Annotated in this window: 103 protein-coding genes, 3 tRNA genes, 3 rRNA genes, 5 pseudogenes and 2 riboswitches (2 of these 116 only partly in view); of the genes and pseudogenes, 53 read left to right on the plus strand and 61 right to left on the minus strand. The window is 57.4% G+C overall.

Going from position 1 to position 112,696, the window contains the following annotated elements; all coding sequences use genetic code 11:
* The 4 genes from AB4P92_RS02625 to AB4P92_RS02640 all read right to left on the minus strand — a co-directional run.
* Positions 1–1,303 carry the 5' portion of a fimbria/pilus outer membrane usher protein gene (locus AB4P92_RS02625; RefSeq protein WP_261735260.1) on the minus strand. Its footprint begins 1,142 nt before the window's first position, so the window shows 1,303 of its 2,445 coding nt (coding positions 1–1,303); it begins with the start codon at positions 1,301–1,303; its stop codon lies off the left edge, out of view.
* A gap of 85 nt (positions 1,304–1,388) precedes the next feature.
* Positions 1,389–1,922: a fimbrial protein gene (locus AB4P92_RS02630; protein ID WP_261735259.1), complete on the minus strand. Its 534-nt coding sequence runs from the start codon at positions 1,920–1,922 to the stop codon at positions 1,389–1,391.
* A gap of 554 nt (positions 1,923–2,476) precedes the next feature.
* Positions 2,477–3,397, minus strand: coding sequence for a universal stress protein (locus AB4P92_RS02635; protein WP_395598803.1), 921 nt, complete (start codon positions 3,395–3,397; stop codon positions 2,477–2,479).
* Positions 3,398–3,474: 77 nt separating this feature from the next.
* Positions 3,475–3,597, minus strand: a complete 123-nt coding sequence (locus AB4P92_RS02640; protein ID WP_258558328.1) for a hypothetical protein — start codon at positions 3,595–3,597, stop codon at positions 3,475–3,477.
* Between the two features lie 365 nt (positions 3,598–3,962).
* On the opposite strand from AB4P92_RS02640, the gene fnr reads away from it, so the two are divergent.
* The 4 genes from fnr (at position 3,963) to AB4P92_RS02660 (ending at position 8,314) form a co-directional block, all read left to right on the plus strand.
* Positions 3,963–4,703: a fumarate/nitrate reduction transcriptional regulator Fnr gene (gene fnr, locus AB4P92_RS02645; RefSeq protein ID WP_261735257.1), complete on the plus strand. Its 741-nt coding sequence runs from the start codon at positions 3,963–3,965 to the stop codon at positions 4,701–4,703.
* A 516-nt stretch (positions 4,704–5,219) separates the two neighbouring features.
* Positions 5,220–6,560 (plus strand): putrescine-ornithine antiporter, encoded by a 1,341-nt coding sequence (gene potE, locus AB4P92_RS02650; protein ID WP_042558941.1) that lies wholly within the window; start codon positions 5,220–5,222, stop codon positions 6,558–6,560.
* Positions 6,561–6,609: 49 nt separating this feature from the next.
* Positions 6,610–7,515: an amino acid ABC transporter substrate-binding protein gene (locus AB4P92_RS02655; RefSeq protein ID WP_395598804.1), complete on the plus strand. Its 906-nt coding sequence runs from the start codon at positions 6,610–6,612 to the stop codon at positions 7,513–7,515.
* 235 nt (positions 7,516–7,750) lie between these two features.
* Positions 7,751–8,314, plus strand: coding sequence for a GNAT family N-acetyltransferase (locus AB4P92_RS02660; RefSeq protein WP_042558939.1), 564 nt, complete (start codon positions 7,751–7,753; stop codon positions 8,312–8,314).
* Between the two features lie 52 nt (positions 8,315–8,366).
* Here the strand turns inward: AB4P92_RS02660 and AB4P92_RS02665 are convergent, their stop codons facing one another.
* The 4 genes from AB4P92_RS02665 to AB4P92_RS02680 form a co-directional block, all read right to left on the minus strand.
* Positions 8,367–9,290 carry a universal stress protein gene (locus AB4P92_RS02665; RefSeq protein ID WP_395598805.1) on the minus strand — a complete coding sequence of 308 codons (924 nt, stop codon included), beginning with the start codon at positions 9,288–9,290 and terminating at the stop codon, positions 8,367–8,369.
* 129 nt (positions 9,291–9,419) lie between these two features.
* A complete protein-coding gene (locus AB4P92_RS02670; RefSeq protein WP_395598806.1) occupies positions 9,420–10,661 on the minus strand; it encodes an MgtC/SapB family protein in 1,242 nt (413 codons plus the stop codon).
* Between the two features lie 54 nt (positions 10,662–10,715).
* Entirely contained in the window at positions 10,716–10,928 is a 213-nt protein-coding gene (locus tag AB4P92_RS02675) for a hypothetical protein (protein WP_261735254.1), read from the minus strand.
* A 35-nt stretch (positions 10,929–10,963) separates the two neighbouring features.
* Entirely contained in the window at positions 10,964–12,037 is a 1,074-nt protein-coding gene (locus tag AB4P92_RS02680; RefSeq protein ID WP_210703652.1) for an NAD(P)-dependent alcohol dehydrogenase, read from the minus strand.
* A gap of 278 nt (positions 12,038–12,315) precedes the next feature.
* Between AB4P92_RS02680 and AB4P92_RS02685 the strand changes: the two genes are divergently transcribed.
* Positions 12,316–13,242 (plus strand): universal stress protein, encoded by a 927-nt coding sequence (locus AB4P92_RS02685; protein WP_395598807.1) that lies wholly within the window; start codon positions 12,316–12,318, stop codon positions 13,240–13,242.
* Positions 13,243–13,303: 61 nt separating this feature from the next.
* On the opposite strand, the gene AB4P92_RS02690 is transcribed toward AB4P92_RS02685, so the two are convergent.
* On the minus strand, positions 13,304–14,500 hold the full coding sequence (locus tag AB4P92_RS02690) for an MFS transporter (RefSeq protein ID WP_210625164.1): 1,197 nt from the start codon (positions 14,498–14,500) through the stop codon (positions 13,304–13,306).
* A 359-nt stretch (positions 14,501–14,859) separates the two neighbouring features.
* On the opposite strand from AB4P92_RS02690, the gene AB4P92_RS02695 reads away from it, so the two are divergent.
* Positions 14,860–15,819: an EamA family transporter gene (locus AB4P92_RS02695; protein ID WP_395598808.1), complete on the plus strand. Its 960-nt coding sequence runs from the start codon at positions 14,860–14,862 to the stop codon at positions 15,817–15,819.
* 80 nt (positions 15,820–15,899) lie between these two features.
* Here AB4P92_RS02695 and AB4P92_RS02700 read toward each other — a convergent pair whose 3' ends face one another.
* Together AB4P92_RS02700 and AB4P92_RS02705 are read right to left on the minus strand one after the other, a co-directional pair.
* Positions 15,900–17,174, minus strand: coding sequence for an ABC1 kinase family protein (locus AB4P92_RS02700; RefSeq protein ID WP_395598809.1), 1,275 nt, complete (start codon positions 17,172–17,174; stop codon positions 15,900–15,902).
* Between the two features lie 41 nt (positions 17,175–17,215).
* Positions 17,216–17,680, minus strand: coding sequence for a DUF3429 domain-containing protein (locus AB4P92_RS02705; protein WP_395599650.1), 465 nt, complete (start codon positions 17,678–17,680; stop codon positions 17,216–17,218).
* A 583-nt stretch (positions 17,681–18,263) separates the two neighbouring features.
* Here AB4P92_RS02705 and AB4P92_RS02710 point away from each other — a divergent pair.
* Entirely contained in the window at positions 18,264–19,880 is a 1,617-nt protein-coding gene (locus AB4P92_RS02710) for an arylsulfatase (protein ID WP_395598810.1), read from the plus strand.
* 386 nt (positions 19,881–20,266) lie between these two features.
* Here the strand turns inward: AB4P92_RS02710 and AB4P92_RS02715 are convergent, their stop codons facing one another.
* Entirely contained in the window at positions 20,267–21,070 is an 804-nt protein-coding gene (locus tag AB4P92_RS02715; RefSeq protein ID WP_261735249.1) for a 2OG-Fe(II) oxygenase, read from the minus strand.
* Positions 21,071–21,149: 79 nt separating this feature from the next.
* Positions 21,150–21,959 (minus strand): glycosyltransferase family 2 protein, encoded by an 810-nt coding sequence (locus AB4P92_RS02720; protein ID WP_395598811.1) that lies wholly within the window; start codon positions 21,957–21,959, stop codon positions 21,150–21,152.
* Positions 21,960–22,578: 619 nt separating this feature from the next.
* Between AB4P92_RS02720 and AB4P92_RS02725 the strand changes: the two genes are divergently transcribed.
* Positions 22,579–22,803: a hypothetical protein gene (locus AB4P92_RS02725; protein ID WP_395598812.1), complete on the plus strand. Its 225-nt coding sequence runs from the start codon at positions 22,579–22,581 to the stop codon at positions 22,801–22,803.
* 6 nt (positions 22,804–22,809) lie between these two features.
* On the opposite strand, the gene AB4P92_RS02730 is transcribed toward AB4P92_RS02725, so the two are convergent.
* From AB4P92_RS02730 to AB4P92_RS02740, 3 genes and pseudogenes are all read right to left on the minus strand, one after another.
* The gene (locus AB4P92_RS02730; RefSeq protein WP_395598813.1) at positions 22,810–23,232 is read right to left on the minus strand and encodes a DUF4952 domain-containing protein; all 423 of its coding nucleotides are present in this window, start codon (positions 23,230–23,232) and stop codon (positions 22,810–22,812) included.
* Positions 23,233–23,910: 678 nt separating this feature from the next.
* Entirely contained in the window at positions 23,911–24,045 is a 135-nt protein-coding gene (locus AB4P92_RS02735; protein WP_258558330.1) for a hypothetical protein, read from the minus strand.
* Positions 24,046–24,150: 105 nt separating this feature from the next.
* A pseudogene (locus AB4P92_RS02740) lies at positions 24,151–24,375 on the minus strand (putative 2OG-Fe(II) oxygenase); the annotation flags it as partial.
* A gap of 103 nt (positions 24,376–24,478) precedes the next feature.
* On the opposite strand from AB4P92_RS02740, the gene AB4P92_RS02745 reads away from it, so the two are divergent.
* Complete coding sequence (locus AB4P92_RS02745; protein WP_115147956.1) at positions 24,479–24,688, plus strand: hypothetical protein; 210 nt, start codon at positions 24,479–24,481, stop codon at positions 24,686–24,688.
* A gap of 3 nt (positions 24,689–24,691) precedes the next feature.
* Here the strand turns inward: AB4P92_RS02745 and AB4P92_RS02750 are convergent, their stop codons facing one another.
* Complete coding sequence (locus tag AB4P92_RS02750; RefSeq protein WP_047303372.1) at positions 24,692–25,105, minus strand: cupin domain-containing protein; 414 nt, start codon at positions 25,103–25,105, stop codon at positions 24,692–24,694.
* A 276-nt stretch (positions 25,106–25,381) separates the two neighbouring features.
* On the opposite strand from AB4P92_RS02750, the gene AB4P92_RS02755 reads away from it, so the two are divergent.
* Together AB4P92_RS02755 and AB4P92_RS02760 are read left to right on the plus strand one after the other, a co-directional pair.
* Complete coding sequence (locus AB4P92_RS02755; protein ID WP_042558925.1) at positions 25,382–25,762, plus strand: RidA family protein; 381 nt, start codon at positions 25,382–25,384, stop codon at positions 25,760–25,762.
* Between the two features lie 311 nt (positions 25,763–26,073).
* Positions 26,074–28,062, plus strand: a complete 1,989-nt coding sequence (locus tag AB4P92_RS02760; RefSeq protein ID WP_047303369.1) for a U32 family peptidase — start codon at positions 26,074–26,076, stop codon at positions 28,060–28,062.
* A 114-nt stretch (positions 28,063–28,176) separates the two neighbouring features.
* Here AB4P92_RS02760 and AB4P92_RS02765 read toward each other — a convergent pair.
* A tRNA-Gln gene (locus AB4P92_RS02765) sits at positions 28,177–28,251 on the minus strand.
* Positions 28,252–28,569: 318 nt separating this feature from the next.
* Here AB4P92_RS02765 and AB4P92_RS02770 point away from each other — a divergent pair.
* Positions 28,570–29,598: an alpha/beta fold hydrolase gene (locus AB4P92_RS02770; RefSeq protein WP_395598814.1), complete on the plus strand. Its 1,029-nt coding sequence runs from the start codon at positions 28,570–28,572 to the stop codon at positions 29,596–29,598.
* Between the two features lie 71 nt (positions 29,599–29,669).
* Here AB4P92_RS02770 and AB4P92_RS02775 read toward each other — a convergent pair whose 3' ends face one another.
* From AB4P92_RS02775 to AB4P92_RS02800, 6 genes are all read right to left on the minus strand, one after another.
* The gene (locus AB4P92_RS02775) at positions 29,670–30,029 is read right to left on the minus strand and encodes a DUF6124 family protein (protein WP_395598815.1); all 360 of its coding nucleotides are present in this window, start codon (positions 30,027–30,029) and stop codon (positions 29,670–29,672) included.
* 105 nt (positions 30,030–30,134) lie between these two features.
* Positions 30,135–30,500 carry a DUF6124 family protein gene (locus AB4P92_RS02780; RefSeq protein WP_047303363.1) on the minus strand — a complete coding sequence of 122 codons (366 nt, stop codon included), beginning with the start codon at positions 30,498–30,500 and terminating at the stop codon, positions 30,135–30,137.
* Positions 30,501–30,937: 437 nt separating this feature from the next.
* The gene (locus AB4P92_RS02785; protein WP_395598816.1) at positions 30,938–31,732 is read right to left on the minus strand and encodes a nitrilase-related carbon-nitrogen hydrolase; all 795 of its coding nucleotides are present in this window, start codon (positions 31,730–31,732) and stop codon (positions 30,938–30,940) included.
* Positions 31,733–31,915: 183 nt separating this feature from the next.
* Positions 31,916–32,941, minus strand: coding sequence for a GlxA family transcriptional regulator (locus AB4P92_RS02790; RefSeq protein WP_395598817.1), 1,026 nt, complete (start codon positions 32,939–32,941; stop codon positions 31,916–31,918).
* Between the two features lie 86 nt (positions 32,942–33,027).
* Positions 33,028–34,188, minus strand: a complete 1,161-nt coding sequence (locus AB4P92_RS02795; protein WP_210625150.1) for a radical SAM/SPASM domain-containing protein — start codon at positions 34,186–34,188, stop codon at positions 33,028–33,030.
* A gap of 123 nt (positions 34,189–34,311) precedes the next feature.
* Positions 34,312–35,205: a LysR family transcriptional regulator gene (locus tag AB4P92_RS02800; RefSeq protein WP_395598818.1), complete on the minus strand. Its 894-nt coding sequence runs from the start codon at positions 35,203–35,205 to the stop codon at positions 34,312–34,314.
* A 115-nt stretch (positions 35,206–35,320) separates the two neighbouring features.
* On the opposite strand from AB4P92_RS02800, the gene AB4P92_RS02805 reads away from it, so the two are divergent.
* The 8 genes from AB4P92_RS02805 (at position 35,321) to AB4P92_RS02840 (ending at position 45,133) form a co-directional block, all read left to right on the plus strand.
* Positions 35,321–35,722 carry a RidA family protein gene (locus tag AB4P92_RS02805; RefSeq protein WP_395598819.1) on the plus strand — a complete coding sequence of 134 codons (402 nt, stop codon included), beginning with the start codon at positions 35,321–35,323 and terminating at the stop codon, positions 35,720–35,722.
* 250 nt (positions 35,723–35,972) lie between these two features.
* A complete protein-coding gene (locus AB4P92_RS02810) occupies positions 35,973–36,836 on the plus strand; it encodes a putative selenate ABC transporter substrate-binding protein (RefSeq protein WP_047302104.1) in 864 nt (287 codons plus the stop codon).
* Positions 36,833–37,630 carry a phosphonate ABC transporter ATP-binding protein gene (locus tag AB4P92_RS02815; RefSeq protein WP_395598820.1) on the plus strand — a complete coding sequence of 266 codons (798 nt, stop codon included), beginning with the start codon at positions 36,833–36,835 and terminating at the stop codon, positions 37,628–37,630. The genes AB4P92_RS02810 and AB4P92_RS02815 overlap by 4 nt, the downstream gene beginning before the upstream one ends.
* The gene (locus AB4P92_RS02820) at positions 37,624–38,448 is read left to right on the plus strand and encodes a PhnE/PtxC family ABC transporter permease (RefSeq protein ID WP_395598821.1); all 825 of its coding nucleotides are present in this window, start codon (positions 37,624–37,626) and stop codon (positions 38,446–38,448) included. The genes AB4P92_RS02815 and AB4P92_RS02820 overlap by 7 nt, the downstream gene beginning before the upstream one ends.
* A complete protein-coding gene (gene phnE / locus AB4P92_RS02825) occupies positions 38,445–39,212 on the plus strand; it encodes a phosphonate ABC transporter, permease protein PhnE (RefSeq protein ID WP_273878502.1) in 768 nt (255 codons plus the stop codon). Before AB4P92_RS02820 ends, phnE begins: the two co-directional genes overlap by 4 nt.
* Before the next feature lie 191 nt (positions 39,213–39,403).
* Entirely contained in the window at positions 39,404–41,083 is a 1,680-nt protein-coding gene (locus AB4P92_RS02830) for an MFS transporter (protein WP_047302110.1), read from the plus strand.
* Positions 41,084–41,340: 257 nt separating this feature from the next.
* Complete coding sequence (locus AB4P92_RS02835; protein WP_395598822.1) at positions 41,341–44,754, plus strand: hypothetical protein; 3,414 nt, start codon at positions 41,341–41,343, stop codon at positions 44,752–44,754.
* 160 nt (positions 44,755–44,914) lie between these two features.
* Entirely contained in the window at positions 44,915–45,133 is a 219-nt protein-coding gene (locus tag AB4P92_RS02840) for a hypothetical protein (protein WP_150591635.1), read from the plus strand.
* 172 nt (positions 45,134–45,305) lie between these two features.
* Here AB4P92_RS02840 and AB4P92_RS02845 read toward each other — a convergent pair.
* From AB4P92_RS02845 to AB4P92_RS02870, 6 genes and pseudogenes are all read right to left on the minus strand, one after another.
* Positions 45,306–45,470, minus strand: a pseudogene (locus tag AB4P92_RS02845) (DUF1801 domain-containing protein); the annotation flags it as partial.
* Positions 45,466–47,493, minus strand: a complete 2,028-nt coding sequence (locus AB4P92_RS02850; RefSeq protein ID WP_395598823.1) for an LTA synthase family protein — start codon at positions 47,491–47,493, stop codon at positions 45,466–45,468. The pseudogene AB4P92_RS02845 and the gene AB4P92_RS02850, both read right to left, overlap by 5 nt.
* 22 nt (positions 47,494–47,515) lie before the next feature.
* A complete protein-coding gene (locus AB4P92_RS02855; protein WP_395598824.1) occupies positions 47,516–48,127 on the minus strand; it encodes a hypothetical protein in 612 nt (203 codons plus the stop codon).
* The gene (locus AB4P92_RS02860; protein ID WP_395598825.1) at positions 48,127–49,422 is read right to left on the minus strand and encodes an exo-alpha-sialidase; all 1,296 of its coding nucleotides are present in this window, start codon (positions 49,420–49,422) and stop codon (positions 48,127–48,129) included. Before AB4P92_RS02860 ends, AB4P92_RS02855 begins: the two co-directional genes overlap by 1 nt.
* Before the next feature lie 51 nt (positions 49,423–49,473).
* Positions 49,474–50,019, minus strand: a complete 546-nt coding sequence (locus AB4P92_RS02865) for a cytochrome b/b6 domain-containing protein (RefSeq protein WP_042558899.1) — start codon at positions 50,017–50,019, stop codon at positions 49,474–49,476.
* Positions 50,019–50,285: a PepSY domain-containing protein gene (locus AB4P92_RS02870; RefSeq protein WP_042558898.1), complete on the minus strand. Its 267-nt coding sequence runs from the start codon at positions 50,283–50,285 to the stop codon at positions 50,019–50,021. The genes AB4P92_RS02865 and AB4P92_RS02870 overlap by 1 nt, the downstream gene beginning before the upstream one ends.
* A gap of 170 nt (positions 50,286–50,455) precedes the next feature.
* On the opposite strand from AB4P92_RS02870, the gene AB4P92_RS02875 reads away from it, so the two are divergent.
* The 3 genes from AB4P92_RS02875 (at position 50,456) to mntP (ending at position 53,363) form a co-directional block, all read left to right on the plus strand.
* On the plus strand, positions 50,456–51,118 hold the full coding sequence (locus tag AB4P92_RS02875) for a response regulator (RefSeq protein WP_042558897.1): 663 nt from the start codon (positions 50,456–50,458) through the stop codon (positions 51,116–51,118).
* Entirely contained in the window at positions 51,115–52,485 is a 1,371-nt protein-coding gene (locus AB4P92_RS02880; protein ID WP_395598826.1) for an ATP-binding protein, read from the plus strand. The genes AB4P92_RS02875 and AB4P92_RS02880 overlap by 4 nt, the downstream gene beginning before the upstream one ends.
* A 137-nt stretch (positions 52,486–52,622) precedes the next feature.
* A riboswitch (yybP-ykoY riboswitch) is annotated at positions 52,623–52,793 on the plus strand.
* A gap of 6 nt (positions 52,794–52,799) precedes the next feature.
* Complete coding sequence (gene mntP / locus AB4P92_RS02885; RefSeq protein ID WP_042558895.1) at positions 52,800–53,363, plus strand: manganese efflux pump MntP; 564 nt, start codon at positions 52,800–52,802, stop codon at positions 53,361–53,363.
* A 51-nt stretch (positions 53,364–53,414) separates the two neighbouring features.
* Here the strand turns inward: mntP and AB4P92_RS02890 are convergent.
* From AB4P92_RS02890 to AB4P92_RS02900, 3 genes and pseudogenes are all read right to left on the minus strand, one after another.
* Positions 53,415–53,519, minus strand: a pseudogene (locus AB4P92_RS02890) (DUF72 domain-containing protein); the annotation flags it as partial.
* A 46-nt stretch (positions 53,520–53,565) separates the two neighbouring features.
* A complete protein-coding gene (locus tag AB4P92_RS02895; RefSeq protein ID WP_115147976.1) occupies positions 53,566–55,353 on the minus strand; it encodes a thiamine pyrophosphate-requiring protein in 1,788 nt (595 codons plus the stop codon).
* 177 nt (positions 55,354–55,530) lie between these two features.
* Positions 55,531–55,806 carry a DUF2798 domain-containing protein gene (locus AB4P92_RS02900; RefSeq protein WP_047302133.1) on the minus strand — a complete coding sequence of 92 codons (276 nt, stop codon included), beginning with the start codon at positions 55,804–55,806 and terminating at the stop codon, positions 55,531–55,533.
* 124 nt (positions 55,807–55,930) lie between these two features.
* On the opposite strand from AB4P92_RS02900, the gene AB4P92_RS02905 reads away from it, so the two are divergent.
* From AB4P92_RS02905 to AB4P92_RS02930, 6 genes are all read left to right on the plus strand, one after another.
* The gene (locus tag AB4P92_RS02905) at positions 55,931–56,872 is read left to right on the plus strand and encodes a LysR substrate-binding domain-containing protein (RefSeq protein WP_395598827.1); all 942 of its coding nucleotides are present in this window, start codon (positions 55,931–55,933) and stop codon (positions 56,870–56,872) included.
* A 76-nt stretch (positions 56,873–56,948) separates the two neighbouring features.
* A complete protein-coding gene (locus tag AB4P92_RS02910) occupies positions 56,949–57,992 on the plus strand; it encodes an alpha/beta hydrolase family protein (protein ID WP_395598828.1) in 1,044 nt (347 codons plus the stop codon).
* Between the two features lie 44 nt (positions 57,993–58,036).
* Positions 58,037–58,426 (plus strand): hypothetical protein, encoded by a 390-nt coding sequence (locus tag AB4P92_RS02915; protein WP_395598829.1) that lies wholly within the window; start codon positions 58,037–58,039, stop codon positions 58,424–58,426.
* 269 nt (positions 58,427–58,695) lie between these two features.
* The gene (gene yghU, locus AB4P92_RS02920) at positions 58,696–59,535 is read left to right on the plus strand and encodes a glutathione-dependent disulfide-bond oxidoreductase (protein ID WP_115147981.1); all 840 of its coding nucleotides are present in this window, start codon (positions 58,696–58,698) and stop codon (positions 59,533–59,535) included.
* 249 nt (positions 59,536–59,784) lie between these two features.
* Positions 59,785–61,965 (plus strand): TonB-dependent siderophore receptor, encoded by a 2,181-nt coding sequence (locus tag AB4P92_RS02925; RefSeq protein ID WP_395598830.1) that lies wholly within the window; start codon positions 59,785–59,787, stop codon positions 61,963–61,965.
* Between the two features lie 132 nt (positions 61,966–62,097).
* On the plus strand, positions 62,098–63,291 hold the full coding sequence (locus AB4P92_RS02930; RefSeq protein WP_047302143.1) for a GAF domain-containing sensor histidine kinase: 1,194 nt from the start codon (positions 62,098–62,100) through the stop codon (positions 63,289–63,291).
* Between the two features lie 34 nt (positions 63,292–63,325).
* Here the strand turns inward: AB4P92_RS02930 and AB4P92_RS02935 are convergent, their stop codons facing one another.
* The 4 genes from AB4P92_RS02935 to AB4P92_RS02950 form a co-directional block, all read right to left on the minus strand.
* Positions 63,326–63,466 carry a hypothetical protein gene (locus tag AB4P92_RS02935; RefSeq protein ID WP_155418744.1) on the minus strand — a complete coding sequence of 47 codons (141 nt, stop codon included), beginning with the start codon at positions 63,464–63,466 and terminating at the stop codon, positions 63,326–63,328.
* Positions 63,466–64,191 carry an SDR family oxidoreductase gene (locus AB4P92_RS02940; protein ID WP_395598831.1) on the minus strand — a complete coding sequence of 242 codons (726 nt, stop codon included), beginning with the start codon at positions 64,189–64,191 and terminating at the stop codon, positions 63,466–63,468. Before AB4P92_RS02940 ends, AB4P92_RS02935 begins: the two co-directional genes overlap by 1 nt.
* Before the next feature lie 424 nt (positions 64,192–64,615).
* Positions 64,616–64,957, minus strand: a complete 342-nt coding sequence (locus AB4P92_RS02945; protein ID WP_115147985.1) for a hypothetical protein — start codon at positions 64,955–64,957, stop codon at positions 64,616–64,618.
* A gap of 85 nt (positions 64,958–65,042) precedes the next feature.
* Positions 65,043–65,681: an ATPase gene (locus tag AB4P92_RS02950; RefSeq protein WP_395598832.1), complete on the minus strand. Its 639-nt coding sequence runs from the start codon at positions 65,679–65,681 to the stop codon at positions 65,043–65,045.
* A 170-nt stretch (positions 65,682–65,851) separates the two neighbouring features.
* On the opposite strand from AB4P92_RS02950, the gene AB4P92_RS02955 reads away from it, so the two are divergent.
* Positions 65,852–66,100: a hypothetical protein gene (locus AB4P92_RS02955; RefSeq protein WP_042562040.1), complete on the plus strand. Its 249-nt coding sequence runs from the start codon at positions 65,852–65,854 to the stop codon at positions 66,098–66,100.
* A 72-nt stretch (positions 66,101–66,172) separates the two neighbouring features.
* Entirely contained in the window at positions 66,173–66,667 is a 495-nt protein-coding gene (locus tag AB4P92_RS02960) for a PaaI family thioesterase (RefSeq protein ID WP_200617084.1), read from the plus strand.
* Between the two features lie 57 nt (positions 66,668–66,724).
* Here AB4P92_RS02960 and AB4P92_RS02965 read toward each other — a convergent pair whose 3' ends face one another.
* A complete protein-coding gene (locus AB4P92_RS02965) occupies positions 66,725–68,920 on the minus strand; it encodes an OsmC domain/YcaO domain-containing protein (protein WP_210703681.1) in 2,196 nt (731 codons plus the stop codon).
* A 298-nt stretch (positions 68,921–69,218) separates the two neighbouring features.
* Here AB4P92_RS02965 and AB4P92_RS02970 point away from each other — a divergent pair, with 298 nt between their 5' ends.
* The gene (locus tag AB4P92_RS02970) at positions 69,219–71,864 is read left to right on the plus strand and encodes an EAL domain-containing protein (RefSeq protein WP_395598833.1); all 2,646 of its coding nucleotides are present in this window, start codon (positions 69,219–69,221) and stop codon (positions 71,862–71,864) included.
* A gap of 49 nt (positions 71,865–71,913) precedes the next feature.
* On the opposite strand, the gene AB4P92_RS02975 is transcribed toward AB4P92_RS02970, so the two are convergent.
* On the minus strand, positions 71,914–72,117 hold the full coding sequence (locus AB4P92_RS02975) for a hypothetical protein (RefSeq protein WP_042558879.1): 204 nt from the start codon (positions 72,115–72,117) through the stop codon (positions 71,914–71,916).
* A gap of 145 nt (positions 72,118–72,262) precedes the next feature.
* On the minus strand, positions 72,263–73,078 hold the full coding sequence (gene ppk2 / locus AB4P92_RS02980) for a polyphosphate kinase 2 (protein WP_042558878.1): 816 nt from the start codon (positions 73,076–73,078) through the stop codon (positions 72,263–72,265).
* A gap of 170 nt (positions 73,079–73,248) precedes the next feature.
* Here ppk2 and AB4P92_RS02985 point away from each other — a divergent pair, with 170 nt between their 5' ends.
* A complete protein-coding gene (locus AB4P92_RS02985; RefSeq protein WP_395598834.1) occupies positions 73,249–75,375 on the plus strand; it encodes a TonB-dependent receptor family protein in 2,127 nt (708 codons plus the stop codon).
* A gap of 137 nt (positions 75,376–75,512) precedes the next feature.
* On the opposite strand, the gene AB4P92_RS02990 is transcribed toward AB4P92_RS02985, so the two are convergent.
* Positions 75,513–76,730 (minus strand): MFS transporter, encoded by a 1,218-nt coding sequence (locus AB4P92_RS02990; protein ID WP_395598835.1) that lies wholly within the window; start codon positions 76,728–76,730, stop codon positions 75,513–75,515.
* Between the two features lie 130 nt (positions 76,731–76,860).
* Here AB4P92_RS02990 and AB4P92_RS02995 point away from each other — a divergent pair, with 130 nt between their 5' ends.
* Positions 76,861–77,487, plus strand: a complete 627-nt coding sequence (locus AB4P92_RS02995) for a TetR/AcrR family transcriptional regulator (protein WP_395598836.1) — start codon at positions 76,861–76,863, stop codon at positions 77,485–77,487.
* Positions 77,488–77,661: 174 nt separating this feature from the next.
* Here the strand turns inward: AB4P92_RS02995 and rrf are convergent.
* From rrf to AB4P92_RS03025, 6 genes are all read right to left on the minus strand, one after another.
* Positions 77,662–77,777 (minus strand): 5S ribosomal RNA (gene rrf / locus AB4P92_RS03000).
* A gap of 156 nt (positions 77,778–77,933) precedes the next feature.
* Positions 77,934–80,827: ribosomal RNA gene (locus tag AB4P92_RS03005) — 23S ribosomal RNA — on the minus strand.
* A gap of 241 nt (positions 80,828–81,068) precedes the next feature.
* Positions 81,069–81,144 (minus strand) — tRNA-Ala (locus tag AB4P92_RS03010).
* 10 nt (positions 81,145–81,154) lie between these two features.
* Positions 81,155–81,231: transfer RNA gene (locus AB4P92_RS03015), tRNA-Ile, on the minus strand.
* A gap of 123 nt (positions 81,232–81,354) precedes the next feature.
* Positions 81,355–82,891, minus strand: a 16S ribosomal RNA gene (locus AB4P92_RS03020).
* Together the 16S, 23S and 5S rRNA genes with 2 tRNA genes alongside form the textbook arrangement of a ribosomal RNA operon.
* A 668-nt stretch (positions 82,892–83,559) precedes the next feature.
* Positions 83,560–83,793 (minus strand): hypothetical protein, encoded by a 234-nt coding sequence (locus AB4P92_RS03025; protein ID WP_115146894.1) that lies wholly within the window; start codon positions 83,791–83,793, stop codon positions 83,560–83,562.
* Positions 83,794–83,976: 183 nt separating this feature from the next.
* Here AB4P92_RS03025 and AB4P92_RS03030 point away from each other — a divergent pair, with 183 nt between their 5' ends.
* Genes AB4P92_RS03030 through msrA form a run of 3 tightly spaced genes read left to right on the plus strand, consistent with a single transcriptional unit; the run spans position 83,977 to position 85,978 of the window.
* Positions 83,977–84,417: a TspO/MBR family protein gene (locus tag AB4P92_RS03030; RefSeq protein WP_042558873.1), complete on the plus strand. Its 441-nt coding sequence runs from the start codon at positions 83,977–83,979 to the stop codon at positions 84,415–84,417.
* Positions 84,417–85,427, plus strand: coding sequence for an alpha/beta hydrolase (locus tag AB4P92_RS03035; RefSeq protein WP_261736911.1), 1,011 nt, complete (start codon positions 84,417–84,419; stop codon positions 85,425–85,427). The genes AB4P92_RS03030 and AB4P92_RS03035 overlap by 1 nt, the downstream gene beginning before the upstream one ends.
* Positions 85,428–85,468: 41 nt before the next feature.
* Entirely contained in the window at positions 85,469–85,978 is a 510-nt protein-coding gene (gene msrA / locus AB4P92_RS03040; RefSeq protein ID WP_047300836.1) for a peptide-methionine (S)-S-oxide reductase MsrA, read from the plus strand.
* Positions 85,979–86,056: 78 nt separating this feature from the next.
* Here the strand turns inward: msrA and AB4P92_RS03045 are convergent, their stop codons facing one another.
* The 3 genes from AB4P92_RS03045 to AB4P92_RS03055 all read right to left on the minus strand — a co-directional run bounded on the left by AB4P92_RS03045 (position 86,057) and on the right by AB4P92_RS03055 (position 87,749).
* Positions 86,057–86,359 (minus strand): antibiotic biosynthesis monooxygenase family protein, encoded by a 303-nt coding sequence (locus tag AB4P92_RS03045; protein WP_395598837.1) that lies wholly within the window; start codon positions 86,357–86,359, stop codon positions 86,057–86,059.
* A gap of 40 nt (positions 86,360–86,399) precedes the next feature.
* A complete protein-coding gene (locus AB4P92_RS03050) occupies positions 86,400–87,374 on the minus strand; it encodes a zinc-dependent alcohol dehydrogenase family protein (protein WP_395598838.1) in 975 nt (324 codons plus the stop codon).
* Between the two features lie 72 nt (positions 87,375–87,446).
* A complete protein-coding gene (locus AB4P92_RS03055; RefSeq protein WP_047300830.1) occupies positions 87,447–87,749 on the minus strand; it encodes a helix-turn-helix transcriptional regulator in 303 nt (100 codons plus the stop codon).
* A 114-nt stretch (positions 87,750–87,863) separates the two neighbouring features.
* Here AB4P92_RS03055 and AB4P92_RS03060 point away from each other — a divergent pair, with 114 nt between their 5' ends.
* On the plus strand, positions 87,864–88,340 hold the full coding sequence (locus AB4P92_RS03060) for a thiol-disulfide oxidoreductase DCC family protein (RefSeq protein WP_395598839.1): 477 nt from the start codon (positions 87,864–87,866) through the stop codon (positions 88,338–88,340).
* Here the strand turns inward: AB4P92_RS03060 and AB4P92_RS03065 are convergent.
* The 4 genes from AB4P92_RS03065 to AB4P92_RS03080 all read right to left on the minus strand — a co-directional run bounded on the left by AB4P92_RS03065 (position 88,283) and on the right by AB4P92_RS03080 (position 92,166).
* Complete coding sequence (locus tag AB4P92_RS03065; RefSeq protein ID WP_395598840.1) at positions 88,283–89,467, minus strand: saccharopine dehydrogenase family protein; 1,185 nt, start codon at positions 89,465–89,467, stop codon at positions 88,283–88,285. The two genes, AB4P92_RS03060 and AB4P92_RS03065, sit on opposite strands and share 58 nt — an antisense overlap.
* 113 nt (positions 89,468–89,580) lie before the next feature.
* Complete coding sequence (locus AB4P92_RS03070; protein ID WP_042562039.1) at positions 89,581–89,889, minus strand: putative quinol monooxygenase; 309 nt, start codon at positions 89,887–89,889, stop codon at positions 89,581–89,583.
* Positions 89,890–89,917: 28 nt separating this feature from the next.
* Positions 89,918–91,102 carry an L-dopachrome tautomerase-related protein gene (locus AB4P92_RS03075; RefSeq protein ID WP_042558865.1) on the minus strand — a complete coding sequence of 395 codons (1,185 nt, stop codon included), beginning with the start codon at positions 91,100–91,102 and terminating at the stop codon, positions 89,918–89,920.
* A 56-nt stretch (positions 91,103–91,158) separates the two neighbouring features.
* Positions 91,159–92,166, minus strand: coding sequence for a zinc-binding alcohol dehydrogenase family protein (locus tag AB4P92_RS03080; protein WP_042558864.1), 1,008 nt, complete (start codon positions 92,164–92,166; stop codon positions 91,159–91,161).
* 110 nt (positions 92,167–92,276) lie between these two features.
* Here AB4P92_RS03080 and AB4P92_RS03085 point away from each other — a divergent pair, with 110 nt between their 5' ends.
* The 5 genes from AB4P92_RS03085 (at position 92,277) to AB4P92_RS03105 (ending at position 97,003) form a co-directional block, all read left to right on the plus strand.
* Positions 92,277–93,167: a LysR family transcriptional regulator gene (locus AB4P92_RS03085; protein WP_115146888.1), complete on the plus strand. Its 891-nt coding sequence runs from the start codon at positions 92,277–92,279 to the stop codon at positions 93,165–93,167.
* A gap of 52 nt (positions 93,168–93,219) precedes the next feature.
* A riboswitch (cobalamin riboswitch) is annotated at positions 93,220–93,426 on the plus strand.
* A gap of 93 nt (positions 93,427–93,519) precedes the next feature.
* Complete coding sequence (locus AB4P92_RS03090) at positions 93,520–95,457, plus strand: TonB-dependent receptor plug domain-containing protein (RefSeq protein WP_395598841.1); 1,938 nt, start codon at positions 93,520–93,522, stop codon at positions 95,455–95,457.
* Positions 95,457–95,816 (plus strand): (2Fe-2S) ferredoxin domain-containing protein, encoded by a 360-nt coding sequence (locus tag AB4P92_RS03095; RefSeq protein ID WP_395598842.1) that lies wholly within the window; start codon positions 95,457–95,459, stop codon positions 95,814–95,816. Before AB4P92_RS03090 ends, AB4P92_RS03095 begins: the two co-directional genes overlap by 1 nt.
* The gene (locus AB4P92_RS03100; protein ID WP_395598843.1) at positions 95,813–96,739 is read left to right on the plus strand and encodes an ABC transporter substrate-binding protein; all 927 of its coding nucleotides are present in this window, start codon (positions 95,813–95,815) and stop codon (positions 96,737–96,739) included. Before AB4P92_RS03095 ends, AB4P92_RS03100 begins: the two co-directional genes overlap by 4 nt.
* A gap of 48 nt (positions 96,740–96,787) precedes the next feature.
* Positions 96,788–97,003: a PLDc N-terminal domain-containing protein gene (locus AB4P92_RS03105; RefSeq protein ID WP_042558859.1), complete on the plus strand. Its 216-nt coding sequence runs from the start codon at positions 96,788–96,790 to the stop codon at positions 97,001–97,003.
* Here AB4P92_RS03105 and AB4P92_RS03110 read toward each other — a convergent pair.
* Positions 97,000–97,141: pseudogene (locus AB4P92_RS03110) on the minus strand (DNA methylase); the annotation flags it as partial. The gene AB4P92_RS03105 and the pseudogene AB4P92_RS03110 sit on opposite strands and share 4 nt — an antisense overlap.
* A gap of 45 nt (positions 97,142–97,186) precedes the next feature.
* Between AB4P92_RS03110 and AB4P92_RS03115 the strand changes: the two are divergent.
* From AB4P92_RS03115 to AB4P92_RS03145, 7 genes are all read left to right on the plus strand, one after another.
* On the plus strand, positions 97,187–97,564 hold the full coding sequence (locus tag AB4P92_RS03115) for a low affinity iron permease family protein (protein ID WP_395598844.1): 378 nt from the start codon (positions 97,187–97,189) through the stop codon (positions 97,562–97,564).
* Positions 97,565–97,910: 346 nt separating this feature from the next.
* A complete protein-coding gene (locus AB4P92_RS03120) occupies positions 97,911–98,477 on the plus strand; it encodes an AAA family ATPase (protein ID WP_395598845.1) in 567 nt (188 codons plus the stop codon).
* Positions 98,477–98,764, plus strand: coding sequence for a barstar family protein (locus AB4P92_RS03125; RefSeq protein WP_042562038.1), 288 nt, complete (start codon positions 98,477–98,479; stop codon positions 98,762–98,764). Before AB4P92_RS03120 ends, AB4P92_RS03125 begins: the two co-directional genes overlap by 1 nt.
* 42 nt (positions 98,765–98,806) lie before the next feature.
* Positions 98,807–99,238: a VOC family protein gene (locus AB4P92_RS03130; RefSeq protein ID WP_042558856.1), complete on the plus strand. Its 432-nt coding sequence runs from the start codon at positions 98,807–98,809 to the stop codon at positions 99,236–99,238.
* A gap of 67 nt (positions 99,239–99,305) precedes the next feature.
* Positions 99,306–99,791, plus strand: a complete 486-nt coding sequence (locus tag AB4P92_RS03135) for a GNAT family N-acetyltransferase (RefSeq protein WP_395598846.1) — start codon at positions 99,306–99,308, stop codon at positions 99,789–99,791.
* Positions 99,788–100,216 (plus strand): hypothetical protein, encoded by a 429-nt coding sequence (locus tag AB4P92_RS03140; RefSeq protein WP_395598847.1) that lies wholly within the window; start codon positions 99,788–99,790, stop codon positions 100,214–100,216. Before AB4P92_RS03135 ends, AB4P92_RS03140 begins: the two co-directional genes overlap by 4 nt.
* A gap of 274 nt (positions 100,217–100,490) precedes the next feature.
* Positions 100,491–100,649, plus strand: a complete 159-nt coding sequence (locus AB4P92_RS03145) for a DUF2986 domain-containing protein (RefSeq protein ID WP_115146881.1) — start codon at positions 100,491–100,493, stop codon at positions 100,647–100,649.
* Positions 100,650–100,667: 18 nt separating this feature from the next.
* Here the strand turns inward: AB4P92_RS03145 and AB4P92_RS03150 are convergent.
* Positions 100,668–100,977: pseudogene (locus tag AB4P92_RS03150) on the minus strand (zinc-binding dehydrogenase); the annotation flags it as partial.
* Positions 100,978–101,388: 411 nt separating this feature from the next.
* Between AB4P92_RS03150 and AB4P92_RS03155 the strand changes: the two are divergent.
* A complete protein-coding gene (locus AB4P92_RS03155; protein ID WP_395598848.1) occupies positions 101,389–103,758 on the plus strand; it encodes a cytochrome c3 family protein in 2,370 nt (789 codons plus the stop codon).
* Between the two features lie 202 nt (positions 103,759–103,960).
* Here the strand turns inward: AB4P92_RS03155 and AB4P92_RS03160 are convergent, their stop codons facing one another.
* From AB4P92_RS03160 to AB4P92_RS03180, 5 genes are all read right to left on the minus strand, one after another.
* The gene (locus AB4P92_RS03160; RefSeq protein WP_261736898.1) at positions 103,961–105,613 is read right to left on the minus strand and encodes an HAD family phosphatase; all 1,653 of its coding nucleotides are present in this window, start codon (positions 105,611–105,613) and stop codon (positions 103,961–103,963) included.
* A gap of 86 nt (positions 105,614–105,699) precedes the next feature.
* On the minus strand, positions 105,700–107,259 hold the full coding sequence (locus AB4P92_RS03165; protein ID WP_261736897.1) for an arylsulfatase: 1,560 nt from the start codon (positions 107,257–107,259) through the stop codon (positions 105,700–105,702).
* An 82-nt stretch (positions 107,260–107,341) separates the two neighbouring features.
* A complete protein-coding gene (locus AB4P92_RS03170; RefSeq protein WP_395599651.1) occupies positions 107,342–108,133 on the minus strand; it encodes a transporter in 792 nt (263 codons plus the stop codon).
* Between the two features lie 112 nt (positions 108,134–108,245).
* Complete coding sequence (locus AB4P92_RS03175; protein WP_261736896.1) at positions 108,246–108,920, minus strand: DUF3313 domain-containing protein; 675 nt, start codon at positions 108,918–108,920, stop codon at positions 108,246–108,248.
* Between the two features lie 48 nt (positions 108,921–108,968).
* Positions 108,969–110,228: an OmpP1/FadL family transporter gene (locus tag AB4P92_RS03180; protein WP_261736895.1), complete on the minus strand. Its 1,260-nt coding sequence runs from the start codon at positions 110,226–110,228 to the stop codon at positions 108,969–108,971.
* Between the two features lie 271 nt (positions 110,229–110,499).
* On the opposite strand from AB4P92_RS03180, the gene AB4P92_RS03185 reads away from it, so the two are divergent.
* On the plus strand, positions 110,500–110,958 hold the full coding sequence (locus AB4P92_RS03185; RefSeq protein ID WP_261736894.1) for a metallophosphoesterase family protein: 459 nt from the start codon (positions 110,500–110,502) through the stop codon (positions 110,956–110,958).
* A gap of 72 nt (positions 110,959–111,030) precedes the next feature.
* A protein-coding gene (locus AB4P92_RS03190) for a DUF3772 domain-containing protein (RefSeq protein WP_261736893.1) crosses the window boundary here: on the plus strand, positions 111,031–112,696 show its 5' portion. The gene runs 716 nt beyond the window's last position; 1,666 of the gene's 2,382 nt are visible here — the first part of the coding sequence; its start codon is at positions 111,031–111,033; its stop codon lies off the right edge, out of view.

Below are 112,696 nucleotides of genomic sequence, written 5' to 3' on the forward strand. Positions count from 1 at the left end.
ACGAGTTGCCCACCGCCGTCTCGCCGGTCCAGCGCAACTTGGCGCGCGAGTTGGTGATATCGGCTGAGAGCGCACCGAAAACTCCGAGGTCTTTGCCGACGCCAAACGCGTTCGACAGGTAGTCGCTGGCCGCCAGCACACCGCCGTAAAGCGTCCAGTCGTGGGGTAAGCCGTACGCCATTTCCGAAGCGACGAACCCAGGTTCGGTGCCGCCACTGCCTGTGAGTCGCGGCTGACCTGCCGAAACCTTGTAACGCAACTCGCCTTCGCGCGACAGAAATGGCACCGCCGCCGTGGACACGGTAAACGTCTGCTCGCTGCCGTCCTCTTCGCGCACAGTCACGTCGAGCGTACCCTGCACGCTGCTGTTGAGGTCCTGAATGCTGAACGCGCCCGGCGTCACGGTGGTCGAGTACAACACCCGGCCCTGTTGCGAAACCGTGACCGTCGCGTTGGTGCGCGCCAGGCCGCTGATCAAAGGCGCATAGCCACGCAGGTTGGGCGGCAACATGCGGTCGTCACTGCTCAGGGTCGCGCCGCGCAGCGCGAAAGTATCGAACACGTCGGAGTTCAAATAGTCTTCGCCGACGGACAATTTCGAACGGATCGCCGGCAACGCACGGTAGGCGTATAGACGATTGAGCTGGAAGGCCTTGTCGTTGATACCGCGATTCTGCTCGCCGGAATTGTGTTGGGCCTGATAGTCGGCGCGCACCCGCCAAGCGTCAATGTTCAGCCCGGCGGTGCCGTAACTCTGCAATGAACGCGAGTCGCCCGAGGCAGCGCTGGACTGGCGATCGTTGGCAATCAGCCGGTAATCCAGCAGCGCGCCATCGAGGCCGTCGCTCCAGGCAGCCGGAGGAATGTAATTGGGGTCGTCGTACTCGAAGGAGGCTTGCGGCAGACTGATCGACAGACGACCGAGGTTTTTCAGGTATTTGATCGTGGCGTTGTCGATGGCGCGCAAGTCCACGCACTGGCCACCGGCGAGGCGCGGCAAGCCTTTGAACAAGTCCGGTTTCAGGCCAAACATGGTCACCAGTTCTTCGTCCAGGCACGCGTAACTTTCCTGCGGGTTGTCGCCAGGTTTGAATTCGATGGAGCGAGTTCCGAAATAACGTTGATTAACCACAATATCCAGCAAGTAGTTGCCCGGCACTGTGTATTGCGCATGGGTGAACTGGCCGAGGCTGATATCGTCATTTTGATCAATGTTCAGAAACTCGGTATTGAATTCCAGCGCAGACGAATAACGCGCGCAGGAGAACAATACGCAAGACACCAATAGTTTGCGGCAGTACACGGAAAGTACCCTTCAATCAGCAACGTAACGGACAAGAAAAAAGGGGCTCTCGCCCCTTTTCCTTACAACACTCGATACGGGCGTATCAGTTGTAGGCCACGGTGAAGTTGGCAACGCTGTCTGCTTCACCAGTGGTCACGGTCGCCGCAGTCGCTTCATACATCGCAGCAAAAGTGACGGTGTTGTTGCCGTTCTGCAGGACAACCGGCGCAACTTGCTCCTTGCCGTTGTCGAGCATTTCGCCGGCGCTGGCTTGCAAGCGAATACCAACGTTTTGTGCCAGACCAGTGGTGGCGAACAGTGCCGGAACTGCTGGATCCTGGACGCCGCTGAAGGTGAAGCGGGCGTTTTTCTGGGTAGCGGTATCGCAGTCGGTCAGGATGATGTCGAACTTGGTCGGCGTCGAACGATCACCGATCGCCTTGAACTGGTTCGATGGCACCTGGCCCAGGGACACGGTCTGGTCCAGGGAGCTTGCGTCGATACCGCAAGCGCCGGAAACGATTTCACCGATGAAGCGCACAGTCCCCGGGTTGCCGCTCGCCGGCGTGGCGGCGTTGGCGAAGGAAGCAAGGCCCATGACAACAGTTGCGGCGGTAACAGCGACAATCTTCTTCATTTAATCCATCTCTTGGGATAATTATTGATCAGGCCGAGAGATCCGACTTGCAGACTATTGATTACCAGCCACTAAACTCACTGTTGAAATTCAGTGACTCTCGAACAACTGCCAGCTCCCCTTCCATATGCTCGGCAGTTGTCGAAAAGTTGTGCGGCAATAAATGATCAAGCAAGTTTTATCTCTCTGCTCCGGGAAAAATAATGCGCGACACCCAGAAATAGAAATGTAGGGAGTTTCCGCTCGAATTGTAGGAACTTTCCGCCTAGACAATCTGACCATAGATGCTGCCGCTACAAATCTTCGTTACCTCCCGATGCGATAACAACGACATGCGGTACATGGCGGATAAGCCCGAAGGCATCGCTGATCGCATAAAACGCCAGTCCCCATAATCCCTCCCCCAACTCAACAGCCTGTCCGTGTGCGGCCATGCTGGAGAATCGCTCACTGAAAACCAGTTCAGCACCAGTACCTTCCTCCTCGGATTTACAAGCGCTCACGAAAGCGAAAAAACCCCGTGAATGGGGACTGACGACCAAGGCGCAAACCGATCAGGCTGCAGAAGTTAGCGGCCTGACCATCATCAAGCTGCACGGCGCGCGATTTATCAGGCATTGCGCCGTGCCGCCGATAAAATCGTCGAGGCCGTGATGGTAGGACGTACCCAGCACCATCAGGTCGAACGCGTTCTGTCGGGCAAACTGTTCGATCACCCGGTAAGGGATACCGGTCAGCAAGTGCCTGTGTTTTTCATCGACAACATAGCGCTCGGCCAGGGTATCGAACGCCTCTTTCTGAGTATCGGTGATCGCATCGCGCAAGCTGTGATCCAGACTCAGGTTCGGCACACTCATCGCGGCATCACCCACTACGGACCAATTGCTCACGTTCAACAGATGCAACGACGCTCCGCACTCTGATGCCAATGTCGATGCCAGGCTGAGTATCCGGTCGTTGAGCCCTTGGGTCAGGTCCTCAAGGTGGGAAAGGTCTACGGCCGCCAAAATCTTCAAAGGCTTCGGGTTCGCTGCATCGGTGACCAGGTGCAAACAGGCTGGGCAATCGCGCAGCAACATCCAGTCCAGTGGTTGATGGAATGCCCGATCAAGGGCCGGAACATGATGGGCGTCCTTGATTACCAGATCGGCGTGGAAGTCATTGACGTACTCAAGCACATGCGCCGGTGTGGACCTGGCCCAGACCACTTCGGTAGTGACTTGCTCGCCGCTGCCACGCTCGAATCGGGCTTGCTGTTCCAGCCAATGCCGATGCACCTGCAAATAACCTTCGCGCGCCTGCGCCATGGCGTTGTGGTCAAACAGACCGGCAAGCGCCAAGGCCTGCACATAATCGAACGCCACGATGTGCAACAACGCACCGCTGGCCCGGGCCAATGCCTGGGCGCGGTCAAACGCCGGAGTGCGAGTCATTTCGGCGGGTGCGATCAATAGAATGCGTTTGAGCTTGAACATGAGGTACTTCTCCTGACGATGCTTCGCCGGCCTGATTGCCAGCCCGACATCCGTGTCCGGTTTGATGTAATCGCCGACTACTTGCGCGCTGCCTTTTCAGCCATCCGCTTGACGCGCTCATTGGCCTCGACGGCTGCACGCTCCGGTGGCTGTAGCCAACAGAGGATACTCAGCACGATGATGGACGAGCGCATGTTCATGATTTCCCCTTGGTGAATCACTGCTCTGCTAAATCGCTGAACTGAGTATCTGACGATGCCCGCTCCGGGCTCTGATTTTTGTCAACAAACGAGAGCATCGATGGGTAGCAGTGATCGCTGCTGTGTTGTTTCTTTACGAGTGTTCGTTACGCCTGAGCCACTGGCCGCCGAAATTGAAAAACGGGGCAACGATTGATTTACATCAAGTATCAACATCAACCTTGAAGCTCAATAAAGGCGAAATTGCCAGCGCCTCGCTAATCCGGGCACTCCGCTCGTCTGCAATCAAGGTGAAAGGCCAAATGAAAAGCACTCGCGCCGCTACGACGCCTATGCTTATCACGACCCTTGGAGGCGCCTTTCCCATGCTTGAAGCTCATTCTGCCCCGCCACTGCTCAAAGCTGCCTGTTCCAATTGCAGTGTGGTGGAGTTATGCCTGCCGATCGGCCTGACGGGTTCGGAGGTTGATCGACTCGATACACTGATCGTGCAGCGATACAAGGTGAAGAAAGGCACCGCTCTATATCGGGCAGGTGACCCGCTGCGCTCGCTGTACGCTGTGCGCATAGGTTCGTTCAAGACCAGCGTGCTGTCCGTCGATGGCCGAGAACAAGTGACGGGGTTTCATATACCCGGCGAAATGCTCGGTCTGGACGCCATCAGTGCCGATCAACATGCTTGCACTGCGTATGCCCTGGAAGACAGCGAAGTCTGCCCGATTCACTTCGCGCAACTGGAAAAACTGGCGCAAAGCCTTCCTTCCCTGCAGCACAATCTCAACAAACTGCTGAGCCGGGAAATCGTGCGCGACCACAGCATGTTGATGCTGATGGGCAACATGAACTCCGATGAGCGCCTGGCGGCATTCCTGCTCAACCTCTCGCAACGCCTAAGCGTGCGCGGCTATTCCTCCAAAGAGTTTGTGCTGAAAATGCGCCGTGAAGAGATCGGCTCCTACCTTGGGCTGCGTCTGGAAACCATCTGTCGCGGCATTGCCCACTTGCGCGATCAGGGGCTGGTGGAAATCGCCGGGCGCGACGTGAACATCCAGAACATGGAAGGCCTCAAGCACATGGTGTCCGGCTGCAATCGCCAGAATCAATGACCCCGTCCGCAACGCAGATCGATAATGCGCGCCCATCCCGGTTTTGTGCGCCCTCGGGCAAGCCGTTGCAAAGCGACGGGCGTCCTGTACCAATGAATTTGAAATAGTCTGGCTTTCTACGCGTTGAGCATCCCGTAAGAAGACCAACACTGCGATTGCTGTGGCATCAATCAAAACAGGCAAGGGGGTTGAGTTTCAGAACTTAGCCCTGCTTTGCTTTGCCAACGCACTAGCACTAGCACTAGCACTAGGCGGTAGCGGGTTTATTACCGCGTTCGTTGGAGGGCTGCTACATGGCTTGAGTGCCAAACCAGGTGGCTCACGGCTGGCAAATCGTATTGATTGATAATTATCAGAAATGCCCCCGTCTGCCGGTACTAGTGTTGTGACGAGAGCGTGACTAAGCGTCTGTCCGAACAGCTCTCATATACCGAAGTTTGGGCAGGAGCATGAGCCTGCTTCGCAGTGCATTCGATGGTTGAGCGGTAATGCGTTTCGCAGATCGAGGGGATTCCGATGGCCGACTCAAGCAAGAAAATGAACCTCATGGGGCTCACCACACTGGTTGCGGTAAACATGATGGGCTCAGGCATCATTATGTTGCCGACGAGCATGGCCCAACTCGGGGCTGTTTCATTGTTGTCATGGATCGTCACCGCTGTTGGCTCAATGGCCATCGCGTATTGTTTTTCCCAATGTGGCATCTACTGTCTGCGCTCAGGTGGGTTATCCGCCTACACCGAAGAAGCGCACGCAAAATCAGGTTTTTTCCTGTGCTCTTATCTGTATTTCCTGTCGCTGGCCATCGCCAACGTGGCGGTAGCCATCTCCGCAGTGGGATACATGACATCGTTCATGCCTTGGCTGGGAAGCGGCGCCATTCCATTGTTCATCGGAACGGTCGGCTTGCTCTGGTTAACCACCGTGGCTAATTTTGGCGGCCCTGGCATCACGGGCAAGATTGGTGCGGTTACTGTCTGGGGGGTGATCATCCCCGTGGCGGGCTTGAGCATCATCGGTTGGTTCTGGTTCAAAACCGATCTGATAGTCGCAGCCTGGAACCCGAACAACCTGCCGACATCCGAAGCGATCAGCAAAGCGATTCCTCTGACCCTCTGGGCCTTTCTCGGCATGGAGTCGGCTGCCCAGGCCTCTGACGCGGTGGAAAACCCCTCGCGCACCGTGCCGCTGGCATGCCTGTTCGGCACACTGGGGGCAGCCGCAGTCTATGTGCTATCGACGACGGTCATTCAGGGCATCATTCCCAATGCCGAACTGGCCAACTCATCAGCCCCTTTCGCGCTCGTGTATGCGCATATGTTCAACCCCACGGTCGGCAACATCATCATGGCGCTCGCGGTGATGGCCTGTGTGGGATCACTGTTGGGCTGGCAGTTCACTCTGGCGCAAACCGCCAAGATGACGGCTGATCAGGGCATGTTCCCAAAACTGTTCAGTAAGGTCAGCGCACACAATGCTCCCGTCGTCGGGATGCTGGTCTGTGGCGTGCTGCAGACCTTGATGGCGCTGTCGACCATTTCGCCAAACGCGAGTGCACAGTTCGGAAAACTCGTCAGCCTCGCAGCGGTGACCAATCTGATCCCCTACGTGACGGCAGCAACCGGGCTGCTGGTCATGATGTACAAAGCCAAAGTCAGCGCAGGCGTATACACGCGCAACACTCTGCTGTTAGTGGTTGCAGTGGCCTATTCCTTGTATGCGCTGTATGCCTGCGGCAAAGACGCCGTGTTCGGCGGCATCCTTGTTCTGGTATTCGGCTACTTGCTCTACGGTTTCCTCGCTAAACGTTTTGTCGACGCCCCTGCGCCTGCTGGCACTCGGGCCGAAGACCCTTGATACAAGTCTTCAGTACGGCACAGATATCTGAATTCGAGGAAACCCTTCTATGAACGTAAAACTTGCCAAATCAAACAACCTGCTGCTCGTCTGCATACTGGCGCTGCTACCGATAATGGTCCATGGCAAGACGCTTGAGCGCATACGCGCGAGTCACGCTATCACTCTCGGCTACCTACCTAACTTCGTGCCTTTCAGTGATCAGGCAGCCGATAAAGCCAGCGGTTATGCCATCGATCTTTGTCTGAAAATAGCCGAGAAGGTCAAGACCGATTTGAATTTGCCTGAGTTGAAAATTCAGTACCAACCTGTCTCACTCAAAGACGAGATGAATGACGTCAGTTCGGGGAAGATCGACATTCTTTGTACGCCGACCCCACCCACACTGGCACGGCGAAAGATCGTCAGCTACTCGGTGCCGATTTACACTGCCGGTCTCTCGGCAGTGGTCCGCCAGAATGCTTCCGAAGCCTTGCTCAATGTGCTGGGCGGCAAGGTGGCTCATACGGGACCAACGTGGCGAGCGACTGTGAACCTTGGTCTATCCAATCAGACGTATGTCGCCATCGCTGGCGGTGTCACCGAGACGTGGATACATCAGCAGATGCGATTGCTGGGTGTTGTAGCCACTTTGGTCACAGTAGAGAACGCAGATGCAGGTCTCAATCTGGTTGCCAATGGCAAAGCCGATGCGTTCTTCGCTGAACGCATGATGCTCGAGCATCTGCTAACCAGGAATTACCCTTCAGGAAACCTGGTACTGCTAGAGCGGATTTTTGAGTACGCACCGACTGCAATGGCAGTGGATCGGGAGGATGAAGATTTCCGTCTGCTGGTCGACACTGCGCTGAGCGAAATGTATCGATCCGGCGACATTGAACGGGCCTTCGAAAAATATCTGGGGGGAGCCGGTGATTCAGCCAAAAAGCTATTCAAGATCTATGCAATACCTTAGCGACGTGATGAAAACACGTTTGAGTGCTGATTCCAGCGCCATGGGCCGGCAGGGTTTAAGACTGCACCCGCCCCACCTGCCCTTCGTCGATTTACATCAAACCGATGCCAATGAAAAACCGCGATGGCCTGTGTCTGACTTAGATCAGATGCAGCCGCGGGCAACGGTGTAGAAGGAAGCCAAGCGGACGTTTTTTCACCGCGCGCCAGCCTTTCAACTGGATGGAGGATGACCCATGCTCACCGTTAAAGACCACAACGATCAGGCCGTAGCCGCCTATGCGGCGGTCTCCGGCCAATATTGGATTGAGGCGCTCAAGGACGGCCGCCATGTGTTGATCCGCCCGCTCTCGGAAAAGGATCGCGAGCGCGAATACAACTTCATCAAGCGCCTGTCTCCCGAATCCAGGCACATGCGCTTTCTTGCCCAGATCAGCGAGCCCGGCACCGCCCTGCTCGACCAGTTGATGGACACCGATAACAAACAGCGTACGGCCTTCATTGCACTGGTTCACGAGCACGGCAAGTTGATCGAAATCGGCATCAGCCGTTATGCCGCCACAGGCGAACATCAATGCGAATGTGCCGTGACGGTCGCCGATGAATGGCGGCACTTGGGCCTGGGCACATTGCTGATGGAGCACTTGATCAAGGCTGCCCGCCACAACGGTTTTCGCCAGATGTATTCGGTCGACGCCGCGAGTAACGCGTTGATGCGTGATCTGGCCAAAAGCCTAGGCTTTGAGACTCAGAATGATCCCGACGATCCGCACCAGGTCATTCATCGACTTCACCTGTAAAAAATCGCCTCGTGATGTGTCGGCCAACGACTCATCACGGGGCGATCCCGCTTCAGGACTGCAAGGTGTGTTGCGGCTTGATCGCCAACACACTGCACGGAGCTCGATGCAGCAGCTGTTCGGCGGTGGTGCCTAACAACTTGCTCAAGCCGTGGTGCTGCACCGTTCCCATCACAATGACGTCAATCTGCATCTTGTCGGCGAACTCGCAGATACTTGGGACCGGCGCGCCCTCAATGAAATGTCGGCATGGATCTGGTACGCCGTGACGCTCGGCCAGGGCCGCAAACGCCTCATGCTGAGCGCTACCCAGCGTTTCATGGATACCGGTGGCCAACGGCAATGCGCCGAACCCCATGTCCGTGGTGTAAACCGTCGTCCAGTCATACACATGCACCAGCTCAAGTCTGGCATCACATTGCTCAGCCAGTCGGGTGGCTGCATCAAGGATCTGGTCGTTGAACAGGCAATCCTGCTCTTCGCTGCGCAAGACATCGACGATGGCCAGTACATTGCGCGGGCGGGGATGAGTGTCGTCAGTTACCAGGTGAACCGGCACTGGACAATCGCGTAACAGTTGCCAATCCAGCGGGGTATAAAAAATTCGCTTCAACGCGGACTCGTGCTGGGCATCCTTGATGATCAATATCACCGGCATCTCATTGACGAACTGCAGGATCTCGGTAAAGGGATCCTGAACCCAGACCACCTCGGTGGTGACCTTGATGTGATGCCTTGCCAGCAATGACGCCTGCTCTGTGAGCCACTGACGATGGGTGCGCAAATAACCATCGCGGGCCAGGCGGATTTGCTCAGGGGCAAACAGGCCTGCCACTGCCAGCGCTTGCACATAGTCAAAGGCCACGATGTGCAGCGGCACTTGCATAGCCTGGGCAAGCGCCGCCGCGCGCTCAAACCCCGGCGTGCGCTCCATGACGGGAGGAGCGATCAACAGTAAATGCTGAGTTTGCGACATTGGATACCTCGGCACGCGGCCAGCCATAAGGAATAGACCTTCAGCGTGAACGCTGCGGCCGCAAGCACTTTGATCTTTATCAGCAACTGCACGGATTTTGACGGCGCCGGGTTGTGAGTCAGCTTGCGATTAAATCAACACGTAGCCGGCCCACATCGCAAGCGTCAGCAATAGCTGGCCCGAAATCACATAGGCGGCGAAGCGTCTGCCGCCGCTGACCCAGGCCACTACACATTTACTCACCGAGTTACTGCTGACGGCAATCAGCGCGGGCGCGGCTATGGCGTCATATGGCAGCTGCCCCGCCTTGGCAAGATTCGCCACGGAGGCCGTGGCGGAATGCGCATCAGCAAAACCTGTCAGGGTCGCCGTGAGCATCATTCCAGCCTGGCCAAAGTTGTTGAGCATTACCGATGACAGCAGCGTGATGCCGGTCAGGGTCAGCGTCACGATTATTGCGAGTTTGAGATTGAACGCGCCGGAGGTCTTGATCGGCTCGCTGCGGGTACCCCGTGTCGGGTCGGGAAACATCAGGCAGGCTCCATAAGAGACTGTCGCTACCAAGCCGAAACCCAAAGGCGCCCACACGTCGCGTAGCAAGTCCGGATCAACCATGGCGAAGATCAGGCCGACCTGAACCACCGTGGCAAGATTGGACAGAATGGCGGCCGCGCTGAGGATCCTGATGTTGTCCGGTTCATGGACGACTCGCTGGCCCATGGTGGCGATCGTTACGGTACTCGAAGCGAACCCCGACGCGATTGCGCTGATCACGTAGCCATAGCGGGTGCCCAGCATACGCACGGCGATATGACCGGTCGCGCCGACCAGCATCAGCAACACCGTCAGCGTACAGATAGTGCGTGGATTGATCGCGGCGTAGGGTCCCATGTACCGATCCGGCACCAATGGCAAAACGACCAGCGCCGCGATCAGCAAGATCAGGCCGTCGCGCATTTCAGCTTCGGTCAATTGGCTGTTGGCAAAATGATGCAGCGTCTGGCGATACGCCAATAAACCCGCGATGACCACGCCAAGGGCAATTGCCAGCGCCGGCGCAGTCGTACACAACGCGCCCAAAAGCAACACCGTGATTAACGCCACCTCGCTGGTTACCCCGGGATCGTCGCTGAGGCTGCGCCAATACGCGACGCTGATCAGCAGCGTCACACAGGCGGCGATGATCCCCAACAGCAGGCCACCGCCGACTTGCAGCGCGACATAACCTAACAAAGCGGTAATGGCGAACGTGCGCAAGCCGGCGCAGTGTCGCGCATCGCCAGTGCCCTTGTGCCGTTCACGCTCAAGGCCGATGAGCATGCCGATCCCCAACGCCGCCGCGGCACCGGAAAGATCGAAAACTTCGTTCATGATGGGTAACGCCGCGCAGGGTTTGCGAACTGCCCTGCACGCAGCTCAGAGCGATCATTCAACGCTCGCACCCATCCGGCGAGCCACAATCGGCCTCGTTGGCGTCTGAGCACAAGCATTTGGCCACACATGAGGTGCATTGATGCGGGCCTGAAGCACATCGACAAAATCCTGCGCAGTCTTGACGCTCCTGAAGTTCACATCCCAGCCATTCAGGTGCACGACCCAGACATGGGGTGCCTGTCTTTCGGTGATCTCGATGTTCATGAAAACCTCGACTTCTGCGGCACATCCATATGCTTTCAAGGAGTGATTGCCACCTTCATAACGCCGTCGCGTTGATGCGCGAACAGTTCATAGGCGGCCTCGATATCGTCCAGTTTGAATCGGTGAGTCACCAGCGGCGAGAGATCTACCGCACCGCTCTGCACCACGCCCATCAAGCGACGCATGCGTTCCTTACCGCCCGGGCACAGGGTGGAGACGATGCTGTAATCGCCCAGGCCCGCGGCAAACGCGCCGAGCGGGATACGCAAATCGCTGGAATACACACCGAGGCTGGATAGGCGCCCACCGGGGCGCAGGACTCGCAATGCCGACTCGAAAGTGCCCTGAGTGCCCAGCGCTTCGATGGACACATCGACGCCACGGCCATCGGTCAGCGCCATAATCTGCTCCACCACGTCACCGTCATTGAAGTTGACGATATCAGTCGCGCCCAACTGGCGGGCCACACTCATTCGTTCAGGCACTGCGTCCACACCGATTATGCGGGTGGCGCCTTTCAGGCGCGCCCCGGCCACGGCACACAGGCCGATGGGCCCCAAGGCGAAAACGGCGACCGTGTCACCAATAGCGATCTCGCCGCGTTCCGCGCCGGAAAACCCGGTAGACATGATATCCGGGCACATCAGCACCTGTTCGTCGCTCAGTCCATCGGGAATCGGGCACAGGTTGGCCAGCGCATCCGGTACCAGCACGTACTCGGCCTGGCAGCCGTCGAGGGTATTGCCGAACTTCCAGCCGCCGATGGCCTTGAAGCCATGCCGGGTCTCGGGGCCATCCTGCGAGCCGCAGCCACACAGGCAGGCATAACTTTGCCCGCTGGGGGTGATGGCGCCGGCAATCACCCGCTGCCCTTCGACAAATCCGCGGACTTGCGAACCCAGTCGTTCAATGACGCCGACCGGTTCGTGGCCGATGGTCAGCCCTATGGCCACTGGGTACTCGCCGCGCAGGATATGCACATCGGTGCCGCAAATGGTCGTGGTAGTGATGCGGATCAAGGCATCCAGTGGCCCTACTTCGGGGATCGGCTTGTCGTCGAGCACGATGCGGTTCTTTTCAACGAAGATCGCGGCTTTCATGGTGGCCATGGTGACTTCTCCCTGCGCCAGTGGCGCGTTTGAGTTCAGCACTCGACCCGAGCTTGCGCCGCGCCGTCAGACCGCAGGTTGATAATGGTCAACAATCGGTGGATGAGCCGGAATGCGCGACCGCGCATCCGCTGGTGTGATTGATCAGCCAGGCATTTGACAAATATCAAGCGCCCCACCGCCGCCCGCGCCAGGATCGGTACATGTCGCTGCCGTTGCTCCTGAACGTTTGAGTTCGTGAGCGCATTACTGCTGTGATTACCCACGGGAGTTTTGTCATGTCTGATCAAGCACGCTTCATGCTCGTCGCCTCGCCGCTGATGAAGAACAGCCCTGCGTTCGACCGCGCCGCCGCACTGGCTAAAGCCTCGGATGCCGCATTGCACATCGTGGCGTTCGATTATCTGGAGGGTCTGGCGACCGCCGGGCTGGTCAACGAACAGGCCCTGGAACAAATGCGTCTGGGTTACGTCGAGCGCCATCACCAATGGCTCGAAGACCAGGCCCGGCCACTGCGCAAAATCGGTGTGCATGTCACCACTGAAGTGGTGTGGGTTGAACGGCCCTTGCAGGAAATCCTCATCCACCTGCGGGAACAGCCGATGGCTGCGCTGCTCAAAGCACTGGAGCATGAATCGCTGCTATCACGCCTTATGTTCACGCCGCTGGACATCCACCTGCTGCGTGAATGCCCGGTACCGCTGCATTTTGTCAGCCACGTACAACATGCCCTGCCGCGTCGGATCGTTGCCGCCGTCGATCCCTTCCATCGCGATGGCCAGTACGAGGGACTCAACGACCGGATCCTGAGCGAAGCAGCAAAGCTGGCGAGTACCTGCAACGCCGAACTTGACGTGATCTATGCCCATGACCTGTCGTCCCTCAGCGCCGCCGAATTCGGCTTTGATAACGCGTCAGCGTTCTTTTCCTCCAGCGCCGCCAAGAGGCTGTTTGATGCCCAAGGCGAAGCCTTCCAGGCGCTGGCTGCGCGCAACAATATCCCCGCAGAAAACCAGCACATGATCATGGGAGATCCAGCCAAAGTGCTTTCCAGCTACGCCGATGCGTACGACGTCGATGTGATCGTAATGGGCCGTGTTGCCCATCGAGGGATAGGCCGACTGATCGGCAGTACGGTGGAGCATCTGTTGTACAAAATGCCTTGCAGCGTGTGGGTGGTGGCGCCGCAAACCCTTTCCCTCTGAAGAGTGCCATCAGGCTGCCGCTCCACTTCTCGGGGGGGGCGATGATGTGCGCATGAGTATGTCAGGCCGTCACGTTCGACTCGGCAAGATGAACTTCAGTGGCACTGCGACCCGCCAGCCAGGCGAGCATGGACGCAGCAACCAACACGGCCGCACTGAGCTCGAAGGTGGCTTTATAACCGCTCAGATCAAACGCCAGCCCGCCAACGATCGCCCCTCCTGCGATAGCCAGTTGGACGATGGCCACCAGCATACCCCCGCCGGTTTCCGCATCATCGGGAAGCGTTTGCGCCAGCCATGTCCACCATCCAACGGGAGCGGCCGTAGCGACCAGCCCCCAGAGGCCGAGCAACACCGCGGTCAGCCACGGCGACGCGCCGAAGTTCACTAAAGCCAGCGCGATGGCAGCCATAATCAGAGGGATAACCGTCAGCGTGCGGTAGAGGCTATTGCGGATGAATTTTTCGATCAGAAAGGTTCCGATCAAACCTGAAAGCCCCAACCCCAGCAGCATGAAAGACAATGTCGAGACGCTGACACCGGTCACCCCCTCAAGAAACGGGCGCAGGTAAGTGAACAGCATGAACTGCCCCATGAAAAATACGCTGACGGCGACCATTCCCAATGCGACCGGCAACTGTTTCATCAGTCGCAGGGCGTTGCCGCTGCCTGTCGGGCGCTCTGTCTTGAAGGACGGCAGACTGATCATCAGCCACACGGCCGCCAGTGCGGCGACAGGAACAACACAGAAAAACGCACCGCGCCAGCCGATCAGCGAACCCAGGAAGGCGCCTGCTGGGGCGGCGATTACCGTAGCGAGCGCGTTGCCACCGTTGACGATGGCCAGCGCACGGGAAACCTGATTTGCCGGCACCAGACGCATCGCAGTTGCCGCCGACAATGACCAGAAGCCGCCGATGGCGATGCCGATCAAGGCACGCCCAGCCATGAATGACGGGTAGCCCGGCGCCAGCGCGACGATCGTGCCGGACACGATCATCAGCAAGGTGAGGCACAGCAGCAACTTCTTGCGTTCGACGCGAGCAGCGATCGATGCAATGACCAGGCTTGTGATCAATGCAAAGGCACCGGACACAGAAATCCCCTGCCCTGCCTGGCCTTCGCTGATGTGCAGGTCTGCCGCAATAGGCGTCAGCAGGCTGACGGGCATGAATTCTGAAGAGACCAACGCGAATGCGGCCAACGACATGGCCAGCACGGCGCTCCAGCCGCGTTTTTCTGTAGAAGGGAAAGTCATGGGAATTACCTGTGGTGCCAGAAGCGTGTTGATGTGATGCGCAGGGGTTCAAGGGGTTTGTCGCCGGCGTGAGCACTCCCCCGTAACAGATCGACACATTCTCCCGGTCAATCGGCTCGGGCCCTAGTGCATTCCTCTTGAATGCTTGCCTATTCCTGTGAGGATGCAGGGAGAGGCAGCAGCGAACCTCCACCAGCATTTGCGCCATTCCACCGGCATGAGCCTCAGTAGCAAAGTGGTTCGGACGCCGCACGCCTTGCCCGACCTATCCGATTGCGGTACAAAACGAGCAGTTGTACGACAACATAACAATAACCCGCACGCCATCCCGAATGGCCGAGCACTGTTCGAGATCTGCCATGCCCCGCTCTACCCTTGCGCAAACAGCTCCGACACCCTTCCCCCGCCACCTAGCCGTGATCATTCTTCTGTGCATGGGCTGTGCTTTCGCCGGCAACCATGTGGCGGCACGAGTCGCTTTTGATGATGGCGCGGGGGTGTTGCTGGCGATCTTGCTGCGCTCGGGCGGGACTTTACTGGTGCTCGCCATCCTGGTGCTGTGGCAACGGCAAAGCCTGCGTCTGCCGGCAGGTGCCTGGCGCTGGCAATTACTGCTGGGTCTGCTGATTACCGCGCAAAGCCTGTGTCTTTACTCCGCCGTCGCTCGGATCCCGGTGGCGTTGGCGCTGCTGGTGGCCAACGTGTTTCCCATTCTGCTGGCGTTGCTCACTTGGGCGATGGGCGGCCCGAGACCGACCGCGCGCACCGCTGCGCTGATGGGTTTGATTCTGGTGGGGCTGGTGTTTGTGCTGGACGTGCCCGGACGTCTTTCGTCGACGACCGGCGTCGGCCCGGAATGGTGGCTGGGCGTAACGCTGGCATTCTGCGCCGCCAGCGTGTTCGCCTGCGCGCTGTGGATCACCGACCACAAGTTGTCTCAGGTACGCGGCTCGGCGCGCAGTCTGTTGACCATTTTTATCGTCTTCAGCAGCATTAATCTGGCAGGACTGACGGGCGCCTTCCCAAGCGGACTGAACCTGCCCGCGACCTCCACCGGATGGCTGGCACTTACCACGCTGGTGGTGCTCTATGGCACCGGTTTCATCGTCCTTTTCATTTCCGTGCCTCGGCTGGACATGCCACGCAATGCGCCGGTCATGAACATCGAGCCGTTGGCGACGTTGTTGATGGGCTGGATTGTGCTGGACCAAATGCTCAGCACAGGGCAGGTTCTGGGCGGGGTGATTGTGGTCACCGGCATCGTATTGCTGACGTATCGCAAATCAACTATCAAGGCTGAAGCCAAAGCTGTCGTGTGACAATTGCTCGACAGCGAAGCGATGTGCAACTGAAGTGACCAGACGTAAGCCTGCCGGTATATTTTTCGTTCGGGAATCGCTCAAATTACATAAGGCTCGAATAGGCATCGCACATCCACCCTCGCCTTTAGCTTCGAGGCCAACAAGTACAACCCACCCACCTTGCGATGCAGAAACAGAACATCCACCGGTGGCGTGTGCCAGAAGTCACGATCAGCACCCAGTTGCCACCCTGCATCGCGCAAGCGTCCTGCGAGGTCAGACATCGCAAAGTCATAGGCGCCTTGATACCGCAGTGGCTCGCAGGCCTGGGCAATGAGGTCGGTCAGCAACAACCGATGCCTGGCCAGGGTTTCATGCTGAAAGTAGCCCACTTCCAGCGCCGCCTCGGTGATGGCGGCGCGGTCTTCATGCAGGCCTGCAACTAGCAGTTTGCGAAATGCCTCGGTGCTGTTGCGGCTATAAAGGCGCGTGGCACCGAAGTCGAGCAATACGATCTTCCCGGTGTCTTGCTGATAAAGGTAATTGGCAAAATTGGGGTCGGTCTGGACGCACTGAAACTCAAACACCTCGCGCAGAAGCAGGCCGAACAGCAATGTCACGATCCGGTCGCGCTCTGCCTGTGGCGCGTGTTCGAGGCTCTCCAATGCGGCGCCGTCGGCGAAGGACATCACCAGAATGTTCGGCTTACTGAATTCGGCATACCCACGAGGAACCAGAAAGTCCGGACTGTCGGCTAACAGTTCATGAAAGCGCTGTAAGTGCTGAGCTTCTTTCAGGTAATCGGCTTCATTTTGCAGTTGGGACTTGGCCTCCTGGAGCAGTGCTGTGACGTCCATGCCGGGAGGCAGCAGCCCGGACATGCGCAGCAAAGCAGCGACGTTATCTACATCACTGGAAATACTTTCGCGCACACCCGGATATTGCACCTTGATCGCCAGACGTTGCCCGTCTTTGCTTTTCGCAGCATGAACCTGGCCGATGGATGCCGCCGCCAAAGGCGTGAAGGAAAACCGTTCGAAGCGTCCTTCCCAGCCCTTGCCCCAACTTTCGTCAAGGACTGCTACCAACTGGCTCATGGGCATCGGATGCGCGTCGGAGCGCAGACGAGAAAGTATGTTGCTCAGCTCGCTCGGTAACAAATCACCCGCATCCATTGATAACAACTGCCCAACCTTCATGGCCGCACCACGCAATTGCGACAGTTGCTCGGCCACCCGTTGCGCATTACCCGGGGTCAACAGCAGATCACTGAACGCCGGACGTTTACCTTGAGCCAACTGCCGCACACTTTCGGCCAGCATGCCGCCCGCCACACCGGAGGCCAAACTGCCAAAACGCAATAGCCGCGACAAGCGACTGCCTGGCACTGCAGACGATTCGGGCCGGCGCGGTTTCACGAAAAAATGACTACAGCGATTGCGCCAATAAGCAGGCAAACGCTAGCCACCGCTGTCAGGCGAAATCGCATCGGCAGGTACCAGGCGTCTAGGTTCACAGCCCGGACCAACTGCCGGTCTTGCCAGAAGTGGACGAGAAATCCGACGATCAGCAGCAAGCAACCCACTGACACCGGCAGTAACGTGCTGAGCCAAGCGATAAGCGCCGGGATGACGCTCCATATAAGCCGGTCGCGGCGCAATTCGGCACTCATGTTTTGCACTGACATGGCGAAGCCCCAGTGCAACGCGCCGACGAAGCTCAGGATGACCGCGCCATAGTTGACCAGCGCCACCGCCAAAAGCGGCCGATATTCCACAGATGTGAGGATGAGTAGCGCAAGACCAATAAACGGCAGCAAACCACCGTAGCCCAGCAGGACAATATGCCTTGGCGGCGAGATCGAAGACGACACGTTCATTTCAACTGCTTCCACTGCCCGATATACAAGACTGTAGACCCAAAAGCCCTGGCCTGATGCCAATGCTTTTGACCTGAACACTGGGTCAGACTCCTTTCCATAAAGAACCGGCCGTTTGGGTCTTTTTCTGCCCTTGGTGACGGGTAGTAGTCGGCCAATAGCGGGCGTTCGAGAATCGTGCGCTCGCAGTCATGTCGGCACCTGGCTAACCGAATCAATCACTTTGTCGATAATTAAAATGGCCGCCGGATCACGGGCCCTTTGCTCGAAGCAGCCATTCAGGCTTCGAAGCACTAACAGCCTCCAGAAGCGTTCGTGTTTGCTCAGTAATTTCAAACTGCACAGGGACACTCGATGATGCGAAAAGAAGATTTATCTTTACCTGGATACGCGGCCCCTGGGCGGATGGGGTGCCACCATCGATCTGACGGTAGAGCTGTAAAGCCCATGAAACAACAGCTTACAGTCGAGAAACTAATACTGGATTATTAGCAATTCGTACCTACGCTCTTCACGGGGGATGCACTTTAAGGACGGTCGGGGGCTCGTCTCAGGTACTCACGCAAGTACGCAGGAGCTCAACATGAACCGGACAAAGTTATCAACGGCGTTCGCTGTATCAATACTGTTGTCTGCAGTGGTTTTCCCCGGCCTCTCTCAAGCCGCCGACAAAACAGCCCCTAACATTGTAGTCATCATGGGTGACGATATTGGCTGGTCCAACATCGGTGTCTACAACCAAGGCATGATGGCCGGTCGAACACCGAACCTCGACCAGCTGGCGGCTGAAGGCATGCGTTTTACCGACTACTACGCCGAGGCCAGTTGTACCGCCGGGCGGGCCAACTTCATCACCGGCGAACTGCCGATCCGTACCGGGATGACCACTGTTGGGCAGGCCGGTTCTCCCATTGGTATTCCCGCCGAAGCCTTGACCATCGCTACAGCGCTGAAATCCATGGGCTATTCCACGGGCCAGTTTGGCAAGAATCACCTAGGCGATCTCAACGAATTCTTGCCCACCGTGCACGGGTTCGACGAATTCTTCGGCTACCTCTATCACCTCGACGCCATGGAAGACCCGTCGCACCCCAACTATCCGCAGGAGCTTCTTGCCACCGTTGGCCCGCGCAATATGGTCCACAGTTGGGCGACCACCACCGATGACACCACAGTCATGCCGCGCTGGGGCAAGGTCGGCAAACAGAAAATCGAAGACGCCGGCACGCTCTATCCGGAACGGATGAAAACCATCGACGAAGAGATTCGCGACAAAGCCTTCGCCTTCGTCGACAAGGCCAAGCAGGACAACAAACCGTTCTTCCTCTGGCTGAATCCGACCCGCATGCACATCGTTACGCACCTGTCTGACAAGTACGAAGCCATGCGCAACTCGCAAAATGGCTGGTCGGAACAGGAAGCCGGCATGGCACAGCTCGATGATATCGTCGGGGACGTCATGGCCAAGCTGAAAAAAGACGGCATGGATGACAACACCATTGTCATTTTCACCACTGACAATGGCGCGGAAAACTTCACTTGGCCGGATGGCGGCACCACGCCGTTCGCCATGGGCAAAGGCACCGTCATGGAAGGTGGATTCCGGGTTCCGGCGATCATTCGTTGGCCTGGCAAGGTACCGGCCAATCAGATTGCCAACGGCATCATTTCGGGTATGGACTGGTTCCCGACCCTGGTCGCGGCGGCCGGCAACCCGAACATCACTCAGGAACTGCTCAAAGGCAAACAACTGGGCGACCAAACCTACAAGGTGCATCTTGACGGCTACGACCAGACACCGATGATCACGGGCAAGGGGCCGTCGACCCGTAACGAAATTTTCTATTTTGGCGAGAGTGCGCTGGGTGCAGTGCGAATAGGCGACTACAAATATCGCTTTATTGACCAGCCAGGCGGCTGGATGGGCGCCAAGGTGGCGGTCGACGTACCGATCCTGACCAACCTGCGCCTTGACCCCTTCGAACGTATGGGTTGGCCGGAGAATCAGGCAGCGCAAGGGTCGCAGCAGTATTTCGACTGGTTCAAGTACCAGTTCTGGCGCTTCGTGTTCGTCCAGCAGCAAGTCGCCAAGCTGGCGGAAACGGCTATCGAGTTCCCGCCGATGCAAAAAGGCGCGAGTTTCAACCTCGATTCGGTAAAAGCCAAGATCGCTGCGGCCCGGGCGGAGATGGCCAAGTAAGCAGTCGGGTAAACGGGTGGTCGGTGTTCGGTGTTCGCCACCCGTATTTATATCGCCATTGTCCAATGGCGCAGGGTTGAGCGTTAAAACCACCTGGTTGAATGCCTTGAGCAAGCGTGGTTCACCACTGCGGGGGAATCCCGATTGAGGTTGACTGAATTCCGCGGGGCGTGAAGTTGCGGGTCAGCAATGGCTGAAATTGACCGGAGTTTGCCAATTGCGAAGGGCCGCAACCGACCCAAAGCCGACAGCCGGTAATGCCGCGACTGTGAAACGAGTGAAGAGATCAACAAGTGACTGCATAGCTGCGATTGAGCGTGCAAAGCGAATGCGGATTCGCAGGTTAAAGCTTAAAAAGCACGAACTCAATCGACTGGCTGTATAGCTTATTTTTTCTTCTTGAATATTTTATTCATATAGTACTTGAGGCTGAAACGATCTTTCGGCCGAGGTTTGTAGTGAGTTTTGTTTCTTTGAGTGGGATCGATCGCCAAGGTACTGGCGGTATAGTAATAAAGCGCTATCGACCTGCGGGTGATGTGCTCTGGGGTTGTTAAAGGCTCTGGGTGCCCATGATTGCTGTCTTTGTCTGTATTGAAAATGACGCAGCGATTGTAAACAGGCAGGATTTTCTTAAGGCAGGTCTTCATCTGGATGTCCCACAATTCCAAATTGCCCCCATATTCTTCTTTCCAGTCCTTATTTAGATAAATAATGATATTCAGCCTGCGCTCGACATTAAGCTTTTTATTGAGCCTGAAGTCCGAGTGCACCCCCAAAAAACCACCACTTTTCGTTTCATGCAAACCACCGCCGGTAAAGTAGGGGTCAGGTATCAATCCTTCGATGCCTGTTAACTTCTCGAGAAATTGCAGCATGGGTGCGGAGTTGAAAGCATTGAAAATAGTCTTTAAAAATGGAGAGCATTCATTTGGGCTGATTTGGCGTTTTCGTTGCCCTTTATAGCCGCGTTCGTAGAGCATTTCGTTGTTGGTTGGTTCGACCGGGAAATTTGAGCAAATACCTGCAATCAGATCTTCATGCAAGAAATTTTCGATGACTATGTGCGGAAATGGCGTAGCCTGAATATAGTGACTAGCCAATGAATCACCAAAGGCGCTGGCGCTGTTCTGGTCGAAATCAAGCTCAGGTGAAAGTTTCATGGGTAGTGTTTGAGTAATGACTGCCATTGTTACTCCGATATTTAATACAACGACTTGTGGTGACTAAAGCAAATTCGAACGCACGGTTCGTGCATGCCCGTGTGGTTTAATCATTACTGTTAAATTTGTTCAGGCGCTTAAGTATATTGTTGTACATTCTGGTTCGTCTATGAGTCTCTCCATAGCCGCCAGCCGCTGCGACAGTGCCGGACTGGATATGATCGAGATAGCTGAAAATTTTACGTGGCGATAAAGACTCAATGACATAGCCAAGCTCGATCATGCGGTCTTGAAGGGTATATCCAGGAACACGATCATCCATCGAAAAGTGCATGCCATGCTGTTTTACAAGTTTGCAGTTCCACAATGTGCAGAAGCTCTTCAAATAGACTTCTCTATAGGGCTTTGGTGCTCTGGATCGTAATCCAAAAGAGATTTTAAGGCGTCTATAGTGATGTTTTAATAGTCGAGAACTAAAGCGCCAAGCAGTTCTCGCAGCGCCTCGATTTATTTGCTCTACACACCCAACGGCTACGACTTTTTTGTTTTTTATGCATTTGTTCAGCATCATCGGAAAGACATTTTTATCGAAAATAAACGTATCGGTGTGCATCAAGAATAAGTAATCAGTTTCAATTCGCTCCAAAACCAGGTCGAGTGCTTTGCCGTGTGCGATATGGCCTAGTTCTGGTTCAGAAACAGATCGTTCGATTAAATTGATCCAATCAAGTGTTCGTAAGTACCGGGTGCTTTCATCGGCCGAATAGTTGTCAACCACCCATATTGGGGCACCGTTGCTACCAAGGTGTTGGCGCAATAACTCCAAGCATATCTTAGTGATTTCTGGTGTTTTGTAATTCACTATGACTATACTGAAGTTTTTTGGGGGATCAGTCGGTGGGTCAACGTCATTCATTTTTTAGCTCTCAATTATATTGTATTTATATGTGGGCTTGTAGAGTCTGTATCCGGTTTAGAATTTTGTCTATCCGAGGCCTTACGCATCTTTAAAGATCACTATTAAAGTCGCTTTGTCATGCACTAAACTCACATGATTTACTCGCGCCTGATGAAAGCAGCAGATACCGTCCACATCGTATTCTGATCCACTCTACAGGTAAATATCCCCGAAATAATTCGTTACATCGAAACGCTATCCAGGTATGCCCACCCGGTAGCTTCGAATATGCACAAAGCTTCAGATCTGACACAGCTGAAGCTATCATTCGTGCTGCACGATTAAAGAGACCCTCCGCAATCGATGGCTAAAAACTGCAATTACAGCTTTCAGGCACTTCGACAATCCTTACAAGCGCCTTCGCCGCGAGACAATTGAGTAACGAGTTTGTCAGCAACGAGTATAGTCAATGGATTGATGCCGCGCTCTCGAGCGCGGCGATCGTCCGCTTCTGGCCCTGAGTGTGTAAAAACGTCAGATTGGGTTTTCTATACTGACGCTAGAAAACGCGCACCGATCTGCTGAAGCATTGGAGGTTTTGCCGCAGCAGCAGCGCTCTCTTGGAGAAGCGCTGACCATGATCGTTGAGATGATCGTCGCCGAACACAGCGTTGCGCCGGCTCATAACAAGGCAATTGAGGAGGTGTTGCCAGGCGCTGTTCGTCAATTCGATGAGGATCAAGCACATTTACAGAAGCGGTTTTCGCAAGTATTGAACCCGTTCATGCGCAACGTCCCGCACCCGAATCTTTCGATCTACTTAATGGGCATCGCGGCACACGTGATCATCCATATTTACTAACTGTGCTCAGATCTCTTCGGTATTGATGGATACAGTGATGTTGAAGAATTTTATTTCTGACCACGAATTACGTTTGTTCACCGGCGTCTCCTCGGAGCCCATGCCGAGCAGATACCATCGCTGGTTTTTTTTATCGCGATAAGAATAAAATGTTGAGTCCCAGCCGCAGCAGATAAACCGGAGCATCGGAAGGTTGAAAGTCTGGTTCATGTATTTTTCCGCTTCAAGGGCGTCTGAGCCTTTTACGCGGTACCGAGCAATGAGAGGCTTTCCCTGTTCATCATTGTTTTGAGTGCATTCCACGTACTCTACAAAATCAGGCTTGTTGCTTAGTTTTGCCAGAAAGTCATCGCATCGAGGTTTAGCCATCGCGCAGCTGGCAAGCATTGAAAAACTTATCAAAAAAAGCAAGGAGATTAATCTGTTCATTTATTTTTCCACGATAAGTTTGCCAATGTATTTCCCTCTGCCGTTTTTCATGCGCTTATTAATTAAGTAGCCGTAGGTATCATTCCACTTCAGTAATTCTTACAAGGTCACGCATCCCTCTGATAAATGACCGATGTGAATATACCGACTGCTATTCCCTGTTGTGCCTTCAACCTCAATCAGGAACCTGACGTCATTGCAGCGTACTCTTCCTGGGCGTGCGGCCTTGTAACCGGCTGTAAAAATATTGGCATGAGACTGATCCGGAGCCCCCTAGCCTCCCCGGTCAATCTCAGCGTCGTAATGGCAGCCACGGTTGTTCCGCTCAGAAACATCGCGGGGGCACGCAGGATCAGTCCCGGTATCAACGTGACCAAAGGCACGCCTAACAGATACCAGGAACCTAGATAAAGCGGACTGCCAGCCGTGCTTGCGTAAAGCAGCAAAGGACAGATCAGGAAGATGGCGAAGACAAGATCACTTCGAAAGCTCACTGGCATTTCCCGGCCCTCGTTAGCAGATGCGTACTTGCAGTGACAGGATAGTTAACGAGGAGGATTTCGTCGGTTCTACTGGTACTTCGAGAAACAGTGCGGATTTACTGATGGTGCAAGCACGAATTTGCGCATAAGGAGCCGGCGGCGAACTGTTGGTCCAGGCCGCCGGCATTGAGGATCGCTACTCTACGGTGCAGATCCAGCGGTGGTTCTGCCGGTAAGGCGCGCGGGTGAAGTGGACGTCTGAAACCAGATTCATGCCGCGCTCCTGGAGCGCTTCGGCCAGTTGTACGAGTGTCTCTGCCTGGATAGTCATCGCTGTTACCTCATCAGATTTACTGCGCTCATAATTCTTGACCGAACAGGCAACTGACTAATTCAAATTTTCTCTTGGGCTTGCACGGGCTGCCCTGAACAGGCTTCAAGCGCCAAAGTTAAACGCAATGGAAATCCGCGGCCTCGTTCCTTCATAACGTTTCACCGAGTGCATCAACCACGACGGGAACATGAGGAAAGTGCCACTTTGGGCAACACACGTAGTGCTAAAACCCGCACTGAGGCAATCTTCAACTCTCATGCGTAAAGCAGGATTGTAGGTCGATGCAACCATGCCGCGGGGGTCGATGAATTCCAGATCACCGCCCACATTAAAAAAGTTAAAGCACGTTGGCGCCATGTTGCCTTGAACTTCACGGCACGCAGGCATCGTGCTAAAACGGCAGCTACCCGTTTTGCAGGAAAGTCACCGAATGCCCAGGATACAACCGGCCAGTAAAGAGGCCGCAACCGCCGCAGACATCGAGCGATCAATCCAGGCGCTAAACAAAATGGCCGAACGCTTGTGGGGGGATGGTCGAGAAGCGGAAGCCAAAGCCCTTCTCGACGCACTTGATGCACTAAACCGCGCGCTCGACCGGATCCGGATTGGCGAGAGTCGCCGGGTTGTGACACTGCACTAAACCCTATGGCTTGAGAATCAACAGCGGGTCGCCCTTCTTCACGATGTAAGTCGCCAACTCCGAGCCCTTGTCAGTACCGATGTTCTTGGCGATATGCGCCACACCCTCAGGAATAAACAGCGAATCACCGGCCTTCAGCGTCACGGGCGCCCTGCCCTCAAGTTGATATTCAAATGTGCCGCTGATCACGTACGCGACTTCCACGCCCGGATGCGCATGACGTGGCGAGGTCACGCCGGGTTCAAAATCGACTCGTGCCTGAATCACTTCGCGGTCGGCAGCGCCGAGATCCTGGCGAACCAGATCAGTTCGGCTCAGGCCTTGCTGCCAGCTTTTAGGCTGCGTATCGGCGGCGTGTGCGATGCCGATCATCGAAGCAAGTATGGCGGCAGTAGTCAGGAACAATGGACGGCGCATGATGTTGCCCTCTCAAACTCAGTGGTGTGTGGTGACGCCACTTTGAACAGGGCTTGTAGTGCTGATGTGTCGTGAATTCTTGGTTTGTTATTGGCGTGTGTACCCGGCCGGGATTGATACACGCTTATACAAACGTTTCGTCTTTCTGTCTGTGTGGGAGCGACCGCCTCTGAGGTGCGAAGCGTGACTGGCCTCCATTCGATTGACCAAACGGGCCATGTCGGCAACGAATCTGTAAACTGCGGCGATCTTTACTCGCTCAGACAAGGGACCCACATGGCCAACCAAGACATCACCTTCACGCCCGATCCGGATGCCGAGTCCATTTCTTCCGACGTCGCGACCTTCGGCGGGATCATGGTTTCCACCCAGATTCCGACCCGTGCCGATGGCAGCCTGGAACTGGGCGGCATCACCGAGCAAAGCGAATGCACACTACAAGCGCTGAAAGTTGCACTGGAACGCGCGGGCAGTTCGATGGACCGGGTCATGCATCTGACCATCTACCTCACCGACATGGCTGATCGCGCCGCGTTCAACGAAGTTTACAAGCGCTTCTTCGCCAAACCGTGGCCGGTGCGGGCGGCGGTTGGTGTTGCCTCGCTGGCCGTCGAAGGCATGCGCGTGGAAGTGACAGCGATGGCTGCCAAGGCCTGATCGCGATGGCGCACAGATAGTCGACATCTTTATTGACTGATCCACTGCCATCTCGGGCAAGCCCGCTCCCACAGGGTTTTGCGGTGGTCGCGAGATCTGTGTATGGCACAAATCACTGTGGGAGCGGGCTTGCCCGCGATGGCGGCGGGCCAGGCAACATTGATGTTGGATGTGCCTGCCCCTTCGCGAGCAACCTTGCCCCCACAGGGTTTGGCAGGGTGGCGTTTGCCATCGGGCAGCACGGGCGTGCCCGGCGCGCATTTCGGGGCTACAATGCGCGCCTCAACCGTGACAGCCTGACTAAAAAAACTATGTCCTTGCCCAAGCATCATCTGGAATTGCTCAGCCCTGCCCGCGACGTGGCCATTGCCCGCGAGGCGATCCTGCACGGCGCCGACGCCGTGTACATTGGTGGCCCAAGCTTCGGCGCCCGCCACAACGCTTGCAACGAAGTAAGCGAGATCGCCGGGCTGGTGGAATTTGCCCGTAAATATCACGCGCGCATTTTCACCACCATCAACACGATCCTGCACGACAACGAACTGGAGCCGGCGCGCAAGCTGATCCATCAGTTGTACGACGCCGGTGTCGATGCATTGATCGTCCAGGATCTGGGCGTGATGGAGCTGGACATTCCGCCGATCGAGTTGCATGCCTCGACCCAGACCGACATTCGTACGCTTGAACGGGCAAAGTTCCTCGATCAGGCCGGCTTCTCGCAATTGGTGCTGGCTCGCGAACTCAATCTGCAGGAAATCCGCGCGATCGCCGATGAAACCGACGCCGCCGTCGAGTTCTTCATTCACGGCGCGTTGTGCGTGGCGTTCTCCGGCCAATGCAACATTTCCCACGCGCAGACCGGGCGCAGCGCCAACCGTGGCGATTGCTCCCAGGCCTGTCGCTTGCCGTACACCCTTAAAGACGAAAAGGGTGGCGTGATCGCCTACGAGAAACACCTGCTGTCGATGAAGGACAACAACCAGAGCGCCAACATCCGCGCCCTGGTCGAAGCCGGTGTGCGCTCGTTCAAGATCGAAGGACGCTACAAAGACATGGGCTACGTGAAGAACATCACCGCCTATTACCGTCAGCGCCTCGACGACGTGCTCGAAGATCGTCCGGACCTGGCCCGCGCTTCCAGCGGCCGCACCGCGCACTTCTTCGTGCCCGATCCGGAAAAAACCTTCCACCGCGGCAGCACCGATTACTTCGTGACTGATCGCAAGATCGACATCGGCGCCTTCGATTCGCCGACCTTTACCGGTTTGCCGGTGGGCACGGTCGAGAAAGTCGGCAAGCGTGACATGCAGGTCGTGACCCACGAACCGCTGTCCAACGGCGACGGTCTGAACGTACTGGTCAAGCGTGAAGTGGTCGGTTTCCGCGCCAACATCGCCGAGCCAAAAGGCGAGTTCGAAGAAGACGGCGAGAAGCGTTATCGCTACCGCGTCGAGCCGAACGAAATGCCGGAAGGCCTGTACAAACTGCGTCCGAACCACCCGTTGAATCGTAACCTCGATCACAACTGGCAGCAGGCGCTGCAAAAAACCTCTTCCGAGCGTCGCGTGGCGCTGAGCTGGGCTGCGCGTCTGCGTGAAGAGCAGCTGGAAGTCACCGCCACCAGTGAAGAAGGCATCAGCGCCAGCGTCACCCTGAACGGTCCGTTTGGCGTTGCCAACAAACCTGAGCAGGCACTGGAGCAGTTGCGCGATTTGCTCGGCCAACTCGGCACCACGCAGTACCACGCCACCGACATCAAACTCGATGCGCCACAGGCATTCTTCATCCCTAACTCGCAGCTCAAATCCCTGCGCCGTGAAGTGATCGAAGCGCTGACCGCCGCCCGCGTCGCCGCTCATCCGCGCGGCGGCCGCAAAGCCGAAACCACGCCGCCACCGGTGTACCCGGATTCGCACCTGACGTTCCTCGCCAACGTCTACAACCAGAAAGCGCGCGACTTCTACCATCGTCACGGCGTGAAGCTGATCGACGCTGCGTACGAAGCGCACGAAGAAGCAGGCGAAGTGCCGGTGATGATCACCAAGCATTGTCTGCGTTTCTCCTTCAATCTGTGCCCGAAACAGGCCAAAGGCGTGACCGGCGTGCGCACCAAAGTCGCGCCGATGCAGTTGATCCACGGCGATGAAGTGCTGACGCTGAAGTTCGACTGCAAGCCGTGCGAGATGCACATCATCGGCAAAATGAAAGGCCACATCCTCAACCTGCCGCAACTGGGCAGCGTGGTTGGCCACATCAGCCCTGAAGACCTGATGAAAACCATCCCGCGCGCACCGCACTGAGTGGTCGGCGTGCGCGGTGCTTCGGCGCCGCGCACGCCTGCCCTGCTCCATCGAGGCCAAATCGCAGGCATAAAAAAACGCCAACTTCTTTCGAAGTTGGCGTTTTTTGATAAATGGCAGGGGCGGCTGGATTCGAACCAACGCATGGCAGGATCAAAACCTGCTGCCTTACCGCTTGGCGACGCCCCTACAGCACTTGTCAGCGGCTCCGTGAGGATCACTGCAAGAACGGGGCGCAATTTATCAATATTCGTTACGTTTGGGAAGCCCGAAATGAAATATTTTTTGTTTTAAAACAGCGACTTATTTTCTTGGCCGGTTTTAGCCCAATGATCGGCCCGTTTGGCGGCGTGTATCACACTGTGTACCTACCCCGCCGCGATACAGCGGATTTCAACATCGCCCCTCTTCGACACAGGTCAGATACGTCTCGGCGCTCAAATGCACTCAAGGTTTGAAGGGTTCATTCGCAACCCTCATCCGACAGTTCGCACAGGAGACGTCACCATGAAAATGGCACTGCACACCCGCAAAACCGCATTCGGACTTTCGATTCTGGCGCTGTCGTTGTTCGGCGCCTTGGGTACGGCTCAAGCCCAAACCGCAGAACCTGCGGCTGCGAGCTATTCCGCGCCCTCGCCGTTCGGTCCGCTGAAGCATGTGAAGGCGGGTGTGCTGGACGTCGCTTACGCCGAAACCGGTCCGGCCGACGGCCCGGTGGTGATTCTGTTGCACGGCTGGCCCTACGACATTCACAGCTACGATGAAGTCGCGCCATTGCTCGCGGCCAAAGGCTATCGCGTATTGATGCCGTATGCGCGGGGTTATGGCGATACGCAATTCCTCTCCAAAGACACCCTGCGCAACGGCCAACCGGCGGCGCTGGCCAGTGACGTCATCGACTTCATGGATGCGCTGAAGATCAAGCAAGCGGTTCTCGGCGGTTATGACTGGGGCGCACGCTCGGCGGACATCGTCTCGGCGCTTTGGCCGGAGCGGGTCAAGGCGCTGGTGTCGGTCAGCGGCTACCTGATCGGCAATCAGGCGGCCGGGCAGAACCCGCTGCCGCCCAAGGCTGAATTGCAGTGGTGGTATCAGTTCTACTTCGCCACCGACCGCGGCCGCGCTGGTTATGCGAAGAACACCCACGACTTCGCCAGGCTGATCTGGCAAACCGCTTCGCCGCAGTGGAAGTTCGATGACGCAACCTTCGATCGCTCCGCCAAAGCGCTGGAGAACCCCGATCACGTTGACATCACCGTGTTCAATTACCGCTGGCGCCTGGGCCTGGTGCAGGGCGAGGCGAAATACGCGGCGCTGGAGCAGAAACTGGCCACCGCCCCATCGATCAGCGTGCCGACCATCACCCTGGAAGGCGACGCCAACGGTGCACCGCACCCGGCGCCGGAGGATTACGCCAAGCGCTTTACCGGCAAGTACGAGTTTCGGCTGATCAACGGTGGCATTGGCCACAACTTACCGCAGGAAGATCCGCAGGCGTTTGCCAAGGCTGTGATTGATGCGGATCACCTTTAAAAGTCTTCCCCTACCCGCACAAAAAAGCAGTCAACCGCTCAGGCTGACTGCTTAATGGCTAACGTGCGTAATTACTCCGTTGGCACAACGATATCCAACGCCTTGTTGACCGCCAACTCTCCCAACATGACCACTTGGGCGATACCCAACAAGGTATGACGGTTCGACCCTTCCAGCAGCCCTGCAAAGTTACCGAGCATGACCGTGGCAGACGCTAAAGAGCCGCTGGCATTGGTCAGCAAGGACTCGGCGTTGGACTGCGGGTTGACCATGAACATAGTGCTGGGCGTATAGGGTGTTGCCATGATCCCGGCTGCTGGCAGCAGGTAATGGTCAAGCGCACGCTCTGCCGCTTCGTGGAGTTTTCTTGAGTTGGGTGATACGTACGGCGATGCCGGATCTGTGACGGGTGGTTCGGGTTTCTTGGACATCAGCTGAAACTCCATAAGAGCCAGAAGGCCTGAAGCGTCACGATCGCGACCGCAGACGCTTGTGTGCAATGAGGGAGCAAGCCCCCTCACTCATCTGCATCGCGACTATTGCGGCAAGCGCTGGTTATCCAGGACTCGCCCGACCACCAGTTCGCTGAGCATGATTACCTGCTGCAGCACCAGCATCTTTTTGCGATGCGGCCCCTCCATCAACTCGGCGAACTCACGCGCCATGTCACTGGCAGACGACAAGGTTTCGTAGGCCTCGACGAGCAGCGTTTCGTCATCCACCGTGGGGTCGATGAGATAGATTCGGCCGGTCTTGCGTGTGGGGATTGAAGTCTTCAATGCCGAGGGATTGAGATAGAAGTTGATCGCGCGTTCTGTTGCCTCTTTGATGTTTTGAGGTTCGAGCGCTGCGTCGTAGGGGATTGGATCGGTTTCTGGCGGGTTGGGCGTGATTTTGAACATAGATGACACTCGCTTAGCAAAAAATAAGGAGCCATCACTCACGCTACCAAACGAGGGTGGTGACCATTACGCAGGTTGGTAGACCGGTCTAAGCGAGTAAACCCCGGCGCTCCCGAAAGAGCCCCACGCATGGCCACCATATAAAACCGAGTCCCGAAAGGAGACTGTATATAGCGGCGCATTACGCTTAGAGGACGGGCTACCAAACCCGATCACTGTTTTGCAGTGACAGGGAAACGATACAGCCCGCCTCAAAGCGCGTAAGCCGGCGGATTCTGGCGTACGCGTAGGCAACGGCGCAAGGTGGTGTAGCCGTTATGGCGTAACAATGCGTGTAAGTTAAACGTGCATGCGGAATAGTGTTTAAACAGCCTGCATGCCCTGGTCCTGAGGTGCCTTGGCAAAGAGTTGGGCCAAATAGCGTTACTTCCGTAGGTTCATTTTAAGTGTGGGCCTGATAAAGCATAGCGGCTTGCCTCTGCCATCAAGTCATCGCACATAGGATTCGCCTTGAGGACGTGTGCAGCCGGGTCGATTATCGACAAACCCAGCGACGTCTCTTCTGTGGCGCAAATCCAGACTTCTCCCATAGGCCCGACAATTTGGCTTTCACCTCGGAATGTCGCCTCTGCGCCCGCATACATTTCCACACCCGTACGATTGGCACAGATCAGCGGAGTGGCGTTTTCCATTGCGCGAATGCGCGCAAGCTGGGTTGTCCAAGGCCCACCATAATTGGCTGGACAACACAGTAACTGCGCACCTTGGCGCACCAACAGGCGAGCGGCCTCTGGCATCCAAAGGTCGAAACAGGTAAGAACGCCGAAACGGCAGATTCCGTCATCGAAACACGCTAATGAATCGCCTGGGGTGAAGATCAGCTTTTCTATACGAGACAGGTGGCACTTGCGCTGTTTCCCCAGCCAGCGCCCGCGCGATACGACAATCGCCGTATTGTAGATTTGATCGCCGTCACGCTCGGCGATGCCCGCAATCAGCGTTGCATTCTTGTCTGCCGACAGCTGCAGTAAAAACTGCGCCGTTGGCCCATCGAGTGCCGATTCAGCATAAAGAAACAATGCCTCACGCGATTCGTGAAAATAACCAATGGTGCAAAGCTCGGGCATTACCAAGAGATCAAATTGTTCCGAGTCAACAGCATCGCGAATTTTATTGAAGTTTGCTGCTGGGTCGCCAAATGAAACCGGGTACTGCAAAAAAGCGGTCAGCATGAATTCTTCCAACCATTATGGGGAGGGATCTGGGCCCGGAATTATCTTGCTTCGGGCGGCATCAAATTTGGAATATTTCCTTACCGGATGTCAGGCAAGCCACCCGCGCCGCATCAGATCAGTCACCGTAAACAACATCGGCCTGGAAAAACCGAAGTGAACTCGGGCTGGTAACGGTTTGGGTTATTTGACGAGGCGTTTTTCCTTCGAAGGTCGATACCCAAAATACGAGCTATAGCACTTACTGAAATGACTCGGCGAAACAAACCCGCACGCCACCAGCACTTCCACCTGCGAAAGCTCGGTGTGTTGCAGCAAGCGCCGTGCTTCGGTGATGCGCAATTCCAGGTAATAGCGCTGCGGTGTGGTGCCGAGCTGTTCCTTGAACAAGCGCTCCAACTGGCGGCGGGAGCGGCCGGCGTAGACCGCCAGTTGCTCCAGCTCCAAAGGTTCTTCCAGGTTGGCGTCCATCAGCTTCACCACTTCACGCAGCGGTGCGCTGACGCAGATATTTTCATCCGGTTTGATCCGTCGATAACGCGACTCCTCGAAGGCGAGGATATCCTCGACGCCCTCGACCAGGGCCTTGCCGTGGAGGTTCTTGATCCAGTCCAGTGCCATGTGAAACGCCCCCGACGGGCTTGATGCCGTGAGTCGGTCGCGGTCGATGACGTAGGGTTCGCTGCTGACGTGGGTGGTCTTGGCGATTTCGGTCAGCGCCGGGCGATGTTCCGGGTGGATCGCGCAACGATAGCCGTCGAGCAATCCGGCGCGGCCCAGAAACCACGCGCCATTCCACAAACCGGCGAGGCTGACACCGCGTTCTGCTGCCGCTTTCAACAGGTTGATGAACTCGTCACTGGCGCGCAGTTCGGTTCGATAGCCGCCGCACACCACCAACAAATCCAGATCCTGAAGTGCCGCCAGATCAATCCGCGCATCTGGCCGAATCACCAATCCCAGATCGCTGATGACCTCAGCTTCACTCAAGCCAAACGTGCGCGTAGAAAACAGCTCTGCGCGCAACAGATTGCTGGTGATGATCGTGTCCAGCGCCTGGGTGAAGGCCGGCAGCGAAAAGTGTTCAAGCAGTAAAAAACCCGCGCGCGTCACGCGGGTCTGGTCAGCGGATTGCTCATTCAGATAGCGGAGGTTTTTGCCCTTCATGCCCCCGCTGAATTGACGTCGTTCGATCAAGGTCTGGTCCATCGGTCATGTTGTTATGCGCCGATAGTTGGCCTGAACCGCGCCGGAGTCAATCACGCCTATTACTGACCGGGTCATCCTGACTGCGTTTACACCGCTGAAAAAAGCCCGGCGCCCACTCGCCCTTCCAGGCGACCGAAGAGCACGTAGTGCTGATAGCCGCTGGTGAAAGCGCCGGTGGAAACGGCGTGGCGCACGTCATCGTTCAATTGAAGGTATTGGGCTTCATCGAAATTTTCGGAACTGACCTCGCCGGCCCGGCCGAGTTGCTCGCTATCAATCGGCAAACCCGCAATGGTGCGTTGCTGGAAATCGATCATGCGATTGATTGCATGACTTTCAAGCACGCCCTTGCCGGGGTACATCGCGTAGATGTGCATCCCCTTCTTTACGCACCGATTGCACATGTCGACACAGTTTTTCTGCGTGTTTTTACGCGTCATCAATTCGTCGACATTGATGTCCAGATACTTTCCGACCTGATATTCGCTTTGATTGAAGATGGTGCAGCAAAGCACTGTATTGCCGTTGCAGTCGATCACCAACCAGTCATCTTTGAGTGTGCACGCTTGCTTGTGGAAGTGTTGTACGACATTGACCAGATCGTCGTAAGGCGGCAATGCCAGCCTTTTCAGGGTCTCGTGGTCAGTGTCGGTCACGGAAGGGTCGCGTTCGACAATGGCCAGCGCCTTCTCCAGCGGCATCATCACGGAGTAACCCGTGCTGAATGTAAAGCCGAGACGCTCACTGAACTCGCGCATCAGTGCTTCTTCCGCCAGGTTGTCCAGATACCGATGGTAATAAACCTCGACATGGGTGTTCAGACCATGACGCTGCACTATTTCACTCAGCGTGATCATGTTCTGTTTTACAACTTCGATATCCCCCCCTACATGCCCCTTTGCGTAGGTCTCCTGGTAAAACCCTGACAGCGAAATACGGAAGAAACCCGGCTCGGCCAACAAGGCCTTTTCCATGTTCTTGGCCAGGTTCAGGTTAGTGCTGACGCCACTATTCATGCCGGCCGCATTGATGATCTCGATGAACTCGCCGATCTTCGGATGCACCAAAGGCTCAGTCCAGTTGTAGAGAAAAATCGCTCGAACGCCTTCGCGTTTGGCCTTCTCGACGATCTGCCGGAACATGTCGAGTTGCATGGCTTTTTTGAAGTTGAGGTTTTCCGAGTTGCCCATCGGGCAAGAGGGGCAGCTCAGATTGCAGGCGCCGACGATATCGATGTACATATTCATGATGAGTAAAGCTCCTTGAGCTCAACGCTACTCTGGTCAACGCCGCAGGCTTTCGGGTTGCCGGATGTGTTAGTTATTTGACGACATTGAGCACGTCCAAGCAAAAAGCGCACCACACGCCTGCTATGCCATTAACTCCACAACCCAATCGATAAATACTCGCAACTTCAAGCTGATATGCCGGTTCGGCGGATACGCGATGTAGAGAGGCATCGATTCAAGTTGCCAGCCCTCGAACAGCGGCACTAGCTCGCCGCGCGCCACCGGGGCGTCGGACATGTACCTGGGCAGCCACAGCACGCCCATGCCGGCCAGACCCGCCGCAAGGTAGGCATTGCCGTCGTCGACTGCCAAAACATGGCGACCCTTGATCTGCAGGCTTTGCTTATCGTTATGCAGGGCATACGGCATGGGCTTGCCGGTGCGCGCCCACAGGAACGCAACCACGCGATGATGGGAATCTTCCAGCTCCTGCGGATGCATCGGCGTGCCGGAGCGAGCGAGGTAGTCGGGCGCGGCAAACACGCCCAATGGCAGATCCGCGACCTTGCGCGCCATCAGTGACTGGTCCAGCAACTCGCCGCCACGCACCACGCAGTCGACGTTCTCATCGATGATGTCGACGATGCGATCGCTGACGCCCATATCGATTTGGATGTCTGGATACCGCGCGTGAAATTCGGGCAATGCCGGGATCAGAATCAAGCGAGCGAACGGGCTCGGCACATCCACGCGCAATCGTCCACGTGGCGATACCGAGGCACCGGGCAAACTGGTTTCGGCGTCCTCCATGTCGGCCAGCAACTTGATCACGCGCTGGTAATACGCCGCACCGTCAGCCGTGACATTGACCTTGCGCGTGGTGCGATTGAGCAATTTGACCCGCAACCGCGCCTCCAACTGCTGGACCAGTTGCGTCACGGTGGTCTTGCTCATGTGCAGGGTTTCAGCGGCTTTGGTGAAGCTCCCCGCCTCGACCACCCGTGCAAACGCCTGCATTGCATCAAAACGGTCCATTGCTCGGCTTCCGATTGTTTGGGTTTCACAAACAGTTAACGCCAAGCTTGCGCGTTTATCGCGCACCTGCAAATCCCTAAAGTTGGGCCATCACCTCATTGATGGAGACACCCCCATGACACAGCGCGATGTTGTTTTCCCACCTACCCGCCGGACCCTTTACGAGCGCCATCGCTACTCTCCGGCGATCCGCTCCAACGGTTTTCTGTTTGTCTCGGGCCAAGTCGGCAGTACGGAGGACGGTACGCCCGAGCCGGATCTGCAGAACCAGGTGCGTCAGGCCTTCAATAACCTGAACGCGATTCTCGACGAGGCCGGTTGCACGTTCGAGGATGTGGTCGACGTCACGATTTTCATGGTTGATCCGCAATCGAAGTTCGAGACGATCTGGAACATCGTGCTGACGGAGTTCTGGGGCGAGGCGCCGCATCCGACCGTTACCGCCGTTGGCGTGACCTGGCTGTATGGTTTCGACTTCGAGATCAAGGTGATCGCCAGACTCCCCGAAAAGCACTGATTGCCCCTTGTAGGAGCTGCGGCACGCTGCGATCTTTTGATCTTTAACAACAAGATCAAAAGATCGCAGCGTGCCGCAGCTTCTACAGGGGTTGTCGGGGTGCATCAAGTGTGGCCAACGCTGATGCGCGCTGGCCTTTAAACCCTCGAATGCGTATAACCTCGCCGTTTCGTCTAACCTGACTTTGCGCCCAGCCTCGACTGCACAACGGCGGCGCTTCGACTTTGACGCTCACGAAACGGAGAATTCCATGCTCAAACGAACCCTGGCACTGACGGCCGGCCTGGCCCTGTCCTTTTCCGCGCTGATGGCGCAAGCCGCTGATGTATTGAAGGTCAGCGCCATTCCCGATGAAGCCCCGACTGAACTGCTGCGCAAGTTCGAGCCATTGGGTGCGTATCTGGAACAGCAATTGGGCATGAAGGTGCAGTTCGTCCCGGTGGCCGATTACCCGGCAGTGGTTGAAGCCTTGGCCACCGACCGTCTCGACATGGCCTGGCTGGGTGGCTTCACGTTTGTGCAGGCACGCCTGAAGACCGACGCTACCACTCCGGTGATTCCGCTGGTGCAGCGCGAACAGGATGCGCAGTTCACCAGCAAATTCATCACCGCCGACCCGAACGTCAAAAGCCTGGCCGATCTGAAGGGCAAGACCTTCGCTTTCGGTTCCGTGTCGTCGACTTCCGGCAGCCTGATGCCGCGCTACTTCATGCTGAAAAACGACGGTATCAAGCCTGAAGCGTATTTCAGTCGCGTCGCCTACTCCGGTGCCCACGACGCCACGGTTGCCTGGGTGCAGGCTGGCAAGGTCGACGCCGGTGTGTTGAACGCCAGTGTCTGGCAGAAACTGGTGGACGCCGGCAAGGTCGACACCAACAAGGTCAAAGTCTTCGCCACCACTCCGTCGTACTTCGATTACAACTGGACTGTGCGCGGCACACTCGACCCGGCGCTGGCGGCGAAGATCAAAAAAGCTTTCCTTGATCTGGATCCGGCCAACCCTGAACAGAAGAAGATTCTCGATCTGCAGGCTGCCAGCCGTTTCATCGACACCAAGCCTGAGAACTACAAGGGCATCGAGGAAGCCGCCCGCGCTGCCGATCTGCTGAAATGACGCTACGCCTCACCCACGTCAGCCTGCGCCACGCCAATGGAGTCGATGCCCTGCGCGGCGTCGACTTGCAGATTGGCGTCGGCGAACAAGTCGCGATCATCGGCTCGTCCGGGGCCGGTAAATCGAGTTTGCTCAACCTGCTGGCCACCGCACTGCGGCCCAGCAGCGGCGAGGTCGAAGTACTCGGCGAACGCGCATGGCACTTGTCTGCCCGCCAGCGACAACGCCTGCGCGCGCGTATTGGCCTGGTGCATCAGGCGCCGCCCCTACCGCTGCGCCAGCGCGTGGTCACGGCGGTGCTGGCCGGCAAACTCGGGCAATGGAGCTTGGGTAAAAGCCTGCTGAACCTGCTGCATCCACTCGACGTGCCCGGCGCCCGCGCGGCATTGGCACGGCTCGATCTGGGCGATAAATTGTTCGCCCATTGCCAACAACTATCGGGCGGTCAGTTGCAGCGCGTCGGCATCGCTCGGGTGCTGTATCAGGCGCCGGAGATTCTGCTGGCCGACGAGCCGGTGTCGGCGATGGATCCCGTCATGGCCGGGCACACGCTGACGGTGCTGTCGCGTCATGCCCGCGAACATAACGTCACGCTGGTGGCGAGCCTGCATGCGGTGGACCTCGCGCTGTCGCACTTCCCGCGCATCATCGGCTTGCGTGACGGGCAAATTCTGTTCGACAGCCCTGCCGATCAAGTCAGCCACGACATGCTCGACGCGCTGTACGCCAATGAACATCTGCAATCGCCGCCCTCGGCAGTTGCGCCTTTGCCTGTGCAGATTCCGCGATGCTGAGGGCCGCTTCACGCGATCCCGCGGCGTGGCCGCGTCTGCTGCTGACGGTTTTGGCGATTGCGGTGCTGTGGCCGGGAATCCAGCTCAGCGAGCTGAATCTGGCCGTGCTGCTGCCCGACAGTCAGAATGAAATGGGCCGGTTTGTCGCGCAGTTCTGGCCGCCCGCTCACGATGAAGATTTTTTGCAGTTACTGTTCAAAGCCACGCTGCAAACCCTGGCGATTGCCACGGCAGGCATGGCGTTGGCGCTGTTGCTGGCGGTGCCCGCCAGTTTGCTCGCCAGCCGTGCCTTGTCGCTGTCTGCCGCTTCACGGGGTGGCGTGCCAAGTCGTTTCGGTCGTTTGTTGCGCTGGCCGGTTCGTGGGTTGCTGATCTTCCTGCGCAGCGTGCCGGAAATCGTCTGGGCGCTGTTGTTCGTGCGCGCCGTGGGCCTCGGCCCGGCGGCGGGCGTGCTGGCGATTGCGATCACCTACAGCGGCATGCTCGGCAAGGTCTACGCAGAGATTTTCGAATCCACCGACCAGCGTCCGGCGCACGCGCTGTTGCAGTCGGGCAGCGGTCGACTGGCGAGTTTTGCTTATGGAATCTTGCCGAATGTCGCCGGGGAATTGCTCTCGTACACGGTCTATCGCTGGGAGTGTGCGATCCGCGCTTCGGTGGTGATGGGTTTTGTTGGCGCCGGTGGCCTGGGCCAGCAAATCGACCTGTCGATCCGTATGTTCGCCGGCGGTGAGGTCGCGAGCATTCTGCTGACGTTCCTGCTGCTGGTGCTGGTGGCCGATCAACTCAGCCGTTTGCTGCGCTGGAGGCTGGCATGAACCGTCTGATCAATCTGTTGCTGATCGCCGGCATCGGCGTGGCCGTCATCGCTTCGTTCATCTACTTAGGGCTCGACCTAGGCGAGCTCGGCAGTGCCACCAGCCTGAAACAGATGGGCGCGTATGTGCAGCGCTTTCTCAGCCCGGATCTGAGCGCCGATTACTTGAAAGCGATCCTCCATGGCTCGCTGGAAACCCTGGCCATGTCGGCGCTCGGCACCCTGCTCGCCGCGCTGCTGGGCATCGTCCTCGCCCTGCCCGCCGCAGGACGTTTCGGCTGGCCGCTGCGCAGTGCTTCGCGATGGCTGCTCAATGCTCTGCGGGCCATTCCGGAACTGGTCTGGGCCGCGCTGATGGTGCTCGCCGCCGGGCTGGGCCCAAACGCCGGGACGCTGGCCCTCGCCCTGCACACCACTGGCGTGCTTGGCCGCTTGTTCGCCGAAGCGCTGGAAAACACCCCGCCGCAACCGGCCGAAGCGATCCGCTTGCAGGGCGGTAATCCGATCCTCGCCTTCTGCTACGGCACCCTGCCCAACCTCGCCCCACAACTGCTCGCCTACGTCCTGTACCGCTGGGAAAACAACATCCGCATGGCCAGCGTGCTGGGTTTTGTCGGCGCGGGCGGATTGGGGCAGATGCTGTATGTGAGCCTGAGCCTGTTTCAGGAAGCACAGGCCAGCACGGTGATTCTGGCAATGCTGGTGCTGGTGTTTGCGGTGGACTGGTTGAGTGCGTGGAGCCGCCAGCGCTGGGTGAAGGCGTAAGTACAGATGCTAGCGAGTGGATATCTGTCAGAAGCTGATTATGCTTCAGGAAACCTCGCACACCCGCGAGGCGGTCAGACTGTGCAAGTTTCACGCGACAGCAATTGCGGCATACGCCACAAGGCCAGAGTGCGATAAAGCGGTAATGGGGAACTCCGGCCTACAAAAAACACGTACGACGGAGTACACCCATGACCACAATCGACACGACACCCACAGGCAATCCACCTCGCAGCGGCGGCATCACCAAGGAGGAGCGCAAGGTCATCTTCGCTTCGTCCCTGGGCACGGTGTTCGAGTGGTACGACTTTTACCTTTACGGCTCACTGGCGGCGATCATCGCCAAGCACTTTTTTGCAGGCGTCAACGAGACCACCGCGTTCATCTTCGCTTTGCTGGCGTTCGCCGCCGGGTTTGCCGTGCGGCCGTTCGGCGCCATCGTGTTTGGCCGGCTTGGCGACATGATCGGGCGCAAACACACGTTCCTGATCACAATTGTGATCATGGGTGTGTCCACGGCTATCGTTGGTCTACTGCCCGGATACGCAACCATCGGCGTCGCCGCGCCAGTCATCCTGATCACCCTGCGCCTGCTGCAAGGCCTGGCGCTGGGCGGCGAGTACGGCGGCGCGGCGACTTACGTGGCCGAACATGCACCACCGGGCAGACGCGGCTTTTTCACTTCATGGATTCAAACCACCGCGACCCTGGGTCTGTTCATGTCGCTGCTGGTGATCCTCGCCTGCCGCACCGCGCTGGGCACCGAAGCGTTCGAAGCCTGGGGCTGGCGGATTCCGTTCCTGCTGTCGATCCTGCTGCTGATCGTTTCGGTGTACATCCGCCTGCAACTGAGCGAGTCGCCGGTGTTCCAGAAGATGAAGGCTGAAGGCAAGGCGTCCAAGGCGCCGCTGACTGAATCCTTCGCGCGCTGGGACAACCTCAAAGTGGTGATCATGTCGCTGCTCGGCGGTACAGCCGGTCAGGCGGTGGTTTGGTACACCGGGCAGTTCTACGCGCTGTTTTTCCTGTTGCAGACGCTGAAGATCGACCCTCAGACCGCCAACCTGTTGATCGCCGGATCACTGTTGATCGGCACGCCGTTCTTCGTGATCTTCGGTAGCCTGTCCGACCGCATCGGCCGCAAGCCGATCATCATGGTCGGCTGCATTCTGGCAGCGCTGACTTACTTCCCGATCTTCCATGCGTTGACCCAGTACGGTAACCCCGACGTGTTCATCGCCCAGGAGAAAAACCCGGTCAAGGTGATCGCCAATTCCGATCAGTGCTCGTTCCAGTTCGACCCGGTGGGCAAGGCCAGATTCACCAGTTCCTGCGACCTGGCCAAGACCCTGCTGGCGAAACGCGCGATTCCTTACGAGAACGTCGAGGCCGAGCCCGGCACCGTCGCGCAAGTGCGCATCGGTGACAAGGTCGTCGAGAGCTTCGAGGGCAGCGCCCTGCCCGCCGCTGACTTCAAGGCGCGCAACGATTCGTTTACCGCCAATCTGAGCAGCGCACTGAAGGAGGCGGGCTACCCGGAGAAAGCCGATCCGGCGAAAACCAATTACCCGATGATGTTGCTGCTACTGACCATTCTGGTGATCTACGTGACCATGGTGTACGGCCCGATTGCGGCGTGGCTCGTCGAGCTGTTCCCGACCCGCATCCGCTACACCTCGATGTCGCTGCCCTATCACATCGGCAATGGCTGGTTCGGCGGGTTCCTACCGACTGTAGCCTTCGCAATGGTCGCGGCCACCGGGGATATTTATTACGGGCTGTGGTATCCGATCGTGATAGCGGTAATGACGGCGATACTCGGTACGTTCTTCCTGCCGGAAACCAAGGATCGCGACATTCTCAAGGACTGATGCTGATCCATACGGGAACCGAGACAGACTCTCGCCTCCTACCATTCGTCGAAAATCCCTGCGCACCTGTCAGATCTGACAGGTGCGCAATTTTCCCATACAACGTTCAATTACTCCGTCACCTTTCTGAACGGAGTTCCTGATCATGTGCACCCACAAACCACTCGCAAGCAGCAGGCACGCTTTCCCTGTCGGGGCTCGATCAAACAGACTTCTCAATGCCTGAAGTTGTTTCCCCCCACGACAGGAACTTCGACATGCCCTCCGACAATATCTACCTGTTCCCCCACGTCGACGACAACGAGACGCGGTCGCTTCGTCCCCTGCTGATCGCGGGTATTGTTCGTCCCATTAAAGACGGAGATGGCGGCATCAATATCGCAATGGTCAAAGACAACCCCGACGGTATGTTGTGTGCGATCAATCCGTACATCGGCATGAGTGAGCGCGACATGCTCTTCATTTTTTGGGATGACATAGAGGTCTTCACCAGAGAGGTAGCGTCTGACGAAGTCAATAAAACGCTGTTCTTCTATTTGCCTGCGGCGCTCGTGAAACCAGGCTGGGTCGAAAGCTGCTATTACCGGTTGCTGCGAGCTGGCCAGACGACGCCCGATGACGATTCGGTGGCGTCGCGATTATTGGTCAAACTCACGAACCCCGGCGGTCGCGACAAGGCGCCGCATCTGCCGGACGGGCATTCCGAGCTGCATCCGGTGCAGTTGCCCGAAGATGTCGTGCAGCAAGGTATTGATGCCGAGTGGGCGAAAAAAGGCGTGCCCTTTACCATTCCGTTCTACCCGGAAATGGCAGTGGGTGACACGATCCTGGTGCATTGGGGGAGCGCCAACAACATTCTTGCGCCCCATACCGTGACACAGGATGAGGCCGATAGAAAAACCCCCATCGTGATCATCGCCGACCAGGCAGCCATTCTGGCCGGGGGAGACAGTGTGGCATTGCTAGTGCGCTATCACATTCGCGATATCGTCTTTAACTGGGCGGTCCGGCGTTCGCAAAGCACGCGCGTTCGCGTTGATGCCGGTGGCTGGCGCCTGGAAGCGCCCGTCATCGAACAATCGATCAACGGCATCATTACGATCAGGGATCTGAACAAACAGAACGTCACGATTCAGGTTCATGTGCAGAGCAAGGATTTCGCTCTCGGAGACGAAGTGATCTTTTCCTTCATCGGCACGCCCAAGACCGGTAAGCCATTGATCCGTTCAGCGTGTAAAACCGTGAACAGCATACCGACCATTCTGGATTGGGAAGTGTCCTACGCGGATATAAGAGCCATCGCCATGGGCCTGGCGGATGCTTCATTTCTGTTGAAGAAAAAGAATGGCGAGACGCTCTCATCCAGGCGCACTTTTGCCGACGTGGTGGGTGACGTTGTGATGCTGCCAGAGCCGACCATTCGTGAGCTTCGCGGCGACAAGCTGGAGCCAGACGAACCTCGCGCCACCGCGGACCTCCGGTATCAGGGCATAGGCAGCGGCGACTTCATCAACCTGCTGTGGAAAGGCGAGCGATCCAACGGTAACCCGTATGCGCACGAAGCTGAATATACCGTCACCGCCAACGACGCAAAGGCAGGGATCGTCACCTTGCATGTCGACAATGAGCATATCAGCGTGCTCGACAATGGCAGCCTCGATGTTTCATACCGGGTGTCCAACGACCAAGCGGCGCTCTACGGCGTCACTGAATCCGAACGGTTGCTGGCCAAGGTCGAGAAAATTCGCGCCACGCTGCCGATACCGGTGGTCGAGGAAGCCGATCCGCCGGATATGCTGGATCCGACCAACTTGTTCGACATGGTTCATGTACTGATCGGGGCGAATACAGAAAAGGATGACATCGTCACCTACTACTGGCGTGGGGATCATCCCCTCGGCAGTACCAGTGACTGGGCGCCCATCACGACAGTGACCGCAGGCCGGCCTGTGCGATTCAGAGTGGATGTACGGTTCGTGACCCCCAATATCGGAAGAAACGTGAAGGTGATTTATGTGTTGTTGCGAGCCGCCACAGGGCGGTACGAGTATTCGGCAACGCTCGATCTGCTGATAGCTGGATGGATGTCGCCGACGATCGATTCAGTGATCGATGCCAAGGGAGCCGAAATCCCCGACAACGGCGTCACATTCGACACAAACGTCACGGTCAGCGGCACGGCCAGCCCCAACCAGAAAATCCGCTTGCGCGATGGCACCAACACACTGCATGAACCCTCCGCCAATGCTAGCGGCAACTGGAGTCAGGTGGTCAGCTCATTGAGCGTGAAAGCCTACAGCCTCACCGCACTTGCCTTGTATGGCGATGGCCCGGTGTCGCCATTACGCACGTTTACCGTCGCCCAAACTGTCACGCCAACCATCGCCAATGTCACCGATTCCAAAGGCGTGGTCGCGAACGGTGGCACTACATTTGACCGCTCCGTCACCGTCGGCGGCACGGCCAGTCCCAACCAGAAAATCCGCCTGCGCGATGGCACGAGCACACTGCATGAACCCTCCGCCAATGCCAGCGGCAACTGGAGCCAGGTGGTCAGTTCATTGAGCGTGAAAGCCTACAGCCTCACCGCACTTGCCTTGTATGGCGATGGCCCGGTGTCCACGCCGCCACGCACGTTTACCGTCGCCCAAACTGTCACGCCAACCATCGCCAATGTCACCGATTCCAAAGGCGTGGTCGCGAACGGTGGCACTACATTTGACCGCTCCGTCACCGTCGGCGGCACGGCCAGCCCCAACCAGAAAATCCGCTTGCGCGATGGCACCAGCACACTGCATGAACCCTCCGCCAATGCCAGCGGCAACTGGAGCCAGGTGGTCAGTTCATTGAGCGTGAAAGCCTACAGCCTCAACGCACTTGCCTTGTATGGCGATGGCCCGGTGTCCACGCCGCCACGCACGTTTACCGTCGCCCAAACTGTCACGCCAACCATCGCCAATGTCACCGACACCAACGGCACAGTCGCGAACGGTGGCACTACTTTTGACCGCTCCGTCACCGTCAGCGGCGCGGCCAGTCCCAACCAGAAAATCCGCTTGCGCGATGGCACCAACACACTGCATGAACCCTCCGCCAATGCCAGCGGCAACTGGAGCCAGGTGGTCAGCTCATTGAGCGTGAAAGCTTACAGCCTCACCGCACTTGCCTTGTATGGCGATGGCCCGGTGTCCACGCCGCCACGCACGTTTACCGTGGAAACCTGGACAGATTCTGTTACTGATTTTACGAACGGCACTTCAGGCAATTGGCTAAAAGGCCCTGCAGGGTTTCAAGGTCGCGTGACCGGCGGTGTATTTCACAATGACACTACTGCGGCCTCGGGTCACTCCGGTTTATTGTTCAGTCAGACATTCCTGCTATTAGCCGGCCATACCTACTCATTCAGTTATCGAGTCCGAAATTTCAGCCCTCTGAGCAATAACGTCCCACCTATTTTTTCGGTCACGCTTGCATCCGGCCAACAGATTTTGCCGCCCTACAATGTTCCCCGTAACAGCCAGTGGTATACGCAGGCGAGGAATTTTTCAGTCACCCAAAGCGCGAAACATACCATTCAGATAGTGAGCCATCAGGATCGAGGTGGGGGTGGTGGGTCGGATGGTGGCAACGATTATCAGATCGATGACATCATCGTTCGCCTGATCCGGTAATTCGGGCCCAGGACGTGGTGACCCCGGGCAGGTCCAGATTGAGTCATCCTGCGGCCACCCCGTTGCAAGATTTCTCCAGCGTTGATTCAGTAATCGGCAGAAATATCGAACGCTCTGCTTTGGGAGACCTCCAATGTTTACACCAACGGAGGTCAGCGATATGAACAGCAACGACAGCAAAACCCCGAACGCCCCGCCTACCGATACGTCCGGCAAACCGGTCAATGTGGTCGAGCGCGATCTTGCGGACAGGGACGATGACACCAAGGCTGTGGACGAGGTCATCACGCCTTCATCCACTCGGGTCAAAGAGCAGGATGCCGAAGAGCTGCAGCGCAAGGTTGATGAGATCGAGCGCAAGGTCGCGGATGGGAATTGAGTTTTTGAAGTGTCGGCGGGATTTGCCCCCGGACCGCTCCAAGGCGCGAGGTGAAAGGGAGCCGACCGAGTGCAGTTCAAACCCGAGTTCGGCTCCCGATTTCAGGTCGGTGTATCTCGCCAGAACAACGCGGTCAGTCCCCTCTCCCCTTGGGAGAGGGTTAGCAGCGCCACCGCCGCGCGTTGCCGCTCAGGCTGGCGTTGAACCACTTCGCCGGGTCTTCCAATGAAGCGCCCTTGGCAAACGTCATTTTCACCGCGGCCCTGCAGGTCTCGCCGGTGCAGATAATCCCGGCTCTGAACTCAACACTTTGCTCCCGCCAGTTTCCAGCCTCAACGCACGTTGCGGTACAGCATCATCCTGGCGCTTTCGTGCAAGCCTCGGGTCAGTTCCACCAACCGCTGATACTCCTGCGGATTTTGTTCGGCGACGTTTTCCAGTGGGGTTAGCGAGCGCAGGTCGTGCAGGGTCGGATTGCTCCCGTCGTGCTGCATTTGCAGCAGATGATGGCGGGTCACGCCACCGATCAGCGGGAATGTGCCCTCGCGCAATACCAGCGGCACCACACGCTCACCTTCTGGCGGCGGTTGCTGAATATCGCGCCCCATCGCGCCATTGGTGAACGGGATGCCGGCCATGCCCGCAACGGTGGGCAGCAGATCCGCCAACCCCACGGCCTGGTCGATCACCTTGGGCTTGAGCAACCCCGGGGCATGAATGAGCATCGGCACATGATTGCTCTCCAGCCCCAGCTGCTCGAAGGCCGGCGGCATGTGCGGGATCTGGCTGATGCGGGTGTTGTGGTCACCAAAGAATACAAAAATCGTGTTGTCGTAGTAGCCGCCGGCCTTGGCCAGCTCCATCAATTTGCCGATGTTGAAGTCCAGCAGCCGCACGGCGTTGTACTGCTCGACGCTACGTGACCCGGCGGCCTGCACCTGTTCCAGCGACAGGTTACTGACCTGAAAACCGTCGTTGTTCTCGGGAATGGTGAACGGCCTGTGGTTGCCCGAAGTTTGCACGTAAGCGAAGAACGGCTGATCCCTAGGCAGATCGCGAAGTATCCGGTCGCTTTCCTTGAACAGATCCAGATCGGAAATGCCCCACACATCCACCAGCGGCGCGCGCCAGTCGCTTTCCTGGTACAGACGCACGCCCTCGATGCTTTGCTGGATCAGCGCATTGATGTTGGCCCACCCCGCGTTGCCACCAATCATGTAGAGCTTGCGGTAATCGGTGAAGGCATTGATCAGCGTATGTTGGCGGGTGATCAGCGGATGGCGGGTTGCCGTTTCCTGGCGGGTGACGTCGGGAACCCCGGTGATGCTCGCCCATACGGTTTTCGCGGTGCCGGTGACCGGGACGTAGAAGTGCTTGAAGAACCAGCTCTGGGTCGCCAGTTGATCGAGATTAGGCGTCGGGTTGAGCGGGTTGCCGTAAGCCCCGACTGCGCTGGTGCCAAGGGACTCGAGCATGACGAACATCACGTTCGGCGTACCTGCGACCCGGTACGGCTGCACGCCCTGCTGGCGATCAAAGGTCAGCCTTTGTGCGTCCGGACGATCCACGCCCAGATAGCGCGCAACCGCCGGGTAATGCTCGCGTACCTGAGCCTCGTCAAACTGCGCCTGCCCTGCCTTGAGCGTGTCGTACAGAAACAACACCGGGTTGAGCCCTAACGCCGCCGTCTGCGCGTTACCGGAGAAAAATGCATCGCTCCAGCGCAACGGCACCGGGTTTTCCAGGTTGAGATTTTCCACTCGTCCGAGCAGTGCCAGCAGCACGGCGATCAATCCGGCCCCGGTGCCGATGGCGAGCGAGGTGCGTCCGATGGCCCGAGGCTCACGCGTCAATGTCAGCTTTTCAAGACGCAAGAATCCGCAGAACCACAGGCCCAGCACCGTGAGCCAGCCTAGGGTAATCCACAGCACCGGATAGGTTTCCCGAACCATCTGCTGCGAGATCTGCGCATCCTCCAGATAACGCAAGATCGTGGCGTTGATCCGCACCCCGAGGTAGGCGTAATGGCCAAAATCGATGATGTACACCAGGCCAACAATGCCCAGCGCCAGCAGCCAATAACCTCGAGCAACAGCACGCAACAACGGCACTCGTATCAGGTTCCAGCGTGGCAGCCAGGCCAGCACGGCCAGTGGCAACATCAGCAACACGGCCAGCCGCAGATCGAAACGCAGGCCGATGCCGAGGGTTTCGCGCAGCTGCGGATTATCGACAAACTCGCTGAGCGCAATGCCGGAAAAACCCAGCACAAACACCAGCCTGAGCAGAGCGAACAGCAAAAATGTCAAACCTGCCGCACCCACGCCGTAGCGCAGGCGTCGCGATTGCAAGCAGCCCATCGTTAACCTCTGAGTCATTCGTTTAGATAGAAGATGCCGCGACAGCCGACGTCCGGCGTAAACGCCGCCAGATCGATTCGAGGCAAAGCATCGCGCCGGCCACCAGGCAGTAGCCAACCAGCAGCGGATCGATCAGGTAATCCCAGTAGTTTTCCGAAGCCTTGAGCCTCAGCGCAAAGGCCAGCGTGCCGAGCGCGAGCATCCACACCGCCAAGCCATTGCGCAGCCATACCAACGCCAGCGTCAGCAGGCCGATGCAGACGATCATCGGCTGCGGATTGAAACCCCAGCGGTAAGGGTCGACATAAGTCAGGCCCATTGTCGCCGGGTACAACACCGCGGCCAGCAGGCCAAACACCAGCAACACTTGCATGCGCACCACAGGTTTCACCGGCTGGACGACGCCCAGGCGCAACAGGCTCGCCCAGCCCAACAACACCAGCGTGGTGATCGCCAGATCATCGGTAAAACTGCGTACATACGCGGCCAGCGGCAGGTGATTGACCGGTATGAAACTGACCAGCGCCAATAGCGGCAACAACCAAGGGCGCCAGCGCCGGGTGCCGCGCAATGACCCCAGCAGGACAAAACCCAACAGGATAAAACTCAAATGGGCTTGCCATGGAAACAGCATCACAGGCGCTCCTCCAGCCAGGCTTCATTGAAACTGACATGTTTGATGAAGGTGTTATTCCACGAATACACCAGGTGATAGAGGCCGTCGGTGCCACGGCTGAAATAGGGGTATTCGTACTCGAAATCACAGCCTTGCGGCTTGCACACGCGGTAATCCAGATTGCTCAGGAAACGTTGTTCCAATGGCAGCCGGCGCGCGCCGCTGGAGGCGCGAAAACCTTCGCCAATGATCGCCTTATAAGCTTCGGGCGAGAACGGCTGACCAAGCGGATCCGGTGACTGGTCGAGTTCGATGACGCTGCGCCAGTCTTTGAAACTGGCATCGGTGCCGTACAGGCTCAGCTTGAACCGACCATCGCGCAGATCGTTCAATGCCACCAGCAGACCATCGTCAGCGGTGCCCACGGCGGCCAGCGAAGAGTTGGGGTTGGCCGGTTCCAGCGGATACGGCTCGCTCCATGTTTGCCCGGCGTCTTCGGTGCGGCTGGCGAGTACGCGATGATGGGTGTCACCGGCATAACGCAGCATCGCCACGGCGCGGCGGGCGTCCAGGGGCACAATGGTGGGTTGCAGCGAGTTTTTGCCGCGGCTGATGCGGAATTTATCGATGACCGCGCCGTCCGCGCTCAGGTACAGGTATTCGGCAAATTTGCCCATGAATTCGTGATACACCGGCAAACCGATTGAGCCGTCGGCATGGAACACCGGCGCGGCGCGCACCAGCGTGCTGATGTTGAAGAATGGCGAGGTGATCAACTGCCGTGGCGCCGTCCAGTTACGCCCCATGTCATTGGAGACCATCACGTTGATCGCGCTGGTGGCCCAGCCGCCCACGGACACTGAAACGTAGAACATCCACAGACGTTGATCCGGCGCCAGGGCAATCACCGGGTTGCCGAGTTTGCGGATATATCGACGCGTGCCGTCACGGGTCGATTCACGGGTGGCCAGCACGTGTTCGGCGCCCCACTCCGCGGTGTCGGCGTCATAGCGCGCGGTGCGGATCTGCACATCAGCGGCGCCTTCGCGCGAGCCGGCAAACCACACAGCCATCAGATCCCCGCCGGGCAACGCCGTGACCGAGGAGGAATGCACAAAGTCTTTCAGTTCAGAGGAAACGAAACGGCTGCTGTACTTCGGTTCGGGGGCTGGCAGCGCGGCGTCGACCGGGGCTGTTGCGACCGCGAACGGCGCCAGAACATGGGTTGGATGGCTGCGCCAAGCAGCCAGAAAAACAAGGCACACGGCCAGACTGGCAAGTATAAATTTCAGGCGTAGAGATAACGCACGCATAGTCAACTCGCGGCAAAGGCAGGATGGGTGGCAATCGGCAAAAAATCCTTGTCAGCGCGTCGAATCGTCCGGCAATCGGCGACGGCGTCCGGTGAGCATCGACAACGGCAAGTTGTCGCGAACCTGAAAGCTTTCAAACACGGCGGCGGCGATGTGGATGCAGACCAACACCAGCAGGCCATCAGCTGCGGTTTCATGAACCTGAAGCGGCCAATCGGCGCCCCACAGGGCATCAATCTCTTCCATGGCCCAACCGCTGAGGCCGACAGTCAACAGCGCCAGCAGCATCAGAATCATCACCAGCGCACCCAGCGGCGAATGCCCAAGACGATGTTCGGGTCGCCCGGCCAGCAACGAACGCGCGTGGCTGGCAAGTCGCGACGGCGTCGGCCAGAAGTCCGCCCAACGCGCACTGCGTGGCCCAATGAACCCCCACACCATTCGCACCAGCAGCCAGGCTACGGCGTAGTAGCCGAGCCAGACATGCCAGTCATCGCCGGCCTCATTGAAGAAGTAATTGGCGACGAAGACACCCGCGATGGACAGATGAAACAGCCGTACCACGGGATCCCACAGGCGCAGGGACTCGCTCGGCATCAGCCCTTGATCTCGGTCTTGATCGCTTTGCCGCTGACCGGGTCGTGGTAGATCTCGACCTTGCGCTTGTCTTTGTCAAAGCCGTAGATCTCATAGCAATTGCCATCAGTGACTTTGAACTTGCTGATCTCGTAGCCCTGGCCTTTCAGTTTCTCTTGAAACGCCTTCTCGTCTTGCCATTGCGAACGCTCAGCGGTGGTGCATTGCGGGCCGGCAAGCGCCATCGGGCTGGCGACAATCAGGGATAACAGCAGAAGTTTACGCATGGAAACACTCTCGCTCGATGAGGAAGGCCTCACTGTGCAAAAGCAACCTTAGTGAAAGCTTAGTTGGCAACGAGTCGTTACATCTTTCCCGTCGGCCGGACTGCCACGGCTGGCCGTACAGCGGCATGATGCCGCCGATCAAACGCCCTATTTCCTACAGAGAACCGTCCATGCGCCTACTTCTGGTCGAAGATGATCGCGCCCTCGGGCAAGGCATCCGCGTTGCGCTGAGCAACGAAGGCTACACCCTCGACTGGTTGCAGGATGGCATCAGCGCCTTGCATGCATTGCGCAGTGAAAGCTTCGATCTGCTGTTGCTCGACCTCGGCCTGCCACGGCTCGACGGTCTGGAGCTGCTGCAACAACTGCGCGGCGGGCAGCAGGACTTGCCGGTCTTGATCCTCACCGCCCGCGACGGCACCGCCGAGCGCATTGCCGGGCTGGATGCCGGCGCCGATGACTACCTGATCAAGCCGTTCGATGTCGACGAGTTGAAGGCACGCATCCGTGCCTTGCTGCGCCGCAGTCAGGGGCGTGCGCAACCGGTGCTGGAGCATGCGGGCGTGTGCCTCGATCCGGTCAGCCAACAGGTAACCTGGCACGGCAACGACGTCGTGGTGACACCGATGGAATACCAGTTGCTCCATCAGCTGTTGGTCCGCCCCGGCAAAGTCGTCACTCGCGAGCGCTTGTCCCGGGCTCTTTACGGTTGGCAGGAGCGGGTCGAGAGCAACACCCTCGAGGTGCTGATCCACAACCTGCGTAAAAAGCTCTCCACGGAGTTGATCCGCACCGTGCGCGGCGTCGGTTATGTCGTGGAGCTCAACCCATGATTTCCATACGCGCGCGGATTCTGGTGCCGGTGCTGATTCTGGTACTGATGGGCGATGTGCTGATCAGCTGGCTGGTGCTGCGCGACAGTCACCATGAAATCGAAGAGGTCTACGACGCACAACTGGCGCAGAGTGCGCGCTTGTTGCAAGGCGTGCTGGCCCAGCGCGCACCGGGCGACAATAACTGGGATCGGCTCCATCATGCTTTCGATCAGGCCATGAGCCGGGTTGGCGATGGCGAAGCCGCACACCCCTATGAAACCCGACTGACGTTTCAGGTCTGGCGCAGCGACGGCCAATTGCTGATGCGTTCCGCCGAAGCACCGGAACTCAAGGCGCCACCAACGACGCTGGGCTCGCACGACTTGATAGACAACGGCCGCGACTGGTGCGCCTTCCTGCTCAAGGATACGCAGCAGGGGCTATTGATCTGGGTTGGTGAACGTGACGACATTCGTCAGGACCTGATCGAGCGTATCGTCGGTCATACGTTGTGGCCGAGTGTGATCGGTGTGCCGCTGTTGGCCCTGCTGATCTGGCTGACCATCGGCTGGGGCCTGCAACCGCTGCGGGCCATGGCCCAAAGCATTCGTGGGCGCAATACCGAAACGCTGAAACCGCTCAACCTCAGCCCCCTGCCCCACGACCTCGAACCGATGCAAACCGCGCTCAACCGGTTGTTGCAGCAGATTGACAATCTGCTGGGGCGCGAGCGACGTTTCATCGCCGACGCGGCACATGAGCTGCGCACGCCGCTGGCGATTTTGCGCATCCACGCGCAAAACGCGCAATTGGCCGGCACGCCGCAACAACGCGAAGAGGCGCTGGAGTTTCTGCTCAGCGGTGTCGACCGTGCCACGCGCATCGCCAGTCAGTTGCTGACCATGGCGCGCATCGAGCCGCGTCTGGCCAATCCGGAAAAAAGCGCAGTGGAACTGACTGCGCTGGTACGCGAAGAACTGGCGGAACTGGCGCCGCTGGCACTGGAAAGAGACGTAGAGCTGATCCTCGACAGCGACCACCACTGCCCGGCAGATACCGATCCCGTCGCCCTGGCTATCGCTCTGCAAAACCTGGTGACCAATGCATTGAACTTCGCCCCACCCGGCAGCGAGGTGCGGGTTCAGGTGCTGCCGCAAACTTCCGGGGCGGTGTACATCAGCGTCGAAGACGCCGGCCCCGGTATCAACGAACAGGATTACGCACGGTTGTTCGAACGCTTTTACAGTCACGGCCACGCCAACGGTGCCGGGTTGGGGCTGGCCATTGTGCAAATGATCGTCAGCAAGATCGGCAGCACGTTGCAGCTGTACAACCTGCCGCAGGGTGGATTGTGTGCGCAGTTGCGGATCAATGAGACTCACTGAAATGTATGCCGGATAGTTAAGTCTGGCGGTGACTCTGTGGTGAGGGGATTTAGCGAACGCCCTCACCACAGGTTATTCGTCGCCTTCGAATTAATCGGGGGCTTTGACAAAATTTTCATATTCGTCCGACTAACATCCGCAGCCTCGTTGGGGAGTAGCCTGTTTCCGAGACTTTCGGAAGCGTTCGTATCAACATTCTCGGCAACCTGCCGTGGTACGAACACCTTTTGGTTGGTGAGACCGACGACACATTCATGCCTAAAGTCGGGCGTGTGATTGTGTCGTTGACTCATAGCCCGACTGGAAGTGTTGCCGTGAATCCCGTTTCCCTCATATTTCTCGCCCTCGCCATGTCCACGGATGCGTTCGCCGCTGCCATCGGCAAAGGCTCCAGCCTGCACAAGCCGCGTCTGACCGAAGCCCTGCGCACCGGTCTGATCTTCGGTGTCATCGAAGCCATCACACCCGTTATCGGCTGGCTGATCGGTCAGGCCGCCACCCGTTGGGTCGCCGAATGGGACCACTGGATCGCCTTTACTCTGCTGGTGATTCTGGGCCTACACATGATCTACAACGGCCTGAAACACGACGACGAGGAAGAAGAGAAATCCGGCCAGCACTCGTTCCTGATTCTGGCCGTCACCGCGTTCGCTACCAGCATCGATGCGCTTGCCGTTGGCGTGGGCCTGGCGTTTGTCGACGTGAATATCTGGGTGGCCGCCGGCGCTATCGGCTTGGCGACAATGACCATGGTGACCCTCGGCGTAATGCTCGGCCGTGTGCTGGGTGCGGTGGTTGGCAAGCGTGCGGAGATCGTCGGTGGCGTGGTGTTAATGATCGTCGGTTCGACGATTTTGTATGAGCACCTGTCTGTCTGACTCAGAGAACAAGGCAGTGGCGATGCCGGCCAGCGACTTGTTGATGGCCGGCGGACGATAGAACGAGCTGTTGATTTCCACGCTATTCAATCGCACGGCGAAGCGCTGCAGGTGCGTGCCTTGCGCCGGGAATGAAGGCCAATGCTCGCGCCCCAGACTTCACCCTGCATAGCTAATGAAAACCAACAGCCCCCCCGCTCGGTTATTTTTTGCCGGGCAATACCGAACTCAGTACTTGTTTGGCGGCTTGCACGATGATCCCCGCCTCATCCGGATCGCCCTTGAGCAACGTCGTGGCGAATTTCTTCGCCTGTTCAAGCTTGATGTGCGGTGGCAATGGCGGCACGTTCGGGTCGGTCTTGAACTCGATCAGCACCGGCACGTCCGAGGCCAGTGCCTGTTCCCAGGCCGCCGCCACGTCTTCTTCGCGGTCGACGAAAATACCTTTCAGACCGATGGAAATGGCGAACAAGTGATAAGGCACATCGGGGATGCTCTGCGACGCCTCGAATTTCGGATCGCCCTCCATTACCCGCTGTTCCCAGGTGACCTGATTGAGGTCTTCGTTGTTGAATACCGCGCAGATCCATTTCGGGCTCGCCCATTGGCGCCAGTATTTGGCGACGGTGATCAGTTCGGCCATGTTGTTCATCTGCATCGCACCGTCGCCCACCAGCGCGATGACCGAGCGCTCGGGATAAGCGAATTTGGCCGCGATGGCGTAAGGCACGGCGGCGCCCATCGAGGCCAAACCGCCAGACAGAGAGCACTTCATGCCCCGACGAATCTTCAAATCGCGGGCATACCAGTTCGCACATGAACCCGAGTCGCTGGTGATGATTGCCTGATCCGGCAGGCGCGGCGACAACTCGTACACCACCCGTTGCGGATTAATCGGTTTGGCTTTGGCCATGGCACGCTTTTCCAGGGTTTTCTCCCAAGTGCCGCGCCACCCTTCGACTTTCTTGCGCCATTTGCCCGAGCTTTTCTGTTCGAGCAGCGGCAGCAACGCGGCCAGTGTTTCTGCTGCATCGCCCTGCAGATTGACCTCCATCGGATAGCGCAGGCTGAGCATGTCGGGCTGCAAATCGATCTGCACGCCGCGCGCCTGGCCTTCCTTAGGGAGGAATTCTGAATACGGGAAACCCGAGCCGATCATCAGTAAGGTGTCGCACTCGGCCATCAACTTGTAGCTGGGTTCGGTGCCGAGCAGGCCGATGCTGCCCGTGACCCACGGCAAATCGTCGGGCAGCACGGCTTTGCCGAGTAGTGCTTTGGCGACACCGGCGCCGAGTTTTTCGGCCACGGCGATGACTTCGTCAGTCGCCTCCAGCGCACCAGCGCCGACCAGAATCGCGACCTTTTCCCCGGCATTCAGCACGTCCGCCGCACGCTGCAAATCTGCCTCGTAAGGCATGATTTTCGGCTTGCTGTAGCCGACACCGGAATGCGCGGTGCCATGCGCACGGGCCGGTGCCTCATAGGCCAGATCCTGCAAATCGTTGGGCAGGATGATCGCGGTGACGCGACGTTCGCCAATCGCCGTGCGCACCGCGCGGTCAAGCAGATGGCGGACCTGCGAGGGCGCCGATGCCTGCTGCACAAACGCGCCAGCGACGTCCTTGAACATCGAGACCAGATCCAGTTCCTGCTGGTAGTGACTGCCCAACGCGGTGCGCGCCTGCTGACCGACAATCGCCAGCACCGGCATGTGGTCCATCCGCGCGTCGTAGAGGCCGGTGATCAGGTGCGAAGCGCCGGGGCCCGAAGTGGCGATACAAACCCCCAGCTCACCGGTGAACTTGGCATGCGCCGATGCCATGAACGCGGCCATTTCTTCATGGCGTGCCTGTATGAATTCGATCTTTCCGTTGGCTCGGTCTAGCGCGCCAAATACGCCATTGATGCCGTCGCCCGGATAACCAAAGATCCGCGTGACGCCCCATTGGCTGAGCCGCTCAACCAGAAAATCTCCTACTGTCATCGTCATCGTGTGCCTCGCCTTTCACCGGTGCATGGAGCTTTCCGGCAGCGCATCCGCCGGAAGTTGTAAGGGTCTGGACACTCGGGTTGGTGGCGAAGTTTCGACTTTCTGGTGGTCGGTGCCTATCCGCCTGGGTAACACGCCAACATCTGTCGGGACGCGCCGAACCGGGACGAATGTACCTCACCGATGCGGATGCACCGTCCACGCCACCAGTTTGATCACGATGGGCCGAACGAAGAGGATGCACAGGAATGCCACCGGCATCGCCAGTTTGTAAGCGTGGAGCGCATTACTCAGGTAGTCGTTATCAATGCCGGAATTGGCGGCGGTGATCACCAGAGACATCAGAAACGCCATGATCGTCGCCATGTACAACGCAAACACATAGGGTGTGGCACGCGCTGACAGCTTGCGACGACTGACATACAGGGCATCGGAGCTTGTTCTTTGATTCATATGGCTTTTGCATCCATTGACAGGGAGCGGGCACCTTAGCAAAGCCCTTTGCCTCCAACTAGACGGCCAATCACAGGTACTTTATAAAGCATTACTTACGAATCCTCTTCCCGGCAGGCCATGGATGAATCTGTTAGCGGCGATTGCCAGTTTTATCAAAGTGGTCGAATCGGGCTCCATTGTCGGTGCAGCCAAAACCCTGGGCGTCAGTGCAGCGGCGGTGAGCCAGACGATCAATCGTCTGGAGGCGCATCTCGGCGTGCGCTTGCTGCAACGCACGACGCGGAGCATGGCGCTGACTGAAAACGGCGCGGTGTACTACGAAAAGGTCAAGCGCATCGCGGCGGATCTGGAGTCGGCGCAAAGCTCAATCAGCAATGAAGAAACCGAACTGCAGGGGCGACTGAGCATTGCCTCGACGTCTGCATTCGGCCGGCATGTGCTCGCACCGCTGATCGCCGGTTTCGCCGCACAGCATCCGCGCCTGCTGCTTGAGCTGTCGACCACCGACGGCAAGATCAGCCACATTCAGGATGGCATTGATCTGAGCCTGCGGATCAAACCGCAACTGGAAGAAGGCATTGTCGCGCGCAAGATCGTGTCGCTGCCCTTCATCCTGTGCGCCGCCCCCGCCTATCTCGAGCGCGCAGGCGTGCCGCAATCACCGCACGACCTGCAAAACCATGCATGCCTGGCGTTTCGTTATCCTTTTGATGGGCGATTTCTGCGCTGGAGTTTTCTGCGCGACGGCCAGCGTTACGAGGCCAATATCAACGCCACAGCGATCAGCGACGACATCGACGCACTGGCGCAGATGGCAATCAGCGGCGCCGGCATCACGCGTCTGGCGGAGTTTGTAGCAGCGCCTTACATCGCCAGCGGTCAACTGCTGCCACTGTTCGAAACCCGTCACGGCGCACAACACGCCGTTGTCGAACCCATGGAGATTTACGCCTGCGTGCAGGAGCGCGCGGCAATGACGCCGAAGGTCAAAGCGTTCATGGACTATTTAATCGAACACTTGGCGCTGCGCTGGCCGATGGAACAGCTGTCATCGGGGCGCTAAAAGATACTCGCTGAAACATGTGGATTAAGGCAAAGTCCACATCGCCAATCGAGGCTCATCATGGAAGATAAAAACAATGAAAAAGGCTTTGCGCGCCCTGCTTCTGCTCTGCCTGACCACCCACGCATTCGCTGACGACACGCCTATCGGTTTCCAGCGTTCAACACTGCCCGACACGGACAACATCCGTCCGTTGGAAATGGTCGTTTGGTACCCTTCCCGTGCAACCACCAGTGCCCCCAAGTTGATCGCCGACAATCCGGCATTTGTCGGTGTCCTGTCTGTCGAAAACGCAGCACCGGCTGAAGGCGAACACCCATTGGTGGTGCTTTCCCACGGGTATCGCGGCAATTGGACTAACCAGGCATGGCTGGCCAGCGCGCTGGCGCATCAGGGTTACATCGTTGCGGCGGTCAATCATCCCGGTAGCACCACGCATGACCGTAGCCCACAAGCAGCCGCGCAGCTATGGCAGCGTCCCGCAGACATTGGCCGGGCCATTGATGCGGTGACGGCTCAGCCGGCAAAATTTGGTGAAGTCGCGACGCGGCGTATTGCCGTTATCGGTCATTCACTTGGCGGCTGGACAGCAATGGAAATCGCCGGCGCGCGTTTCGACACGGACCTGTTTGCCCGCGACTGCCGCGTTCATCAGAAGTTAGCCAGTTGCGGCGTTTACCAAACCATGAATCCCGCGAGCAACCCGGCATCAAAGGCCCGACTCGCCGCTGATTTACGCGACAAGCGCGTCACGGCCGTGGTGGCATTGGACCTGGGTTTGTCCCGCGGCTTCACGGATGCCAGCCTTGCAGCGCTGCCGGTGCCGGTGTTGGTGATCGCAGCGGGCGTGCCGTCTGAAGATCTGCCGGCCGAGTTGGAGTCCGCCGACCTGGCCAAGCGTCTACCCAAAACGTCGAGCCAGTACGTTGAAATTGGCGATGCCAGCCATTTCAGCTTTCTGTCGCTGTGCAAACCGGGCGCGATAGCCATGCTCGAAGAGGACGTGCCTGGTGATGGCATCATCTGCACCGATGGCCAGGGTGGACGTCCGCGTGAGGTGCTCCAACAGCAGGTTATTACGCTGATCAGCGAGTTTTTGGATCAGCCTGCAGGTCATTGAAGAAACATGACCAGAAACATACCGCTCTCTCTTTCGGGAACAACATGCCGATGAACATTTCGAAAAAAGCCGCAATACCTGCGGTAGCCATCGCTGCCGCTGCTGTGGCCGCGCTGCAACTGTTTATGTACGACAGCGAAATAATCATCGCTCAGGCGACATTGGGCAGTATCCCGGTTGAGTTAATCGCTGAAATACTCATTACCATCACATTGCACGCGTTCTTCGTCTTGATGATCCCGCTGATATTGATCGCACGGCAGAACATCACGGCTGGCTACGCGGCACTCGCGTTATCCCTTGCAGCCTACGTCCAGCTGACAACAGATTTGAGTTTGATCGGGATGGCAGTCACCGCCATCGCCTTTTCAATTCTGGCTGTCTGGGCTATCAGTAAAGCACTTGAATGGGTCCGCTATCTGCGCGCCAGATGAATGTGCGCAGGGTTGCTCGTATCACGATCAGGGAAACACTCCACACAGGGCATTTCCCTCATAACCATGCACGATCGGCCCTAACACCATGAGAGGACCACAAGCGTAAAGGGGAGATGCCATGGCTGCATGTCGAGGTAATGTCCAAAGCATCCTGGTATGACATTCAGGATCACTGGCCACAGTGCCAATCCTGACACATTGAATGGAACGAGATTTTTCCCTACGGTGTCCCTCTATTCTCAGCCAGCAACGATGAGGTCTTTTTCATGAGCAATGCGCCCTACGTTCCGCCCAAGGTCTGGAAAAACGAAGCAGCGTCCGGCGGCCAGTTTGCCAGCATCAACCGTCCGATTGCCGGGCCGACGCACGAGAAAACGCTGCCGGTTGGCAAGCATCCGTTGCAGCTTTACTCGTTGGCCACGCCCAATGGGGTGAAGGTGACCATCCTGCTCGAAGAGTTGCTGGCACTGGGGCACAGCGCCGCCGAATACGATGCGTGGCTGATCCGCATTGGCGAGGGCGATCAGTTCTCCAGCGGTTTTGTCGAGATCAATCCGAACTCGAAAATCCCAGCCCTGCTCGACCGCAGTGTCGAGCCACCGATTCGCGTATTCGAGTCGGGCTCGATCCTGCTGTATCTCGCGGAAAAGTTCGGCGCCTTCCTGCCTGAAGATCCGGCTGGGCGCACCGAAACCCTGAACTGGCTGTTCTGGCAGATGGGCTCGGCGCCTTATTTGGGCGGCGGGTTCGGACACTTCTACGCCTATGCGCCGGAGAAACTGGAGTACCCGATCAATCGCTTCACCATGGAAGCCAAGCGGCAACTGGATGTGCTCGATCGGCGCCTGGCCGAGAGCCCGTATCTGGCCGGCGACAGTTACACCATCGCCGACATCGCGGTCTGGCCATGGTACGGCCAACTGGTGCGCAACAACGTTTATTCGGCAGCTGAGTTTCTCGCGGCCCACGAGTACACCCATGTCCAGCGCTGGGCAGAGGACATAGCCAAGCGACCAGCCGTCATCCGTGGACAGCGCGTCAACCGCACGTGGGGCGATGAGGCGAGCCAGGTCCCCGAGCGGCATCAGGCTGAAGATTTGAGCTGATATTCGCGCAACGCTCCCCTGCTTTAAAAACGGCCGATCAAAATCAAATTGATCGGCCTTTTTTTTCAATCCCTACCTTCATCCAATCACCGGCGGTGACTGTTCAGTCGTAAGCCAGATGTGAAAAATTTGTTAACTAACTGACTCGTACGGCTTTCTCCGAGCGGATCAATCTGACAGACTAATGCGAATAATTCCTACACGCATGTGCATCAGATTCGTCTTTAGTATTCTTGGGGAAGCAGATTGATGTCGTTTCATACCGGTTTTCGCCGTTCGAACCTTTCGCCTAACTTATTGGCAATGGCCATTTGCATGGCCGGCGTCGCGCCAGCGCTGGCCGATGAAGCAACTCCAGCCACGCCAGAAAACACCGCGGCGCCCGCCACGCTGGAGCTGGGTGCGACCGAAATTGGCGCCACTCAGATGAGCAGCACAACGGAAGGTTCAGAGTCCTACACCACAGGCCCGATGCAGACCGCGACCAAGCTGTCGCTGACCATGCGCGAAACGCCGCAGGCGGTGACCGTCATCACCCGCCAGCGCATGGATGATCAGGGCATGACCAGCATCAACGATGTGGTGCGGGGCACGCCGGGGTTGTTCCTCAATCAATCCAGCGGCCCGGGTCGGCAAAATTACAGCGCCCGCGGTTTCGACATCGACAACATCATGTACGACGGCCTGCCCAGCTCTTACCAGCCGTACTCGATGGCAGTGCAGCCGAATCTGGCGATGTTCGACCGGGTTGAAATCGTCCGTGGAGCGACCGGCCTGGTCACCGGTGCCGGCAACCCTTCGGCAGCGATCAACATGGTGCGCAAACGCCCGACAGCTACCCCGCAAGTGACGCTCACCGGTGCAGCCGGCAGTTGGGATGATTATCGCGGCGAGATTGACGCCTCCGGCGCATTGAATGACAGCGGTACCTTGCGTGGCCGCGTAGTGGGTTCCTATCAGGGCGCCGACAGCTTCCGCGACAAGGAAGAAAACGATCACGGCCTGTTCTATGCCATCGGTGAATACGACCTGAGCGACGCCACTACGGCAACCTTGGGTTTCTCCCGTCAAAATGAGCAAACCAACTATTTCTGGGGCGGTTTGCCGATCGGCACCAACGGCCACCATCTCGACCTGCCCCGCTCCACCTACCCGGGCACCGACTGGGAAAATCGCAAGCTGCAGATCGACACCGTGTTCGGCGAAGTCGAGCACCGCTTCGACAACGACTGGAAACTCCACGTTGCCGGCTCGTCCTCAACGCTGAACGGCGAATTCTCCGGCACGTACCTGTCGCGTTACCAAGGCCCGCTGGAAACCACCGCGTACCAATCGCATCACACCGACAAGCAGACCGCGCTCGACGCATTTGCCAGTGGCCCGTTCGAAGCCTTCGGCCGCACCCACGAACTGGTCGTCGGCGCCAGCACTCGAGAATTCGATGCCAACACCAAGGAATACAGCCCCTACACCACCGCGTGGCCAATCGGTGCGCCGAAGCCTGATTTCGTGCGCGATGGCAACACCCACAGCATCACCACGCAGGATGCGGTTTACCTGACCACCCGTTTGAGCCTGGCCGATCCGCTGACGCTGATCCTCGGCAGCCGCCTCGACTGGTATGACTACGATGACCGCACCACCGACGGCGACTACAAAATCACCCGCAACCTGACGCGTTATGCCGGGCTGATCTACAAGTTTGACGACCACCACTCCGTTTATGCCAGCTACACCGACATCTTCACCCCACAAACCAGCAAAGACCTTTCCGGCAAAGTGCTGGAGCCCATCGTCGGCGAAAACTACGAGGTCGGCATCAAGGGGGAATATTTCAACGGCGCGCTCAACGCCAGCCTGGCCGTATTTCAGATGGACCAGACCGGCCGCTCTACCACGGCGGACAACCAGTTGGGTTGCCCGGTGATGACCTGCTACAACGCGTCCGGCAAAGTCCGCAGCCAAGGCATCGACATGGAACTGCAAGGCGCACTGACCGAAAACTGGCAGCTCGGCGCTGGCTACACTTACACCCGCGCGCATTACATCAAGGACGAAAACCCGGCCAACAATAATCAGAAATTCGACAGCGACACGCCCGAGCACTTGTTCAAGGTCTCGACGATGTATCGCCTGCAAGGCTCACTGGAAAAACTCCGCGTCGGTGGCAGCGTTTACTGGCAGAGCCGCATGTATAACGACATCGCACTCGCCAATGGCAACAGCTATCGTCTTGAGCAGGGCAGCTACGCGACCGCCGACCTGATGGCCGGTTACGAAGTCAGCAAACACCTCGACCTGCAGGTCAACGCGAACAACATCTTCGACCGCGTTTACTACTCCGCCATCGGCAGTAACGTCACCTGGGGTTCCAACGACAACTACGGCACTCCGCGCAGCTACATGCTGACAGCCAAATACAAGTTCTGAGTCCTGTAACCCTCACCTCGGCACACGCAAGGGCGCCTGGACAAGCCATGGCGCCCTTTTTTCGGACGGGCCAATTAGCCAAGACTGGCAATAAGAGATAGTCTTTCGACGACATTATTTCGAAGCGCCGCCATGACCGATCCTCAGTTCACATCAGACATTGAAGCCATCCGCAGCATTGATGCGGTGCCTGTCATCCTGAGCATGGTCAAGCACATCACCGGCATGCGTTTCGCGGCGGTGGCCCGGGTTACCGAAAATAACTGGGTGGCTTGCGCGGTCGACGACTCGATCGATTTCGGTCTCAAACCCGGCGACGAACTGGTACTCGAATCGACCATTTGCCACGAGATCCGCCAGCATCAACAACCTGTCATCTTCGGCCATGCCAGCCTGCATCCGATCTTTTCATTGCATCACACGCCGAGAACCTATGGACTGGAGAGCTACATTTCCATTCCTATCGTCAAAGCCGATGGCGAATTTTTTGGCACGCTGTGTGCGATCGACTCCGTACCGGCCAAGCTCGACGAACCCGCCATCGCCAAGACACTTACGCTATTCGCGCAACTGATCGCCATGAGCCTCGACACCCAGACGCGTCTGCACGCCGCCAAAGTCGAACTGGACACTGCCAATGAGCTGGGCCGGCTGCGCGAGCAGTTCATCGCGGTCCTAGGGCATGATCTGCGCACACCGCTGAGCGCCATTCGCATGAGTGCCGATTTGCTCGAAACCAAAGTCGAAGACAAGCGTTCGCTCAATTTTATCGCGGCGATCCGCAACAGTTCTGTGCGCATGGGTGTGTTGATCGAAAACATCCTCGACTTTGCCCGCGGACGCCTCGGCGGCGGCATTCCAGTGCAGCGAAAACTGGTCGACGATTTGCAGCGCACGCTGCGGATGACGCTTGAAGAGGTTCAGGTGTCCCACCCGCAGGCAACGTTCATTCATAGGCTGGACGTGCCGACAGGTGTCTATTGCGACGCGTTGCGCATCAGCCAATTGCTCTCCAATCTGCTGGGCAATGCGGTCACCCACGGTTCAATCAGTGAACCGATTGTCCTCAACGCCTGGGCTGAGAACGACGAATTTGTGATCTCGCTGACCAACCAGGGCACACCGATTGCCCCCCATTTGATTCCGCTGTTGTTTGAGCCCTTCTCGCGCTCCGAAGCCGGGCAGCGCTGCGAAGGACTGGGTCTGGGCCTTTACATCGCTTCGCAGATTGCGACGGCGCATAACGGCAGTCTGAGCGTCACCTCAGACAGCGAATCGGGAACCTGTTTCGTGGCGAGATTCCCGGCGCAGTTCAAATGGGTCTGAGCACGTGCCGCCCGAACATGCCTGACGTGACGGGTCACAGGTCAGCGAGAATGCCACACTGCGCCGTAAAGAAGCCTGCGGCAATGTTGGCCGGCATGACCTGGCGCAACGCTTCGTCGGCACTGGACATGCAATAGCTGGCCTGAGCCGGTTGCCGCACTAGGGTCGCACTCATCATTGCAGGCTCTCGCGGGTTGGACCGCGAAAATGCACCTCGTTGATGTGGCAGCTGCGCGGCTGGGTCAGCACGAATCGCATGGTCTCCCAGATGGACCGCCCATTGAGCAGCTTGCTCTGGGGATCGACCCTTTCATCCAGACCGGTGATTTCAAAATCCGGCGGATAAAAACCGGTGACCCGAATCTGCTCGCCGGCCAGCCGATCAGCCATGTTCTGGCAGAAACCACTCATGCCGTGCTTGGCGGCAAAAAACGCTGGATGGGCGACGGAATTGGTGAAATTCGCCACCCCGCACACCGATACCATTGCGACGATGTCAGCTGCACCTGAGCGGCGCAGGCTTGGCAGCAATGCCCGGGTAAGGACAATCGACCCCGTCAGACCGGAGTCAATGGTCGAGCAGATTTCCTCGTCGCTATCGTCCTCTGCCAGCGGCCCTTCAAGCCACTGCGCCGCACTGAGCACGAGGATGTCGACCGGGCGATCATCCTCCAGCAGGCGTTCGGCGAAAGCACGCACCGACGCCGCACTGGCGATGTCGCATTGATAGGCACGGGCGGTACCGCCCTCGCGCTGAATAATCTCGCAAGTGGCCTGCGCACTGGTCAAGTGTCGCGCGCACAAGTCGACGTGGGCGCCTTCGCGGGCCAGCCAGACCGACACCGCCTGGCCGAAATCGCGCCCTCCTCCGGTGACAACAACACGTTTGTTTTTAAGCATGATCAACGTACCTTTCAATAAGCAGACTGTTACAGCCCAGGATGCGCAACGGTGCAGCTACCGGAGATCTTGCCCTGGTTCGTCGGCGTCGACCGCGAACTGGCAGCCATAGACCTTGTGTCCCCGTGCTCTGCCAGCGCATGACTCAGGGCTTGGCCTAAACCGCGGCTGACGCCGGTAATGGCGATCCTGAGCGACTTCCTTGTATTCATGATGAAAACTCCTCCTTGATGTGTCGGCTGCCAGTGCCGAAATGTATAAGCAGATTGTCGGGCCGTAAGTCAGGTACCTCACCGCACAGTAATTGGCGGGCCAAGCAAAATCCAGGCAAAAAAACCCCGCAACCCAATTAAGGGGCGGGGTAAAAAATTGGTTGGTTGCGGCCAACCAAAGGAGCTCTGTGAGATACGGTTAACGGGCGAAATCAGATGCACTCCTGGGCTACCCGTTCAAAACTTGATGGCAGGAAGTTCGAGGCCAGCAGGTGGCGCTCGTAAAGGAACACCTTGCCGCCGCTGCCGGCCTTGTAGGCTTCCAGCACGTTGTCCGCCGATACCTTGCTCGGCACCACGATCCGGTAACTGCGCTGGGTCTGCGAGACGGTCGGGTTAAGCGCAATGCCCTGCAACTTGGGCACGACGCAATCGGCGTATTGCGCTGGCGTCTTGCTGGTCTGCAAGGTCAGGGTCGGGTCGTTCGGTGCAGAGGCGCAGCCGGCAAGCAGCAAGGAAGCGACAACCAAGGCAGAAACGAATAAAGGACGCATCGGTGTAATCCTGAAAATAAAGTTTCGGTTCAACCGGCAACGGTTCGGCTTCACGCTGCCGCCATTGCCGTTGATATTTGCGATGTCAGCTTGCCGAGACCAACGCCTTGAGCGAGCTGTCGAACTGCTTCAATGCGTTGAGTTGCAAGTCGCGTTGCTTGTCGATCTGCGCGGCGATTTGCGGCGGCGCCTGGTTATGCACCCAGACCGACGGCATCTGCTTTTCCACCGCGCCTTCCGCCTTGCCGATGTATTGCAGGTCGGCGTCATAGAACCGCGCGGTAAAACGCGCTTCGACCAGATTGTTGCGTTGGGTCAGCAGACGATTGAACGTGTCGAGTTTCACCACCACATCGGGATGGGCCTGCACCAGCTCGTCGAGGCTGCCGTAGACAGTCACTGACAAGAACTGCTGTTGTAACGAACTCATCAACCAGTCGATGGCCAGTTCCGGGTCGGAACTGGCGACGAAAGCGTCGCGAATCCGCGAGTCGAGCGCATCTTTCGCGCCGTTGAGGGCCATGTCGTGGTAACGCTCAAGGTATTGCAGGTTGTCCAGGGTGTTTTCGCTGTACAGCACGCCAACAGTCTGCGAATGCTGCAACGTGGCGCTGCTGCCGGTGATGGATTGAAAATGACACGACCGGGCATTGTCGGCGTAGGTCGGCGCAGCAACAGCGCCCATCAGCAGGGCCGCCAGAGCCAATCGAGTCAGAATGTTCATCGCGCAAATTCCTTGAGCTGCGTGTTCGATGGAGCGATTTTCCGCCCATCGGCGACAAAGCAGAACTTGCGTTTGGTGATGGTCACTATTACTTCTAGCGATAGTTGCGCAATGTGCAGACTGATTACACACTCGATCACAACTAGAACAAGATGAATGAGGAATTCTCCTTGAGAACATTTGACCTGATCCGCGACGCCGTCCTATCCGAGTATCGCGAGCGCGTGGCTGAATACCTGGTCCAGTACGAAAGTGTCCTGCTGAGCAAGGATGACGCTGACCAGCAGCTCATTCGGGACACCGCCAATCAGTTGCGCGGCTACCTGCGCGGGCTGAACACCACGCGGGTTTTGGGCATGGCGTATTGGGAAGAGCTGGATCGACGGGTTGTCGACACGTGGCTCACGTCCGAAGAATGACCGTACATTCAAGCGCGGCGGCCGTAACCGCATTCGCCTGACCGGGCTCACTACTTCAGGATGACCACACCCATGTCCAACCTCGATACCCCACTGCAAGACAGCGCCGCCCCCGAAGGCGTTTGCTACGGCTGCGGCGGCAGCAACCCCCACGGCCTGCACATCAAGAGCCATTGGCATGAAGATGGAGTGCACGTCATCGCCGAGCATCTGCCGGATGCCAAGTACTGCGGCTGGCCGGATCTGGTCTACGGCGGACTGATCGCGATGCTGGTCGACTGCCATTCCAACTGGACGGCGATGGCCTATCACTATCGCGCAGAAAACCGCGAAGCCGGGACTCTGCCCCGCATCGATTGCGTCACCGGCAATCTCGGTATCAAGTTCATCAAACCCACGCCGATGGGCGTAACGTTGACCTTGCGGGCGAAAGTCGAGGGTGAAGTCGGGCGTAAAACCCGGGTGATTTGCGAGGTGTTTGCGGGCGACGTGCTGACCGCGGTGGGTGATTCGGTTTTTGTGCGAGTTGATACCGGGCAGTTGGCGGATGCTGCGCATAAGCGCTAACTTCGGAAAACTGTGGCAAGGGTGCAAGCTCCCTCGCCACAGGTGATCATTTCAAAATCACACCGCGACGCTGGCCCGTGCCGAATGCAGCTTCTTATAGCTCTCGATCAAGCGCAGATGCCGATCAAGGCCCTCCAGCTTCATGCTCGTCGGCGTCAAACCATAGAAACGCACGCTGCCGTTCACCGAGCCAATGGCCGCGTCCATGCGCTCGTTGCCAAACATGCGGCGGAAGTTGGCTTCGTAGTCGGCCAGTTCCAGATCTTCGTCCAGTTCCATTTCCAGCACCACGTTCACCGCTTGGTAGAACAAGCCGCGTTCGACGGTGTTGTCGTTGTATTGCAGGAAGGCTTCGACGAGGTCTTTCGCCTGATCAAACTTTTGCAGCGCGAGGTAGATCAGCAGGCGCAGTTCGAGGATGGTCAGCTTGCCCCACGGCGTGTTGTCGTCGAACTCGATGCCGATCAGGGTGGTGATGTCGGTGTAATCGTCCAGCTCGCTTTTTTCCAGACCCTGGGCCAGGTTGCGCAGGCCGACTTTGCTCAGGCTGTGCAGGTTGAGGATGTCGGCGCGAAATTGCAGGGCCTTGTTGGTGTTGTCCCAGATCAGGTCTTCGACCGGATAGATTTCCGAGTAGCCCGGCACCAGAATCCGGCAGGCCTTGGCGCCGATGTGCTCATAGACCGCCATGTAGACTTCTTTGCCCATGTCTTCGAGGATGCCGAACAGCGTTGCGGCTTCTTCGGCATTGGAGTTTTCGCCGTGGCCGGAGAAGTCCCACTCGACGAACTCGAAATCCGCCTTGGCACTGAAGAAGCGCCACGACACCACACCGCTGGAGTCGATGAAGTGCTCGACGAAGTTGTTCGGCTCGGTCACTGCCTGCCCCGAAAAGGTCGGCTGCGGCAGATCGTTCAGGCCTTCAAAGCTGCGGCCCTGCAACAGCTCGGTCAGGCTGCGCTCCAGCGCGACTTCCAGGCTTGGGTGCGCGCCAAATGAGGCAAACACGCCGCCCGTGCGCGGGTTCATCAGGGTCACGCACATCACCGGAAACTCACCGCCCAGCGACGCATCCTTGACCAACACCGGGAAGCCTTGCTCTTCCAGGCCCTTGATGCCAGCGAGAATGCTTGGGTATTTCTCCAGCACTTCCTGCGGCACATCCGGCAGCGCCATTTCACCTTCGAGGATTTCGCGTTTGACCGCGCGCTCGAAGATTTCCGACAGGCACTGCACCTGCGCTTCGGCCAACGTGTTGCCAGCGCTCATGCCGTTGCTGAGGAACAGGTTTTCGATCAGGTTGGACGGGAAGTACACCACTTCATTATCGGACTGGCGCACAAACGGCAGCGAGCAGATGCCACGCTGAGTGTTGCCGGAGTTGGTGTCATAGAGGTTCGAGCCACGCAACTCGCCATCGCGGTTGTAAATCTCAAGACAGTATTCGTCGAGAATCTCGCTCGGCAACTCGTCCTTCGGGCCAGGCTGGAACCAGCGCTCGTCCGGGTAATGCACAAACTCTGCGCTGGCGATGTCCTCGCCCCAGAACTGATCGTTGTAGAAGAAGTTGCAGTTCAGTCGCTCGATGAACTCACCCAGCGCAGACGCCAGTGCACCTTCCTTGGTCGCGCCCTTGCCGTTGGTGAAGCACATCGGCGAGTGCGCGTCACGGATATGCAGCGACCACACATTGGGCACGATATTGCGCCACGAAGCGATTTCGATCTTCATGCCCAGGTCGGCGAGAATTGCCGACATGTTGGCGATGGTCTGCTCCAGCGGCAGGTCCTTGCCGGCGATGTAGGTGCCCGCCGCCGAGCCCGAGTGCGGCATCAGCAAGGCCTGGGCATCGGCGTCGAGGTTTTCGACTTCTTCGATGATGAATTCCGGGCCGGTCTGCACGACTTTCTTCACCGTGCAGCGGTCGATCGAGCGCAGGATGCCCAGGCGATCCTTTTCAGAGATGTCCGCCGGCAATTCGACCTGGATCTTGAAGATCTGGTTGTAGCGATTTTCCGGGTCGACAATGTTGTTTTGCGACAGGCGAATGTTTTCCGTGGGGATATTGCGCGTATCGCAGTACAACTTCACAAAGTAAGCCGCACACAAGGCCGACGACGCCAGGAAGTAGTCGAACGGCCCCGGTGCCGAGCCATCGCCCTTGTAGCGGATGGGCTGATCGGCGATCACCGTGAAGTCGTCGAACTTGGCTTCAAGTCGAAGGTTGTCGAGAAAGTTGACCTTGATTTCCATGCGGGATTACCAGAATACGGCTAAACGAATGGCGGCCATTATCCGGTTTTTGAGCGGGAAGTCTTGTGCTTTCGGGAATCGCCGCTGACCGGGGAGACGCCTTCTTCGGCGCGCAAACCCATATCCGGCGCGGCTTGGCCGGGTCAGTCGTCACTTGTTGCAAACTGGCGAAAGCAAAGTCTCCCGGTGTTCACTACGCTTCTACAGACTCCGATCAGCATGATCCTGAAGAAGAATCTGAACATTGCACCAGCGGCACTGTTCTAGATTCAGAAGACAGCGGATCAAGGACGAGTGAATGGACATTTCCACTTACGCAGCACCGCTTCCCCCTCGGCAGAGCGTCGTCACCCGGCGCCTGGCGGTCGCCGTGGGTGCGCTATTTGTCACTGGCGTGATTGCTGCGGCCGTTGCCTTGCTCGGCATCGCCAACAAACTGGATAAGGAGGAAGTCCGCAAGACCGAGTTCTACTCGGTTCGCGCCCTCGAAAATCGCATCACTGCCTCGAAAAACTACATCACCAGTTACGCCTACTGGACCACGGCCTATGAGCGCCTGAGCGATCAGGTCGACACCCAATGGGCCTATACCGAGCAAAACCTGGGTAACACGCTGTTCACCGCCGACGGTTATGACGGCGTGTTCGTGCTGGATCGCGAGCGGACCAAATACGCTGTGGTTCGCGGCCAAATGCTCGATACGGATATCGCGGCGTTCGTGGAGGTCAGCGCGGCTTCACTGCTGGATCAGGTGCAAGGCCAAAGCGACTTGACCCACCCCGTCAGCCGCTACTCACTGTTCGAAGGCTGGCCGGCGCTGGTGTCGGCAGCGGCCATTTTGCCTAACGATGAGCGGCCGCAGAAGACTGCGCTGCAAACCTCTGTGCTGGTGTTCGTCGACAAACTCACCCCGACCAAATTGCGCAAGATCGGCAGCGCTTACGGCTTGAAAAATCTGACCCTTGCCCCGAATGAAACCCTGGACCCGGCACGCCCGCGAGTGCCACTGGACAGCACCGGTTTTAGCCTGGTATCCGATCTTGAGCGGCCGGGGCAACAGTTATTGTGGTCATTGCTGCCCACCCTCGGCGCGACGATGGTGGTATTGATGCTACTGACCGCCTACTTCTTCCGCCACGCTTTGCGTTCGTCGCGGTATGTCGACGAAAGCTTTGCGGTGATGCAGTCCTACAACCTTGCACTGGAAGCCGCCAACTTCGGCCTGGAAGCCAGTGAGGAGCGTTTTCGTGCGGTGGCGGAAGCCGCTTCGGACTGGATCTGGGAGACCGACCGGCATCTGTCGCTGACCTATTTGTCGGCGCGATTCAGCGAAGTGACCGGCTACCCACAAACCCTTTGGCAGGGTCAGGACATCGGTCAACTGCTGTTCTGCGACACCACCCCACTGGAACTGTGGCTGAAGAAACTGAACGAGGAAGGTCACGCCAGCGATCTGCGTTGCACCTACCGCGACCATTCCGGGCAGCAACGTCATTGTCGTCTTTCGGCTCGCCCGATCTTCGACAAGCAAGTCGTCATCGGTTATCGCGGCACCGCCAGCGATATCACCGACGAGGTCGCCGCCCATGCTCAAATCCAACACTTGTCCATGCACGATGCCCTGACTGGGCTGCCCAATCGCAATAAACTCGCGCGTTATCTGGATGAAGCGCTGATGCTCAGGGAGCACGCGCCGGCGCTGTCGCTGCTGATGATCGATCTGGACAACTTCAAACCGATCAATGATTCGCTCGGCCATCCGGCCGGTGATGCGGTGCTGCAGGAAGTCGCCGCCCGTTTGCGTGAATGCACCCGCGACGATGACATCGTCGCCAGGCTTGGCGGGGACGAATTTGTCGTGGTGCTCAATGGCATGGACGCACCTAACGAAATCGACAAGTTCTGCACCCGACTGATCGGCAGCCTGCATCAACCGGTGGTCTTCGAGCATCACCCGTTGCACATTGGCGCCAGCATCGGCATCGCCCTGAGCCGACGCCATGGATTCACCCCCAGCGAACTGATCCGCTACGCCGATATTGCGCTTTACCAGGCCAAGTCCGAGGGCAAGAACACCTGGTGTTATTTCGAAGCGCACATGAGCGACCAGATCCAGACACGCCGGCAAATGGAAGACGACCTGCGACATGCGCTCAAGCACAACGAGTTTATCCTGCACTACCAGCCGCGCTATAAAGTTGATGGCAAGCAGATCGTTTCAGTCGAGGCACTGGTGCGCTGGCAGCATCCGACCAAGGGTTTGCTTGGGCCCGACCTGTTTATTCCGTTGGCGGAGCAGACTGACCTGATCGTCCCGCTCGGGCGCTGGGTGTTGCGTGAGGCTTGCGAAACGGCGCTGACGTGGCCGGAAGACATCTTGCTATCGGTCAATCTGTCGCCTGCGCAATTCGCCGTGACCGATGTGGTCGAGGATGTCCGCGAAGTGCTGGTCGACACCCGCTTCCCGGCCAGTCGACTGGAGCTTGAGATCACTGAAAACGTCATGCTCAACGATACCGACGGCGCGCTGACCACCATGAACGCTCTTAAAGAGCTAGGCGTGCGCCTGAACATGGACGACTTCGGCACCGGATACTCATCGCTCGGTTACCTGCGTGCGTATCCGTTCGATGGCATCAAGATCGACAAGCGCTTCATCGCCTCAATCAGCAGCGGCGCCAATGACCGGGCGGTGGTGCAGGCGATCATCGGGCTGGGCAAAGCCATGGGCCTGACCGTCACTGCCGAAGGCGTCGAAACCGCGGAGCAACTGGATATTCTGGGGGCTGATCAATGCAATGAAGTACAGGGTTACTTCATGAGTCGTCCGGTCGACAAAACCGAATTTATGGGTCTGCTGCAAACATCGAGAAGTGGCCAGGCAACGCAGCCGAAGGCAAAAAAAGTCAGCGTCAGGAGTGGCCTGAATCTGGAGGGTTTGTGATTCCCCCCCAGAACATGAAGGCTTACATCGTTCGGTTTCAGCCAAGTGTCTAAGTCATATCGCTGGTAAACACGCTCCCCGCATCCCGCACCAACTGTCGCCATTCGGCGCTGGTAATGATTCCCTGCGCCTCCATTTCATCGGCAGCCTTGAGCAGTTCGTCGTACTGCTGCTCCGGATCCATCTGCAATTGCGACTGAGTCGCCAGGTTGCGCCATGCCGCCAGTAATTCTTTCTTTCGCTGATCGAACATAGGGTTTAACTCATGGGGGACTTCCCCTATAGAAAGAGGCGCAGGCGCGGTTGTTCAGCGCAGTCGACGGGTGGAAGGCTGACTCATGATCCTGCCGATCCCAGCACAGGTTCGAGCACATACCTCTAACGCCGAGAGCGAGCCGTCAGAACTTGTCTGCAACACGTTTGTACTGATAATCCGGCTCGCGGTACTTGCCCGGTTTCTGCCGCTTGGGCAGCGTGACCGGCTCATGTGCGACTTCTTCATAAGGAATGCGGCTCAACAGATCAGTGATGATATTGAGTCGCGCCCGGCGTTTGTCGTTGGAGTCGGCCACCAGCCAGGGGGCGTGGTTAGTGTCGGTATGCTTGAACATCTCGTCACGTGCGCGTGAGTAGTCATACCAACGGCTGTAGGACTTGAGATCCATCCCCGTCAACTTCCAGGTTTTGCGGCCGTCGTTGATACGCGCTTCCAGTCGACGGGTCTGCTCCTGCGGGCTGACCTCCAGCCAGTATTTGATCAGGATCACCCCTGACTCGACGATTGCGCGTTCGACCAGCGGTGTAGATTTGAGGAACTTGTCGGCCTGCTCCTCGGTGCAGAAACCCATCACCCGTTCGACACCCGCGCGGTTGTACCAACTGCGATCAAAGATCACCACTTCGCCCGCCGCGGGCAAATGTGGCAGGTAGCGCTGGACGTACATCTGGCTTTTCTCGCGTTCTGTTGGCGCCGGCAGCGCCACCACGCGAAAGATCCGTGGGCTGACCCGTTCGGTGATCGCTTTGATTGTCCCGCCCTTGCCCGCACCATCGCGCCCCTCGAAGACGATACAAACCTTCACGCCCTTGGCGATGACCCACTCCTGCAGCTTGACCAGCTCGACATGCAGCGTGCGCAACTCCTCAAGGTAAGCCTTGTTTTTCAACCGGGGAGTTTCGGACGTCTTTGCGGCTTTCTTCTTGTCTTTTGCCATGATCGAGCCCTCACGGATTGGAATTTCGCTGTGAACCAGACTCGTGAGATTAGTTTATGGCGCGTTGTTTTCCATTGCCGGACAATAAGCAAAATCGCGATGTGTTTCTTTCGTTCTTTCTAACGTCGCACTGTTCATTGCCCGTGCCTGTCTTGTCTGGAGTTTTTTCGATGCCTTCGCCCAATTCCCTGCCCACCGCGTTGTTGGGGCTGGCCCTCGCGTGCCCGACCATGGCTCAGGCTCAAGGTATGGAGTTGGGGCAGGTGCTGATTTCCGCCGAGGATCGCAGCGGTACCGACGCGGCTGTCGACGACGCCAAGGTGCGTCTGGCCGGTGTGCCCGGCGGCACCAACGTTGTCGACATGCGCCAGCCATTGCAGGGCCGCGTGGCGAGTAATCAGGATGTGCTGGCCTATCAGCCGGGGGTTTATGCGCAGTCGGCGGGCAATGAAGGCGTGAAGATTTCGATTCGCGGCTCGGGCATCAATCGTGCGCCGGGCGCTCATGCTTCGGGGCTTTATACAATGCTCGACGGCCTGCCGCTGACCGGCCCCGGCGGCACGCCTTACGAATTGCTCGAACCGTTGTGGGTCGACCATGTTGAGGTGCTGCGCGGCGCCAACGGCTTCGATCGCGGCTCGCTGGCCCTAGGTGGTGCCATCGATTACGTCAGCCATACCGGCTACGACGCGCCGAAACTGCAAGTCCGCTATGCCACCGGCAGCCATGGTTACCAGCAGCGTCAGGTCAGTTCCGGGCAAGTGCTCGGCGACTTCGATTACTACGTGTCGTTGACCGACTCGAACGCCGACGGCTATCAGGATCACACTGCCAGCGAAAGCAAAGGCCTGATTGCCAACTTCGGTTACCGCTTCAACCCGAACCTGGAAACCCGCTTCTACATCCGTTACCGCGAAACCGACAACGACCTCGCCGGACGCGTGACCAAGCACTCCATCGAACACAACTCACGGGCCGCCAACCCGGCGTACGTGTCGCGCGATGACAGCCGCAAGCAGCCGGGCAGCACCTTCATCGGCAACAAGACCACCTTCTACATCGACGACGATTCCAGCATCCAGACCGGTCTCGTTTACCACGACTACCCGATGGATCTGCGCGAAGGCCCGAATCGTCTGAAGGTCGCCTATACCGACGTCAGTGGCACCTTCGACTACAAGCGCCGCGACACACTGTGGGGCATGGAAAGTCGCAGCAATGTGGGCCTGCGTGTGACCAAACATCTGCCCAACGATGGCGCCAGTGAGTTTGTGCGCATTCCCACCGGCAACACCGCAGCCTATGTACCGGGCACGCGCATGCGCAATTTCACCTATCAGGGTTCGGACACCGTTCTGCACTTTGGCAATGATCTGGAAATTGCCGATGACCTGTGGCTGACCACCGGCCTCGCCGCCATCTACACCCGCCGCGAAAGCGCCGTCACCTATCCGCAGAGCGGAGGCAAAACCAGCATGAACGACTGGGACTACGCGCCCCGCCTCGGCCTGCGCTACCAGGTGACACCGGACCTGCAAGTGTTCGGCAATCTCAGCCGCTCGGTCGAAGCGCCGCATCCGTGGTCGCTGATCTACAGCTCCAACGTGCGCTTCCCGACTGGGAGCGGCGCGGCCACCGGCACACAGCGCGACCCGGTCAAACTGCAAAATCAGACAGCTACCACGCTGGAACTCGGCGGTCGTGGTGAAAGCGCGCTCGGTGAATGGAGCCTGGCCTGGTACTACGCGCAAGTGCGCCACGAGTTGCTTTCGGTGCTGCCAGACGCCACCGCAGTCACGCCGTATGAGCTCAACGCCAGCCCCACCGTGCACCAGGGTGTCGAAGCCAGCCTGAACAGCAAACTCTGGTCTTCCGCCGACGGGCAGCAGTTAAGTTTGCGTCAGGCGTACACCTTCAGCGATTTCCACTACCGCGATGACGATCGCTTCGGTGACAACCGCTTGCCGGGATTGCCGATGCATTACTACCAGGGTGAATTGCGCTACGACTGGCCGCAGGGTTTCTTCGCCGCTTTGAACACGCAACTGGTGTCGAAAGTTGCAGTGGACTACGCCAATAGTTACTACGCCGATCCGTATGCGCTGTTCGGCGCGACGTTGGGGTACAACGCGCCGAAAGGTGACTGGCAGACCTGGGTGGACATGCGCAATTTGACCAACAAACACTACGCGGCGACGGTCACGCCGGGGTATGACGACAAGGGACTGGACGCGGCGCGGTCGACGCCGGGTGAAGGGATGGGCGTTTATGTCGGGGTTTCGTGGAGTTTGCTCTGAGGCCACGACAGGATAGGTAAATACCCCGCCAATCTCTGTGGGCCAACGATCAGCCATTTCAGACCGAGAATTGAAAGCGCTGCCATTGAGGACGTCCCTCCCCGCAAGGGACGTTCGAAAGGCAGCGCTTCGGGGCCTCAATGCCCGGCAACCAACGTTCGTCCATGTCCACGCGTCCCCGGCTTGAAACCATGCCCGCGCGCGCGCCAGACAATGGCAAACCCGACAGCCACCAGCAGCGTCATCGCCCACGGAAAAGACGCGACGCCCCACTTGTCCAGCAATACGCCACCGACAACGCCGCTGCCCGCAATTGCGCTATTCCATGCCACCACATTCAGTGACAACGCCACGTCTGCGCCATCGCCGGCCGCATCCGCCAGCGCAGTTTGCAACAACGTCGCCGCGCCGCCAAAGCTCAATCCCCACACCGCTACTGCAATGTAGATCACTTGCGGTACGTGCCCTGAGAAACCCAGCACCACGCATACCGCCGCAAATGCCGCGAGGCTGACGAGTGTGGTTTTTCGCAACAGCGGCTCAACCAATTTCGCCGTCAACCAGATCCCCACCAACGCAGCGACCCCGAAGACCAGTAAGACCAGATCCACCCTACTCTCCAACCCCGCCGACGCCACGAACGGTGCAATGTAGGTGTAGAGAATGTTGTGCGCGAGCATCCAGCTGATCACCACCGCCAGTACCGGCCGCACACCCGGCGTGGTCAGCACGCTGCGCAGCGACATGCGTTGATGCGCAGGCTGCGGTGGGTAGTCAGGCACTTTCACCAATACCCAAACTATCAGAATCAACGCCAGGCCCGACATGATGCCAAACGCGGTGCGCCAACCCACCAGACCACCCAGCCATGTACCGAGTGGCACCCCCAGCGAAAGCGCAATGGGTGTGCCGACCATGGCCAGCGCCAAAGCCTTGCCCTGCTGATCGGGCTCGACCATGCGGCGGGCATAACCGGCCAACAAACTCCACGCCAACCCGGCCGATACGCCGGCAAAGAAGCGCGCCACCAACGTCACGCCATAGTGAGAGGACAGCGCCGTGATGGAATTGAACAGCAGGAAACCGACGATAGTCAGCAGCAGCACATTACGCCGGCGCCAGCCACGGGTCGCGATGGTCATCGGGATGACCGCCAGCACCGAGCCTAACGCATAGGCCGTGACCATCTGGCCGGCCATCGACGGCGAGATCGCCAGTCCTTCGCTGATCAACGGCAGCAAGCCGGCAGGTAGGGTTTCGGTGACTATGCAGATAAAACCTGTCATGGCCAACGCCAGCAAGGCGCCGATTGGCAGGCTTTTCGGCGTTGCCGATAAAGTGAGTGAAGGCGTCACGGGAAGTCCTTGAGTAGTGATTTCGAGAATTAAATACCGATCGATATAAAATACTGATGGCAGCGACCACTCGTTGTCAACGACTTATGTATCGTCTAGTATTTAAATCATCTCACCGAGGAATCCTGAAATGGCAAGAACGGGCCGCCCCCGCAATTTCGACCGCGACGACGCCGTCGAGCAAGCCATGCAATTGTTCTGGCAACACGGCTATGACTCCACCTCCCTCGCTCTGCTGAAAGCACAATTGGGCGGCGGAATTTCCGCGCCGAGCTTTTACGCTGCGTTCGGCTCAAAGGAAGCCCTGTTTGACGAATGCGTGCAGCGTTACCTCGAGACCTTTGCTCAGGTTACCCAATACCTGTGGGACGAAAATCTGCCTCCGCGCCAGGCTATTGAAACCGCGTTGCGCCAGTCGGCGCGCATGCAGTGCGAGGATGGCCACCCCAAGGGTTGCATGGTTACTCTCGGCGTAATGAGCGCACCCAGCCCTGAAAATGTCCGAGTGGTTGAAGCCCTCACCCAGTCCCGCGCACGGACTCGTGCGGGGATCTTGGCGTGCGTCAAGCGGGGAATGAATGCTGGTGAGTTACCGGCCAATACGGCGGCCCCCGCCCTGGCGACGGTTTTTGACAGTTTTCTGCAGGGGATTTCCATCCTCGCTCGGGATGACACCACGATTGAGGTGATTGATGCGGCAATCACTCAGGTATTGATGACGTGGGACATCGCGGCCGCCACGTCTGGCAAAGATTGATCAGTGAGAGCGCGTTATAAAAAGCGCTGAAGCGGAAATTCGCTGCCTGTTGTGAACGAGCTATGTAAATTGAACCTAGATACCAACCGGACTGTGTCGAAAAATACTGTATTAACTTTTCTGCGGGCAAAACAAAACCCCAACTGCTTTCGCAATTGGGGTTTCGGAATTTAATCTTGACGATGACCTACTCTCACATGGGGAAACCCCACACTACCATCGGCGATGCATCGTTTCACTGCTGAGTTCGGGATGGGATCAGGTGGTTCCAACGCTCTATGGTCGTCAAGAAATTCTGGTACTGAGTCGCGACCAGATGGCCTCGCTTCAGCAAATTGGGTATGTGATAGCTTTCGGTGTTTGTGAACATCGAACTTTCGGTTCGTTTCGTCTTCACACACCGCAATCTGATGCTCTTTCGAGTAGTCAAATTGCTTGGGTGTTATATGGTCAAGCCTCACGGGCAATTAGTATTGGTTAGCTCAACGCCTCACAGCGCTTACACACCCAACCTATCAACGTCGTAGTCTTCGACGGCCCTTCAGGGAACTCGAGGTTCCAGTGAGATCTCATCTTGAGGCAAGTTTCCCGCTTAGATGCTTTCAGCGGTTATCTTTCCCGAACATAGCTACCCGGCAATGCCACTGGCGTGACAACCGGAACACCAGAGGTTCGTCCACTCCGGTCCTCTCGTACTAGGAGCAGCCCCTCTCAAATCTCAAACGTCCACGGCAGATAGGGACCGAACTGTCTCACGACGTTCTAAACCCAGCTCGCGTACCACTTTAAATGGCGAACAGCCATACCCTTGGGACCGGCTTCAGCCCCAGGATGTGATGAGCCGACATCGAGGTGCCAAACACCGCCGTCGATATGAACTCTTGGGCGGTATCAGCCTGTTATCCCCGGAGTACCTTTTATCCGTTGAGCGATGGCCCTTCCATACAGAACCACCGGATCACTAAGACCTACTTTCGTACCTGCTCGACGTGTCTGTCTCGCAGTCAAGCGCGCTTTTGCCTTTATACTCTACGACCGATTTCCGACCGGTCTGAGCGCACCTTCGTACTCCTCCGTTACTCTTTAGGAGGAGACCGCCCCAGTCAAACTACCCACCATACACTGTCCTCGATCCGGATAACGGACCTGAGTTAGAACCTCAAAGTTGCCAGGGTGGTATTTCAAGGTTGGCTCCACGCGAACTGGCGTCCACGCTTCAAAGCCTCCCACCTATCCTACACAAGCAAATTCAAAGTCCAGTGCAAAGCTATAGTAAAGGTTCACGGGGTCTTTCCGTCTAGCCGCGGATACACTGCATCTTCACAGCGATTTCAATTTCACTGAGTCTCGGGTGGAGACAGCGCCGCCATCGTTACGCCATTCGTGCAGGTCGGAACTTACCCGACAAGGAATTTCGCTACCTTAGGACCGTTATAGTTACGGCCGCCGTTTACCGGGGCTTCGATCAAGAGCTTCGCGTTAGCTAACCCCATCAATTAACCTTCCGGCACCGGGCAGGCGTCACACCCTATACGTCCACTTTCGTGTTTGCAGAGTGCTGTGTTTTTAATAAACAGTCGCAGCGGCCTGGTATCTTCGACCGGCATGAGCTTACGGAGCAAGTCCTTCACCCTCACCGGCGCACCTTCTCCCGAAGTTACGGTGCCATTTTGCCTAGTTCCTTCACCCGAGTTCTCTCAAGCGCCTTGGTATTCTCTACCCAACCACCTGTGTCGGTTTGGGGTACGGTTCCTGGTTACCTGAAGCTTAGAAGCTTTTCTTGGAAGCATGGCATCAACCACTTCGTGTTCTAAAAGAACACTCGTCATCAGCTCTCGGCCTTAGAATCCCGGATTTACCTAAGATTCCAGCCTACCACCTTAAACTTGGACAACCAACGCCAAGCTGGCCTAGCCTTCTCCGTCCCTCCATCGCAATAACCAGAAGTACAGGAATATTAACCTGTTTTCCATCGACTACGCTTTTCAGCCTCGCCTTAGGGACCGACTAACCCTGCGTCGATTAACGTTGCGCAGGAAACCTTGGTCTTTCGGCGTGGGTGTTTTTCACACCCATTGTCGTTACTCATGTCAGCATTCGCACTTCTGATACCTCCAGCAAGCTTCTCAACTCACCTTCACAGGCTTACAGAACGCTCCTCTACCGCATCATCCTAAGATGATACCCGTAGCTTCGGTGTATGGTTTGAGCCCCGTTACATCTTCCGCGCAGGCCGACTCGACTAGTGAGCTATTACGCTTTCTTTAAAGGGTGGCTGCTTCTAAGCCAACCTCCTAGCTGTCTAAGCCTTCCCACATCGTTTCCCACTTAACCATAACTTTGGGACCTTAGCTGACGGTCTGGGTTGTTTCCCTTTTCACGACGGACGTTAGCACCCGCCGTGTGTCTCCCATGCTCGGCACTTGTAGGTATTCGGAGTTTGCATCGGTTTGGTAAGTCGGGATGACCCCCTAGCCGAAACAGTGCTCTACCCCCTACAGTGATACATGAGGCGCTACCTAAATAGCTTTCGAGGAGAACCAGCTATCTCCGAGCTTGATTAGCCTTTCACTCCGATCCACAGGTCATCCGCTAACTTTTCAACGGTAGTCGGTTCGGTCCTCCAGTTAGTGTTACCCAACCTTCAACCTGCCCATGGATAGATCGCCCGGTTTCGGGTCTATTCCCAGCGACTAGACGCCCTATTAAGACTCGCTTTCGCTACGCCTCCCCTATTCGGTTAAGCTCGCCACTGAAAATAAGTCGCTGACCCATTATACAAAAGGTACGCAGTCACAGAACAAAGTCTGCTCCCACTGCTTGTACGCATACGGTTTCAGGATCTATTTCACTCCCCTCTCCGGGGTTCTTTTCGCCTTTCCCTCACGGTACTAGTTCACTATCGGTCAGTCAGTAGTATTTAGCCTTGGAGGATGGTCCCCCCATATTCAGACAAAGTTTCTCGTGCTCCGTCCTACTCGATTTCATGACTAAGAGATTTTCGCGTACAGGGCTATCACCCACTATGGCCGCACTTTCCAGAGCGTTCCGCTAATCTCAAAGCCACTTAAGGGCTAGTCCCCGTTCGCTCGCCACTACTAAGGGAATCTCGGTTGATTTCTTTTCCTCAGGGTACTTAGATGTTTCAGTTCCCCTGGTTCGCCTCTTGCACCTATGTATTCAGTACAAGATAACCATCTTATGATGGCTGGGTTCCCCCATTCAGACATCTCCGGATCAAAGTCTGTTTGCCGACTCCCCGAAGCTTTTCGCAGGCTACCACGTCTTTCATCGCCTCTGACTGCCAAGGCATCCACCGTATGCGCTTCTTCACTTGACCATATAACCCCAAGCAATCTGGTTATACTGTGAAGACGACATTCGCCGAAAATTCGATAATACTCAATTCAGAGTAACTCACAAATTTTACCTTAGCCTGATCCGTTACCAGTGAAAGTAACGTTCAGTCTATCTTTCTATCACATACCCAAATTTTTAAAGAACGATCTAATCAAAAGACTAGAAATCAATATTCAGCGCGAATATTCATTTCTAAACTCTCAAACTTTCGAAGCAGTTTATGGTGGAGCCAAGCGGGATCGAACCGCTGACCTCCTGCGTGCAAGGCAGGCGCTCTCCCAGCTGAGCTATGGCCCCATAACAAAATTGGTGGGTCTGGGCAGATTCGAACTGCCGACCTCACCCTTATCAGGGGTGCGCTCTAACCAACTGAGCTACAGACCCAATTTCGAGCTTGTAACTGTTAGCTCAGAGCTATCAGCTTGGAGCTTAAAGCTGCTTCTATCGTCTTCTTCAATGAATCAAGCAATTCGTGTGGGAGCTCATGGAGCAGCTGATGTCGTCGATTAAGGAGGTGATCCAGCCGCAGGTTCCCCTACGGCTACCTTGTTACGACTTCACCCCAGTCATGAATCACACCGTGGTAACCGTCCTCCCGAAGGTTAGACTAGCTACTTCTGGTGCAACCCACTCCCATGGTGTGACGGGCGGTGTGTACAAGGCCCGGGAACGTATTCACCGTGACATTCTGATTCACGATTACTAGCGATTCCGACTTCACGCAGTCGAGTTGCAGACTGCGATCCGGACTACGATCGGTTTTATGGGATTAGCTCCACCTCGCGGCTTGGCAACCCTTTGTACCGACCATTGTAGCACGTGTGTAGCCCAGGCCGTAAGGGCCATGATGACTTGACGTCATCCCCACCTTCCTCCGGTTTGTCACCGGCAGTCTCCTTAGAGTGCCCACCATTACGTGCTGGTAACTAAGGACAAGGGTTGCGCTCGTTACGGGACTTAACCCAACATCTCACGACACGAGCTGACGACAGCCATGCAGCACCTGTCTCAATGTTCCCGAAGGCACCAATCCATCTCTGGAAAGTTCATTGGATGTCAAGGCCTGGTAAGGTTCTTCGCGTTGCTTCGAATTAAACCACATGCTCCACCGCTTGTGCGGGCCCCCGTCAATTCATTTGAGTTTTAACCTTGCGGCCGTACTCCCCAGGCGGTCAACTTAATGCGTTAGCTGCGCCACTAAGAGCTCAAGGCTCCCAACGGCTAGTTGACATCGTTTACGGCGTGGACTACCAGGGTATCTAATCCTGTTTGCTCCCCACGCTTTCGCACCTCAGTGTCAGTATCAGTCCAGGTGGTCGCCTTCGCCACTGGTGTTCCTTCCTATATCTACGCATTTCACCGCTACACAGGAAATTCCACCACCCTCTACCATACTCTAGCTTGTCAGTTTTGAATGCAGTTCCCAGGTTGAGCCCGGGGATTTCACATCCAACTTAACAAACCACCTACGCGCGCTTTACGCCCAGTAATTCCGATTAACGCTTGCACCCTCTGTATTACCGCGGCTGCTGGCACAGAGTTAGCCGGTGCTTATTCTGTCGGTAACGTCAAAACACTAACGTATTAGGTTAATGCCCTTCCTCCCAACTTAAAGTGCTTTACAATCCGAAGACCTTCTTCACACACGCGGCATGGCTGGATCAGGCTTTCGCCCATTGTCCAATATTCCCCACTGCTGCCTCCCGTAGGAGTCTGGACCGTGTCTCAGTTCCAGTGTGACTGATCATCCTCTCAGACCAGTTACGGATCGTCGCCTTGGTGAGCCATTACCTCACCAACTAGCTAATCCGACCTAGGCTCATCTGATAGCGCAAGGCCCGAAGGTCCCCTGCTTTCTCCCGTAGGACGTATGCGGTATTAGCGTTCCTTTCGAAACGTTGTCCCCCACTACCAGGCAGATTCCTAGGCATTACTCACCCGTCCGCCGCTGAATTCAGGAGCAAGCTCCTGTCATCCGCTCGACTTGCATGTGTTAGGCCTGCCGCCAGCGTTCAATCTGAGCCATGATCAAACTCTTCAGTTCAAACATCTTTGGGTTTTTAAGAAACCCTAAACTTGGCTCAGCAATCGTTGGTTACATCTTTGATTTCTCGCGGAGTAACTTGTGATGCTGATAATCTTGTTGACTACCAGTCTGACTCCACAAGCACCCACACGAATTGCTTGATTCAGTTGTTAAAGAGCGGTTGGTTAAGATCTTTCGTCTCAACCGAGGCGCGCATTCTACAGCAGCCTCATTTGCTGTCAAGTGATTATTTTCATTTAAAATCAATCACTTACACCCGCTAGAAGCAATCTGCTGTCTGGCGGGAGGTGAATAATACAGGACTAAAACTTATGGTCAACCCCTCCCGGAAAATTCTTTTCCAGACAGAAATCAACCGGTTGCAGCTCAGTCTGCACCAACCGTCATAATCCTGTTATCTGCGACTGCTAACCTCCCCCGCCAGACGAAGTCCCCACCTCCAAGCGCCCCCGATCATGGAACGACCCAAGGTGTTCCCAATCCCATCCGCACTGCCGGCACCATCATCCTCAACCACACCACCGAGTCCATCGGCGTTTCGTAGAGCGGGCTGGCGATCATGTTCCATTCGAGTGGAACGGGGCTGCGGTCTTTTGATCTTCTCCCCAGCATGAGGATCAGGATCAAAAGATCGCAGCGTTCCGCAGTTTCTATCGGGATTTGCGTCAGTGATTAGCGATCACCTGAATGTGTGTGATCCCCACCCGCTCGGCCTGCTGCAGAATTTCCTGAGGCGTTGAGTCTGCGGTGGGCATGATCAGGCCGTTTTCGGCATCGCCCAGATGCAGTTCCAGCAGATGCATGGCCGCCTCGTGATCGCCCAATTGAGGCTCCTTGAGCTCGAAGGTGTGAGTGCGAGGCTCACCGTTGAACAGGTATTTCAGAAGATAAGTGTGCATGGTTTCATCCAGGGTTGTAGGAAGAAGCAACTGATTATCCTGACTCAAAAGTCAATTTTTAGTTCAACTGCATTTCGCCTCGCGCATGAACGGATAAATGTCTTCACTCAATGCAAACTTTTCGCGCCACCGGGCGTCCTTTTCTTACACTCCCAAACAGCTGACCACAGCTAAGGACTGGCGATGACCTTCTTTATATTCCTTCTGGCCTGCGCGGCCGCCGCGACCACTGGCGTCATGTTCAAACCGGGCGAGTGGTATGAGTCACTGGCCAAACCCGGCTTCACGCCACCCAACTGGGCGTTCCCGGTGGCCTGGACAGTCATCTATGTGTTGCTGGCATGGGCGGGTTACCGCTTGAGCCTTATTCCCGGGAGTCAGACGGTGCTGGCTTTGTGGGCCGCGCAGATAGCCCTGAATACACTGTGGACTCCGGTGTTCTTCGGCGCACATCAAGTTCTCGCCGCCATGGTGATCCTGACGTTGCTCTGGCTAGTGGTTGCGACAATGGTGGTACTGGCCGTGCAGCTTGATCTCATCACTGGTTTAATCCTGTTTCCTTACCTGGCGTGGCTATGCGTTGCCGCGGCGTTGAATTTCTCCATTCTGATCAAGAACCGCTGATGAACACATTCACCCGAAAAGCGCCGTGGCCGGAGGGCGAGCGTGAGTTGGCGCAAGTGCACGCCTTCAACAGAAAACTCTCCTGGTTGCCGCGCTTTAAAATTCGCAATCGCGTGCTGCCGAGGATGATTCAAACGCTGCTGCGCGCCAGTCAGGTCGGCGGCGCGAGAAAATTGCTCAAGCATGGCCTCACGGCTGAAAGCAGGGTGATTGATAGCGGCGGAGTACCGGTGGCCGTGCGGATCATTCGGCCCAAAGGTCGAGCAAAAGGCGTTGTGCTGGATTATCACGGTGGTGGCTGGGTGATCGGCAATGCGCAGATGAATGACAACTTCAATGTCGCCATCGTTAATACGTGCGATGTGACTGTCGTCTCGGTGGATTACCGGCTTGCGGTATCGACCCCCATTGAAGGGGTGATGCAAGACTGCCTGGCCGCGGCTCGATGGTTACTGACTGACGATGAGTTTGCCGACCTGCCGGTGATTGTCGTGGGCGAGTCGGCCGGCGGCCATCTGGCAGCAGCTACTTTGTTGGGGCTCAAGCAATCGCCCGATTTGCTGCAACGGGTAAACGGCGCGCTGTTGTATTACGGCGTATACGATATGACCGGCACACCGAGCGTCCGCACCGCGCCGCCGCAAACCCTGGTGCTGGACGGCCCCGGCATAGTTGAAGCGTTGCGCATGCTCACGCCAGACTTGAGTGACGAGGAACGCCGACAGCCTCCGTTGTCACCTCTATATGGCGACTTCAGTGATTTCCCGCCTGCGCTGATGTTTGCCGGCGAACTGGATCCGTTACGCGACGACACCCTCGACATCGCCGAGCGCTGGATGCAATCGGCGCCTGTCGAAATGCACCTGCTGCCCTCCTCGCCCCACGGTTTCATTCATTTTCCAACGGCTATTGCTGACAGCGTATTGACCTACAGCCGTGAATGGATTTGCGCTCGGGTCAGCGGGCAAATGAACGCTTCAGCCTTGGAATTGGGCAACACGCCCTCATAACAATGACTACACACATCATTTCCCGAGGGGAAGGACAGACCATGACCAGCCAAACCGAAACTGCCATCCTCGCCGGCGGGTGCTTCTGGGGGATGCAGGACTTGCTGCGGCGCTACCCCGGTGTCTTGCAGACGCGGGTCGGCTATACCGGCGGCGATGTCCCCAATGCGACTTATCGCAACCATGGCAATCATGCCGAAGCGATCGAAATCGTCTTTGATCCAGCCGTGATCAGTTACCGGCAGATCCTCGAGTTCTTCTTCCAGATACACGATCCGAGCACACCCAATCGCCAGGGCAATGACCTGGGCCCCAGCTATCGCTCGGCGATCTATTACCTCAGTGAAGAGCAACGCGATGTTGCAGAAGACACTGCAGCTGACGTTGACGCTTCAAAGTTGTGGCCGGGCCGCGTGGTCACCGAAATCGAACCGGCCGGTCCCTTCTGGGAAGCAGAGCCTGAGCACCAGGATTACCTGGAGCGGATTCCAAACGGCTACACCTGCCACTTTATTCGGCCGAACTGGAAGTTGCCCAAGCGCAACGGATAGCCAAGTAAGTTCGAAGCTCTCCGACATCAGCCCCCGATACCTCACTTTAAAGGTACGGGGGCTGTTCGGCTTTACGCGTCAGCCTTTAGCAAACTCCGGCCCCTCAATGTGGTAGACCGTCGGCTCTTGCGAAAAGTAATCCTGCAAGCCCAGCATGAACCTCTGATGGTCATCACTCGCTTCAAAACCCGGCGTGTGATCCTCGAGTGTTTGCCATTGCACGATCAAGTTGAAGACCTCAGGACTTTCGATCCCCTGCGCGAGTGTGTGACCGAGGTAACCCTTTGCCCGAGTGAGTAAAGGCGCGACCTCGGCGAACGCATGGCGGAACTGCTCTACTTGTTCTTTATGGACGGGAAGCAAAGCGATTTCATAAATCATGGCGTGTCTCCAAATTGAGTTTCAACGGTTGAAAGTGCACTCAGCCAATAGGGCTGTCTTCGATGGCAATCGCGATTTTTCCCTGGATTCCATTGTTGGGACTCTCCAACCGGGCATGCGCGAGTGGAATGTCGGCAAGTGAATAGACGGCCCCCACGTGCGGGCGCAGCTGACCACGCTCAATCAATGCGCTCAGCTCATCGAGTTTGCCGCGGTTTTGTCGGGTGAAAACGAAGTGATAACTGGCGTTCTTGCCCCAGGCCTGGACAAGATTTTGTGGCATTGAAATGTCGACAATCGAAACTACGCGACCCAGTTGAGCAAGCGCATCGGGGCTGCGTGACAACGTGTTGCCGCCAATGGTGTCGAACACCACATCGACTCCACGCCCAGCGGTTTCTCGCAGGATGGCTTCGACGTAATCCTCCTTTTCGTAATCGATGACCACATCGGCCCCCATACTGCGTGCGAACTCACTGTTCGCTTCACGCACCGTCGTGAACACCTTGGCGCCAATGGCTTTTGCCAGTTGAATCGCCACATGCCCGACGCCCCCGGCACCACCGTGTATCAGAATGGTTTCGCCCACTCTGAGCGCCGCACGCACGACCAATGCTTCCCACGCCGTCCCGCCCACCAACGTCAGGCTTGCTGCCTCCAGATGGCTCAGCGCGGCAGGCTTCTTGCCGACAATGCTTTCGGCGGCCACGTGGTACTCGGCGTAACTGCCTTGGCCGTCAAATATCTGCGGGGTGTACCAGACCTCGTCTCCGGGAACGAAGCTCGTCACGCCCGGCCCCACCGCTTCGACGACGCCCGATACGTCATGTCCGGTTATGGCCGGCAGTTGCACCAGGTCGGGATAATCGCCGCGTCGAACCTGGAAATCCAACGGGTTGATCGAAGTCGCGTGAACCCGGACCAGAACCTGTCCCGCTTGAGGCACGGGCTTGGGCACGTCGCAAAGTTCGAATGCTTGCGGGCCGCCAAATGATTTAAGTATCAGAGCTTTCATCGTATATCCTCATTTCGATAAAAAGGGATATCGAGATTTCTCGATATCTTCAGGTAAAAAGACAGCTCAAAACTACAGGTCCTTCCCGATGATCTCGGCAAGAACGCTGATGGTTGCTTCATTGCGCTTGTAGTAGGTCCACTGGCCGATACGCCTGACTTCAACCAGACCCACGCGTTGCAGCGTTGCGAGATAAGAAGACACCGTCGACTGCGACAGCCCGACACCTTCCTGGATACTGCTCACACAAACGCCCACCGTATGAACGTCACCTTCATCCTGCGGCGGGAAGTTCTTTTCGGGGTCTTTCAAACCCTTGAGGATTTCAAGTCGGGTCTGGTTTGAAAGTGCTTTGAATATTTCGAGTAAGTCCATGCCGCGAGAATATCGACATTTTTCGATATGTCAATGCGAGAATCCAGTACTTTTCAGTCGGCCGGGAGCATTGCGATATGATCCGCAGCAACCGATTCCGATGGACTCACGCTCATGCCAACCGCGCAGACCCGCCCTACCCCCGCGCCATTGCTCAAACCCGGCGAAACCGTGGTGCTGTTCGACGGTGTGTGCAAGCTATGCAATCGCTGGGCGCGTTTTTTGATAAGGCATGATCATCAGCGGCGCGTGCGACTGGCGGCAGTGCAGTCACCCGAAGGGCAGGCGCTGCTGGCGTGGGCGGGGTTGCCGATGGACCAGTTCGACACCATGGCGGTGATTCGCGACCGAAATTACTGGGAGCGATCAGATGCCTTTTTCGAAGTCGTCGGTCAGTTGCCCGGCCGCTGGCAGCCCTTGCGCTTGCTGCGCGTTTTCCCGCGTGGGCTGCGGAACTGGGCTTATGACCGCATCGCGTTGAATCGCTATCGGCTGTTCGGCAAGTACGACAGCTGCCTGCTGCCGAACCCTGATCACGAGCAGCGCTTTCTGAAAATGCCTGCGCCATCGGTGGCTGGATCAGTAAGCTGACCAGGACTGCCGTCAGAAAACTGCACGGACAGGCTCAGGTTGGCCGGATCGTTGATCGCAGCCAGGTATTCGTCAACGCTGATTTCGCCGACGCAGGGCCGGGCACCCGGTTGCGGCACATGACCTCCGGCCATTTTCGCGGCCAGTGCGACGGCTGCGCAGCTGGGGATTTGCGGGCCTTTGTCGTTAAAAGCGGTCAGTTGTGCGGTCATGGTCAGCGGTTGCCCTTCAACGCCTGCGCCCTGAACGTCGATGTACATCGCACTTTTGCCATCGCCGAATCGCTCGAATCGACAGCCCAGCCGATGCAGTCTGGCGGCCCAGGGGAGATGGTCGCGAACCAGCCCGATCTTGACTGCCTGCGCTAACAAAGCATTGGCAACACCGGCGAGTTTCAACCCCGCACCTGCCTTGAAGCTGAGCGTGTGTGCACCATAGCGGCCGGCGAAGATATCCATGTCCGGTACGTCGACATTGGCCAGCAAGCGAGTGCCCAGTCGCGGTATTTTGCGCAAGGTCAGATCCTGCCAACCCGACACTTCATGCACCTTGCCGTTTTTCAGTTGTTTGATCGGCTTGCCGGCGTAAGCCAGCACACCTTCGATTGTCGACAATCCCGGCATTTTCGTCGAAGCGCTAACGCCATGTTCGATCGCGTCAATACGCGAGAATCGGTGACGCTGCTGATCAATGATCGCTGACGAAAGCGTCGGCACCGAACTGCAACCACTGAGGATCGCCACGCCTGCCGCTTTCGCCCGTGCATCGAGAATACCCACGCCGTTGACGAAGGTTCGGCAGTCCGCCAGGTCGCAGTAATTCACTTGAGCAGCGATGCAATTCTCGGCGACCGCATAAGATTGCCCCTGAAACGGCCCGCCGGTGTGGATGACCAACCGGATATTCAGCGAGCGCAAAGCGGCGCTGAACGCAGGGCCCATGGCATCACCGCACCAACCTTGGACGACAGCAGCCGATTGGCTGTTCAGCTCATCGACCTTGCGCTGCAACTTATGCGGGTCGCGTCCCGAGAGCAGCAGTTCTACACCCGGCATGACCGCCAAATGCCCGCAAACGATGCTACCGAAATTACCGTAGCCACCGACCACCATCACCCTGAACGGCATTCAATTCTTCCCTAATTGAAAGGCTGTTCTCAGCCAATATCCAACGCACATAAACAGCCGTGAAGAATATAGACCCGGGCACCCGCAAGCCACTCAACAATTGCGCGATGCCGTCAGCTCGATACCTGTTCAAGAAAGATCAGTTGCAAGGGCTCCTCAAGCAGGTCATCCGCCGTAGCGGCGAAACGCTGGAAATACGGCATGGCGAAATGCGCATCCAGTGCCGCTTGATCCTTGAACGCCTCGCGCATGTAGAACGTACCGCGCTCATCGCGCAGTTCAAACAACACATAATCGAGATTGCCCGGCTCTGCCCGGGTCGGTTCGACCAGTGCCAGAAGCCCTTCTTTCAAGGCCTGTTCCTGACCCTTTTTGGCCTTGAGTACGGCAATCGAAACCAACACTTCAGTGGACGCATTCATCATCAGTTCTCCGAAAAATAAACAGGTTTTAGCGCGTAGGCGCAGGCGCCGCGTCGATTTTCAGACGCAGCAGGCTGTAGGGTTTCTGTCGTTGATCCTGCCCGCCGCGAAACGCCGCCTGGCGGTGCAACTGGTTGGCGATGAAATACAGATAACCGTCGGGGCCGATCGACAACGTGTCAGGCCAGAGCAACCGTGGGTCGTGCACCAGCGTCTGCCATTGGCCATCCGGCAGCCGCTTGCGGATCGAGTTGTGTTCGTAGTCCCCGGCATAGACGGCGCCGTCGGCGTCAGCCTCCATGCCATCGGAGGCACCTTTTTCGCCCAGATCCTGCACGGCGGCAGCCAGTTGTTGCTCGCTGACGCTGGCATCGCGCAGCAGCGCAGTGGACACGGCATACAGGTGTCGACTGGACAGAGGCGTGAAATACAGCGTCTGGCCATCGGCTGACAGGGCAATACCGTCCGACGCCACACCCAGCGGTTTGGGTTTGCCGTCGGCGCCTTCGACCATCACTGGCAAACCTTCAACGACCGGGACGAAAGCCGGATCAACCGACGTTGCCGGCACGCCGCTCAAACGACGCATGGCACGCCCACTGGCAATGTCCATGACAATGATCGCGCCCGGGCCTCGCAGCGAGGAGTCGGTGAGGTACACGGTGCCCTCGGCGCCGTTGCGAAAGTCGAAACGCATGTCGTTGACATACGTGCTGGGCAACATCACGTTGTCCGGGAACACCAGCCGCTTGACGACTTTGTTGCTGGCAAGGTCTATCGCAACCAGTTTCGCTCCTCGCGGCTTGGGGTCGGCGAAGCCCGGCGCTGCGGTGTCGAGCAGCCAGACACGCCCCTGACCATCAGCCACCACGCTTTGCACACTGATTAACCCGTCGCTTGGGTCGTTGGGGTTTTCCTTGTTGATCGCGGCGTTCGGATAGGCCACCACTTTGCCGTCGCGGATCTCGCCCACGGTGAACGGCACATTGTCGCCCCAGCGCGGAAAGTTGACGAAGATCCGTCCGGTCTCGCTGACGGTCACACCGGTGGGCATCGCATCGTAGAACGCATGCACTTGTTCAAGCTTGCCGAAGGATCGATCGGCGGGTGCATCCGCCGGCAAGGCGACAGCGTTGATGGCGTGGGCGAACGGCGCACCAAACGCGGCAGCCGATAACAAGGCGATAACGGCGGGAAGGGTTTTCATACGCATAAAGTGCTCCTGACGGGCCCTTTATGGCGCCCGTATGACGGTTCAAGTGACGGTTATCAGAAGCCTTCGAGAACGATCTTGCCCCGAGCCTTGCCACTCTCGACCACTGCATGAGCGCGGCGCATGTTTGCCGCGTTGATCGCACCGAAGTGCTCGCCGACGGTGGTCTGCAAAACCCCCAGATCAATCAGGTCCGAGACCCGGTCAAGCAGGTGATGCTGCTCGATCATGTCCTCCGTTTCGTACAACGAACGGGTGAACATCAACTCCCAATGCAGCGACAACGACTTGCGCTTGAGCGGCATGACATCAAGGCTCTCGGGATCATCAATCACCGCTAGACGACCCTGCGGTCGCAGCACTTCGATCAGCTGTAAAAAGTGCTGTTCGGTGTGGGTCAGGCTGGCGACGTAATCGACCTCGGCAATACCGAGTGCCTGCAACTGAGCGAGCAGTGGCTGGCTGTGATCGATGACGTGATGGGCGCCCAACTGCTTCACCCAATCAGCGGTCTCCGGGCGCGAGGCGGTGCCAATCACCGTGAGTCGGGTCAACTGCCGAGCCAGTTGCACCAGCATCGAACCGACGCCACCCGCCGCGCCGGTAATCAACAGGCATTTGCCCTCCCCGCTGGCCTCGGCGACACCGAGACGGTCGAACAATAATTCCCACGCTGTGATCGACGTTAGCGGCAATGCCGCCGCCTCGGCAGCACTCAACGAACGTGGCTTGTGCCCGACAATCCGCTCATCGACCAAATGCAATTCGCTGTAGCTGCCGCTGCGAATAATCGAGCCGGCGTAAAACACTTCGTCGCCCGGTTGAAACAGAGTCACTTGCGAACCGACTTCGCGGACAATGCCGGCCGCATCCCAACCGAGAATTTTCGGTTCTTTTGTGAAAGTACCGGCGCGCACCTTGGTGTCGACCGGGTTGACTGAAACAGCCCGTACCTCGACCAGCAGATCACGCGGACCGGGCACTGGCGCAGCCATCTCGATGTCTTGCAAGGATTGCGGATCTTCAATGGGCAGGGCGTGGTGTACAAAGGTGATGGCTTTCATGGGGGCTCGCTGTCTGAAGGGTTGAAGCATTCACTTGCCACCATCTTCGGCTTCCCACGGAGAAAGAAAAACCTGCAGAATGCGCCAACACTTTCACTGCAGAAGAGAAAATGATCCGCATCGATGACCTCGCCCTGTTCACCCGCAGCGCAGCGCTGGGCAGCTTTACCGCCGCGGCGCTGGAGGCCGATTTGTTGCCGGGGCAAGTCGCCGCCGCCATCAAACGCCTGGAGCGCGAACTGGATGTGCGCCTGTTCGCGCGAACCACCCGCAGCCTGCGTTTGACTGCCGAAGGTGAGCAATACCTGCCCACCGCCCACGCCGTGCTCGAAACCCTGAAACAAGGCGAGGACAACCTGAGGGGTGAAAACGCCACGCTGCGCGGCGTGCTGCAAGTCACTGCGCCGTCTGATCTGGGGCGCAATATTCTGCTGCCATGGCTAACGATGTTCCGTCGTCAGCATCCGGAACTGACCCTGCGCTTTGTGCTGTCGGACCAGATGGCCGACCTGTTTCGCGACCCCGTCGACGTCGCCATTCGATACGGTACCAACGAAGACGCCAACTACGTGGCTCTGCCACTCGCGCCTTGGAATAAACGGGTGCTGGTCGCATCGAAGGACTACGTGCAACGCCACGGGCAGCCAAAAACGCCGGAGGACTTGTTGAATCATCCATGCCTGCTCTACCTGCAGAATGGTCGGGTCTTCGATAAATGGAGCCTGGCCGGTCAGACAATTCAAGTCTCTGGCCCGCTGTTCAGCGACGACGCCGATGTGGTTAGGCGCTGGGCACTGGACGGTGAAGGTATCGCCAACAAATCCTGGCTGGATGTCAGCGCTGACGTGAGCGCAGGACGCTTGCTTGTGCTGCTGCCGGACTTTCCCGGAGAAGCCTCGCCGTTGAGTCTGGTGTGCCCGCATCGCAAACAAATTTCCCCCGCGGTATCGCAACTGTATGCGTGGTTGAGCAACCAGTTTGCCGCCCTGCAGCCGGGCTGAACTGAGCGTCCGATAATGGCTGCGGCGTTGACGAACGGTCTTTCGAGTGTTCAGATGCCGTCCAGTTTCAGGTGTCCCATGCCGCCGTGCATGGGGTGAAACGGGAAACCGGTACGTTCTTTTTGAACAAGTCCGGTGCTGCCCCCGCAACGGTATGCGCGTGATGCTTTCGACACACCACTGTGGCCAGACGGCCATGGGAAGGTGAAAGCATCGATACGCGCGAGCCCGGAGACCGGCCCGAAATTTCTGTTTGGCAAAATCCTGCGGTGGGCGGGCATGGGCCGGTGTCGGCGTGTGCGCGATGCCTTCTCCTGCATGCTCTTCTGCGAAGATCCTTTTCGAGAAGACAATGATTCGACCTTTCAACTCCTCTGCTCCATCCCTGCTATTCGGTTGCCTGTTCAGTCCGCTGCTGCTGGCCGACGAAGCGCCTCTGGAACTCAATCAGCAAATCATTTGCGCACCGTCGGTGGAGTCCACGACCGTCGCCGACATGGCGCATTACGGCAGCAAAGTGGACATCGTCAGCCGCGAACAGATCGAGCGCGCCGGCCCCGCGGCGGATGTCAGCCGCGTCATGCAGATGTTCATTCCCGGCCTCTATGTCGCACCGAAAAACGGCCCGTTCGACTACGGCACTTATTCCCTGTTGGGCGGGCGCAACGACGATACGCTGATCCTGCTCGACGGCGTGCGCTTGAACAACCGCTTGTACGGTGGCTTGTATCTGGACACCTTGCCGGCGAACGCCATCGAACGCATCGAAGTGCTCAAGGGTGGGCAGAGTCTGTTGTTCGGCACGCAAGCGGTGTCGGGGGTGATCAACATCGTCACTCGCTCGCCACAGCGTCGAAAGGCCTCGGGCGAGGTGAACATGGGCCTCGATACCTTCGGCGGCACCACCGGCGATGCCCGGGTCGAGAATATCTTCAGCAACGGTTTCGGCGATCTGGGCTTGCTGGCGTATGTCAGCCACAACGTCTCCGACGGTTACCAGCCGTTTCGCAACCGCGACATGAAAAACGTCACCGAGAAAAAACGCGCCTATGAAGTCACCACGTTCGGTGGCAAGGCGATTCAGTCGTTCGGCGACGACTCGCGGCTGGAACTGTTCTACCAATACGCCGACGCCAACCTCGATTTCGCCCGTCCGGTCGGCAACCACAAAACCACCAACGACCGCGTGCAACAGATCGCCACAGCGACCTTCGAGCAAAACCTCAATGAGCGTCTGAGCTACTTCGTCAAAGGCCATGTCAACGATTGGGACACGCGCTACACACGCATCAATAACGTCGAGGGCGGCGCCACCAGAGTCATCAACCGCAACGACTACTGGGGCTTCACCGATTGGGGCATACAGGCCGAAGGCAAGGCTGAATCGTCCGACGGTCACGTGCTGGTGTTTGGCACCGACAACCAGTGGTTCAAGGGCCAGGACGATGTCCTGATCATCGACAACGACAAGGCTGAAGCCCACGCGATCTACACCCAGTTGCGTCCGCGAATCGACGCCCTGCCCGACTGGCACCCGAGCATCGGCGTTCGCCACGAAGCCATGGGTGGCGGCGACAGCGCCACGGTCGGCATGCTCACTTCGCTCTACGATCTCAACGACAACTGGGCCGTGCGCGGTCAGTACGGCAGCGCCTATAAACTGCCGAACGCCGAACAATTGTTCGTCAACGAACCGGGCGACGAGATCGGCAACCGCAACCTCAAACCGGAAAAAAGCCGCAACGCCGAACTGGGCCTCGACTACAAGGGGCTGCTGCTTGATCGCGCGTTCAGCGCCAGCATCACCGTGTTCAAACGCAGAATCGACGACCTGATCACCCTCGACGATAGTCGCTGGGTCAACGGCGAGGGCCAGGTGCGCATGCGCGGTTTCGAGGCCGACGCGACACTGGCGCTCAACGCGCAATGGAGCCTGCAAGCGGACATGACCCGCAACCTCACCGAATCGCGCAGCGGCGTGACCATCAATGACATCCCGAGCTTCTTCGCCCGTTCACGCATAGGCTTCGAGTCGGAAAACCGTCTGTGGGGTGCCGGCGGTGCGATCCGCTATATCCGCGATGTGACCAGCTCGAAACAGGTCGAGTACGGTCACTATTCAGTGATCGATGCCGACGCTTATCGCTACCTCGACAATGCCCGTCAACACCGCGTCAGCCTGCTGGTAGAGAACCTGTTCGACCGCGATTACGTCACCAGCCGTGCCAGCAACGTCGACAACCTCGGACGGCCGTTCACCTCAGAAGTACGCTACACGTACCGCTTCTGATGCCTGAATTCAAAACGGTCGACGGCGTCGACACGCACCCGGACTGGTCGCACGTTCCCGAACATGCGCGCCACGTGTTCCTCTGCACCGGCCCGCGCTGCACCCAGCGCGGCGCCTTGCAGTTATGGAAAACCCTGCGCCGGCACCTGCTGGCGCACGACCGCATCGAAACCCCGGGCGGCGTGTTACTGACACGCACGCATTGTCAGTTCCCGTGCAATCTGGGGCCGATTCTGACGGTGTATCCCGAGACCTGCTGGTATGGCGCGCACAGCGACGCCGACGTGCAACGGCTGGTCGAGGTGCACCTGGTCGGTGGTGAGGTGGTCGAGGATTTGCTGATCAAGGAGCGCTCATGAGAACACTTGGGTTATGCCTGACGGCCCTGCTCTGCACAGCACCGGCCCTCGCTGACGATTATCGAAACTGCGGCGAAACCTGGAGCGCTGCACAATTGCCGCCATCGCGCATCGTCGCACTCAATCAACACGCGGCTGATCTGCTGATCGCCCTGGATGCAGGGCCGAGTCTGGTTGGCGTCGCCTATCTGGACGACACCCATGCTGGGGATCGAAAGGCCGAGTACGCAGGCGTTCCGGTGATCGCGCCGCGCTACCCGTCCAGTGAAGTACTGTACGCGCAGAAACCGGATCTGGTGGTCGGCGGCTTCGCCACGGCGTTCGGCGACGGCGTCACTTCACGCTCGGGTCTGGCGCGCAACGCCGTCGCTTCCTATTTACTGGAGTCGGCTTGTGCGGGGCATTCGCTGGATTATTTCGGGCATGTGCGCAATGACCTGCTGACCCTCGGTGCGCTGCTGCACAAACAGTCAAAAGCGCAGCAACTGAGCGCCGCCATGGACGCCGATCTGTCCCGCGCCCTCGCACTGATCGGCAGCGAAAATCCGCTGTCGGTGTTCTATCTGGACAGCGAGGTCAACGGTCTGGATTCAGAGGGCGGACGCGGTTTCGTGACCACCCTGCTGGCGGCTGCCGGGGCGCGCAATCTATTCGCCGACATCAACCAGTATCGCGTGACGATAGATCGCGAAACCCTGCTGATCAGCGATCCCGACGTCATCTTGCTGGCCGATGCCGAATGGTCGCCAGCCTGGCGCAAACGTCAGCTGCTAGAGAATGATCCGGTGTTATCGCGCTTGCGCGCCGTGCGTGAGCATCGCCTGATCGACATCCCCTTCACTCACCTGCTGCCGACGGTGGGCAGCGGCCGTGTCGCACTTCACCTGGCGCAGCAACTCAAGGCGCTGCAGAAAAATAAATGAACCCGCCGAACCTCAAGCCACCTAAGAAAGACCATCAGGAGGTAGCCAATGCATATCGAAACCGTGTGGATCGTACTGGCGGCAGTTCTTCTATTGATTGAACTGTGGGCCATCAATCGGGTGCGCAAGAGTGAGGGGAAATCGAACAACAAGGGAGTCTGGATCGTGTTGATCGTGTTTGTGCCGTTGTTCGGGCTGATCGCCTGGGCAATCGCGGGTCCTAAACACATCAGCCCGAGCACGGCCGCGCGTCCTGGCCGTTAATCAAAAAGTACCGGCCCTGCTTCACGCCTGAAAATCTCGACGGTCTTGGGACCGATCCCGTCAAATTGCGCCAGGCGTTTCTCGAACGCCTGGCGCGTCGGCACTGGCTGCCACGATACGGCAGACCTTCCCCGCAAAATGGCCAAGGCCTACGCCTTACCTATCTCAAGAGCTTGCACAAATATGAAATTCGCGTCTTTCTGCCAGGCCCTGTCCAATTGGGCCGGCAGCTCAAAAACCTTTATCGCCGCCATTGTTCTGATCATCATCTGGGCGCTCACCGGCCCGTTCTTTCATTACAACGACACCTGGCAACTCATCATCAATACCTCGACCACGATCATCACGTTTCTGATGGTGTTCCTGATTCAGAACACGCAAAACCGCGACAACGATATCTTGCACCTGAAGATCGACGAACTGATTCGCGCCACCAAGGACGCGCAAAACGCCACGTTGGGGCTGGACAAAATGGGCACACGTGAACTGCGAAAATTGCGCAAGCACTACAGATCGCTCGGTGAAGCCGATGAGATCGACGTCGACTCGACTGCACAGTAAACACTAGCGGTGATCTGCAATGCTTGACCGACGTTGTTCATGCAGGGTGCACCAAGGCTTTTTTCCCCATTCCTCGCAGACCATTGATCCAGCGCGGTCAAGGGTAGCGTCACGAGTTGGCACAGCTAATGCGAGCCTGGGCCAAGCCAAACTCGATGAACCCGGCGCGCAAATTAAAGCCATGAAGGCGAGCCACAAGAAAGACATGGCGGCCGGCAGTATGGCTGCGTAATGCTCTGAAGCTGTTCCGGGCCCGGCATTTTGCCGGGCTTTTTTTTGCGGTCGATGGCCTGCCCCAGGTCTTGGTGGCTTAGAAGTGCCAACTTTTGCCGCAAGGGATTTGCAAATGCAACGCATCGTCATTCTGGGCAACTCCGGCAGTGGAAAGTCCACCTTGGCCCGGGAAATCGGCCAGCGTCTGGACGTACCCGTTGTTCACCTTGATCCGCTGTTCTGGGAACCCGGCTGGATCGAACCGGATGACGAGGCTTTCCGTGAGCGGGTACGACAAGCCATCGCCGGTGATGCCTGGGTATGCGAGGGCAATTATTCCCGACGCTCCTTCGATCTGCGCCTGCCCCGTGCAGACCTGATTATCTGGCTCGAAACACCGCGCCTGACCTGCTTGCGACGGGTCATCACGCGCAGCGCAATGAACCGGCCACGCCCGGATCTTCCGGCAGGATGCACCGAACGAATGGATAAAGCCTTTCTGGTCCTTCTTAAATATGTCTGGCACTTTGGCCGAGTCAATCGCCCAGCCAGCGAGGCCAGGCGAATGGCGATAGCACCGCAGATTCCGGTTGTTCACCTGAGCGGGACGCGGCAGATTTCGGTGTTTGTGGCGGGCCTGAACAAATCAGCACCTGGCCACAGGATCGACAGCGATATCGTTACTGGTGAGGCTGAATGATGTCGCGACTTGAGCTTGTGAGTATTGATCTAAGTGAAGTGCAAAGTAGCCAGGCACTCCATGGCATGTTGAAAGAAGCCCTCGGATTCCCCGACTGGTACGGCTGCAACTGGGATGCTTTTTGGGACGCCATCACAGGGCTCGTCGAAATGCCCATGCATTTGAACATTTGCGGGTGGGATACTTTTTCCAGCCGCCTGCCCAGAGAGGCGGCACTGCTGAAAAAATGTCTGGCAAACATGGCGAGCGAGTATCCAGAATCAGCGCCCGCTGTGGCATTCGACTGAAGATTCAATTCATGGGCTACAGCTCGAAAAGGAAGTCATCTCATGTTTGAACGCAACAAACTGGTTCCCGAGCTCATGGTTACCCACCTGGATAACAGCTTGGCTTTCTGGGTGTCATGCCTTGGTTTCAGCATTGCTTATCAGCGTGCGGAAGATGGCTTCGCTTATCTGGATCTGAACGGCGCTCAAGTCATGCTGGAGCAGATTGATCCGAACGCTCGTCAATGGCTGACCGCTGCGCTGAGCAAGCCATTTGGCAGAGGCATCAACCTGCAGATTGATGTCGAGGCTGTGGGGCCCGTCATCCGCAAACTTGGCGAAGCAGGCTTTGCACTTTATCGGGAATGCCGGGACACCTGGTATCGGGCTGATACGGTAGAAGTGGGTCAACGCGAATTCATCGTTCAGGATCCGGATGGTTATCTGGTAAGGCTGGTAGAGCGCCTGGGTGAACGGCGAATCAGTTCAGCCTGAAAGCTCATCATTACTCCGTCTCGCGTACTCCTGCGCGCCCTTCAAAACTCAAGGAACGTGACTCACCATGGACGACACCATCACCTACCGCCTCGCAACCGCTGAAGACGCACTGACCATGTGCGAGTTAGGCCAGTTGCTCAACGCCGTACACCACGCTGCCCGTCCCGATATTTATGCTGCCGCCACCGAAGACTTCTCCCGCGACCTGCCGCACTGGTCGGGCATTTTCGAGAAGCCGGATCAGGTAGCTTTTATCGCGCACGTCGGCGATCAGGCCGCCGCATTCATTACGGCCAGCTTGTCGGCCAGTTCGCCTCCGCTGATGCAGCCGCAAAAGGTTGTGCGCATCGGCTCGGTGTGTGTCGCCGAGCGGTTTTCCGGCAAAGGTATTGGTCGGGCGCTGATGCAACTCGTCAGGGATTGGGCGATTGAACATGACGCACAGGATTTGCGCCTGACAGTCTGGCCGTTCAATGAACGTGCGGCGCGCCTCTATGCGGAGCTCGGTTTTGAGAAACGCGCAGTCGAAATGGGCATGCGTCTGGTATGAGCAGGCAACGCCGACTCTTGATGATCGTCCTCGGTTTAGTGGTGTTTTACATTGGACTGTGGGCGGCGTCTCAGTGGTGGGAAAAAGCGTTGGCCACCCCTTACGGCGACGCTGACATCAGCCCCGATGGCTGCGTCCGGGTCCAGGCGTTCAGGCCTTATTGGGTGTTGCCAAACTCCTTTCATCCTCAGTTCCATCCTGACGACCCGCAAGATCTGTCCTGGTTCATCCGTTGGGAGAGCCCGGCGTTTTTCCGCTTATACGATAATCGTGACGGGCAATTGCTCGGTGAGAGCGAGATCTACGACCTGACGGCGTATGGCGCGCCGGTGTCCTGGGGCTCCAGAGGCCACCCTACCGTAATGGTCGGTCTGATCCAGATTGGTGATCTCCCGCCCGACTGCGCGCGTAACCGGCCGTATTGATCGCTCCGCAAATGCAGATGGCAAATCGCGTCTATGCTCACTCGGTTCCGGGTGAGGGTATTGGTTGATGGAAGAAGCGCGCGCCCCGACGATCAAAGCTGTTCGGGTCTTTATTGCGATGTGAGCAATTGATGTTGCCTGCACCCCGGCCATGCGTCAGGATGCCTGCCCTTTTGGGCCAGAGACAGCGACGCTTCCTTATGCGACTCTCTGGCCAATGCGCTCGAGAAGCCCTTCGATCGCCGATATCCAACAGACAAACCGAGTCGTCAACATGAACCGTCAGAAAAAACTGAAGCAGTTGTTCAGGGAAAAAGCCAAGAAGGCCAGCGCGAAACTGGCCCCGAAAAAGGAAAAGTACATCAGCAAGGCTGACCGCCTGAAGATGGCTGAGGAAACTGTCGCCGAGCCAGTCGTTTCTACCGATAGCTGAGGTATAGCCCCAACGGCCTCAATCGATCTTGATCACCACCTTGCCGAACGCCCCTTTCGCGAGATGCTCGTGCGCTTGGCGGGCTTGCTCGAACGGATACACCTGATCGGGATGCCTTGGTCGCCGCGACCGATTGATTGAAACCACTGCCGCCCGCAACATCGAGCAGCAGGACGACGCACCCGCCTTCAGTGAGTTTCAGCGCTTCATCCACCCCATCCGGCGTGGTTCTGTATTTAATGCCGCCCACCGCCCCCAGACGTTTCACGGCTTGCTGATTTTCGTCACGGCGGGATGTGGCGATTACCTTCGCACTCAGTACCGTGGCGCGAACTCCCGAGTCGCACGCATCTGGCCCCGCAGGTGCGGGGGCTTATCGAATGGCTCTAGCGCGTTTAACAGCATTATCACCGCTGCTTAAGACACTGCGCGTTACGCCATTCAAAAGCGGGCCCAGCCCGGCGCTTGGATTGCCAGCAGCGCACTCAACCCTGGCCCCAACGCAAACCTCGTCCACAAATGGATTCGGCTGCAAGTGCAGAAAAACAAGACGCTGCAACCCAAATGCGCTTTTTGTGGACATGCAGAACGATTAGCTGAAGATCTTTATTCCCAAGACTCGCCAGCAGACTAGAGTGTTAAGTCAGGCATCAAAGGCTAATGCGGCAATTGAATTCGATACCTGGCCGAAGCAAACAGCCGCGGCTAGACGTGCTTGGGACATGGGACAATTCGCACTATGCCAAAGAACGCCACTAAGAAGCCGATATCGGGCAAATCTTCCGTAAGATCTAACGGACTGTTCAATCACCTTTACTTCAGTTTCATCGGCCTATTGCTGCTAGTCGCTGGCGTGCTTTTGTACATCGCTCAAACATCCCAAGAACCGGTGATCAAGCTACCTGTCGTCGCTGAAAAACCTGTCGAAAAGCCAACGACCCAAGCTGCGCCAGCTTTTTTTGTCGATGAACAACAGTGCATAGGCTGCCACCACGTGCAGGGCAAGGACTGGCAAGGTTCACATCACCAACTGGCCATGCAGACAGCGACCGGACAAAGCGTGCTCGGCAACTTTAACAATACGACCTTCAAAGGCGAAAAAGACACCACGCGTTTCTTCCGCAAAGACGATGACTTCTGGGTCAATACCGTCGATGGCGATGGCAAGACCAAGGATTTCAAGGTGGCATATGCCTTCGGGGTTGCACCGTTGCAGCAATACCTGCTGGAAACCGATGGCGGACGCCTTCAGGCATTGGGCGTGGCCTGGAATACGGAAAGAAACCGCTGGTTTCATATCTACCCTGGCCAAGGGGTGGACTTCGAAGATTCGCTGCACTGGAGCAAGCCCGGGCAGAACGCCAATTTCATGTGCGTTGAATGTCACACCACTGGCTTCAAGCGCAATTTCGATGCCGACAAAAACAGCTTCAACAGCCAGTGGAACAGCCTCGGTGTCGGCTGTCAGGCATGCCACGGACCGGCGTCGAACCATCTGCTGTGGAGGAACAAAAATGACACATCCACAGCACCGATCAATGCTGGGTTCGAGATCAACCTGAGCAAGGCCGACAACGCGACTCAGGTCGATATCTGCGCTCGGTGCCATGCGCGTCGCGCGCCACTGAGTGATGATCAGAAGCATGGCAAACCACTGATGGATGCTTACCTACCCAGTGCCCTGACCCGCGAGCTTTACGAGTTGGACGGCAAGATCAAAGGCGAAGTGTTCGAGCACGGCTCCTTCGTGCAGAGCAAGATGTTCGCCAAGGGCGTGCGCTGCAGCAATTGCCATAACCCGCACAGCAACGAGTTGAAAGCTCAAGGCAACAGTGTCTGTCTGCAATGCCACAACCCCGGCGGCAAGACTACGGTACCTGGCGTCGACGGCGCAGGCCTGCAAGCAAAAAACTACGACTCGCCCGAACACCATCACCACCAACCGGGACAGCCAGGCTCGCAGTGCATCGACTGCCACATGCCCGGCAAGTTGTTCATGGGAAACGATCTGCGCCACGATCACAGTTTCACCCTGCCTGGCCCGGCACTGGCCAACAGCATCGGCATCCCGGACGCATGTCTGGGTTGCCATATCAAGCTGCCGGCTAAACAGGTAGTCGAGCAATACAAGACCTGGTACGCCCAACCGCAAAACGCGACCCAAGACTACGCTCGCAGCCTGTGGCAGGTCCGCAGCGCGCAGCCTGGTGCCGCAGCGACATTGTTCGAGCAACTGGAATCCACCCAACTCGCGTCGATTCGTCGCGCGACATTACTCGCCGAACTGCCGAACTATCCAAGTCAGCGCGCGCTGGAATCCAGCAGCAAAGCACTACTCGATCCGGAGCCGCAAGTGCGTGAGGCGGCGGTCAACGTGGTCGCAGCACAATTGCCGCCAGGCCAGCGTCTCGACCTGCTCGGCGCGCTGCTACAAGATCCGATCCTCGCGGTGCGCATCGCTACTGCCCGCGCACTGCTGGGCAATATGCAGCAACTCGGTCACTTCCAGAGCAGCTTTGATAAAGCCATCGCTGAATACGAGACCGTGCAGTTGAGCTTGCAGGAGCGCGCCGAGGCTAACCTCAACCTAGCCATGCTCTATCAGGCCAACGGCCACACCGTGCAGGTCGAGCATTATTTGCGGACGGCCATTGATCGCGATCCTGACTTCCTTCCGGCGTTCATCACCTTGGTGCAATGGCTGGATGCCAATCAGCGCATGCCCGAAGCGTCGGCGCTGTTGTCCGAAAAGCTGAAAAAGAAGCCAAGATCGGCGATGTTGCAATTCACTCAGGGTTTGGCACTCGTCCGGCGTAACCAGCCTGTGGCTGCACTCAAAGCCCTGCGTGAAGCTAATCGGCTGGAGCCGGAAAATGCTCGGTACGCCTACGTACTCGCCATCAGCCTGCAGGATCGCGGCGACCAGAAAGGCTCAAGGCAATTGCTCGAATCCACCCTCAAACGCCACCCGGAAAACCGCGAAGTGCGCATGGCTCTGGTGGCGCAATTACGTGATGAGGGCGAGATGCAGCAGATGAAAGCTAGAATCGAGGAGCTGAAGGCTATCAACCCTGGCGATCCTGCTTTGCAGCCGAGTAACCTTAGATAAAGATGCAGCAGAAGGAAGCGGCCGACATGAGGCCCTCAACATTTCCTCGGCAAAGACTAGAGGAAAAATAGGCCGGTTCTTACGGCGTTAGCGATAGACACACACTCAAGCTCATCTTGGCGCTCACCCCGGCAAGCTAAAAGACATTGTTTTTACAAACTATGTGCCATAGGCGGGCTCTCGGAAGGCGCACTCGGGCGTTTTAAGGTTTCAGTTCCCATGCTTTGAGTTTTTTCGCAGCGGTGCCGAAAGGACCCAACTGGTAGATGGCCGCGCCGGCGGGCGAGAAAAAAAATGACTGGAATGGTTCGGCATTCATCTTGTCGAGATAGTCGCGAGGTGCAACGCCCGTGCTTACGTGCGGATTAAAATTCTCGCCAGACATTTTCGGGACGAATGTCGATACGTACTGGATGAGCGCAGCGTCACTGCCGGTATCGTCGTGCGCAGCAGTGAACGCTTCAATTGGGCCGGTTTCTGCGGTGAACGGCTCCACAGCGACAATGATGTCCGCTTGCAGCTCGATGATTTCCGGCGTTGGCTTCGCGCAAATACCTGCGACCCCGACCGCTCCAGCGGGAGCGTAGTAGTATTTGAACGCCTCCAGCTTCATGGCGTTCACATTGGCGCTGACGAGAACCTTCTCAGCAGCGGCATAAACCTTGTCGAGATCCTCCGTGCGGACGAAACGCTGAACCAGCGTGATATGTGGACGGTGCGCGGCATCCAGGGCGAAGCCTTTCGGGAAGACCTTAAGTAGGCGAGCGTTATTCGCGTCGGAGTACTTGAGCATCGTGCTGTCAGGCTCCAACAGGATGTCGATGGCGGTAACCTTGGGTTGCGCGGCCGGGAAAACGGTTTTCCAATCGTTCTTCATGCTGACGACGGTCCAGCCGCTTTTTTGCGCTTGTTCATCCAGTGCCGGAGGAAACGCACCAAGCTTGACGTCTGGCAGCCCACGAGCCGGACCATAGGCGAACTCGCGCTGCGCATCATCGTGCAGCACCAACAGTTCGAATCGCAAACCGCTGCCACCTTGTGTGTACTCCAACATTTCTTTGTCGCCGCGTGAATTACCAAACGCGGCGATTGGGCGCCGGCCAATGTGCTGATTGATTCCGATCGGTTTACCGTCCTTGTCATCATTGAAATTGAGTTCCGACAGGCGCACGAGTACCGGTTTGCCGTCGAGCAGCTCAAACTTTGTTTTGACGCTGCTGCCAATGACCTGATCGGGCGGTATCCCGTAAACCCGCTCGGCCCAAGGCCGCATGAACTCTATCCCGCCACCGGAGACGATGAAGGTCCTGAAGCCATTCACTCGCAAGTAGTCGAGCAGTTCGAGCATCGGCTGATAGGTCATCTCGGTAAAGAGCTTGCCGGTCTGAGGGTTTTTCGCCGTTGCGATCCACTCCTTGACGATCTGCTCGAATTCAACGGTGGTCATGCCCGAGTGAGTGGCCATCACTATTTCAAGCAGTGCATGCTCGCCACCCGCCAGCGCGGTTTTCACATCCCCCTTGAGCAGCGACGCGAACGGCTCCTGGGTTTTCCACTCGGGATGCTGAGCGCTCAGCACCTTGACTCGATCAAGTGCGAAGTACAGTTGAACGGGCAAGGGCTGTTCACTCCAGAGCGTGCCGTCGTTGTCGAAGGTGGCAATTCGTTCCGGAACCGGCACAAAGTCTGGCGAACCCGGTTGTGTGGCCTTCTCGACGAAAGTCACGATTGATTGTTTGGCTTTGCCGTCATTCCAGCTGGGAAGCGGATCAGCGGACTGCGCACTGATAGCTGTAAATGCAAATACGCAAGCCAACATGGCGGCCTGGACCGTTTGTATACGCATAGTCTTCATGAGTGCGGCTCTCAAAATAGAAGTCGCACCCAGTGAAAAGGGTGCGGCTCAGTTAGCGGGCTCAGCGTTTCATTGTGTGCACAGCACTATTGTTTTCCCGTCGACATGTCTTCGATCTGCTTCTGCATCTTCGTCAGGTTGAACGAACCGGGCGTCTGACTAGGTGGGTAGTCCTTCATGGTCATGAGGAACTTACCGACCATTTCGGTGATCGGCACGATGGCGTAAACGTGATCGATCCACCAGTCGTTGTAGGTGTTGGAGTTGTGCTGGGCTTTCTCGAACGGATCTCGACGCAAGTTGAAGATCAGTGGTGCACGCAGTTCAACGAAAGGTTCGCGCCAGAGATTCATGGTTTCTTCGCGGTTTTCCATGAAGACAACCTTCCAGTCCTGAAAGCGAGCAGCGACGATTTCACCGATGTCATTCACATAGATGAACTCCTTGCGCGCAGAATCTTTCGTCTTGCCAGTGAAGTAATCGATCTGGTTGTAGCCATCGATGTAGTTCTTGTAGTGACGGCCATTAAGGTCCGTGCCTTTGAGCAACTGTTCCTTGACGTCCGGCGCACCGGCAACGGCAGCAAAGGTCGGCAGCCAGTCTTCATGTGCAACGATGCCGTTAAGTGTGGTGCCTGCCGCGAAATGGCCAGGCCAGCGCACAAACATCGGAACACGGTAAGCGCCTTCCCAGTTGGTGTTCTTTTCACTACGGAAGGGAGTGGTACCTGCGTCAGGCCAGCTGTTGTAGTGCGGACCGTTGTCCGTTGAATACTGAACAATCGTATTGTCGGCGAGGCCGAGGTCATCAATGACCTTGAGCAGTTCGCCAACCTGCATGTCGTGCTCGACCATGCCATCGCTGTATTCATCCTGCCCGGAAATACCGCGATGTTCGGCCTTCACATGGGTGCGAAAGTGCATGCGTGTGCCGTTCCACCAGACGAAGAACGGCTTGCCGGCTTTGGCTTGAAGCGTAATAAAATCCTTGGCAGCCGTGACGGTTTCTTCATCAATGGTTTCCATGCGCTTCTTGGTGAGCGGGCCGGTGTCCTGGATAGTCTGGCCACCCTTGCCGTCAGCGAAGGTATGGAGCACACCGCGCGGGCCATATTTCTTCAGAAACGCAGGATCTTTCGGATAGTCCAGATTCTCTGGTTCCTCTTGAGCGTTCAAATGGTAGAGATTGCCGAAGAACTCATCAAAGCCATGCATCGTCGGCAAATGCTCGTCCAGGTCGCCTTGATGGTTCTTGCCAAACTGACCAGTTGCGTAACCCTGACTCTTGAGGACTGTCGCCATGGTTACATCAGTCTTCTGCCAGCCTTCCTTCGCGCCGGGCAGGCCAACCTTGGTCATGCCGTTGCGAATGGGTACGGAACCCCCGATGAAGGCCGCACGTCCGGCGGTGCAGCTTTGCTGAGCGTAGTAGTCGGAGAAACCCAGACCTTCCTTGGCGATACGGTCGATGTTAGGCGTCTGGTAGCCCATCATGCCGCGGTTGTTATAACTGATGTTTTCGATGCCGATGTCGTCTCCCCAGATGACGAGGATGTTGGGCTTTTTGTCAGCCGCGTGAGCCATGGCCGATAGCAGCACAATCCCGACGACGGCAAATAGCCTGCCCGGGGTTCGTTTTAACGTCATGTGATTTCTCCTTGATTGACCCAGCAATCAAATAATGAGGTCTCGTGTTAATGCGGTATGACTCCTTGTGTTTAATTGCCCTTCAGCGCGGAAACAGAAACGCCACCGCCGCGCGCAATCCCCAGCTCTGCGCGCCACCTTCTGGGCTGTCCGCCCAATAGCGTGGCCCGACTTGGATGGTCAAAGGTTGACCTGAAATTTTCAGCAGTTGGGTGACCGTCAGGTTGACCGGCACCGACCACTGATGGGTTTGCCAGTTGTAGGTCGATTCCGTATTCACCCCGAAGGTGGTGTAGGTATCGTTGGTGTAGGAAAGGAATGGCTGCAGGAAGGTCTGATTGACCTTTTCCTTGCCATCCGGTGGGCTGCCGTCGAGTCCCCAGACATGGTTGGCGAGCATGCCGCGGGTCCAGCCATTCGATTGCTTCAGCGCTACGGCGGTCGGACCCAGGCCCCACTGCTTGCTGCTCAGCAAATCATTGCTGCCGACAGGAATCAGGATTGCTGGCCCAACACCGAGAATCCAACCAATGTCCGTGGGTTTTTTGGGCGAGAAAAAGAAGCTTTGGGTGACATCGCCAATCCCGGTTTTATCCGCCTGGCCATCCGGGGCCAGACCGTGTTGATCGATGATGGGCAGGATGGTGCGAGAGATAAGATCCCAGTCGTCGTTCAGCTCGAATGGCAGCACCGGCTGAATATTGGTCACGCTGTGCATGCCGTTACCGGTCCGTCCCATCTTCTGGTCCCAGTTGTATTGCACTGGCAAGCTGTACATCGCCGCAATCGGGTTGAGCGCCTGTTTGGCCAATTCGGCGGAACTTTCAGCCTCGGCCACACTGCTGTGCAGTGCGAAGACAATGGCCGGCAGCAACGTAAGCCGTAGCGATACTCGCAAAATGTTCAATCGCGTGTTCTGCGGGAGCCAACACGGTGGCCAGCACAACCGCAGTGGTTGCGCTGACATTCGCCTGTAGTGCGAGTCGCTATTTGAGCAGTGCGCTCATATCGTCCGTGACGCCTTTGATGGCGGCTTTGAAGTCATTGGCGGTAATCGCCTGACTGTTGTTTTCCAGCGCTTTACCGAACACTTTGCGCACCGCTTTTACGACCGGCAAACCGGAGGTGGCATCAACAAAGTAGGCCTCGACATACAGCTCGGTATTCTGATCACGATGCCCCGTGGCGGCAGAAACCCCACCCACAACGGCCGCGATCGGCACTATTTCATACCAGTGCATTCCTTCATTGGAGGCCGAAACGCCTGTGATCGCCGCGCGCATGATCAAGGTGCGGGCACCAACAGGGGCGGCTTGCAGGGTGGGTACGACCCTGTATTTTTGCGCCAGGGTGTTTTTTACGCTGGTGCTGGCGTAATCCTGCAACGACTGCAGGGTTTGCATGTTGACTCGTTCAGTTGGTTTCGGCGCCGGGTACATTTCCAACTGATTGAAAACTACGGTGTCATAAGCACTCGGCTTGAAGCCTGGAGCCATCCAGCGCATTGTTTTCTGACCGCTCGGAGTCGAGACTTCCGTTAAGCCCTCATAACCGGGCAAGAACCCTGAATATTGGTTTTGTTCGGTCACTTTCGAGACGCAACCAGCAAATAGCAGGCTGCTCAACGCGACACCAATAAATAACTTGCGGGACATGTTCATTTGACGTGGTACTCCCAGAGCTGTGTTTTGTTATTCACTGGCCAGGCGCTAGAAGCGCCAAGTCAAATTGCCGGTCAGGGTTTGAATCCAGGCATTACTGAACTGGCCGGAAGTGCGTTGGCCAGACAAGGATTTAGTTTGATCAACCGGCAAGTCACCCATCCAGACCACATCCCAGCCAAGGTTCAGGAGGGTACTTTTATCCAGCGCATAGGTGGCGCCAGTACCCAGGCGCCAGGTGGCACCCACCGGCATGACCAGGCTTCGATTTGCGTCGGATACCGCGGAGGTGTCATATGCAACGCCCACATTCCACAGCAACTTTTGGGTTGCTTGGTACTGCGCGCCCAGCGCCAGTTGGTAGGTGTCTTTGAAGTTGGCATTGACAGTGGTCGACTGCGCACCGGCGGCATTGGTGTCAACCTGCAGGGAAATCTCTCCGAAACTTGACCAGTCCTGCCAGTTGACGGTCGCCAACAGCGCCCATTGCGGATCGAGCTGCTGATACAGGCTGAGCGTGGCTGTTTGCGGCACACTCGTACCAATCTTGGTATTAAGACCGTCCAGACTATTCAGCAGTTGACCCGTGCCTTTAACGTCCAGGCGATCCTCGAAGTCAAGATCGACTTTGCTCGTGTAGGCCAGACCAATCCGGGTACCCACTTGAGGGGAATAGATCGCACCCAGGTTGGCGCCATAGCCCCAGGTGCCGTCTTCATACTTGTATTGGCCATCGCTGCGGTCGAGCAAACCGAAGGGCGCGCGATTAATCGCTGTCTGCGACTTCAGTATGCCGTACATGGCTTTGAGACCAACGCCCAGCGACCACTGATCATTAAAGCGATAGGCCACACTGGGAACCAGTGACAGACCGACAATGCTGGCGTCCTGCACGTAATAACGACCAGTCCAGCTATTACCGAAACTTTCCGCCAGACCGAAGTCGCCATAGGAACCAAACCCGACGCTCCATCGTTCATCCAGTTGATGGCTGATAAAAAAGCTGGCACCGGGAGTCAGTCCCAAGCCGTTGTCTCCGTTACCACCGTTGCTGGTGGTTGAAGAGTCTTGATCAAAACTCACATTGCCAAACAGCAGTTGGGCGCCGGCACTTATTTGGGTGCCCTCCAGGTAGCTCATGCCTGCCGGGTTGCTGGCGATAGTCGACGGCCCTTGGGCTCGTGCAGCAGCGCCTGCATTGACCAGCCCCGTATTATCACTGCCGACTTCATACAACATGATCCCACCCGCATGTGTCCACGAAGAAACACACAGGCACACCATGCCGTAGATCAGTTTTCTGGCCATCTGAGCGTCCCTGGAATTTGTCATTCCACTGTTGTTAGACTTATTGGAAGCAAGCGATCAATGACGAGGACAGTAACTTCATTACATCTAACGTTTAGTGCTTTGGGTGTTCTGTAGACGAGTTTCAACGACCGTATTTAGCGAGATTTGACCTAGATCAAATTATTTCTCTTGCACGTTATATTTTTTACACAACCAGGAGCCATTCCCGGACAGGCCGTTTGAATCCACAGCCGAAAACAGCCACCCATTCCCTGCTAATCTCTCCCCCATGAAAACCGCCATCATCTCCGACACCCACGGCCTCCTCCGTCCCGAAGCCCTGACCGCCATCCAAGGCTGCGACCTCATCCTCCACGCTGGCGACATCGGCAGTCCCGAAATCCTCGATCAACTGTCAAAAATAGCCGCCGTCCAGGCCGTGCGCGGCAACAACGACCTCGACCTCCCTTGGGCTGCCAACATCCCCGACCACCTCAGCCTCGATCTCAACGGCTGGCCAACCCTGTTGATTCACGACATTGCCGACGTCCCTGCCCTCCTCGCCGCCAACACCCGACTCATCATTACCGGCCATTCCCACAAGCCGTTAATCGAATGGCGCGACAACCGCCTCTACCTGAACCCCGGCAGCGCCGGTCGCCGTCGTTTCAAACTTCCCGTGACGCTGGCCCTGCTCGAGGTGCGTGCAGACGCACTGGAACCGCAGTTGATCCACCTCCTGCCCTGAAACTTTTCCGCTCCATCCGGCTCGATCACCTAACCTCATAGACTGTGTGTTCCTTTCGAGCCCGTCCTACCCATGCGTAACACGATGAAGTCGTTGTTTCTGGTCGCTTTCATGCTGCTCGTTCCCGGCAGTTTTTCGCTGTGGGCTGCGGATCTGCCGGCGCCTTCCGCGACGGCTGAGGCGCCGTTGCCGGCGATTAATCAAAGTGATCTGCAAGCGCTGCAACAACGTCTCGATGCGCTCAAGCAGCAGATCTCGTCGGCGAACAATTTCAATCAACTCGAAGGGCCGCAGGATCGGGTTCAGGCTTTTATGCTGGATGTTGATCGGCTAACGACGTCGTTGTTGCCGCAGCAGGCACAGTTGGCGGTGCAGTTGGGGGTTTTGGGCGAGGCACCGGATGTCGAGGCGGCGGCGGAGCAGGCAGATATCGTCGCGCAGCGGGCGGCGCTGTCGGAGCAGAAAAACAAGATCGATGGCACGCTGAAGAGTCTGGCGGCACTGAAACAGAGTGCGGCGGATTTGATCACGCAGATCGCCGGTATCCGCCGTACGCTGCTTGAGAGCGAATTGACGCTGCGCACACTGAGTGTGCTGAATCCGGATTTCTGGGCGCCGCTGGTCAATCCTTCGGGGAGTGATGCCCAGCGTTTCAATTATTTCTCCGACCAGATCCGCAAAACCTGGGCGACGGTATGGGCGCCGGGTGAGTACTTTTTCACGCTGGTGCTGATGCTGATCGCATGGCTGGTGTGGACGCTCGGGCGGCGGCTGGCCGAGCGAGGGCTGACGTGGGTGTGTATTCACCGCGTGCCGGAGGGGCGCTTGCGGCGCAGTGCGCTGGCGTTTGCATCGGCGCTGGCGACCATCGTCACCACCGCCCTCGCCTTGCAGTTGCTGTTCTATGCCCTGACTCGGCAAGCGCCGTTGACGCCAATGCTGACAACGTTCTCCGAAGAGTTCGAGAAAGTCGTCTATGCCTGTGTGCTGATCACAGGTTTGAGCCGCGCGCTGTTGGCGACGGAGCATCCGTCGTGGCGTTTGCCAGCGATTGCCGATGAAGTGGCGCTAGCCCTCAAGCCCTATCCGCGCATCTTGTCCTGCACATTGCTGGTGTTGGTGACGCTGGTGCAGGTCAGCAATGCGACGGCAATGAGCAGCAAGATTGTGCTGGCCGGCCGTGGCGTGGTCGCCATGGTGGTCATGGCGATCATCGTGACGATGCTGTTGCGTGTTGGCAAAGTGCGCAAGGCGCTGGCTGCGACTCATGACCCGCAGACGAGCAGCACCTTCGCCGGAGTGATTTTCACCGTCGCCAGCATTTCAATGGTTGTTTCGACGGTCGCGCTGCTGACCGGTTACGTGTCGCTGGCACGCTTCGTCACGTATGAACTGGTGTGGGCGTACATCGTGCTTGCAGGGTTCTACCTGTTGATTCAGGTGGTCAAGGACGGTTGCGAGTTCGCGTTTTCGCCCAGGTATTCAAGCGGCAAGGCGCTTGAGCATCTGTTCGGGATTGGTGATCGACGGCTGGATCAGATCGCCATCCTGATATCCGGCATCAGCCGCGCCGTGCTGTTGCTGTGCGCGGTGATCACGCTGTTTGTCGGCGGCATCGGCACCACGCTCGGGCAGTTGACAAGCAACATCCTGGCGATCCTCGGCGGCGCCGGGTTACGCAAGCTGAACATTGTCCCCGCTCATCTGCTCAACGCGGTGTTGGCGCTGCTGATCGGCA

Source organism: Pseudomonas sp. A0308 (genome assembly GCF_044218815.1).
Classification (GTDB): Bacteria; Pseudomonadota; Gammaproteobacteria; order Pseudomonadales; family Pseudomonadaceae; genus Aquipseudomonas; species Aquipseudomonas iridis.

What these genes read in the sequence shown, in the direction of transcription:
- AB4P92_RS02690 (WP_210625164.1), bottom strand. Translation starts at nt 14,500, where the DNA reads ATGACTTTCCCTTCTACAGAAAAACGCGGCTGGAGCGCCGTGCTGGCC.
- AB4P92_RS02695 (WP_395598808.1), top strand. Translation starts at nt 14,860, where the DNA reads ATGCCCCGCTCTACCCTTGCGCAAACAGCTCCGACACCCTTCCCCCGC.
- AB4P92_RS02630 (WP_261735259.1), bottom strand. Translation starts at nt 1,922, where the DNA reads ATGAAGAAGATTGTCGCTGTTACCGCCGCAACTGTTGTCATGGGCCTT.
- AB4P92_RS02735 (WP_258558330.1), bottom strand. Translation starts at nt 24,045, where the DNA reads ATGACTATCCAGGCAGAGACACTCGTACAACTGGCCGAAGCGCTCCAG.
- AB4P92_RS03075 (WP_042558865.1), bottom strand. Translation starts at nt 91,102, where the DNA reads ATGCGTATGAAAACCCTTCCCGCCGTTATCGCCTTGTTATCGGCTGCC.
- AB4P92_RS03095 (WP_395598842.1), top strand. Translation starts at nt 95,457, where the DNA reads ATGCCTGAATTCAAAACGGTCGACGGCGTCGACACGCACCCGGACTGG.
- AB4P92_RS02940 (WP_395598831.1), bottom strand. Translation starts at nt 64,191, where the DNA reads ATGCTTAAAAACAAACGTGTTGTTGTCACCGGAGGAGGGCGCGATTTC.
- AB4P92_RS02950 (WP_395598832.1), bottom strand. Translation starts at nt 65,681, where the DNA reads ATGAACATTCTGACTCGATTGGCTCTGGCGGCCCTGCTGATGGGCGCT.
- AB4P92_RS03050 (WP_395598838.1), bottom strand. Translation starts at nt 87,374, where the DNA reads ATGAAAGCTCTGATACTTAAATCATTTGGCGGCCCGCAAGCATTCGAA.
- AB4P92_RS02925 (WP_395598830.1), top strand. Translation starts at nt 59,785, where the DNA reads ATGTCGTTTCATACCGGTTTTCGCCGTTCGAACCTTTCGCCTAACTTA.
- AB4P92_RS02965 (WP_210703681.1), bottom strand. Translation starts at nt 68,920, where the DNA reads ATGGAAATCAAGGTCAACTTTCTCGACAACCTTCGACTTGAAGCCAAG.
- AB4P92_RS02800 (WP_395598818.1), bottom strand. Translation starts at nt 35,205, where the DNA reads ATGGACCGTTTTGATGCAATGCAGGCGTTTGCACGGGTGGTCGAGGCG.
- AB4P92_RS02780 (WP_047303363.1), bottom strand. Translation starts at nt 30,500, where the DNA reads ATGTTCAAAATCACGCCCAACCCGCCAGAAACCGATCCAATCCCCTAC.
- AB4P92_RS02750 (WP_047303372.1), bottom strand. Translation starts at nt 25,105, where the DNA reads ATGCGCCGTCCATTGTTCCTGACTACTGCCGCCATACTTGCTTCGATG.
- fnr (WP_261735257.1), top strand. Translation starts at nt 3,963, where the DNA reads ATGCTTGAAGCTCATTCTGCCCCGCCACTGCTCAAAGCTGCCTGTTCC.
- AB4P92_RS02770 (WP_395598814.1), top strand. Translation starts at nt 28,570, where the DNA reads ATGAAAATGGCACTGCACACCCGCAAAACCGCATTCGGACTTTCGATT.
- AB4P92_RS02670 (WP_395598806.1), bottom strand. Translation starts at nt 10,661, where the DNA reads ATGAACGAAGTTTTCGATCTTTCCGGTGCCGCGGCGGCGTTGGGGATC.
- AB4P92_RS03055 (WP_047300830.1), bottom strand. Translation starts at nt 87,749, where the DNA reads ATGGACTTACTCGAAATATTCAAAGCACTTTCAAACCAGACCCGACTT.
- AB4P92_RS03155 (WP_395598848.1), top strand. Translation starts at nt 101,389, where the DNA reads ATGCCAAAGAACGCCACTAAGAAGCCGATATCGGGCAAATCTTCCGTA.
- AB4P92_RS02865 (WP_042558899.1), bottom strand. Translation starts at nt 50,019, where the DNA reads ATGCCGAGCGAGTCCCTGCGCCTGTGGGATCCCGTGGTACGGCTGTTT.
- AB4P92_RS02815 (WP_395598820.1), top strand. Translation starts at nt 36,833, where the DNA reads ATGACGCTACGCCTCACCCACGTCAGCCTGCGCCACGCCAATGGAGTC.
- AB4P92_RS03120 (WP_395598845.1), top strand. Translation starts at nt 97,911, where the DNA reads ATGCAACGCATCGTCATTCTGGGCAACTCCGGCAGTGGAAAGTCCACC.
- AB4P92_RS02995 (WP_395598836.1), top strand. Translation starts at nt 76,861, where the DNA reads ATGGCAAGAACGGGCCGCCCCCGCAATTTCGACCGCGACGACGCCGTC.
- AB4P92_RS02730 (WP_395598813.1), bottom strand. Translation starts at nt 23,232, where the DNA reads ATGAACAGATTAATCTCCTTGCTTTTTTTGATAAGTTTTTCAATGCTT.
- AB4P92_RS02835 (WP_395598822.1), top strand. Translation starts at nt 41,341, where the DNA reads ATGCCCTCCGACAATATCTACCTGTTCCCCCACGTCGACGACAACGAG.
- AB4P92_RS02970 (WP_395598833.1), top strand. Translation starts at nt 69,219, where the DNA reads ATGGACATTTCCACTTACGCAGCACCGCTTCCCCCTCGGCAGAGCGTC.
- AB4P92_RS03180 (WP_261736895.1), bottom strand. Translation starts at nt 110,228, where the DNA reads ATGGCCAGAAAACTGATCTACGGCATGGTGTGCCTGTGTGTTTCTTCG.
- potE (WP_042558941.1), top strand. Translation starts at nt 5,220, where the DNA reads ATGGCCGACTCAAGCAAGAAAATGAACCTCATGGGGCTCACCACACTG.
- AB4P92_RS02745 (WP_115147956.1), top strand. Translation starts at nt 24,479, where the DNA reads ATGCCCAGGATACAACCGGCCAGTAAAGAGGCCGCAACCGCCGCAGAC.
- AB4P92_RS03080 (WP_042558864.1), bottom strand. Translation starts at nt 92,166, where the DNA reads ATGAAAGCCATCACCTTTGTACACCACGCCCTGCCCATTGAAGATCCG.
- AB4P92_RS02975 (WP_042558879.1), bottom strand. Translation starts at nt 72,117, where the DNA reads ATGTTCGATCAGCGAAAGAAAGAATTACTGGCGGCATGGCGCAACCTG.
- AB4P92_RS02685 (WP_395598807.1), top strand. Translation starts at nt 12,316, where the DNA reads ATGTCTGATCAAGCACGCTTCATGCTCGTCGCCTCGCCGCTGATGAAG.
- AB4P92_RS02660 (WP_042558939.1), top strand. Translation starts at nt 7,751, where the DNA reads ATGCTCACCGTTAAAGACCACAACGATCAGGCCGTAGCCGCCTATGCG.
- AB4P92_RS02960 (WP_200617084.1), top strand. Translation starts at nt 66,173, where the DNA reads ATGTCCAACCTCGATACCCCACTGCAAGACAGCGCCGCCCCCGAAGGC.
- AB4P92_RS03165 (WP_261736897.1), bottom strand. Translation starts at nt 107,259, where the DNA reads ATGACGTTAAAACGAACCCCGGGCAGGCTATTTGCCGTCGTCGGGATT.
- AB4P92_RS03090 (WP_395598841.1), top strand. Translation starts at nt 93,520, where the DNA reads ATGATTCGACCTTTCAACTCCTCTGCTCCATCCCTGCTATTCGGTTGC.
- AB4P92_RS02790 (WP_395598817.1), bottom strand. Translation starts at nt 32,941, where the DNA reads ATGGACCAGACCTTGATCGAACGACGTCAATTCAGCGGGGGCATGAAG.
- AB4P92_RS02725 (WP_395598812.1), top strand. Translation starts at nt 22,579, where the DNA reads ATGATCGTTGAGATGATCGTCGCCGAACACAGCGTTGCGCCGGCTCAT.
- AB4P92_RS03035 (WP_261736911.1), top strand. Translation starts at nt 84,417, where the DNA reads ATGAACACATTCACCCGAAAAGCGCCGTGGCCGGAGGGCGAGCGTGAG.
- AB4P92_RS03065 (WP_395598840.1), bottom strand. Translation starts at nt 89,467, where the DNA reads ATGCCGTTCAGGGTGATGGTGGTCGGTGGCTACGGTAATTTCGGTAGC.
- AB4P92_RS02985 (WP_395598834.1), top strand. Translation starts at nt 73,249, where the DNA reads ATGCCTTCGCCCAATTCCCTGCCCACCGCGTTGTTGGGGCTGGCCCTC.
- AB4P92_RS02715 (WP_261735249.1), bottom strand. Translation starts at nt 21,070, where the DNA reads ATGGCAGTCATTACTCAAACACTACCCATGAAACTTTCACCTGAGCTT.
- AB4P92_RS02705 (WP_395599650.1), bottom strand. Translation starts at nt 17,680, where the DNA reads ATGAACGTGTCGTCTTCGATCTCGCCGCCAAGGCATATTGTCCTGCTG.
- AB4P92_RS03070 (WP_042562039.1), bottom strand. Translation starts at nt 89,889, where the DNA reads ATGAATGCGTCCACTGAAGTGTTGGTTTCGATTGCCGTACTCAAGGCC.
- AB4P92_RS02935 (WP_155418744.1), bottom strand. Translation starts at nt 63,466, where the DNA reads ATGAGTGCGACCCTAGTGCGGCAACCGGCTCAGGCCAGCTATTGCATG.
- AB4P92_RS03030 (WP_042558873.1), top strand. Translation starts at nt 83,977, where the DNA reads ATGACCTTCTTTATATTCCTTCTGGCCTGCGCGGCCGCCGCGACCACT.
- AB4P92_RS02830 (WP_047302110.1), top strand. Translation starts at nt 39,404, where the DNA reads ATGACCACAATCGACACGACACCCACAGGCAATCCACCTCGCAGCGGC.
- AB4P92_RS03185 (WP_261736894.1), top strand. Translation starts at nt 110,500, where the DNA reads ATGAAAACCGCCATCATCTCCGACACCCACGGCCTCCTCCGTCCCGAA.
- AB4P92_RS03100 (WP_395598843.1), top strand. Translation starts at nt 95,813, where the DNA reads ATGAGAACACTTGGGTTATGCCTGACGGCCCTGCTCTGCACAGCACCG.
- AB4P92_RS03130 (WP_042558856.1), top strand. Translation starts at nt 98,807, where the DNA reads ATGTTTGAACGCAACAAACTGGTTCCCGAGCTCATGGTTACCCACCTG.
- AB4P92_RS02785 (WP_395598816.1), bottom strand. Translation starts at nt 31,732, where the DNA reads ATGCTGACCGCTTTTTTGCAGTACCCGGTTTCATTTGGCGACCCAGCA.
- AB4P92_RS02755 (WP_042558925.1), top strand. Translation starts at nt 25,382, where the DNA reads ATGGCCAACCAAGACATCACCTTCACGCCCGATCCGGATGCCGAGTCC.
- AB4P92_RS02680 (WP_210703652.1), bottom strand. Translation starts at nt 12,037, where the DNA reads ATGGCCACCATGAAAGCCGCGATCTTCGTTGAAAAGAACCGCATCGTG.
- AB4P92_RS02945 (WP_115147985.1), bottom strand. Translation starts at nt 64,957, where the DNA reads ATGCGTCCTTTATTCGTTTCTGCCTTGGTTGTCGCTTCCTTGCTGCTT.
- AB4P92_RS03085 (WP_115146888.1), top strand. Translation starts at nt 92,277, where the DNA reads ATGATCCGCATCGATGACCTCGCCCTGTTCACCCGCAGCGCAGCGCTG.
- AB4P92_RS03175 (WP_261736896.1), bottom strand. Translation starts at nt 108,920, where the DNA reads ATGAACATGTCCCGCAAGTTATTTATTGGTGTCGCGTTGAGCAGCCTG.
- yghU (WP_115147981.1), top strand. Translation starts at nt 58,696, where the DNA reads ATGAGCAATGCGCCCTACGTTCCGCCCAAGGTCTGGAAAAACGAAGCA.
- AB4P92_RS02875 (WP_042558897.1), top strand. Translation starts at nt 50,456, where the DNA reads ATGCGCCTACTTCTGGTCGAAGATGATCGCGCCCTCGGGCAAGGCATC.
- AB4P92_RS02775 (WP_395598815.1), bottom strand. Translation starts at nt 30,029, where the DNA reads ATGTCCAAGAAACCCGAACCACCCGTCACAGATCCGGCATCGCCGTAC.
- AB4P92_RS02855 (WP_395598824.1), bottom strand. Translation starts at nt 48,127, where the DNA reads ATGCTGTTTCCATGGCAAGCCCATTTGAGTTTTATCCTGTTGGGTTTT.
- AB4P92_RS02910 (WP_395598828.1), top strand. Translation starts at nt 56,949, where the DNA reads ATGAAAAAGGCTTTGCGCGCCCTGCTTCTGCTCTGCCTGACCACCCAC.
- msrA (WP_047300836.1), top strand. Translation starts at nt 85,469, where the DNA reads ATGACCAGCCAAACCGAAACTGCCATCCTCGCCGGCGGGTGCTTCTGG.
- AB4P92_RS02710 (WP_395598810.1), top strand. Translation starts at nt 18,264, where the DNA reads ATGAACCGGACAAAGTTATCAACGGCGTTCGCTGTATCAATACTGTTG.
- AB4P92_RS03025 (WP_115146894.1), bottom strand. Translation starts at nt 83,793, where the DNA reads ATGCACACTTATCTTCTGAAATACCTGTTCAACGGTGAGCCTCGCACT.
- AB4P92_RS02860 (WP_395598825.1), bottom strand. Translation starts at nt 49,422, where the DNA reads ATGCGTGCGTTATCTCTACGCCTGAAATTTATACTTGCCAGTCTGGCC.
- AB4P92_RS02795 (WP_210625150.1), bottom strand. Translation starts at nt 34,188, where the DNA reads ATGAATATGTACATCGATATCGTCGGCGCCTGCAATCTGAGCTGCCCC.
- AB4P92_RS02655 (WP_395598804.1), top strand. Translation starts at nt 6,610, where the DNA reads ATGAACGTAAAACTTGCCAAATCAAACAACCTGCTGCTCGTCTGCATA.
- AB4P92_RS02870 (WP_042558898.1), bottom strand. Translation starts at nt 50,285, where the DNA reads ATGCGTAAACTTCTGCTGTTATCCCTGATTGTCGCCAGCCCGATGGCG.
- AB4P92_RS02810 (WP_047302104.1), top strand. Translation starts at nt 35,973, where the DNA reads ATGCTCAAACGAACCCTGGCACTGACGGCCGGCCTGGCCCTGTCCTTT.
- AB4P92_RS02720 (WP_395598811.1), bottom strand. Translation starts at nt 21,959, where the DNA reads ATGAATGACGTTGACCCACCGACTGATCCCCCAAAAAACTTCAGTATA.
- AB4P92_RS03125 (WP_042562038.1), top strand. Translation starts at nt 98,477, where the DNA reads ATGTCGCGACTTGAGCTTGTGAGTATTGATCTAAGTGAAGTGCAAAGT.
- ppk2 (WP_042558878.1), bottom strand. Translation starts at nt 73,078, where the DNA reads ATGGCAAAAGACAAGAAGAAAGCCGCAAAGACGTCCGAAACTCCCCGG.
- AB4P92_RS02905 (WP_395598827.1), top strand. Translation starts at nt 55,931, where the DNA reads ATGAATCTGTTAGCGGCGATTGCCAGTTTTATCAAAGTGGTCGAATCG.
- AB4P92_RS02805 (WP_395598819.1), top strand. Translation starts at nt 35,321, where the DNA reads ATGACACAGCGCGATGTTGTTTTCCCACCTACCCGCCGGACCCTTTAC.
- AB4P92_RS03060 (WP_395598839.1), top strand. Translation starts at nt 87,864, where the DNA reads ATGCCAACCGCGCAGACCCGCCCTACCCCCGCGCCATTGCTCAAACCC.
- AB4P92_RS02665 (WP_395598805.1), bottom strand. Translation starts at nt 9,290, where the DNA reads ATGTCGCAAACTCAGCATTTACTGTTGATCGCTCCTCCCGTCATGGAG.
- AB4P92_RS03160 (WP_261736898.1), bottom strand. Translation starts at nt 105,613, where the DNA reads ATGAAGACTATGCGTATACAAACGGTCCAGGCCGCCATGTTGGCTTGC.
- AB4P92_RS02635 (WP_395598803.1), bottom strand. Translation starts at nt 3,397, where the DNA reads ATGTTCAAGCTCAAACGCATTCTATTGATCGCACCCGCCGAAATGACT.
- AB4P92_RS02880 (WP_395598826.1), top strand. Translation starts at nt 51,115, where the DNA reads ATGATTTCCATACGCGCGCGGATTCTGGTGCCGGTGCTGATTCTGGTA.
- AB4P92_RS02850 (WP_395598823.1), bottom strand. Translation starts at nt 47,493, where the DNA reads ATGGGCTGCTTGCAATCGCGACGCCTGCGCTACGGCGTGGGTGCGGCA.
- AB4P92_RS02900 (WP_047302133.1), bottom strand. Translation starts at nt 55,806, where the DNA reads ATGAATCAAAGAACAAGCTCCGATGCCCTGTATGTCAGTCGTCGCAAG.
- AB4P92_RS02675 (WP_261735254.1), bottom strand. Translation starts at nt 10,928, where the DNA reads ATGAACATCGAGATCACCGAAAGACAGGCACCCCATGTCTGGGTCGTG.
- AB4P92_RS03045 (WP_395598837.1), bottom strand. Translation starts at nt 86,359, where the DNA reads ATGATTTATGAAATCGCTTTGCTTCCCGTCCATAAAGAACAAGTAGAG.
- AB4P92_RS03145 (WP_115146881.1), top strand. Translation starts at nt 100,491, where the DNA reads ATGAACCGTCAGAAAAAACTGAAGCAGTTGTTCAGGGAAAAAGCCAAG.
- AB4P92_RS02840 (WP_150591635.1), top strand. Translation starts at nt 44,915, where the DNA reads ATGAACAGCAACGACAGCAAAACCCCGAACGCCCCGCCTACCGATACG.
- AB4P92_RS03135 (WP_395598846.1), top strand. Translation starts at nt 99,306, where the DNA reads ATGGACGACACCATCACCTACCGCCTCGCAACCGCTGAAGACGCACTG.
- AB4P92_RS02895 (WP_115147976.1), bottom strand. Translation starts at nt 55,353, where the DNA reads ATGACGATGACAGTAGGAGATTTTCTGGTTGAGCGGCTCAGCCAATGG.
- AB4P92_RS02760 (WP_047303369.1), top strand. Translation starts at nt 26,074, where the DNA reads ATGTCCTTGCCCAAGCATCATCTGGAATTGCTCAGCCCTGCCCGCGAC.
- AB4P92_RS03140 (WP_395598847.1), top strand. Translation starts at nt 99,788, where the DNA reads ATGAGCAGGCAACGCCGACTCTTGATGATCGTCCTCGGTTTAGTGGTG.
- AB4P92_RS03105 (WP_042558859.1), top strand. Translation starts at nt 96,788, where the DNA reads ATGCATATCGAAACCGTGTGGATCGTACTGGCGGCAGTTCTTCTATTG.
- AB4P92_RS03115 (WP_395598844.1), top strand. Translation starts at nt 97,187, where the DNA reads ATGAAATTCGCGTCTTTCTGCCAGGCCCTGTCCAATTGGGCCGGCAGC.
- AB4P92_RS02930 (WP_047302143.1), top strand. Translation starts at nt 62,098, where the DNA reads ATGACCGATCCTCAGTTCACATCAGACATTGAAGCCATCCGCAGCATT.
- AB4P92_RS02640 (WP_258558328.1), bottom strand. Translation starts at nt 3,597, where the DNA reads ATGAACATGCGCTCGTCCATCATCGTGCTGAGTATCCTCTGTTGGCTA.
- AB4P92_RS02915 (WP_395598829.1), top strand. Translation starts at nt 58,037, where the DNA reads ATGCCGATGAACATTTCGAAAAAAGCCGCAATACCTGCGGTAGCCATC.
- phnE (WP_273878502.1), top strand. Translation starts at nt 38,445, where the DNA reads ATGAACCGTCTGATCAATCTGTTGCTGATCGCCGGCATCGGCGTGGCC.
- AB4P92_RS02820 (WP_395598821.1), top strand. Translation starts at nt 37,624, where the DNA reads ATGCTGAGGGCCGCTTCACGCGATCCCGCGGCGTGGCCGCGTCTGCTG.